Origin of the sequence: Stenotrophomonas sp. PAMC25021 (assembly GCF_004795795.1) — a bacterium.
GTDB lineage: Bacteria > Pseudomonadota > Gammaproteobacteria > Xanthomonadales > Xanthomonadaceae > Stenotrophomonas > Stenotrophomonas muris.
Genome location: NZ_CP039255.1, coordinates 4,022,559 through 4,137,184, shown reverse-complemented (window position 1 = coordinate 4,137,184; position 114,626 = coordinate 4,022,559). Strand labels below are relative to the sequence as shown.

Genomic DNA, 114,626 nt, shown 5'->3' with positions numbered 1-114,626 from the left:
GCCGCCGAGGTGGAAGTTCGGATCGTTGTAGGCATCCGGCAGCGCATCGGCCTCGATGTGCTTGTAGCCCAGCAGCGCCTGCCACTGGCCCTTCTCCTTCAGCTCGGTGGCACCGAAGGTGGCCTGCAGCATCCATGCCGTGTCGCCGCTGCGGAAGGTGTCGATGCTGGCGGCACCACCGGCACCGTAGTTGTTGACGATGCCGTTGTTGGCGCGACTGAACATCGCCTGCTTGTCGTAGGCCAGGTTGCGGATGTAGTCGCCTTCAAGGCGCAGGCCGACGTCCTGGGCCAGCTGCGTATCCCAGCGCAGGTTCAGCGTGGCCAGGCGGAATGCCGAGGCCAGGCCGACATACTGCGGGGTGGGCGTATTGGCCGGATCCAGCGGATTGCGCGCGATGTCGCGGATCAGCATCAGGGTGTTGCCCTTCTGCATGAACGCCGGACGCGACCAGTCGGTGTCGCAGCCCACCGCGCCCGCATACAGCGCGCACGGCGAGGACAGGCGGCCGCTGATGTTCTTGAAGTCGTAGTAGCCCAGTGCCGCGCGCAGCGCGTTGTCGTCATTGAAGCGCCAGTTCACGCCCACCTGCGCCCCGGACAGCCACTTGTTCTCGTTCGGGGTCTTGACCCGGCTCTGGCTGGGCGCGCTGTCGGAGGTGTATTCCAGCGGTACCACCGCCAGGTTGCCGAACAGGCCGAGGTCGCCGCCGTCGAAGTCGTACTTCAGGTTGGCGGCCAGGCCATCGAAGTTGAGGTCGTTGGAGAACAGCGTGTCGCTGGTCCAGAACGGATTGCCGAAGCGGCCGCCGCGCACCGTCACCCAGTCGGCCGGGCTGTAGGCCAGCCATGCCTGGTCCAGCCATACATCCTTCTTGCTCAGGCCGCCACCCAGCTGCTCGGTGGTCGACACCGGGCCATTGCTGCTGCCGCTGGCCAGGCGCACACCGGCCGTGGTGTGCTGGCCGATGGTCGCCTCGATGCCCAGGCGGGCGCGGATGCGCCACAGGTTGCGGCGGTCCTGGCGGGTGTTCAGCAGTGGTGGCAGCTGCAGGTTGGTGTTGGTGTTGGTGTCGAAGCCGTTGCCGGAATTGATCGACGACCAGTTGCTCACGATATCGCTGTTGCGTTCGGAGAAGAAGCGCGATTCGCTGCGCACGCGCATGTCACCGGTGACCTTGATGCGCTTGGTCCACTCAGCCACTTCGTTCGGTGCCGCCCAGCCCTCGGACCTGGCCTGCGCCATTACGTCCTGGCGTACTTCGTCACGGATGCCGTCGCGCACGCTCTGCGGCACGTAGGGCACGCGCACGTCGCCGGCCTCCAGGGCGACACCGCCACTGGCGGCCGAGGTCGCGGTGGCTGCGCTGCGCTGGGCGGCCGCCGCTTCGGCCTCGGCCTGCACCAGCAATGCCTGGCCGTCTTCTGGTTTCAGTGCGCCGCTGGCGATAAGGCCCTTGATCAGCTTGACCATGGTCGTTTCGGCGGCCATCGCACCGGCCGGGGCGGCCAGGCTGAGCAGCACGGCGCAGCACAGCAGCGCCCGTCGGGCCGGCCGCGGGCGGCGGGAATCGGTTCGTGCGCGGACGTGGTCGTTCATCACGGTTCTCATCGAAAGAAGGGAAATCACGGAGGTCGGGAATCAGGCCCCGGGCCGGCGGCCCTGGATCAGGACGCGGGCGGGGAAATCAAGCGACGGTGGGGGTGCCTGGTCGACCTTGCCGATGCGACGCAGTGCATCGAGCACGGCCGCGTCGGCCTCCTCGTTGCCACTGCCACGCACCAGCTCGACCTTTTCCAGGCGGCCATCGCTGGCCAGCCACACATTCACCTGCAGCTGGAACGCCAGGCGCTTGACCCTGTCGTCGCGCGAGATCGCCTGCTGCATCAGGTAGCCGAGGTAGCGCCCATAGGTGGCATTGCCGGCACCGCCGCGACCGACGCCGGACGAACCGCCACCACTGCCGGACTGGATGCCGAAGTTGTCACCGCCGGCCTGCGCATCGGCGTTCATCGTCACCGGATCGGCATTGTCCGGAGTCGGTACCGGCTCTTCAGCCGGCGTCGGCTGCTCCAGCGGCTCCGGTTCGGGCATCGTCTCCTCCGGCGGCGTTTCCGGCTCCGGCGGCTTTTCCGGCGGCGGCGGGGGTGGCGGAGGCGCTGGCGGCAGCGCCAGCATCGGCGGCTGCACCACCGGCCGACGGGTGCTGGCGGTGTCCTTGAACAGCATCCACCACACGGCGATGCCGAGCACCAGCAACGCGGCCAGCACCAGCGCGACAGTCACCAGCAGCTGGCGACCGCGCATGCCGGGCTCCGGCCGAGGGGGTTGATGGGCCGTCATGCCTCAGCCCTGCGCCTTGCCGGTGACCAGGCCGACCTGGGCGAGCTCCAGGCGCCGCAGGAGGTCCAGCACCTCCACCACGCGGGCGTACTGCACCTGCGCGTCACCGCGCACGATCACCGGGAAGTCCGGCGTGGTCGCGCGCTCGGTACGCAACCGGTCTTCCAGCTCGGCCATCGTCACCGGGTAGGCATCCAGGAACACCTGGCCGCTGGGGTCGATGGTGATCGCCTTGGTCTTCGGCTTCTCCAGCGCAACGCTGTTGCTGGCCTTCGGCAGGTTGACCTCGATGCCGGGGATGGAAGCGTTGCTGGTCAGGATGAAGATCACCAGCACCACCAGCAGCACATCGACGAAGGGCGTCACGTTGATGCCCTTCTCGCGCTTCTTGATGCCGAACTTCGCCTTCTGGCCCATGGCGCGCCCCTCAGCCCTGGACCGCGGCCGGGCCGCGCCCGTCCTGCTCTTCGGCCAGGCGCGCGGCGAATTCGTCGATGAACACCGCCATGTCCGCACTGATCGCTTCGGCACGCGCGCCCAGGTAGTTGTAGCCGAACAGCGCCGGGATCGCGACGCCGAGGCCGGCGGCGGTACACAGCAACGCCGCGGCCATGCCCGGTGCCACCGAGTTGATGTCCACCGCGCCGGCCATTGCCGCAACCACGAACACCAGCATGATGCCGATCACGGTGCCGAACAGGCCCACGTAGGGCGCGCCTTCGATGGTGGTCGACAGCCAGTTCATGCGCCGCGCCATCGCTTCCTGCTCGCGCACCATCACCGCATCCATCGAGGCGCGGATCGCCGCGATGGTGGCACCACTGAGGTAGCCGCTGTTGCCATCGCGCTGGTGGCGTTGCTGCATTTCATCGATGGCCACCTGGTAGATGCGCCACAACGAGCCATCGTGCATGGCGGTCGGCGCCTTGCCCTGGCGGTCCATGTCGGACAGGGTGCGCAGCGGTACGCCGGACAGCTTGCCGAAGCTCTCGGTGAACACCGCATTGGCCTTGCTGGTACGGCCGAAGTGGCGGCTCTTGGCGATCATGATCGCCCACGACAGCAGCATCATCAGGCCGAGGATGGCGACCACCACCCAGGCATCGAACGGCATCGCCTTGAGGATGAAGGCGAAGTGGCTCTGCCCGGCGGACTGCTCGTCGGCGCCGTAGCTGACCAGGCGCGAGTCGGCGCCCTGAGCGGTGGCGTCGGCCAGCAGCAGCGCGGCCGGGCGTGCCACCCGCGAAATGCGCAACTCGTCCAGGGCACCTTCGAAGTTGGCCAGCGGCTGCGCCGCGCCCGGCGCATCGGCGCCGACCACCGGCGCGGTGGCCAGCGCCGGCAGCGCCCCGCTCAGCTGGGCAGCTACGCGCCCATTGAGGTACAGCTGCAACGCGCCCTTCTCTGCCGTCAGTGCAACATGCGCCCACTGCCCTTCCGGAATCGGTTGCGCCGGCGTGCTGCGCTGGCCATTGAGCTGCACGAACGGCACGCGGTTCTCGATACCCAGCACCAGTTCGGAAGCACCATCACGGCGGGCGTAGATGGCTTGAGCCGCATTGTTGCTGCCCGGCTTGATCCAGGCCGAAACGGTGAGCGGCGCGCCCGCTTCCTGCGCCAGCGACGCGCTGGCCGGCAGCGGCAGCGGGCCGGCGCCCAGCTGCACGCCGCGGCCGATCACCGCGCCTTCCGACGGCGGCACCACCGCACCGGCATTGTTGCCATAGGCGGTGGTGTCGCGTGCCGGCGCATTGGCCTCGGCAAAGTGGTAGACCAGCGTGTAGTCCGGATCGAACACCTGCTGGCCGTTGCCGCTGGCCGGGGCTTTTTCATTGCCGTAGTACATCCAGATGGTCTGCGGCGCGGCGGCACTGACCGCCGGCAGGTCCACCCAGACCAGGGCCAGGCCCAGCGTGGGATCGAACTGCTCGATCTGGTGGGCCAGCACGGTACGGCCATCACCCGAGACGAAGCGAAGGTCGTTGCCCGCATCCTGGGTGCCGTCGAAGCCGAAGTTGCCGGTATGCAGCCGCAGCAGCAGTGGCGTGCGGCCCGGGTCACCGGCCAGGCCCGCGCCCTGCGGGCCGGCGTCGACGGTGATCGGCTTGCGGTATTTCCATTCGGCCTGCCACCAATTGGCATCGGCCGCAGCCGCCGGCAACGCAACCAGCGCGGCCAGCAGCAGCAATACTCGGGAAAGCAAACGGTCCATGCGAAGGGTCTCCGGAGAACGCATGTTCAAGGGAAGGGTCAGTAGCTGGTGCTGATGTTGAAATGCAGGCGCGGGTCGTCCTTGCGCGTGACCGGGCCATCGGCATAAGGCCAGGCGTAGTCCAGGCGCAGTTGCAGGTGTTCACCCAGGCGCAGCTGCGTGCCCAGGCCGACCGAGGCCAGGTTGTACTTGTCACGCTGCTCGGGCAGCGGCCGGCGCAGGCGCAGGTAGGCCGCGTCGGCGAAGCTGTAGACACGCAGATCGGTGCCGCTCCACAGCGACCACGCCGGGGTGCGCCATTCCAGGCTGGCCAGGCCGCCGTAGTCGCCGATCGCCTCGGCCGACAGGTAGCCACGCACGGTGTACATGCCGCCAGCAGCGAACTGCTCGGCCGACACCAGTGGCGCATCGGTTACCTGCAGCGAGCCACGCGCATACCACTGCCAGTCATTGCTGAAGGTGTGGGTGTTGGCCACGTCGGCCTTGACGGCCACGAAGCTCGGATCAGCCCAGTAGCGCTTCTGCCCGAACGCGGTGGCGTCGCTGCCGTAACCGAACAGGCGGCGGGTACCGGCCACCAGCTGGGTGTTGATGCTCAGCTGATCCTGCTCGCCTTGGCGCACGCCGACGAAGGCCAGGGTGATCGGCGCATACTTCAACGGTGTCTTCAGGCTGTCCTTGCCCATCTGCGTGTCTTCCTCGGTGTCCTTGAAATCCACACCGAGACTGAGCTGGCGCCACCACTGGCTGCTGCCGGCAAGGCGGTAGTTGAGCTTGAGGCCGATCGAATGGCCGTTGCCGATCACGTTGGTGCCGGTGCCGGTACCGACCTGCCCGCCTGCATTCAACACGCGGCTGTCGGATCTGTAGCCGGAGGCTTCCAGGCTCCACGGCGTGCCTTCGAACGGCATCGTGTACGAGGCCGAGAACACCTTGGCCTGCTTTGTATCTTCCGGCGCCAGGTACACGCCGATGTTGGCGCTGTGCCCGCGCTTCCACAGGTTGTCGTAGGCCAGCGACGCACTCAGGCGCAGCTTCTCGGTGTCGGCACTGTGGTCGTTGTTGAGTGACGCGCTGGCACGCCACGGCGACTTCTCCTCGACCTGCAGGTCCACATCCATCGTGCCCGGCACCTGGCCTTCGCGCACCAGCGGCATCACCTGGCGACGCCCGCCTTCGTTCAGTGCGGTCAGTTCCTTCTGGGCCTGGTCGAAGTCCGGCACCTTGCCCTCGGCCAGTGCCGGTACGCGATCGCGTATGCGGTCGGGCGATTCGTGGCGGGTGCCGACCACGCGCAGCTGGCCGATCGGCGTCTGCTGCACCTTCAGCAGCACCACGCCGCCACTGACCTGCTGCTCGGGGAGTTCGACGTAGACCGACTGGTAGCCCGCCTGCTGGTACAGCGCGTGGACCGCATCGCGCGCCTTCTCGACATCGGCCAGGGTCCTGCCCGGGCCGAGGAACGGCTCTACCGCCCGTTCGATCTGACGCGGATCGAGCACGGTGTTGCCGCGCACGATGTATTCATTGATGTTCACGCTGGGCGCAGGCGCTGCCTCCTGCGCGAACAATGGCAGCGGCATCGCGGCCAGCGCCAGCACCAGCGGATGCAGGCGCAACGGAAAGCGGACGGCTCGGCACGGAACAGGAGTCATCGAAGGCATCGCGTCGTATCGGAGGGAGTGGCCAGGGAGCGGCGCGTGGGTCTACCAACAGGACGTGCACGTCGCGTCAAAACCGCCACCAGTTTTGTGACAGCACTGTCATCTTGTGATAGCGCCAGAGCACTCGCCGGCGTAGACTGCCCTCGCCACACGTCTTCATTGCAGAGCGTCGGTTGTTGCAGGAGATTCGAGATGAGTGAGCCATTGAAGACGGGCCTTCGCCCTGCCCTCGCCCTTGCCTTGTTGCTGGCGTTGCCATCGGCCTGGGCCGGAGAGGCGAAGAAGCAGGACGGTGCTGCGCCGTGCATCGAAGTACAGGTCAACGGCGAGCGCATCCCGGCGTGGGAATGCCTGCAACGCAGGCTGGCGCCGGCGCCGAAATCGGCGAAGTCAGCGGCGCTGCCGGATGCCGAACGCCTGATGCGGCAGCCCGGCAACCAGCTGATGCAGTACAACCTGGAAGGCACGCGGCAACGCATGGGCGATGCCTTCGGGCGGTCCGTGGTACCGCAGCGTCCGGCGCGATGAACCCATGCATCTGCAGAGCCGAGCCCACGCCCGGCTGCGCCTGCACACCTTTCAACGGCCATGCAGAGGCAGCCGAGCGCGGGCTCGGCTCTACCGAGCGCCGCCCTGCGGAGCGGCCGGCACGATGCCATCGTTCGGCACCGGTGGCAGCGCGGGCACCGGCAGGCTGCGCGATTGCCCAGCCTGGTTCAGTTCCACCGCGTTGGCGCTGATGCTGGCCAGCACCGTACAGGGCCCCAGCCGCTGGCCGGGCGCGTAAGCCTCCGGCGGGCGTCCATCCACCGACAACAGGGCCAGGGGCGCGTGGTCACCCGCCATCACACCCAGCACGACCACCTCGGTCTGCACCGCACCGGGCGACAGCAGCCGCACCAGCGGCAGACTGGCCACCGCATCGAACAGCGGCCGCGCCGGCGCATCGGCATGCGCTTCGCTGGCCGCCGCCGCAGGCGCCACCGCAGACAGGGTGACGCTCCAATAGGCCACCACCGCCAGCAGCAGGGTGGCCGCCAGCAGGGTCAACATCCGATTGCGATCCCAGCGCCTGCCATCCATGTTCCGCACCATCGCCACGTTCGTGTCCGCCCACGCTAGCAGCCGCCGCTGACGCTTTTGTTTCATCATGCGGGCCTACGCTGGCAGGCATCGACCTGGACAGGAGGCAACGTCGATGCAGCACGTGCCGCGTGGTTTCACCCTGCTGGAACTGATGGTGGTGCTGGTGATCATCGGCATCTGCACGGCGGGCATCGGCCTGGGCCTGGGCAGCCTGCTCGACCCCGCGCGCCAGCTGCGGCAGGAGGCCGAACGACTGGCGCAGCGCCTGCAGGTGGCGCGCGACGAGGCCCGCATCGATGGCCGCCCCCTGCGCTGGCAGGCCGACGCCGCCGGCTACCGGTTCAGCAGGCGCGAAGGCACCCGCTGGGTGGACGTGCAACGCGACGACCTGCTGCGCCCACAGTCATGGCAAACGGCCGGCATCGTGGTGCAGCCGGCCACCCCGGTTGAACTGAGCCCGGAGTGGATCGGCGTGGCATGGGAACTGACGTTGTCGTTGCAGGGCCGCCAGCTGCGTCTTCGTGACGATGGCAGCGGACAGTTGCAGGTCGTGCAGTGAAGCGGAACATGCGCGGATTCACCTTGATCGAAGTGCTGATCGCACTGGCGATCGTTTCGATTGCGCTGGCTGCGGTCATGCGCTCGGTCGCGGTGGCCACCGACGATCAGTCACGCCTGCGCGACCGTCGCCTGGCGCTGCTGTGCGCGCAGGACCGCTGGCAGGAGCTGCGCCTGGCCGGGCAGCCGCCGCAGGATGCACGACTGCGCTGCGTGCAGGGGCGAAGCAGTTTCCTGGTGCTGCAGCATATCGGCACGGGGAGTGACGGACAGCCGCAACTGGAACTCAGCGTGGCTGCCGAAGATGCACCGCGGCAGTCGCTGGCGCGGATGCAGCTGCCGTGGACCGCGGCGCAATGAAGCATACCGCAGCAGGCTTCACCCTTATCGAGGTGATGATCGCGATCACCATCATGGGCGTGCTGGCGCTGATCTGCTGGCGAGCGCTCGACAGCGTGGCCAGCAGCGACCAGCGCCTGCGCCGGGCCGATGCCGAGACCACGACGGCACTGCGCGTGCTGCAGCAGTTCCAGCGCGATATCGAGATGCGTGCCGACGATGCGCTGATGAACGGCGCGGTGCGCCCGGCGGATCAGCCTCAGCGCCTGCTACCCCCTTCACTGGTGAGCGAACGGCATCCGGATGGAAGCTTTGCGCTGGAGATCACCCGCAGCGTCGACAGTGATGGGCTGCGCTGGCAGCGGGTGCGCTGGTGGCGGCAAGGCAACACGCTATGGCGCGCCAGCGGTACGGCGACGGACCGCTATCCCCTGCCCGCGCCGGTTCCTTCGGAAGGCATTGCAGTGGCAAAGGATGTGCAGCGGTTCGAGGTGCGCGCCTGGCAGCCCGGGGCCGGCTGGGCGATGCTGCCGAGCGAGGGCGAGGTGCTGCCGGCCACCGGGCTGGAACTGCGGCTGGGCCTGCGTGACGGGCGTGGACCGCTGGGCTACCGGCGGGTACTGGAGCTTTAGGGTTCGTTCGTGGCACCGCATCCACGCATGGCGTGGATCTACTGCCGAGCGGCTTCTACTGCCCGGCCTGCCCTGGTGGGTGCCGACCGTTGGTCGGCACTGAGGCTGGTCCGGGCATCCGCGCATGCCGTGGACCTACTGCCGAGCCTGCCGCCGGGCGCGCTCCTGCGCCCGGCGGCGCCGTGTCGGTGGTCCTCACCGCTGATGGCCGCTCCCTGCCGTCCGTGCCATCCTGGCTGGGGCCGCTGCCGTTCCGTGGCGGCTGGCCCGATGCTGTTCGTTCTTTCGGCCCGGTCGCATCCACGCATGGCGTGGATCTATTGCCGACCTTGGTGGGCAGCAACGTGTGCCGACCAAGGTCGGCACCTACCGGCGCTGCGTGCCCTCGTCGCGACTTGCCTGCGGGAACTGGAAGGCACTGTTGGCGTCATAACCGCTGTTGGCAGTGTTGCCACGCGCCGGCGGGTCGATGCTGCTGGTACCACTGCCGAAGCCCAGAATCTGCACGCTGATCACCGACGGCTGGTTGCGCCGTGCCTCGTCCTGGCTCTTGCGCATCACATCCTGTGCCGCCTGGCTGGCGCTGTTGGCTGCCGCACTGGCCGAGGCCAGCGCATTGACGTTCACCGATGCCAGCACCGGCAGGCCCTTGCTCTCGCCCTGCACCTGGATGTTGGCCGCGTTGAGCACCTGCAGTGCGGCCAGGTTGATGTTGCCCGAGACGCGGATACCGGCCTCGCCCGCATCGATGGAGCCAAGCGGTGCGATCAGGTCGACGTCGCCCGGCGATACTTCGGCAATGGGGTTCAAGGTCGCGATGCCGGCACCGCTGGCCGGGGCCTGCGGCGACAGGATTACATTGCCCCAGCCGTCATAGACGCGGCGCGGTGGCGTGTACAGCAACGTCGTCCGCGAACCACGACCGGCGTTGATGTCACCCTGCTCCGACCACGCCAGGATGTCGCCGCCGAAGGTGGTCATCACCCGCGACAGGCCCAGCAGCACGCTGTCCTGGCTGAACAGCCGGATATCGCCTTGCCCCTGGGTGACAAGGCCGGCGCTGGCAGGTGGCACCACGCCCTGCACACCGATCACGATCTGCCCACCCGGTGCCATCAGCTCGATGTTGCCGCCCGCCTCGGTACGCACGCCGGAGCCACCGTACATCACGATATCGCCGGTACGGTCGATCGTCGCACCGGCCGCATTCCTGTCCGGCATCAGCGTGGCGATGGCTTCGCGCCCACGCAGGTAGGAGCCGAAGCGGGGCCCTTCTGCATCGGTATATTCCCGTCCACCTTCGCGCAGCTCGGCGTAATAGACCTGGCGCAGGAAGATGCGCTGCTGTTCCTGCGGCAGCGCATCGAACGCGGCCAGCGCCCCGTCGCCCTCGGCCGCCACGCCGAAGCGTCGCTGCAGCCACTGCTTCAGTTCCTGGTCGTACACCTTGGCTGCCTTGCCCGGCTGCGACGCAAGCGATTGCGCGGGATTGGCAAGGTTGGCAGGGTCCAGATAGCGTGCACGCAGGGCCGCGAAATCGATCTGCTGGTTGCCGGCCGTCAGCGCGATGCTGGCGCCGGGACGGGTGTCGCCCTGCACGATGCCACCGAGGCTGGCGATGCTGCCCGCATCCTCCTGGCGCAGCTGGCGGCCGGCACTGATCTCGGTGTTGCCGGGGCCAGCGATGGTCGCGTTCAGATGCACGATGTCGCGGCCCGCCGCCGCCACCGTGATGTCGGTGGGCGCGGTGTTCAACGCGGTCATCGACACCCCGAGGATGTCCCGGCCTGCCCGCAGTTGCACGGCGCCGGCGGCCTCGAACCAGTTCAGCTGCGTGCGCTGCCCCGCGTTGACATTCAGCGTGCGCTGGGCGCCGGTGGCCAGACCCATGATGTCGCCCTGCACCGCGTAGAAGCGGCTGGGCGCCAGTGCCGCAGACACAGTGGACAGCGGCGTATTCGGACCGAATGCGAACAGTGGAAGCGACCCCGCCGGCGATGCCGTGTTGCCGTCGACGGACAGGTTGTGCCGCGAGCGGGTCACATTGCCTGCGGAATCCCCCTGCTCGGCCATGAATGCCGGGTCGAAGGGTCCCGGCAGGCGCGCGTCACTGGCCGAGCGCGCGATCTGGGTCGCGCCAGGCTGGGCGAAGATGCCTCCGCCGGCCAGGACGTCCAGCCGTCCTGTCGCCGAGGGTGCCAGCAGAATCACATCCTGCGTCCCCGGCGTGGTGCTGATCCGGTCCAGCTTGATGTCACCCTGCGCAGCAATGGCGCTGAAGCGCGAAGGATAGAGCCAGTAATTCAGCAGATCATCGCCGCCACGCACAACAAGCTGGACCTGCTCCCGCCACAGATTGCTGCCCGTCACGTTTTCCGGCCCGGCGAGGCCTGGCGCGAGGTCACCACCGGCACTGAACAGATCCACGGCCGTGTTGGCGGTCCACAGGGAGAACCACGTACTGCCTGCAGCGCGCGCGCCGTCATCCTGCAGCACCGCGCTGTAGTTGGCCAGCGGAACCCGGCCGGCATCGGCGACGCCGCCGAGCACCACATCGCCCCGCGCCTGCAGCTGCGCGGCGGCGTCGCCCAGCACCAGCACCGGCCCGCCCATCGCGCGGGCGGCGTCAGGCGCAAACAGGTCTGCCGCCCGCTGCTTACCCAGCGTCGCGTAGCTTTCCAGGGTGACGCCCATTGCACCGATGCGCCCCGCATCGAGCTGCAGGCTCCCACGCAGGTTGCTGAAGGTACCGTTGAGGTCGAGATTCTGTCCCGCCCTGGAGGGGTTGAGGCTGGAGATCGTCGCCTGCAGGTTCGGATTCAGCGCGCCACCGATACGCAGCTGCAGGTCGCCGCCGCCGGTCAGGTGCAGCTGGCCATCGCTGACCCGGCCGGTCGATCCCACCGCAGCAATGATCGCACCCGAGCGCGGTGCGATCGTCGACACCAACGCGTCACCTATCGCATCGCGCACGCCGGCGTCACGCCCGGCCTCCAGCGTCAGGTTGCCCCCGCCCAATGTGCCGAAGCCGGTGAAACCAACCATCCGTGGAGAAGCGCCGGCGGCAGCGGACACGTTGGTGTAGGCGCCAAAGTTCACCCACCAGCTGGTCGGCACCGGCTCGACCCCAGTGGTGCCGCCGGTACCCTGCCGCCACAGCCAGTTGCCGACCGCGGCACTGGAGTACAGCGCCCAGTCGCGATCGCTGCTGCCCGACTCTGCGCGCGCGGTCCAGGCGTCGCCGACGATATCGCGTCCGGCTTCGACGCGCAGGTTGCCACCATGATCCGGATACCAGGCCTGGTAGCCTGCCATCGCGGCGTCATAGCTGCCCGGCACCAGGTTCGGCCCCAGCACTGCGGTGTTCCAAGGGGCCGCTGCACGGGGCGAATTGAAGGCAGCGTCGCGGCCCCCACCCAGCGCGGCGGGAGTGCCGGCGGTGTAGACGCCAAAGCCTGACTTCATCACGACGTCAGCGGCCGCGAGCAGTTCCATGTCGCCCCTGCCGGTGCGCAGTACGCTCCACGCCGGCGTGCCTGCGCGCTTGCCGTAAGTGGTCACTTCGGTCTGCGTGCCGCCGCCGGCGCAGTAGGTGGGCGCGGTGCTGCAGAACTCGTCTTCGGTCATGCCAAACATCGCGGCGAAGTCCTTCGCAGGAGTGCCTGCGTAGGACTCGTCGCCCCAGTAATCCAGCGAGCCCTGCGCGGCCACCTGGCGGGGTGCCGGGCCGCAGTAGTCGGCCGACATCGCGCAGAACTCGTCTTCGGTGAAGCCGAACATGTCGGCCAGCTCCGCGATCGGACGGCCTGCATAGGAGGTGTCGCCGATCCAGTCCAACGATGCCTGCTCGGTCAACGCGCGATCCCCCACCCAGATGATTTCCGTCTTGACCGTGCCGATCGAGCCCTGGTGGGTATCGGCCAGCACCACGCTGCCATCGCTGCCCCAGCGCCGGCTGCGTGGGTCGGCTGCCCCGGCATCGGCGCCGGCAACAACGGTCAGGTCCCAGGAGGTGGTGCCCTCGGCCAGCATCGGCGCCAGCGCCCAGTTGCGCCCCTGGTTGCCGCCGGCATCGGCCGGCCTCAGATTCACCGGCGCGTCGCCGGGCAGCTCCACCTTGGTCAACGACGGGATGTACGCGCCCACCTTGAGCGCGACTTCGCGTGCCAGGCGCAGCGCAACCGGCAGCACCGCGCCGGCGGGCCACTCCTGTGCCGCCATCTGTACCGCACTGCGCAGGCGGAAGCCGGCTCCCAGCCGCGCACCGGCCGCCAGCATCAGCGGCTCCTGCAGCACGGTGCCCGCGGCCAGCGTCTGCCCGGAGTCGGTGGTCACCGCCGCACCCAGCACCGTGCCTGCAGGCAGCCGCAGGTTCTGCGAGATCACCATCGGCGCGGGCAGCACGGTACCGACCGGAAGCGTTACCGATTCGACCGGCACGTCATAGTTCAGGCGGGTGCCGGCTTGGAACTCGGTGCCGGGCTGCAGCTTCACTCCGTCCACCGGCACCACCAGCCCACCGCCAAAGGGGGTGTGCCCCGCGCTGCCATTGCGGCCCTCGTACAGCTGCCAGCCGCCCTCATCCGGCGTGGACGGCGGCGCTGCGAACCCATCGTTGATGCTGCCGTAGACGTTGATGTTGCCTTCGGCGCGCAGCACCAGCGAGGCCGATTCGCCGAAGCCACGCCGCGATGGATCGGCGCGGTTGGCATCGGGGCCGTAACGGTAGCCGGACAGATCGATGTCGCCGGCGATGGTCAGGTCGCCGTCCGGGTTGGCGTCGCTGCGCCGCGCCAGCACCTGCACGCCGGGACGAAGGCGGACATCGCCCAGCGCCCGCGTGCGCTGCTGCAGATCCGCGTTGCCCAGCGCACCATCGATCCAGGCCACGCTGTGCGGATCGACCACCCGGTCCAGCCACTGCTGGGTGACCAGCTGCGCGCGGTTGCCGCGCACGTCAGCGGTGGTTGCCAGGGGCGCATCGTCGTAGCGGCGAACACCATTGAGCTGGATGTCGGCCGCGCCATCGATGCGCAGGCCGGTGGCCGCGGCAATCGCCGCGTCGTTGCTGCCCAGCCGCGGCACATCGATCTTCAGCGTGCCGCGCGGGGTGCCATCGTTCTGGCCAGGACGTCCACCGACGGTAACGTCGCTGCCCGCACGCAGGTCCAGCTGCGCCGCGCTGCCCAGGCCGACGGCACCTTCGGCGCTGCCCAGCGTGATGGTGGCCCGGTTTGGACTGTCGATGATCTTGCCATGGCTGTCCACGCGCAGGCCGGTACCGTGCGCGTCCAGCGTGCCGTCCACCTGCAACTGATCGCGGGCGTACAGGCGGATGCTGCCGACCTGCTCGCCGCTGGCATCGATGCGGCCGGCCACGGTCAGGCTGCCCGCGTCGACGCTGATATCGACCCGGCGCGCCTTCACTTCGTCGCCGATCCGCAGATCGCCCTCACCGATCTGGAAGCTGCGACCGCCGACGACGCCGCCGGCGGTCAATCGCTGGTTGAGGCCGGCGAAGTCCTGCAGCTGGCGTGCCCGCACCACCAGTTCGCCACCGTCGTAGGGCACCAGCGTGCCACCGGCATCGTAGCGACCAGTGGCGGCACCCTGCAGAACACCGGCCAGATCGGCTCGGCCGGCCATTGCGGTGACCGTCAGGCGTCCGCCGCGGTTGTTGCGTGCGGAAACATCGATGCGGGAGGCCGCATCGGCGCGGATGTCACCCGTGTCGCTGGACAGCAGGACATCGCCGCCCCAGCTGAACTTGTCCACGTCGTACAGCGAGACCTTGCGTCCGGCCAGATCCAACTCGGCCCGGCTGCCAAGCGTGATGCCCTGGCGTGCGTTCGCCGACAGCCGTCCAGACGCCAGCGCGACCGTGCTGTCCAGCGCGATCCGGTTGGCGTCGATGCTCAACTCACTGCCCAGTGCATCGCCACCCGTCTTGCCGGCGCCCCCCTGCAGGCGGAAGTCGCCGCCGGTGCGCACGCGCAGCTGCGCGGCGGGATCGGCGGCCAACAGCGGTGTATCGATACCCAGGTTGCCTCCGCTGTACTGCCACCCCTTGTCGGCCAGATAGTCGCCACGCTGCTGGAATACGTCCAGCGTGCCCTGCGCGGAGAACGACAGCTGCTCCGAAGCCCTCAGGTTCAGCGCACTGAAGCCGAGCACCTGCCGGTTCGCAGGTACTTCAGAGCTGGGACGGCTGAATGGCGCCCGCCCCAGCTGCAGCTGCCGGGTGACGATGTCCAGTTGCCCGGCCCCGAGCCGGTCCACCATCGGATCGGCCGGCGGCACCGTCGCGTCGCTGCCCGGCGCCTGGCCCGCCGCCAATGAGCCGTCCCAGACCAGCGTGTCCACCAGGATGCGCGCGCGGTCGGTCGCCGCACCGTAGCCGCGGATGGCCTGCGCACCGAGCACAAGCGTCTGCAGGCCACTGCGGCCGGTGGCACTGTCGCGCGCATCCAGGTCGACGCTGCCGAACACGTTGACAGACTCCCGCGCGACCAGACTCAACGTGTCCAGCGCCGGCGCGCCGGTCGCATCATTGCCGCGCAGCAGTTGTTGCAGCACGGACTGGTTCATGGTCATGCCACTGGGCAGCGCCCCGGCCGCAGCGGCCTGGGCGATCGCTTCGGCACTGCCGAGGTTCAGCGCCGCCATGCTCAGGCCGAGCTGGCGGGTGCCATAGCTGGCCGAGTCGCGCATCTGCAGCGCGCCATCGGTCGCTACCGCGATGCTGCCATCGGAAACCAGCCGCGTCTGGCCGTCGCACGCCGCCTGGCATCCGCCGATGTCGATCGCCACCGGACCGGCCTCCACCCCGGTGGTGCCGGTGATCAGGTTCAGGCGCTGGTTGGACACCGCCAGCAGGCCGCCGGAGACCTGGTAAGGCAGCGTCGCGCTGGCATTCGCGTTGGCGGATGCGAACGGCAGTGTATCGAGGGTCGCACCGGCCTCGACCAGCACGCCACTGCCACCGGAGGCCGCTGCCACCAGCACTTCCGGTGCGTTCAAGGTGACGCCGGAACGGATCGCCACGCTGCGCGCCTGGCCGGTCACCGCCACCTGCGAGGCCTCCTGGTTGAACTGCCCGCCGATCATCATCCGCGCCGGCAGGAAGGCATTGAGCGCGTCGTCGCTGAAGGTGGCGCCGCGATCACTCGCCTGCGATTGCGTGGTGCCATCGACGATCTCCAGCGAACCGACCGCCGGGCTCGCCAACGTGGCTGCCAGCGTGCCACCACGCCCCTTGTCGGTGGCAGCCGCGAACCGCGCGGTGCCGGCGAAGTGGATGGCAGGCGTGTCTGCACGACCTGCACCTTCGCCCAGCGCAAGGGTCAACCCGAGCGCATCGATGGTCTGCCAGCCACGCGACTCGCCGCGGCGGTCAGCTACCGATTGCGCGAAGCTGTTGTAGGAGGTTTCGTTGTAGCCCGAGTGCCGGCGTACCACGGCCGCGGGAGTCAGCAGGATGTCGGTGAGCAACGGCGAGATTGCCGCGCCCAGCGCCGTGCGCTGCTGCCCGGACACACGCCAGGTGCCGGTGCCGGTCGCAATCGGTTGCACGATGCCGGAGGTGCCGGTGGCGCCCAGCTCCACCCGGAATGCGCCGGGCTGCAGCGCATAGCTTGCCGGCATCAGCGTGTAGGTGCCGGCCGCCAGGCCGGGCACGCCAGCCGGCACGGTGATCTGCTGGCCCACCGCCGGAGCTGCGAACCCTTCTTCGCCACTGGGGGCGAACGCCCCGGCGCGTCCCGGTACGATCGCGTACACCGGGTTGCCCGACGCACTGAACCCGTAGCGCGGGTTGGCGTCGGCCAACGCCGTACGCAGGACGTCGACAGAGCCACCGCGTCCTGACACGAAGGCGGCGCCGGTCAACTCACCACCGCCGGACATGTCCAGCAGGGCCCCCGGCGCCACCTCGATCTCGTTGGCCTTCAGTGTCACCCCCATCGAGGAGATGCCGGCTGGCGTCAGCGATCCCAGGCTGCGCGTACCGACCCGCCAGTCAACACCATCGACGGTGCCACCATAGGGCAGCGACAAGCCGGCGCCGCTGGTCGAAGTTACGCTGCCTGGCAGCAGTTCCACCCGGCTGCCGACGGTTCCGTTCTGTATCAGGCCACCCAGCTGCAGCGTGCCCATCGGCGCCTGTACGTTGCCGCCCTGCTGCACCGTGGCGGCCACCAGGCGAAGCGTACCCAGCGCCGATTCCGGCGCCGGCTTCGTGGCCGCACCGGTGCCGTGGATGCGCAGCACGGCATCCGGATCGGACCAGTAATCAGCGGTCTGCACGGTCTGCGCCGACGCGCCGGCCACCAGCGTGCCGACCGCGCCTGTGGTGGGATACAGGCGCGCAGCGGTCACGTCCATCGAACCAGCCGTCATCAACGCGCTGGTGTTGCCACTGCTGGCAATGCCGTTGGTCAGGCGCACGTCACTGCGGCTTTCCAGCGCCACATGCTTGAAACCCGACAGCCAGGTGACGTCGCGGATGTCGATCAGCCCGGCCTGCACCGCCAGCGCGTGATCTTCCGGCCCGGACGAAGCGACCGCGGCGGTGCCCTGCAGGTTCTCGCCCGGCATCTGGCGCCAGCGTGCCTGCGCCAGGCGAACGTAGGGCGCACTCAGTCGCAGCCCCGACGATGGCCCGGCATCCATGGCCATGCCCAGGCTCGAAGTACCCTGGCCGTGGATGCGCAGGCTCTGGGCCAGGCGCAGGTCGACGTCGCCGACCGCGCGGATGTCACCGAACACGGACAGATTGTCGAAACCGCCAGCCTGCAGCTGCTCGACCGACAACGCGGCGTGGCCATACTCCAATGTGGCCGGCAGTGGCTGCCCCGGTGCGCTGTGCTGGCTGAGGGTGATCGCACGTGACCGCAGTACCTCCTCGCTGGCGCCACGTGCATGGATGCTGCCGCCAAAGGCCAACCCCAGGGTGCCGCCGCGTGCGCCGGCACCACCGGCGGCCGCGTCCATCCCGCCGTCCAGGTACAGCGCATTGGCCGAGCGCAGCACGATCTGCCCGCCATCGCTGTCCACGCGCACGCGGCCCTGGCCATCGACGTCCAGCTCGGCCGACGCACCCCGCGCCTGCAGGCGCGCACCGCGTTCGACCACCACGAAGGCTTCCGGTGGTCGGTTGTCGACGAACGCTGTGGTCTCCCAGTCCAGCGCCCCGCCAATCTCGATGCGTCCACCCGCGCGCACCTGCCCGCGCAGACGGCCGCTGGAATCGGGCAGCGAAATCGCGTCTGCATCGGCATCCAGCAGCGCGCCTTCGGCGAAACGCCAGGTGCGTTCGGTGCGCTGCCCGGCGTACAGCGCGTTCTCCGGGCGCACATCGTCGATCAGGATGCGTCCGCCCTTCGCGCGCAGCGTGCCTTCAACATCGATGTTGCCCGCACCAAGCAGCGAGATCGTCTGCCCTGGATCGACCGCCACCAGTGCATCCTTGCCGACCCGCAGGTCACCGCCCACGCTGTTGCGCTCCGAACGCAGGCTGACGCTCGCACCCGCGCGCTGGCTGACGCGCCCGCTCGACGGATCGGCGCTGTACAGCGGCGCGTCCCACGCCGCCAGTGCGGACGCCCGGTCGGTCGCCATCCGCGCGTCCTGGGTCAGGCGCAGGCCTGGCAGGGCAGCGACCAGCCGCGCGCCATCGGCCACCTCCACGCCGTGGTGGCCATTGATGTCGTACTGCGCGAAGCCACTGCCGAACAGGCCGGGGTCCAGTCGCAGCGACGCGCCCGCCAGGTCCGCATCGCCCACCCGCACCTGGCCACCGGTCCCCAGCGAGAAAGAACCACCGCCCTGTCCTCGACCACTGAACCGGCTTCCCTCACCCAGTTGCACCCGGCCACTGCCGTCGGTCGTCACCGTACTGCTGTTCGCCTGCAGGCTGACGCTGCCGCCTTTGCCGATATGGGCCTTGCCGCGCAGGTCCAGCGCAGCACCGGCCTCGACCTCAACCGTTGCCTTGGCGCCCACGGCCACGTCATGACTGTTGCCCAGGCTCAGGCGGCCGCCATCCGTCCAGGCACCGCTCGCGTCGCGCGGCATCGCCAGTGAGGCGTTGCTCCATTCGCCGGAGAGGTCGATCCGCGTGCCGTCGGCAATGACGGTGCGGGCGCGGCCATCGTGCAGCAGCGCCGTCGGCCGGCCCTGGACATCCAGCAGGTTGCCCGCCGACAACTGGCCGCCGGCAATGCCGATGTCGCCTGCCAGCTCCACCTCGCTGCCGGTCAGGTTGAGCTGCCCGCCGGCCTGAAGCCGAAGGCTGCCGTCGATGCGGATGCGATCGGCGGTCGCCAGGTCGATCCGCCCCCACTGCTGGGCACTCAGCTCTGCGATATCCAGCCACACCGTGTCACGCCGCTCCTCGTTGACCGGAGCCGCCAGCGACCACGCCGTCTTCGTCGGAGCCTTGTCACCCAGGCGCACATCCGAGCCGAACACACCACTGCGGCCCTGGCCGTCGTAGCGCCCCAGGTACAACTGCGCATTGCGCGCGACCGCCGTCTGCGCCTGTGCATAGCCATCCAGCGCGGCATCCGGCCTGCGGTTCTGCTGCGCGCCCTGGAAGGTGGCAGTCTCAACCTTTCCATCCAGCACCGCGGTCGGTGCGGAGACGATCAGCCGTCCTGCATCGCGGCCGACCGTGTACCCGTTATCGACCCGCCGCGCCGCGAATACGATCGGATCACGGAAGGTCTCGGTGATGCCCCAGCGTTCCTGCTTCACTTCATGGCCGCTGTACAGGCCATCGAACAGCATCTCCGCTGGCGCCTCATCAAGACGGTAGACCTGGCCATCAACGCCGCGCACCCAGCTCTGCCGGACCACGCCGCTCTGCACATCCAGGCTGCCGCCGGCAAGGTTGATGCGTGAGCCACCCTGCGTGATCACTTCCCTGCCGCCCAGCAGGACGGTGCCTCCCTGCGCAGCCCATTCGCCGATCGAGTGACCCTGGTTGTCGAGGTAGCCCCCCACTTCCAGCAAGCCGCCTGCGGCGTACCAGCGCTCACCCTCGTAGCCCCCGGTACCGGCCGGAACGTGGACCAGCCTGCGGCGGTCGACCCAGACTTCGCTGCTGGTCAGCTTGCCGCTGTCGCGGTTGTCCAGGGCATCGCGCAGTTCGTTGCCCTGCACCTTGACCTGGACATTGTTGCTCTCCATCGACACCTGCACGCCCACTGCGCCGGACACGTCCACGCGCGCGGCATCGTCCACGTAGCTACGGGCCGCCGCATCGGCGATGATCTGGCCGCCCGTGGCAACCGTCAGCGAATCCGCGCTGAAATGGATGTTGCCACCCGAGACGATCTCCACCCGCGACTGGTCCCGGCGATCATTGTGCTGGGACAGATTGTCGAAGGTTGCCGAACGCGCGCCAGCGCGGATCGCGTCCTGCTCGGCCGATTCCTTGATTAGAGCGTCGCGCTGCGTATCCAGCACCGTGGTCTTGCCATCGTCCTCGATCAGCACCGCCGTGGTGGCTCCGTCAGCAAGCGTGACGCTGCTGCCTGCATCACTGGCCGAGGCCAGAAGATGCACGGTGCCGCGCTGTGCAAGCGTGGTGCTGGCCACGGCCACACCGGCCTGCTCGACGCTGCGTCCGGCCAGGGTCACGTCACCCTCGAGTGCGCGCAGCAGACCGGTATTGCGCACGCTGCCAGCCGTGCTGCCAGCGATGAAGCGCGGCGCGATTTCATTGCCGCGGGTGGTGGAACTGGTGTTGGTGGCCGTACCCACGCCGCGCCGGATCACGAAACTGTCACCTGCTGCGAGCTGCACCTGGCCCTTGCGCGCTTCGATCTGGCCAGCGTTGTCCACGCTGTGCCCGGCCAGCAGCACGTAGCCACCGCCGCGCGTCGCACTGGTCGGCTCATGGGTCGCGATGCGCGCGCCCCGCTCCACCATCACCTTGCCGAATGCATCGCTGAGCGCGCTGCTGCTGGCGTCGGGGCTGTACAGGCCGTTGTCGCGGAACTGCGCATCGCTGATCCGTGCTGCAGCCGCCAGCAGATTGCGTACATTGACCTGGCTGTTGTTGCCGAACACCACGCCGTTGCGGTTGGCCACGAACACCGTGCCACTGGCCTTCAGCTGGCCCAGGATCTGGCTGGGCCGCGCCTGCGGATCGTTGACGCGGTTCAGTACGGCCCAGTCAGGGTTCTGCAGGAAATTCAGCGTGGTGTTGCCGCCGATGTTGAAGGTCTCCCAGTTCAGGATCGCCTTGTCCGCGGTCTGCTCTACCGTGACCTGCACCCTCCCGTCGCTGCCCTGCGACTGGATCGCGTCGCGCGCATTGAGCCAGCCACGGGTCAGCGGGTTCTGGTCGACGCTCAGGCCGTCCTTGCCGAGGCCATCGGCGACGATGAAGCCAGCCTCGCGGCGCGCCTGCCGGGCCTGTTCCTGCAGGCGCTGCTGCAGGGCAATCGCCTGCGCCGCAGTGCCAAGATTGTCGATCGACTGCTGCAGCTTCTGCCGTGCCGCATCCTGCTGCTGGGCCGGCAACTGGAACTGGATCGGCACGCCGTTGGGCATCCGGCCACTCTGTGCCGCGCTGCCCTGGGCCGCACCCCGTTCGGCGAACCAGCCCGGAGTGAACGCCTGCTGCGCCTGGCTGGCCGGGGCTACCATGCTCCCCAGTGCGACCGCGATGGCCCACGCCATCGGATGATTGCGGCGCATCGACGCGGTCGGATGAACAGCGGACGGGAGCGGGTGCGACATCGGAACCTCATCAACCTGGTGGGCCGCAGCTGCGGCGACGATCGGGGAGGCACACGCAACGCATGCCCTGCCACTGATAGACGGTTCACGCGAGACGAAGCCGACAGCCAAACGCTGCAACAGCGGCACCGTCGCGGAAATGGCGACGCCGGCCCAGAGGCCGGCGTCGGGTCAAGCAGGATTCAACCCGTGCTGCGGATTACAGCGGACGGCCGATGCCGGCGCAGGTGCTGGGGTTGTTCAGGCCGGCAGTGCTGCTGGCCAGCACGAAACGGTTGCGGATCGCATCGCGCCAGGCCTTGGTCAGCGGGATGAAGCCGTGGTCGGTGATCGACTTCTCATACGCGACGGTGTAGGTCGCCGGATAGTGGCGCGCCAGGAAGCCGCGCAGGCTGGTGGCGACGCTCGAATCCTTGTAGCACTGGCCGATCACCAGGTTGGTGTACCCGGCGATCGGATAGCCGGCCGACGGGTTGCCGAACACCGGCACCCAGTTGGCGGGGTTCTCTGCATCGGTGCCGGTCGGCGGAGCGACGGTGTCCAGGGTGGCCTGCACGCTCACCTGGTCCGGCGAGAAGCCCTTGACCTTGGCGACCTTGGTCGCATCGGTCAGGTTCGGGATCACGTCCGGGCCAACGTAGCCGATGCGGCCTTCAGCCGCGTAGACAGTGTTGTACAGCGAGGTGCCGCCGGTGGCCGGGGCGGCCACCAGGAACGCCGGCAGGTTGCCGTTGGCATCGCGCTTGTACAGGTCGGCGAAGGTCGACTTGATGGCGAACTTGCCGCCCACCAGCTTCGAGGTGTCAGCATTCTCAGCGGCACAGGCCGCGGTCAGGAAGCGGCTGAACATTTCGCTGGTGCCGCTGCTTTCCGCGCGATACACCACCTGGATCGGGCCGCTGCGGTTGGCATCGATGGTCGACCAGTCGCTGATCGCGCCCGAGAACACGCCGCAGATCTGCGCCACGCTCAGGTTCACCGCCGAACCGGCCTTGTTGAACGGGATGGTGACCGAGGTGGCCACCGACGGCACCTGGATCAGCGCGCCGTAGCGGTTGGCATTGGTCGGCTGGTTGAAGTTGGTGGTGTAGGTGTTCAGCTCGGTGCCGCTCAGTACCGAATCGCTGCCGGCGAAGTGCACGGTGCCGGTGGTCGAGAACAGCAGCGAGTTGTTTTCCAGGAAGGCCTTCTTGCCGGTGCCCGAACCGGTCACGGCGTAGCTGAAGTTCGCCGGCAGGATGCTGTCGGACGAACCCTTGTAGAGGTCGGCCGGCAACGAGGCACCGCCGCCGGTCACGGTCTGCGCCGAGGCGGCGCCCACGGTGGCGAGCAGCGCGGTGGCAACCAGCGCGGCCAGGGTCTTGCACTTGTTCATGATCTTCTCCTGAAGGGTTTACTGCGAAGGGAAACACCAAGGGAGGAACGGTCACTACACGCCTGCTGCCGCCGAGGGCCTCCCAGCCCACTCTGCGGCGACGTGTCCATGCTGGTCCGCGCCGATGACAGGCCGCTTAAGAAACCTGTGGAAGATCGGAAAAAGGTGTGGAGGATTGTGTGGAGAATCGAAGACGGCGACCGGGTAGAGTCGACTGTGCGTCGACTGGTGCACGGAGCGCTGGTCCTGTCGAAGTGTGCTTGGGAAGCAGTCGACTGACAGTCGACTCCACCCGTGATGCGCGTTGCGCATCACTGCACCAGCTGGTTCATTTCCATGATCGGCATCAGCACGGCCAGCACGATCGTCAACACCACGCCGCCCATCACCAGGATCATGGTCGGTTCCAGCAGTGCGGTCAGCGCCATCGCGCGACGCTCGATCTCGCGCGAGATCGTCTGCGCGGCGCGTTCGAGCAGTGGCGCCAGCGAACCGGTCTTCTCGCCGCTGGCCACCAGATGCACCAGGATCGGCGGATAGACCTTCTGTACCTTCAACGCAGCACCCAGTGCCGCACCTTCGCGTACGCGAGCAGCCACATCATCGGCACAGCGCGCCAGCAACGCATTGCCAAGCGTCTGCCGCGCCGCTTCGAGCGCACGCAGCAGCGGCACACCGGCGTCCAGCAGGATCGCCAGCGTCGAGGCAAAGCGCGCACTGTTCACACCCAGCACGAAGCGCCCGACCATCGGGACCCGCAGCAGCATCGCGTCCCAGCGCAGGCGCAGTTCCGGCCGCCGCAATGCCAGCCGCCAGGCCACCACCAGCGCAGCCATGCCCAGCCCTGCCCACGCACCCCAGCTGCGTACGAACGCGCTGGCGGCCAGCATCACCTGGGTCAGCATCGGCAGCGTCTGCCGTGCCTGAACGAACGCGGTCACCACCTGCGGCACCACGTAGCTGAGCAGGAAGATCACGATCGCCACCGACACCAGGCTGATCGCCGCCGGATAGATGAAGGCGGTCAGTACCTTGGCCTGCAGCGCATTGCGTTCTTCGATGTAGTCGGCCAGGCGCTCCATCACCCGTGCCAGGTCACCAGAGTCTTCACCAGCGCCCACCAGCGCCCGATAGATCGGCGGAAAATCGCGCGGCCGCGCTGCCAGCGCCACGGTCAGGCGCTGGCCGGCACGCACGTCGGCGCGTACTGCGGTGAGCGCCTGGGCCACGTGCGGGCGTTCGGCCTGCTCGATCACCGCACTCAAGGCGCCTTCCAACGGCAGGCTGGCGGCCAGCAGGCTGGCCAGCTGGCGCGTGGCCCAGGCCAGCTCGCTGGCAGACAGCCGCCGGGCAGCCCAGCCACTGCCGGCACTGCGCGCCACGCTGACCTGCACGGGTGTCAGCCCACGACCGCGCAGCACCTGTCGCGCACCGCGCGGGCTGTCAGCGTCCAGCTGGCCCTTCTCGATGCGGCCCTGCGCGTTGGCGGCCTGGTAGTCGAACAGCGCCATGCAAGCCTCAGTCGTCGCCGGTGACGCGCAGGATCTCTTCCAGCGTGGTCACCCCGCTGTCGATCCAACGCTGGCCGTCCTGACGCAAGGTCCGCATGCCGGCACGCCGCGCCGCCTCGCGCAGGGCAGGTTCACCCTGCCCTTCATGGATCAGCGTACGCACGCGATCGTCCACCACGAACAACTCGTGGATGCCGGTACGCCCCCGGTAGCCGCTGTTGGCACAGGCCGCGCAACCCACCGCGCGCCATACGGTACGGCCGTCCCCATCCACCTCGGCACGCCGGCATTGGGTGCACAGCCGCCGCACCAGCCGCTGCGCCAGCACGCCGCGCAGCGACGAGGCCAGCAGGAACGGTTCCACCCCCATGTCGGCCAGGCGCGTCACTGCCGAAATCGCGTCGTTGGTATGCAGGGACGCCAGCACGCCATGGCCGGTCAGCGACGACTGCACCGCAATCTGTGCGGTCTCCAGGTCGCGGATCTCGCCGATCATGATGGTGTCCGGGTCCTGGCGCAGGATCGCGCGCAGCGCGGTGCCGAAGCTCATGCCGATGCGCGCGTTCACCTGGATCTGGCCGATGCCGGCGAAGTCGTACTCCACCGGGTCCTCCACGGTGAGGATGTTGCTGGTGCTGCTGTCGAGCTGGCCCAACGCGGCGTACAGCGAGGTGGTCTTGCCACTACCGGTCGGGCCGGTGGCCAGCACGATGCCATGCGGCTGCCGGATCAAACCGGTGAACGTGGCCAGGGTGTCATCGGCCATGCCAAGGCGCTGCAGCTGCAGACGGCCGGCATCCTTCTCCAGCAGTCGCAGCACGGCGCGCTCGCCATGCCCGGTCGGCACCGTGGAGACTCGTATATCCAGCGGACGCCCACCCACGCGGATCGCGATGCGCCCGTCCTGCGGCAGGCGCTTCTCGGCGATGTCCAGGTGGGCCATGATCTTGATGCGCGATACCAGCGCTGCGTGCAGTGCGCGCCGTGGCTGCACCATGTCGCGCAGCGTGCCGTCCACCCGGTAGCGCACCACCGAATGGGTCTCGAACGGCTCGATGTGCAGATCGCTGGCGCCATCACGTGCGGCCTGCGCCAGCAGCGCGTTGATCATGCGGATCACCGGCGCATCATCCTGCGCGTCCAGCAGATCGGTGACTTCCGGCATGTCCTGCATCAGCCGGTCCAGATCGACTTCGCTCTCGGCGGCACCGACCACGGCAGCGGCGTCGCCGCCGTCACGGTACTGCTCAGCCAACCGCTGCTGCCACGTCGTGGCATCCAGTGCCTGGAAGGGCAACGGTCCATGCCGGCGGCGCAGTTCGGCCACAGCCCACGCTGCGGTATCGACGGTACCCAGCAGCACAGGCTCACCGCCAACCTCGGACAGCATCACCCCATGGCTGCGCACCCAGGCGTACGGCAGTGGCGCGGCGGCGCTCACGGTCCGATCACCAGTTCCGGCGTGTAGCCCAGCCCGCGCAGTTGCTGCAGTGCCGGGTCCAGCGTCGCCGGGTCGCGCGGCAGCCGCACCCGCAGGCGCTGGCCACTCTCGCCCGGCGTCGCCTCGGCATAGGCCTGCAGGCCCAGCGCCCGCACCTGCGCCACGCCCTGGCGGGCACGGGTCGGGTCCAGCCCCTGTGCGAACTGCACCAGCTGCGCATCGCCGTCACCGGCCGGATACAACACTGCCAGGCTGGTGTTCTGCAGCGGCTGGCCCTGGCCATCGCGCGCATTGCCCTGGCCGAGTACAGAAAGGTCCTGCGGCGGCAGCTGCGGTGCCGACAGCGCCGGCAATGCCCAGCTCTGCACCGGTTGCGCGCCAGCCTGCGCGTTGCGCATGTAGTCATAGCGGTCGCGGGTCAGGCGCTGGCCGGCGGCCGGGTCACGCACCACGTGCGGACGCAGGAACACCATCAGGTTGGTCTTGGCGCGCCTGCGCGTGTCGCTGCGGAACAAGGCACCCAGCACCGGAATCTTCCCCAGCCCCGGCACCGCGTCACGGCCTTGGCTGACGCTGTCCTCCAGCAGGCCACCCAGCACCATGATCTGGCCATCGTCCAGCAGCACGCTGGTATCCAGTGCGCGCTTGTTGGTGATGATGCCGGCCGTGCTGTTCGCGCTCTGCGCATCGATGCTGCTGACTTCCTGGTAGATGTCCAGCTTCACCGTGCCGCCCTCGGAAATCTGCGGGCGTACCCGCAGCTTCAGGCCCACGTCCTCGCGCACGATGGTCTGGAATGGATTGTTGCTGCCGCCGCCACCGTCGGTCACGTAGCGGCCGCTCACAAACGGCACGGTCTGCCCGACCATGATGCTGGCCGCCTCGTTGTCCAGCGTCATCAGGTTCGGCGTGGACAGGATGTTGGCACCGCCCTTGCTCTGCAGCGCGTTGGCCAGCGCCTTCATGTTGAGGATCTGGCCGACGCCGGGCAGGTTGATCGTGCCGTCGATCACCCCGATCTTCAGTCCATCCTTGGGCAGCACGTCCAGGGTGGTGCGCGCGGTGGTGTTCAGCCCGCTGCCACCGCTGGTGCCGCCGAAGTGGGTGCCGCCGAAGGTGCGGCCATTGCCCAGCATCCACTGCACGCCCAGTTCGGCCGCGTCGGTCTGGTTGACCTCCACGATCAGGCTTTCCACCAGCACCTGTGCACGGCGCTGGTCAAGCTGGTCGATCACCCGGCGCAGGTTGCGGTACACCGGTTCCGGCGCCGAGATCAACAGCGTGTTGGTGGCCACGTCCGCCTGTACCGAAATGCCGTTCTGGCTGAAGCCGGTGCTCCCGGCGTCGATCGGGTCGCGGCGGTTCGGATCCAGCCGCTCCGATTCCAGCGCATTGCTGCCGGTCCTGGCCTGTTGTGGCTGCGACGGCTGCGCCGGTGCGGAACGGCTTGCATCGCCAGGCAGTGGCGTGATGCCTTCATTGCTGCCCACTGCCGGCGCATCGCTCTGCCCCGCAACCACGCCGCGCAGCACGCCGGCGAGCTGATTGGCCTGGGCATTGCGCAGGTAGACCACATGCAGGTTGCCGGACTCGTCCTGCGCGCGGTCCAGCTTCTCCACCAGCTGCCGGGCCAGACGGGTGCGCCCGGGACTGCTGGAACGCAGCAGCACGCTGTTGCTGCGGGGGTCGGCCATCACCACCACCTTCTGGCTGGGCTCTGCGCCCTGCGCATCCAGCAGCGGCGCGACCATCGCCGCGACGTCTACGGCGATGCCCTGCTGCAGCTTCACCACATCGGTGTCCATGCCGGCCGGCGTGTCGACGCTGGCGATCACCCGCGCGATGCGCTCCAGGTTGTCGGCATAGTCGGTGATCACCAGAGTGTTGTTGCCCGGGTTCGCCGTGATCGGATTGTCCGGGCTGATCATCGGCCGCAGCACCGCCACCAGCGCGGCGGCGTTCTCGTAGCGCAGCGGAAAGGTGCGCGTGGCGACCTCGCCTCCTGCACCGCCACTGCCCACCCGGCCACCGAGCAGCTTGGCGTCGGCCTGCGGCACCACCCGGCTGACGCCGCCATTCTCGACCACGGCGAAGCCGCGCATGCGCAGCGCGCCCAGCAGCAGCTGATAGGCCTGGGTACGGCTGACCGGGCCATCGGAGACCACCGTCATCTTGCCGGTCACCCGTGGGTCGACCAGGAACTGGCGGCCGGTGAACCGTGCCGCCATCCGCAGCACGCCACCGATATCGGTATCCACCAGGTTCAGCTGCACCGGCTCATCGCGTGTGTCCTGCGCTGCCACCGGCGCCGGCAGGTGGGCCATGCCCACGATCAGGGCCAATGCAGTACTGCAGGCAAGGCTGCGCATCGCCCTCATGGATGGGCACCCGCGGTGGCCACCATCACGATGTTTCCGGAAATCCGTGCCGCCGGCATGTTCGCGTCCCCTGTGCGTGTCAGTTGCAGCTGCTGCAGCTCGATGGCCGGGTCGGCCAGCAGCGGCAGCAGCCAGTTCCATAGCGCATCGGCGGGCACCGCCTGCACCTGCAGGTGCCAGCGCCCGTCACGCGCTTCGATATGCAGGCCGTCGGCAAGGCCGGCGGTCTTGATTCCATCGCGCAGCCCAGGAAGTGTCGGATGCTGGCCCTGCGCCAGCTGCTGGCGCTCACGGACGCGCAGCAGCGGTGCCAGTGCGCGCCACTGCGCCTGCAGCCGCGGTAGCTCGGCCTGCCAGTGCGTGCGCTGCTTCAGCAGTGGCTCCAGCCACAACGACCACAGGCCCGCCACCAGCAGCGCCACCACCATCACCCACAGCATCCGCCGGTCGCGCGGTGGCAGGCGTTGCCAGCGCTGCTGCAGGCCGGCCAGCCCCCCGCCCAGCCGCAGGGTGCGGGCCGTCACTGTCCCGCTCCGCTCACCCGCAGGGGCCCACCGGCGTCGCGCGCCAGCAGCAGGCCCTGCACCTGCAGCGCCTGCTGCCAGTGCTCAAGCCGCTGCGGATCGTCGGCCAATGCCTGGGCATCGGCATCCAGCTCCATGTCGAGCTGGCCGGGCTGGTAATGCAGGCTGCGCACCTGCCCGGCCAGTTCCGGAACCGCCAGCAGCGTGCTGGCTACCTGCCGTTGCAACGGCGGCAACGGTGGCGCTGGTGGCGGCACCGCCAGAGCACGCCTTGCCTGCAGCACCGGATCCACCACATCGGTGATCTCCGGGAAGCGTGCGCTGAACTGCCGCGCCATGTCCTGTTGCAGCGCCTCGCCCTCGATCCGCCAACGCCAGACCTGCAGCTGCAGGCCGAGCGCGGCCAGCAGCACTGCCGCCAACGCGAGGCCGATTGCCAGGCGTGGCGCTTGCCGACCCGCACCGGGCAGCGGCAGTGACCACCCCGGCAGAGGGCCACATGCCTGCCGTTCCTTCATGACGGCGGTGGCCGGCAGGCTGTCCGGCCACGCCGGCGGTACGCTGCCGATCCATTGCACGGCCTGCACGCCGGCCTGTCGCAGGCGCACGGCCAGCGCCTGCATGACTGCACACGCATCACGTCCGCCATACCACTGGACGAAGCCCCGATCGCGCCCGCTTCGCACCAGCAGGTGCTCGCCGCTGACCTGCAGCGTGGCCTGTCCGTCCTGCCAGGGCAGCAGCAGGGGCGTCGGATGGAGTGCCTGCAGCTGCAGTCCGCACGAAGCCAGCAACTGCTGCGCCTGCAGGACCGCCTGCTGGCCGAGCCAGGCCACCGGAACCGTGCCGTCAGCCGCCTGCGCACCGTGGGCCAGCGCGACGTCCTGCAGGTCATCCAGCAACATCGCCTCCACCTCACCCTGCAACGCCAACTGCAGGCGGCGCCCGGACAACGGTGGCAGCTGCAGTTCCAGCAGGATCAGGTCGCTCGGATCGAGGCAGGCATGCACCGCAGCCCGCGGATGCCGCAGACCCAGCGCCGCCAGCGTGGCGCAACCGTGGGCCAGCACCTCGCCCTTGTGCAGCTGCGCCCAGTCCACCGCGCTGTCGGCGTGCAGACCCTCAAGCGTCGGCAGGCGCACCCGAAGCTGCCCGTTCATGCGCCGATCCTCGTCCACACGCGTTGCACACGCACGCCATCGTCGCGGTACTCGCGCCAGAGCAGCGCGCGGAAATCAACCGTGCTGCCGTCAGCCTGCACCCGGCCGACAGCCAGGAACCACTCGCTATGGATACCCAAGGGAAGTACCGCCATCTGTTCGTTGCTCAGTTGGAGTCGGTTGGCGATGTCGCCGCGATTGAGCAGCCAATGGCCAGCGTCGCGCTCACCGAGCAGCGCCTGCAGCCGTGCCGGCTCGACCGCAGGCGTCACCGCCTGCAGAACGCGCAGGTCGCTGGTGTTGGCGTTGACCAGGGTCTGTGCCGGCAACACCACGGTGCGTCGCGCCAGCGCCTGCAACGCCACCGGATCGGCACCCGGCAGCGCCTGTTCGATCAGTGATTCGCGCGGCAGCGGCGCCTGCGCCTGCATGTCGCCATCGCGCAGGCGCGCCTGGATGTGGTCCGCGGCGGATGTGCAGGCGCCCTGGCCCAGCCCCTGCCCGGCACACAACGCGATGAACGCGCGCCGCGCCTCGGGGTCCGGCCTGCCATGCGCAAGCAGATTGCGCAGGTTGAACATCGATTGCGCATCGACCAGCTGCAGCTGCACCGGCAACGGCGCCTGCAGCTCCAATGGGCGCGCCCAGCGCCCGCTGCGCACCGTGGTCAGCTGTTCCTTTGCGTCCTCACGCAGCTGCTGCGCCGCACGTTCCAGCGTTGCGTCCACGGCCATGCGTACCTGTGCGCGCAGCTGGTCACCACGCAGCGCGCGCAGCTGGGCCGACTGCCGGGTGAGCAGTGCAGTGGCAATCACTGCCACCAGTGCCACCACCAGCAGGGCGACGATCACCGCCATGCCACGTTGACGGACACTCGAAACAGACCGCATCCGGGCTGACATCGGCCTGCCTCACAGCTGCCACGAGCCGATGTCCGCGTTCCCGGCGTCGCCACCGAGCTTGCTGTCCGCACCCAGCGAGAACACATCGATGTCGCCATGTGTGCCAGGCACCTGATATTGGTACGGATGGCCCCACGGGTCGTTCGGCAGGCGATCCAGATAGGGCGTGACCGGCATCGCGCCACTGCCCTGCGGCGGCTTCACCAGCGCCTGCAGGCCCTGCTCGGCGCTGGGATAGCGACCATTGTCCAGCTTGAACAACTTCAGCGCCTGCATCAGCGCCGCGATGTCCTGGCGCGCTGCCACCACGCGCGCCTGGTCGGGACGGTCCATCAAGCGCGGCACGATCAATGCCGCGAGAATGCCGATGATCACCACCACCACCATGATCTCGATCAGGCTGAAACCCTGCTGCCGAGCCCTGCGACCACCCACCTGCCTTGCCATTGTTCCGCCCTCGTCATCCTGGAAGAGACCGCTGCGCCATGGTCAGCGGTGCATGTGTCAGTACGATAAACATCCGCCGGCAATTCGCTGCGCATGTGCCTGGGCGGGCGCCGGCGCAGCCGGTACGCGTGCCGCCTCGAGCAGGTGTGGCGGCACACTGGACAGCGTTTCGTCGATGCAGCCGCGCAGCAGCGGAAGCGCGCACGCCTGCAACAGGCGCACGCACTGCATCGGCGACCACGCGGTGCCATGGTCGAGGCCGATGAACGTGCGGTAGGCCTGGTGATAGCGCAGATCGTCGTACACGCGCTGCGCACTGTTGAGGTCACGCACGACCACCAGCAGGGCCGCACGTTGCAGCAGCCGCGCATCGCCTGCGTCAAGCGGCAGCGCGTTCATGGCTGCTTCGGACCACGGCCGCAGCTGCAGATCAAGGGCGTGCCGCAGCGCCGCCAATGGATGCGCGCTGCTGTCCAGTGCCGCCCAGCGCGCGGCATCGGCCCAGGCATCACTGGACAGCACCCAGACCCACGAGTGTCCGTAGCGTTGCACATTCAAGGGCGTGTGCCGCGCCTGCTCCAGTGACCGGCTCAGGTGGCGATCCAGCTCCAGCATGCTGATCCTGCGACTGTCTGCCATCTTCGTCGCCCGTGCTCCGCGACGCGTGGTGCGTCGTACTCTGGAGAAGACGTCAGCAAGGCAGGTGAAGCGACAGCGCGAATGCCGCTCTGTGCGCTGGGTGGTGCTTCATCGGCAACGTCATCGCAGCGTCATCCGCCTGCAGGCTTCGCGCTGCAGGCGCGGTGCGTCACCCCCGCAGCGGCGGGCCAGTACCGCCACGTCGCTGCGCGCCGCGAACGCGACCAGCGCGTCTGTCATGTCCACGTCATCGCACCACAACGCCATCGCAATGCGCACCGCGGGCAGCTGCCAGCCGTCCATCACCCCGCGGGTGCCCGCCACGAACCAGTGCCACAGCCGGTGGTGCAGCACCTGCTCGTGCAGCTGCGCGAGATCCCTGATGCCATGCATGTCCATCAGCAGCAGTGCGCGTGCCAGCGCCGCAGGCGGCAACACACCGGTTTCAGCCAGCGGCAGCACCTGCTGCTGCAGGCGCAACAGCATCGCCAGCGGGTGCGACTGCGGATCGAAGTCCAGCAGCACGGCCTGTTGCTGCCACTGTGCGTCCGATACCACGCATACCCATGGCGAGCCGTAGCGGTGCACCATCAACGGCCGTCGCTGGGTGGTTTCCAGCAACGCCGACAGATTGCGGCGCAGATCCAGCACACCGATGGTCTCGTTGCGCATCCTTGGCGTCTCCTTGCTTGCAACAGCCCTGCGCGGCGCGCACGTCCAGCGTCTTCACCTAACCAAGGACGGCAATGCCACCTGGAAAGCGACGCAGATCCAGCGACATCGTCAGTCGCAGCTGCTCCAGCGCCGCATCCGGATCATCGATGCGGAAGCGGCCGCTGACCGGGGCGCGCGCCAATGCCGATTCACCCAGCAGCACCTTGCCGCGGCGGTAGCGGTTGATCTCCTCCACCACCTCGCGCAGCGGCGCCCGGCGGAACACCAGCATGCCTTCGGTCCAGGCACTCACTTCCGAGGCCACGGCTTCGGCCACCACGCCACTGAGGCGCTCGTCGTACCGGGTCTGCTGGCCCGCCTGCAGCTGCAGGCGGCCCTGCGGGTGCTCGATCCGGGCGCTGCCCTGCAGGCAGGTCACCCGTACCTGGCCGTGGGTGTTGCGCACGTCCAGGCGCACCGCCCCTTCATCGGCAATCACGCAGCCCGCCCCTGCGAACAGGGCCAGGCGCAGGCCGGCCCGGGTCTCGATCGCGGCCTGGCCCTGCACCAGCTCGAAGCCTTCGCCCTCCGTGTCCGCACGGCGGCGCAGGCTGCTCTGCGTGTCCAGCTCGATCTTCAGCTGTGGCGAAGGTGCGATCTGCAGCCGTTCACCGGTACCGGTGTGGAAATCGGCCGTCATCGCCGTCACCGAGGGCCACAGCCCCAGCGGCGGACGGATCGCCGCCACCACTGCCAGGCTGGCCGGGGCGGCAATCGCGGCGCCCAGGAAGGCACGCCGGCTCCAGCGCTGGGTCGGCGTCGGCGCGACCGGTTGGCGTGCGGCGGCAGGCAGCTGCTCGCCGGCCAGGCGTACCTGCTCCCATTGCCGGCGCGCACGGCCGAATGCTTCGCGATGACGGGGATCAGCCTCGCACCACGCGCGGAAGCTGCGCCCGTCGGCCGCGGTAGCCTCGCCCGAGGTCAGCCGCACCACCCACGCGTGCGCCTGGCGCTCGACGGCATCCAGCGGGCGTTGCGGGTGATCGTCAGGATCCATGGGGGCTCATGCCGCACCCGCACGCTGCGGGGTTCTGCTCGGCGTCAAAGTGTAGACGGATGCCGCCGCTCAGAACCGCACCTGGCGCCCCTGCCCGCTGCGCTCGGCCAGGTAGTCCTGGGCCGCCTTCAGCTCACGCTGCACCAGCCGCAGCGACACGCCGAGGTGATCGGCGACGTCACGCTGCTGCAGGCCATCGACGCGGATTGCCAGCAGGATGCGGCGACGCCGCTCGGGCATGCGCTGCAGCAGGCCCACCATGTCCTCCAGCGCGAAGTCCAGTTCGGCCGCCTGCGCCGGCCCCGGTGCCGGGTCGGCCATGTCCATCAGCGTCTCCACCTCTTCCAGGCTCAGCAGGCGATGGTCGGCACGTTGGCGGTCGATCACGGTATTCATCGCCATGCGCAGCAGGTAGGCCGCAGGGTTCTGCACGGCGTCCAGGCGGTCACGGCGCGCGCTCAGGCGCATCCAGGTGTCCTGCAGCGCGTCACCGGCCAGTTCCTCCGATCCCAGCTTGCGCACCAACCGGCGCTTCAGCTCGTCGTAGGCCCCCAGAAGGTGGTCCATCAGGTCAACTGCGCCAGCCGTACCGTTGCTCATGTTCGAATCCTTGAAGTCATGGAAGGGGCGCGCGCCCGCCACAGTCGTGGTCGGTGCCGGAAGGACGGATCTGCAGGGTCACCGGCTGCGCCAGCGCGGCGGCCTCGGTCGCCAGCACCAGGCCCTGCAGCGCCTGCAGCAGGCGTGCATCGCGGCGGGCACTACCACTGCCGGACAGCAGCTCGGGCTCGCTCACCCGGCCCGCGCCGTCGATGCGGAAGCGCAGCGTCGCGGCGTAGCGGCCGGGCGCGATCTCCGGGTCGTCACAGAACGCCGCACGCAGCCGCTGCTGCAGCCCGCCATAGCGACGCCGACGTTCGGCCTCGGGAAGTTCGGCGCCAACACCGGGTTCGGCGGCCGAGGACGTGCCCCGGCGCAGCACCACGCGCTGCGCGCCGATCACCTCGACCTCGATGCCGGAGTCCTGCAACAGCACCTGCAAGGCAGGCAGCGGCTCCAGGCTGGCGCGCAGCGCATGGCTGCTGCGGCCCGCGGCCAGGTCGCCCGGGTACATCACCGACCACCCACTGATGACGCTGAAGCGCTCGACCGCCTGTTCCAGCGGTTGCGCAGGGATGTCGTAGGCATGAACTCCGTCCTGCCCGGCAGCGGCAGAGGACAGCAGCAGCCACGCGACGATGGCCACCTTCCAAGTTCTGACCGCATGGTGTCCATTCAGCCCCCTGACGTAGAACACATGACCCTCGGCAGCGACAGCAGCTGCAGTGGACGCGCACCAGGACCAGCACCCCGGCCCGCGCGCGACCCGCAAGCGGGCTCAAACCGTAGCGGGGCCACATGTCATTGCGATGACCGCCGCCTACAGCCGACGTGAAGCCAGTCACCCATCAGGAATCAATAAATCGAACAGACCACCTCATCCACGCTTGGGGTCAGAGCCCGTTGCGCAGCAACGGGATCCGACCCCGTGCCGGCCCAAACGTGTCGACCAAGGTCGACACCCACCAAGAGCAGTTCATGCCGTTGCGGCAGATTGCGGGGAACTGTCGAAGGCGGGGTGGGTCTGGTTGCAGGGGTGTCCGCGGCATGGATGCCGCGGCCAAGCCCCCATGGAAGGGTTTACGGCGTCCCCTGCAACCGGACCCACCCCGCCATCCAACGGAATGCACGCTGTTGCTTCGGCTGTTGCTTCTGGGGTTGCCGGCCAGCGGCCGGCACTACCTGCGGGTGCCGGGCGCCACCCGGGCGGAAACCCCCGCCCTTCACAGCGGCAGCCGGGTCGTCTGCTTGATCCGCTGCATCGGAATCTCGGTCTTGGTGTTCTGCACCCCGGCGATCCGGTTCAGGTGCTGCATCTGGAACTGCCGGTAGGCATCAAGGTCGGCCACCGCCACCCGCAGCAGGAAATCGCAGTCACCGGCCATCAGATGGCATTCAAGCACTTCCGGGAAAGACTTGATGCTGTTGATGAAGTGATTGGTGGTGTCCTCGTCCTGCCCGCGCAGCCACACGCGGACGAATACCGTGAAGCCACGGCCCACCTTGGCCTCGTTCAACAAGGCCACGTAGCGGTCGATGTAGCCGCCTTCCTCCAGCAGCCGCACCCGACGCAGGCAGGCCGACGGCGACAGCCCGACCAGCCGGGCAAGCTCCAGGTTCTGCAGGCGGCCGTCGCGCTGCAGGGCGTCGAGGATACGCCGATCGAGGTTGTCGAGCTGATACTGCATGGGATTTCGCCCTTGTCACTTCTGGCCGCATGAAATATCAATCATCCAGAATCCAGTGGCATCAACGCAACCCGATTTCGCGATCGGACCGCTAGCATGGGCCACCCCCACCTCGTTGTTCCGTTCCATGGACGCCCGTACCACCCTCCCCCTGCCCGACACCTGCGATACCGCGCCGCGTGCCGAATTCCTGCGCGGCCTGCGCGCCGCCGTGCCGGTGATGATCGGTTTCATTCCCTTCGCCCTGGTGCTCGGCGCGCAGGCCGCCCAGAAAGGCCTGAGCGTACTGGAAGTGCCACTGATGACGGGCCTCAACTTCGCTGGCGGCTCGGAGTTCGCCGCCGTCGAACTGTGGACCTCGCCACCGCACATCGCACTGATCGTGGCGATCACCGCACTGGTCAACAGCCGCCATCTGCTGATGGGCGCCAGCCTGGCCCCACTGCTGCAGCACCTGCCGCGCCGCCGGGTGCTGCCGGCCCTGTTCTTCATGTGCGACGAAAGCTGGGCGATGGGCGTGGCCGATGCGCGCCGCCGTGCGCTCGGCTTCAGCCTGGCCTATTACCTGGGCGTCTCCGCGGGCCTCTACACCGTCTGGGTGGCCTGCACCGCGCTGGGTGCGATCGTCGGGCCGCTGCTGGGCGACATCCACGCCTACGGCTTCGACATGGCCTTCCCCGCCGTGTTCCTGGTGCTGCTGCGCGGCATGTGGCAGGGCATGAAGGCCGCGCGCCCGTGGCTGGTCAGCCTGGTCGTGGCCGCCGCCACCTATCTGCTGATCCCGGGTGCGTGGTACGTGGCCAGCGGCGCATTGGCCGGCCTGGCCGCCGCCTGGCTGCTGGCGGAGGACGCAGCATGATCTTCAACGGCCTGATCCACTGGTCCTCGGTGCTGACCATCGTGCTGATGGCCGCCGCCACCTACCTGACCCGCATCGTCGGCTTCCTCGCGCTGCGCAACCGCACGCTGGGCAAGCGCGCGGTGACGGTGATGGAAGCCGCGCCGGGCTGCGTGCTGATCTCGGTGATCGCTCCGGATTTCGTCGCCGACAAGCCCGCCGACCTGGCCGCGCTGGCGATCACCCTGCTGGCCGCCACGCGGCTGTCGATGCTGCCGACGGTGCTGATCGGCGTGGCCTCGGCCGGGCTGCTGCGCTACCTGATGGGCTGACTGCGGTGCGCCGGGCAAAGGCCCGGCGCTGGCCAGTCATCGCAGCACCGCCTGTACGCGCGCTGCCGTCAGGCGCTGCTGCTGGCCGCAAGCAGGCACAGGCTGCGCGGCGGCAGGGTCCAGGCACCTGCTTCATCCGGCTCCAACGGCGTTTCGTCGGTCTGCAGGAGTACGCGCCGGAACGACAAGGCTTCATCCGACACACTGAACCGCTGCGGCTGGTCTCCGGCGTTCAACAGCAGGGCCAGGCTGACATGCCGCCCGGGCTCGCGCAGGCCGCTGTCCGGGCTGCGGCCGTCCAGCACGATCAGCAGCGCACGCAGCCCTGCGTCATGCCAGTCCGCTTCCTCCATGCTGCGGCCGTCAGGATGCCGCCAGTCGATATCGCGCAGGCCCAGCGCTTCATCGTATTCGCCGCGCAGGAACCGGTTCCTGCGCAGCAGGCCATAGCGTCGGCGCAGCGACAGCGCCCGGCGGACGAACGCCACCTGCGCCTGTGCAGCCGGCGATGCCGCACGCTCCCAGTCGATCCAGCTCAGCGGGTTGTCCTGGCAGTAGGCGTTGTTGTTGCCCTGCTGCGAATGGCCGAACTCATCGCCGGCCAGCAGCATCGGCGTGCCCTGCGCGAACAGCAGCGTGGCCAGCAGGTTGCGCATCTGCCGCGCACGCAACGAGAGGATCGCCGCATCATCGGTGTCGCCCTCCACACCGTGGTTGCTGGAGAGGTTGTGCGAGTGGCCATCGCGGTTGTCTTCGCCGTTGGCCTCGTTGTGGCGATCGTTGTAGCTCACCAGATCGTGCAGGGTGAACCCATCGTGCGCCGTCACCAGGTTGATGCTGGCCGAGGGCCGCCTGCCATGATTTTCGAACAGGTCGGCCGAGCCGGTGAAGCGCGTGGCGAATTCCGGCAACTGGCCGCCATCGCCGCGCCAGAGCGCGCGCACCGTATCGCGGAAGCGGTCGTTCCATTCCGCCCAGCCCGGCGGGAACTGGCCCAGTTGATAGCCGCCCGGGCCGATGTCCCATGGCTCGGCAATCAGCTTCACCTGGCTCAGGATCGGGTCCTGGCGTACCGCATCAAGGAAACTGCCCGAGGCATCGAAGCCATGCCGCTCGCGGCCAAGGATGGTGGCCAGGTCGAAACGGAACCCATCCACCCGCATCTCGGTCACCCAGTAGCGCAGCGAGTCCATCACCATGCGCAGCGCGCCGGCATTGGTCAGGTCGAACGTGTTGCCGGTGCCGGTATCGTTGATGTAATAGCGGCGATCATCGGCCAGGCGGTAGTAGCTGGCATTGTCGATGCCCTTGAAGGACAGCGTAGGGCCCAGCTCATTGCCTTCGGCGGTGTGGTTGTAGACCACGTCCAGGATCACTTCGATGCCGGCACTGTGCAGCCGCGCGACCATCTGCTTGAACTCGGCCACGGTGCCCAGCGACAGGTAGCGTGGCTGCGGCGCGAAGAAGCCGATGGTGTTGTACCCCCAGTAGTTGCGCAGCCCGCGCTCGAGCAGCTGCTGGTCATCCACGTAGGCATGCACCGGCAGCAGCTCGATGGCGGTCACCCCCAGATGGCTGAGGTGGTCGACCACCGCGTCGTGGCGCAGGGCAGAGAAGGTGCCGCGCTCGGCCTGCGGGACATCGGGGTGCTGCATGGTCAGTCCGCGCACGTGCGCTTCGTAGATCACGGTCCGGTCCCAGGGCGTTGCGGGTGCACGTTCGACACCCCAGCTGAAGGCCGGATCGATCACCGCGCAGCGTGGCATGTAGCTGGCGCTGTCGCGGCGGTCGAAACTGAGATCGCCATCGCGGTGGCCCAGGGTGTAGCCGAACAGGTGCGGCGCCCACTTCAGCTCGCCGACGATCTGCTTGGCGTAGGGGTCCAGCAACAGTTTGTTGGGATTGAAGCGATGCCCCTCCTCCGGCGCATACGGGCCGTGCACCCGATAGCCATAACGTTGCCCGGGCCGCACGTCCGGCAGGTAGCCGTGCCAGATCTCGTTGGTGTACTCAGGCAGGACGATGCGCTCGACTTCACGGTTGCGCGCATCGAACAGGCACAGCTCCACCCGGGTGGCATGCCGCGAGTACAGCGCAAAGTTCACGCCCAGCCCGTCCCACGTCGCGCCCAGCGGGAACGGCCGGCCTTCGCGCACGCGCGAGGTCTGCGTCCACTTACGGCTGGCCATCGGTGCCCTCCTCGCCGCGCGCCGCGGCAATCTCGGCCTCCACCAGGCGCTCGGCCATGTGCCAGTGCCGCTGCTGCTGGTCGTCCGGGCGCCCCTCCGCTTCCCAGATCTGGTGGGCCAATGCCTCAATCCGCTGCCGTCGTTCCCTGCTGTCCATCCCTACCTGTCTCCTCGTTGATCCATATCGCCAGCGGGCTGCCAGCCAGAAGCCTGCCCACGTCCGCGGTTGCGTTGAAATGTTCGATGCGCCCGTCCAGGAGGTTGCGCATGGGGCCTGTCGGCAGACCGTGCAGTGCTACACCGGTGCCGACGTCGTGCGCGGCGTGCAGGCTGGGCCCAGGCACGGCGGCGGGCGAACCCCGCCGCACGATCACCAGCAGCACCTGCGCCTGATGCCTGCGCGTGAACGCCAGCCACGGCGAGCGCGCAGGCGCGGACAGCGGCTGCAACTGGCCATGCAGGAACAGGTGCGGGTGCCTGCGGCGGCACTCCAGCAATTGCCGCAGCAGGAATGCCTTGATGCCACCGTCCCGCCAGTCTTCCAGCAGCGCGGGCCACCCGCGCGTATCGCGCAGCCACGCCTGCCGCGCTGGATAGTCCACGGCACGCCGGTTGTCCGGGTCCACCAGGCTCAGGTCCCAGCCTTCGCCGCCCTGGTAGAGGTCGGGCACGCCGGGCAGGCAGTGCTGCAGGCACAGCTGCGCCAGGCCGTTGCAGGCGCCGGCCGGCGCGATGCGCGCCACGAACGTCGCCAGCGCCTCGCGCACCGGCTGCAAGGGCGCTGCGTCCAGCAGCGCGTGCAGCCACTGCGCGGCGGCCTCCTCCACGGCCACATCCGGGTCTGACCAGCTGCTGACCCGCTTGCCCTCGCGCAATGCCTTGGTCAGCCATTGCACCATCCTCGAGGCGAAGTCGGCGCCAGGGGCACCGTGCATCGGCCATGCGGCCACGAGCGCCTGCCACAGTGCGTAGGCCTCGGCACCCGGCAATGGCATCGGCGCGCCGGCGCGGGTCAACATCCGGTTCCAGCGCCGCACAGCGTCCCGCCATTCGAACGTGCAGGTACTGAGAACCGCCAGCCGTGCCCGGCTGTCGGCGCCGCGCTTGTGATCGTGGGTCGCAAGCGCAAGCAACGCCCTGGGATGGCGACGCAGGCGCGCGGCGGCGTGTTCCAGCAGCGCGCGCCCCTCCATGCCCAGCCGCTGCGGATCACTGCCGACGTCGTTGCGCGAGAGCAGCCTGAAATAGCGATAGAACCCGGTGTCTTCCACCGACTTGGCATTCAACGGCGCGGCCAGTTGACCGAAACGCGCACGCAGCACGCGCTCGGCCTGCGCCTCGCCGGCAAGCGCTGCCAGCAACAGGTCCAGCGCCGCGCGTGCGGCACCGTCCAGTGCCTGGCGCGCTGCGGCGGAAGCGTCCGCCAGCGCCTTTCGTTCACCCGCCCCCTGCAGCGAATAGGGCCGGTAGGTGCGGTAATGCCCCAGCACGGAAGCCAATGCGCGGGCCAGCGCAGCCACTCCGATATCGGCTTCGGCCAGCCGCGGCTGCAGGACCTGCTGCGCGCTGCGCAGCAGCCGCTGGAAGTCGGCATGAAGGCCCTGGCGCAGCAACATGGCGCGGGCGTCCTGCTGGATCCGGTCGAAGCTGCGCGGGTCACCGCCCAGCGCCTGCCACGTGCGCGAGAGCGCGGGTGCAGCCGCCGGATCGTGCAACCAGGCACCGGCCTGGTCCATGAAGTCATAGCCGGTGGTGCCGTCGCAGGCCCAGCCGTCGGGCAGCTGCTCGCCCTCGGCCAGTATCTTCTCCACATGCAGGCTGACGGTCTGCGGGTCACGACCGCCGGCCGCGCAGGCGGCGTCGAGCGATTCACGCAGGCGCTGCAGGTACGCGCCCGGGCAGGACAGGCCATCCACGTGGTCGATGCGCAGGCCGTCCACCCATCCCTCGCGTACCAGCCGCAGCGGCAGCGCATGCACTGCCTCGAACACATCCTCGCGCTCCACCCGCAGCGCGGCCAGTTCGTTGATATCGAAAAAGCGCCGGTAGTTCACCTGATCGCCGGCCGTGCGCCACCAGGCCAGACGGTAGTGCTGCCGCTGCAGCAGCGTGTGCAACCGTTCAACGCTGCGGTTGCAGCGTTCGGCCCACGCCGGCCACTGCGCGGGTTCCAGCGGATGGCTGCGCGGCGACAACGGCAATGCCAGGCCATGGTGGCGCAGCACGGGCCGCGCGTTGTCCACCACCACGCGCACCACGCCGTCGCGTACCGCGTCGTGCAACGGCCGGTCCAGTACCGGCAGCCAGAGCCGGCCCTCGCAGCCCGGCGCCTCCCACTCGATGTCAAACCAAGCTGCGTGCGGGCTTCGAGGCCCGTGCATCAGCACATCGCTCCACCACTGGCTGTGCGGGGACGCCGCCAGATGGTTGGGCACGATGTCCAGGATCAGGCCCATGCCGTGCGCGCGCGTCACTTCCGCCAGCTGCCGGAAGCCCGCTTCACCGCCCAGTTCCGGATTGATGCGAGCCGGGTCGATGCCATCGTAGCCATGCGTCGACCCGGGCACCGCCGCAGCGATCGGTGACAGGTAAAGGTGGCTGACGCCCAGCGCGGCGTAGTACGGCACCTGCGCGGCAGCCGCCCCGAGGTCGAAGCCTGCGTGCAGCTGCAGGCGCGCGGTGGCACGCAACCCCGTCATTGCCCGGCCCTGCGGCGCGTGGCACTCAGGCGCGCCACGCGCGCATCGGCCGAGTCAGCATCCCACGTCGGCGGCAGGCGGCGGCGCCAGTTGGGATGGCCGCCGACGGTGCCTGGCAGGTTCACCTGTGCGCGACCGCCCAGCGCGTCTTCCAGCGGCAGCAACGCCAGCCGGGACGCCGCGTGGGCGACCAGAGACAACGCCCTGGCGTCCAGCGGCGCGCCCTCGCCGCCAACCACCGCAGACAGTGCCTGCGCGTCGCTGGCACGCGCGCGCAGTGCCGCTGGCAGATCCGCCAGCTCACCCAGGCGTGCGCGCCAGCGCAGGTCACGCCCGCGCAGCCAACCGGCCAGCGGTGGCAGGTCATGGGTGGAGGGCATGGCCACTGCATCGCGGCGCCACTGCGGCGCCGGCAGGAAGCGCGCGCCGTTGCGGGCAAACGGCAGCACCTCGATGCCCAGAATGCCCCGGGCTGCCAGCCGCTGGCGCATGCCCGGCGGAACCACGCCCAGGTCTTCGCCGATCAGCACGCAGCGATGCCGCCAGGACTCCAGCACCAGCAGGTTGATCAGATCATCGAACGGATAGCGCAGGTACACGCCCTGCCCGGCGTCCGCGCCACGGGGCAACACCCACAGCCGCAGCAGGCCCAGGATGTGATCGATGCGAAGCCCGCCGCGGCCGGACATCACGGCGCGCAGCACGCGAAGGTAGGGGGCGAAGCCCTCGCGCAGCAACGCCATCGGTGACCAGCTGGTGATGCCCCAGGCCTGGCCGAGCGGATTGAACGCGTCCGGCGGCGCACCCAGCTCAAGTCCCTGCAGCAGATCAGCCCCCCCGGTGCGTGCCTCCACGCCCTGCGGCGCGCAGCCCACGGCCAGGTCGGCAATCAACCCGATCGAAGCGCCCTCGTCGCGCAGCGTGGCGTGTACCTGCGCCCAGCCCTGCTGTGCCAACCACTGCGCAAACGCGTGGTCGTCCGCGCTGCCGGTGAACCGGTCGGCGGCATGCTGGCAATAGTGCCGTAGCGGATCGCCCTGCATGGCACGCCAGGTTTCGATCTGTGCGTGCTGCGACGGTGCCTGCGCTGCAATCCATTGGCGAACCTGCCGTATCCAGCGCCACTTCACTGCCGCCGAGTGCGGCCAGTCAATGCGACGTGCGGCAGTTCCCGCTTCCACCGCCGCCGCCAGCGCCTCGTCCCCGCCCAGCACGCTGTTGGCGGCATCGGGCAATACCTGCGGCAGGGAGACCTGCAGCGGGTCGAGCCAGCGCCGGTCGCTGGGCGAATAGGGGCTGTAGCCTGGGCCCGGTGGCATGCCTGCGTGCAGCGGGCTCAACGCCAGTGCGTCGCCGCCGTGCCGGTGCAGCAGCTCGCTCCATCGTGCACAGCCGGCACTGTCACCGATGCCGGCATCACCGGGCGCGCGCAGGCTGTAGACCTGCGCCGACAGGCCCCAGCCGCGCAGCGTGCCCCGCGGCCACCAGGCACGCTGTGGAGCCACCGCAACCGCCTGTTGCTGGTCGCCCCGGCGCCACTGCCAGTAACCCGGCTGGTCCGGCACGCGCCAGCGGCCCTGCGCATCGGCACGGGCGGGCAACGCTGCGCCCTGCTCATCCACCCAGCACGCTGCGCCGGCTGCCTCCGGCATCACCAGCAGCTGTCCGCAGCAGGCCGTGCGCAGGCCAGCGTGCTCGGGCACCGCCTCGCACTGCAGCCCCTCCAGCACGGCGCGCAGCACGTCCGGCGCGACCTCGCGCGCGGCACCGGCCACGTCGGTCCAGCGGACCAGCAGGCCCGCACGGCGGGCCGTCTCCCGCACCGCTGCATCCGTATTCATGCGGCGACCCAGCAGGCCAGCACGCCGCCGCCTGCCGGCAGCATCCCGGCAGCGTCCGGCCCCACGACGTACTCGCCGGCCGGCACCGCATGCTCCACCGGCACAGGGCCCACGTTGATCGCGATCCACCATTGGCCCGATGGCAACTGCCAGCCCGCCTGCACCGCGCCTTGGCCAAGCACGCGCGCGCCCAGCGACCGCGCCTGCAGCAGGCCCGGCTGCAGATAGCGCCTGCGCAGGCCGAGGAATTCACCCGAGCAGCGCAGCCAGTGCTGCGACCAGGGATCATCGCCGGGCGGCGGCGTGTACGACGCCTGCAGGGTCGCCGCATCGTTCGGGTCCGGAATACGCGCGCGCGCGGCGGCGTCGGCAAAGGCGCTGAAACCAGCGAACTCACGTCGACGCCCTTCACGCACCGCCTCGTCCAGCGGCGGCGCGTAGTCGGTGAAGAACAGGAAGGGCGATTGCGCCTGCCACGGCTCGCCCATGAACAGCAGCGGGATCATCGGCGTCAGCAGGGTCAGCGCCAGCGCCGCGCGCAGCGGCGCAGGATCGGTCAGCATCGACAGGCGCTCGCCGAAAGCGCGGTTGCCCACCTGGTCATGGTTCTGCGCGAATACCACAAAACGCGCGGGCGACAGGTCGGCGCTGGGTTCGCCGCGGGGATTGCCGCGCAGGTCCGGTTCACCCTGCCAGGCGAATCCTTCGGCCAGGCAGCGCGCCAGCAGTGCTTCGGCGCGACCGGCATAGGCCGCGTAATAGCCTTCCTGCTCGCCGGTCAGCATCACGTGCAGCGCATTGTGGAAGTCATCGTTCCACTGCCCCTGGTAGGCGCCGCGCAGCCACCGCGCCTGGTTGCGTTCGTTCTCCAGCACCAGGTGCGCGTGCGGGGCCACCGCACGTACCTCATCGGCCAGCTGCTGCAGGAAACGGTCATCGTCAATGGCGTGCACCGCGTCCAGGCGCAGGCCATCGAAGCCGTAGTCGCGCAACCACATCAGCGCGTTGTCGATGAAAAAGCGCTGCACCCAGGGCTGGCGGAAGTCGATGGCCTCGCCCCACGGCGTGCTGCGGTCGTCACGGAAGAACCCGCGCGCGTAGTCGCGCAGGTGGTTGCCCTGGGGTCCGAAGTGGTTGTAGACCACATCCAGCAGCACCGACAGCCCTGCATCGTGCGCCGCCTCGATGAAGGCCCTCAGCGCTGCCGGCCCGCCATAGGCATGGGCCGGCGCATACGGGAACACGCCGTCGTAGCCCCAGTTGCGCTGCCCGGGAAACTGCGCGACCGGCATCAGTTCAATGGCGGTGATGCCCAGCGCGGCCAGCATCGGCAGCTGCGCGGTCAACGCCGCGAAGCCGCCCCCGGCCTCGATATGCACCTCATAGATCACCAGGTCCTGCCAGGCATGCCCCTGCCAGGCAGGCCGCGCTGCCTCCGTATCCAGCACCACCGCGCTGTCGCCGTCGATGCCGTCCGGCTGCCAGCGCGAGGCCGGGTCGGGCACGTCCTGGCCAGAAGGCAGGCGGAACCGGTAGCGGTCGCCATGCGATGCCGGTATTCGCAGCCAGTGGCAGCCGTCCGGGTCGCGCTGCATCGGCCGCTGGGTGCCTTGCAGGCACAGCGCCATCGTCCTTGCGCCCGGTGCCCACACGCGGAACTCCACCCCGTCACCGGCCACCGGCCAAGCGCCCAGGCGCGGGGCCACTGTGGTCATGCATCAACCTGCAGGTAGAGCGTGGACAGCGGCGGCAGCGTGAGCCGCAGCGACTGCGCGTGGCCGTGCATCGGCCTCGGCTCGGTATGCACTGCGCCGAGGTTTCCCGCATTGCCGCCACCGTAATGCGCGCTGTCGGTGTTGAGCCGTTCGCTCCAGCGCCCCGGTTGCGGCACCCCGACCCGGTAGCCGTCGCGACGCAGCGGGGTGAAGTTGCTCACCACCAGCAGGGTGCGGCCGCTGCCGGCAGGATCCCGGCGGATGAAGGCGTAGACGCTGTTGCGACTGTCGTCCGCCACGCTCCAGTCGAAGCCGCGTTCGTCGCGTTCGTCGCGATGCAACGCAGGTTCGGCGCGGAGCACGTTATTGAGGTCGCCCACCAGGCGCGACAGGCCCTGGCCCTCGTTGCTGGCCGCCCGTGCCCAGTCCAGTGCCGCATCGTGCGACCACTCATGGCCCTGGCCGAACTCGCCGCCCATGAACAGCAGTTTGCTGCCCGGGTGCGCCCACATGAAGCCGTAATACGCGCGCAGCTGGGCCAGCCGCTGTGCCGGCTCGCCCGCCATCTTGGCCAGCAGCGCGCCCTTGCCATGCACCACCTCGTCGTGGGACAGCGGCAGCACGAACCGTTCGGAGAAGGCGTAGACCAGGCCGAAGCTGATCTGGCTGTGGTGATGCGAACGATGGACCGGATCGCGCCCCAGGTACTGCAGGGTGTCGTGCATCCAGCCCATGTTCCACTTGTGGGTGAAGCCAAGCCCGCCCTCCTCCACCGGCGCTGTCACCCCCGGCCACGCGGTGGATTCCTCGGCGATCACCAGCACGTCCGGGAAGCGCTCCCGCAGCGTCTGGTTCATCCGCCGCAGGAAAGCGACCGCCTGCAGGTTCTCGCGCCCGCCCTGCTCGTTGGGTACCCACTCCCCCTCGGCACGGCTGTAATCCCGGTACAGCATCGACGCTACGGCGTCCACGCGCAGACCGTCGACATGGAAGCGCTCCACCCACTCCAACGCACTGCCGATCAGGTAGGCGGCCACTTCGTTGCGGCCGTAGTTGTAGATCAGCGTGTCCCAGTCGGCGTGCACCCCTTCGCGCGGGTCGGCATGCTCGTACAGCGCGGTGCCATCGAACCCGGCCAGGCCATGCGCATCGTTGGGGAAGTGCGCGCTCACCCAGTCCACGATCACTCCCACGCCGGCCTGGTGACAGCGGTCCACGAAGCGTGCGAAGGCCTGTGGCGTGCCATGGCGTGCCGTCGGCGCGTAGATCCCCAGCGGCTGATAGCCCCAGGAACCGCCGAAGGGATGCTCGCTCACCGGCAACAGCTCGATATGGGTGAAGCCAAGACCGGCCACGTACGGAATCAAACGGTCGGCCAGGGCATCCCAGTCCAGCGGCGCACCATCGTCGCTGCGCTGCCAGGAACCCGCATGCACTTCGTAGATCGACAGCGGCGCGCAGGTTCCGGCCAGGCGGCGGGCCGCCAACCAAGCATCATCGTGCCACTCCATTTGCCCAGCCGAAGGCACCCGCGATGCGGTCGCCGGTGGCAGCTCGGCCCAGCGCGCCATCGGATCGAACTTGTCGGGCATCACCCGGCCGTCGGCGCCGACGATGCGGAATTTGTAGCGGGCGCCGGCCTGCACGCCCGGCAGGAACAGCTCCCACACGCCGGCGGTGTGACGCAGCCGCATCGGATGGCGTCGGCCGTCCCACCCGTTGAAATCGCCAACCACGGCGACCCGCTGGGCATTGGGCGCCCACACCGCGAAGCGCACGCCCGCAATGCCCTGCACCTGCATCGGCACCGCACCCAGCTGCCGCGCCGCATCGGCATCACCGGCATGGAAGCGCTGCAGCAGGGCTTCGTCCAACAGTGGACCGAACGCATAGGCATCGTGCACCTGCTCCACGCCCTGTTCGAAATGCAGGGCAAGCAGCGGTATCGCCGCGTCACCGGCCGCGCCCTCGAACAGGCCGGGCAACGGGCCAGGGGACAGGTTCCAGCGCCGCCCATCGTCTGCAATCACCTCGACGCGCTGCGCATGCGGCACCAGCACGCGCAGCTGGCGCCCGCCTTCTGGCTGGCGATGCGGGCCCAACCAGGCGAATGCATCGGCCGGGCGCGCGTGGACGAGGTCCTGCAGCGCCGGGGCGATACGCTGATCCAATCCCGTCTCCGTGATCGCTTCATCCTCCAGGGCGGCCAGATGCAGGCTGTCGTGGCTCATGCGGCCACCTGGCAGGTCTGCTGGTACAGGGCCAGATACGCGCGACCGGCCGCATCCCAGCCACCCGGCCGCAGCATGGCGGCGCGGCGCATGGCCTGCAGCAGGCCGGGCAGGCGGAAGGTGCGCATCGCCCGTTCCACGCAGCGGCGCAGGCCATCGGCATTGGCGCCGTGGAACAGGAATCCGGTCACGCCATCCTCGACGGTATCCACCAGCCCGCCGGTCGCGTGTGCGATGGGCAGGCAGCCGAAGCGCTGCGCGTACATCTGGCTCAGCCCGCAGGGTTCGAAGCGTGAAGGCATCAGCAGGAAGTCGGCGCCGGCAAACATCTGGCGGGCCAGCGCCTCTTCGAAGCCGATGAATGCGCCCACCCGTCCGGGGTAGCGCCGGGCCAGCGCCTGCACCTGCGCTTCCACCTGCGGCTCGCCGCCGCCGATGATGACCAGCTGGCCGCCGGCAGCCACGATCTGCGGTGCCACGTCGCAGGTGATGTCCAGGCCTTTCTGGTGCACCAGGCGGGAGACCACCGCGAACAGCGGGCCGGTCGACGGCGCCAGCCCGAACGCCTTGCGCACCGCATGCGCGTTGGTGGCGCGCCCGGTCCATTCGCCGATGCCGAAATGGGCCTTGAGGTGGATGTCGCGGCGTGGATCCCAGCTGGCGTCGATGCCGTTGACGATGCCACTCAGGTGTCCGCCGGCCGCCCGGCGCGCCAACAGGTCATGCAGCCCGCAGCCGTCATCCGGGGCGGTGATCTGCTGCGCGTAGCGCAGGCTGACCGTGTTCAGCCGCGTGGCATTGGTGATGCCGCCCTGCAGGAACGACATCTGCCCGTGGAAGTGCAGTTCATCCAGGTGTTCGGCCGGCACGCCCAGCACCGGCGCAAGCGCGTAGGGAAACAGCCCCTGATAGGCCAGGTTGTGGATGGTCAGCAGGGTCGGCACGGCTGTCCGGTCCCAGCGTACGTAGGCGGCAGCCATGGCCACCGGCCAGTCATTCAGGTGCAGCAGCTGCGGCGCCCAGTCCAGCCCGGCGCGCCCGGCCGCAATCTCCGCAGCCGCATGCGAAAGCGTGGCGAAGCGGACCGCGTTGTCTTTCCACTCCTGTCCCTGCCCATCCACGTAGGGCGAGCCCTCGCGCTCGTACAGCCCAGGCGACAGCAGCACGTAGATAGGAAGGCCGTCGGCCTGCACCGCCATGCCGATCGTGCACGCGGGCAACCCGGCTCGGGCGCTGACCCGCCCCACCGGTCGCAGCTGTGGCAGGCGCTGCAGAACCTCCGGGTAGCCGGGCAGCAGCACGCGCGAATCACATGCACCGCGCACCGCACGCGGCAACGCCGCGGCCACATCGCCCAGTCCGCCGGCCTTGATGAAGTCGGCCATCTCGGTGGCGACGAACAGCACGCGCTGCACCAGTTCTGGGAGATCCAACGGTTGCGAGTGGCCGCGGCGAGTGCCGATCGGCACGGGCGTGAGCGGAGAGATCGCAACGGGTGGAGCGGACTGGGCGGCGCGGGCCATGGGGATGATCTCGGATGCTTCAGGCAGACAGACGCCAGCGGCGCCCGGACGGGCGCTTGTGCTGGGAAGGAAGTCGACGCAGGACGTGGGGGACGTCAGCGAGAGGCTCAGGACGACAATAGCCCTCCATGCGATCAATCAACCGTGAAGCCATGGCGATTTCTTTGTGACAAGGCGTCATGAGCTCAGTACACATGACAGGCGCCCGCCTCCTGCCCGTGTCTCTCATGTAGAGCCGAGCCCGCGCCCGGCTGCCGGCAATCCCGTTTGCCCCGTGAGCCGAGCATGGGCTCGGCTCTACAGGGATTCTTCCTGCGACACCCGGTCGCAGGCCATCGAGCGACGCGCTTGACCAATGTCAAACCGCCCGCCGCCGCGCGGGCGTATTTCTATGCAGGACCCGAACACGCCGGCACTGCCGGCATCCACAAGGACCCTGCGATGAGCTACACCCCCGACAACGCCCAGCTGCTGAACGCCATGCAGAACGTCATGGTGATCTCCACCACCGACCTGCAGGGCAACATCACCTACGCCAATGACCTGTTCTGCACGCTCACCGGCTTCGCCCGCGAGGAACTGATCGGCCAGCCGCACAGCATCGTGCGCCACCCGGACGTGCCCAAGGCCGTCTACAAGGACATGTGGGACACCATCAAGGCCGGCAAGACCTGGACCGGCATCGTGCCCAACCTTGGCAAAGGCGGCGTGCTCTACGTGGTCGACACCACCGTGCAGCCGCTGTTCGACGCCGACGGCAACATCACCTCGTACATCAGCATCCGCCGCGTGGTGAACGACCTGATGCAGAACTACGACCTGGTCGAGTTCAGCAAGGAAAAGTTCGACGACTTCTACGAGGCCGCGTGAACGCTCTCCCGACCAGTACGCCCTTCAGCCGCCTGCTGGTGGGTTTTGCGTCCGAGTCGGGCAACGCCCGCGCCCTGGCCCAGCGCCTGGGCGCGGGCCTGCAGCTGCACGGGCCGCAGGTACTCCCGTTCAACGACATCGACGTGGCCAGTCTCGGCCAAGGCGATGTGCTGCTGGCAATCTCCAGCTCGTTCGGCGATGGCGAACCGCCGGCCAATGGCGAGCAGTTCTTCGAAACACTGCGCCAGACCCCGACGCTGCGCGGCCTGCGCTATGCGGTGTTCGGCCTTGGTGACACCGGCTACCCGAGCTTCTGCGGCTTCACCAAGGCGCTGGATGCTGCATTGAGCGAGCGCCAGGCCCAGCCGCTGCTGCAGCGGGTGGACGCCGATCTGGGCTACGAGCAGTTCTTCCAGCAATGGCAGCCGGTGCTGGGCCAGGTGCTGGAGGGTGACCTCAGCGCTGGCCAGCACCTGCACCTGCAGGTCACCGCCTATGGCGAAGACAATGCCTTTGCCGCGCGCATCCTCGAACGCCGCCGCTTGAACAGCAGCGACCCGGCCGCGTGGCACCTGCAACTGGACATTGCCGGCAGTGGCATGGCCTATCGCGCGGGCGACACCCTGCACGTAGTACCCGAGAACGATCCTGCCCTGCTGCAGGCGTTGGCCACCTGGTACGGCGACACCGCCGCCGTGGCCGCCCTGCACGACCGCGAGCTGCGCCTGCTGAGCAAGGGCGTGCTGCGCGAACTGGCCCGGCTGGGCGGTAGTGAGGCACTGAAGGGCCTGCTGAAGGTCAGCCAGAAGCGCGAGCTGGACGCCTACCTGCACGGCCTGGACCTGCTGGACGTGCTGCAGGACCACGCCACGCCGGACAGCGTGCCGCTTGCCCGGCTACGCGAACTGCTGTCACCGCGGCTGCCGCGCGCCTATTCGATCGCCTCGCACCCGTGCGACGACCAGCTGAGCCTGTGCCTGCGCGAAGTGCGCTACACCCTGCGCGGCCGCGAACGCTTCGGCACTGCCACCGGCAGCCTCCTGCATGGAGGCGACCATGCCCGTGTGTACTGCCGCTCCAACCCCGGCTTCCACCTGCCCGATACCGGCGAGGCACCGCTGCTGCTGGTCGGTACCGGTACTGGCATCGCACCCTTGATGGGCCTGCTGCAGGAACTGCAGGCCAAGGCCTGCGAACGCGAAGTGCACCTGGTGTTTGGCGAGAAGCACCGCCAGCACGACTACCTGTACCGTGACCAGCTGCTGGACTGGCGTACGCGTGGCGTGCTGGCCGGCCTGCATACCGCGTTCTCGCGCGATGGCGCCGAAAAGATCTATGTGCAGCATGTGCTGCAGCAGCGCGGCGATGAAGTGCGCGATGTGCTGGCCCGCGGTGGGCATCTGTACCTGTGCGGCAACAAGCGCCACCTGGAAAGCGCGGTGCGCGAGGCCATCGATGCCATCGGCGGCGAAGGCCACTGGGACACGCTGCGCAATGAGGGCCGCACGCACTGTGAATTGTACTGATCCGTTGATCCTGTAGAGCCGAGCCCACGCTCGGCTGCTGTTGGCGTTGTCGCGCAGAGCAGCCGAGCATGGGCTCGGCTCTACAGGTGCAGGTCAACCGTCGACCATGCGGCCATCCACCACGCGCGCCACCTGCTGGCCGAACATGGCCACATCCTGCGGGTCATGGCTGATCAACAGCAGCGGAATGCCGGTCCTGTCCAGCACGGTCTCCAGCTCCTGGCGCAGATGATGGCGAAGATCATGGTCCAGCGCGGAAAACGGTTCATCCAGCAGCAGCGCCTGCGGCTGTGTCACCAGCGCGCGCGCCAGCGCGGTACGCTGGCGCTGTCCGCCGGAAATCTGTGATGGCAGCAGATCGCCCACCGCGTCGATGCGGAAGGCGTGCAACCACTGTTCCACCGCGTCGAAGCGCTGGCCGATCCGCGGATTCAGCCATCCCTTCTGCAGCCCGAACGCCACGTTCTGGCGCACGCTCAGGTGCGGGAACAACGCGTAATCCTGGAACACGTAGCCCAGCCGACGGCGCTGGGGTGGCAGGTCCACGCCGGTGGCCGTATCGAACAGGGTCTGCCCCTGCAGGCGCACATGGCCCTGGCCTGGCCGCAGCAGTCCGGCCACCGCCTTCAGGGTCAAGCTCTTGCCGGCGCCGGAGGGTCCGAACAGCACCACCTGCCGCTGCGTGCACTGCAGCGATACGTCCAACACGAAATCCTGGCCGGCCGCCTGCAGGCGACGCTGCACCTGCAGGTCAAGCCACATCACGCAGCTCCCGGCGACGTCCGCCCACCAACCGCGCAGCCAGCAACAGGATCACGATGCACACCACCGAGGTCAGGATCACCAGCGCATTGGCCTTGCCGTCCTGACCGGCCTGCACCGCCTCGTAGATGGCGATCGACAACGTCTGCGTCCGGCCCGGAATGCTGCCGGCCACCATCAACGTCGCGCCGAATTCGCCCATCGCGCGTGCAAACGCCAGCAACAGGCCGGCAAGAATGCCGCGCCAGGCCAGCGGCAGCGTGACGCGGAAGAACACCGCCGCTTCGGACACACCCAGCGTCCGCGCGGCCTGCTCCAGCTGTCCGTCCACTTCCTCGAACGCCGCGCGTGCCGGCTTGAACACCAGCGGCAGCGAAGCCACCGCCGCCGCAATCACCGCAGCCTGCCAGGTGAACACCAGGTTGATGCCGAACCACGACTGCAGCCACGCGCCGATCGGGCCGTTGCGACCGATCAGCACCAGCAGGTAATACCCCAGCACCGTTGGTGGCAGCACCATCGGCAGGGTCAACAGCGAATCCAGCAGCTCACGGCCGGGAAAGCGCCGACGCGCCAGCAGCGCGCCCAGCGCCACGCCCAGCACCAGGTTGGCCGCGGTGGCCCAGCCGGCCACCTTCAGCGACAACCCCAATGCACTCCAGTCCAGATCCATGCGTCAGGGCTTGCCGAATCCGTGCCGGGCCAGGATCGCCTGGCCCTGCGCCGAACGCACAAAGGCGACAAACCGCTTGGCCTCTGCCGGCTGCGCGCTTGCCCTGGTCACCGCCAGCGGATAGGCGATGCGCCCGGACACCGGTACCGCGAAGGCACGGCGTACCCGGTCCGGCATCGCCTGCGCGTCGGTGGCATAGACGAAGCCGGCATCCACTTCACCGCGCGCCACGTAATCCAGCGACTGGCGCACGTTCTGCGTGGTGATGATCCGGCCCTGCACCGACGGCCACAGGCCGGCCGCTTCCAGCGCGCCCTTGGCATAGCGGCCGACCGGCACGCTGTCCGGGTTGCCCAGTGCGATGCGTTGCACGCCGGCACCGGCCAGGTCCTTCAAGCTGCGCGGCGCGGCCCTGGCCTGCGGCGGCGCCACCACCCACAGCGCGTTCACCGCGAACACCGCGCGGCTGCCGGCCGCCAGCAGGTCCTGCTGCTGGGCCTGGTCCATGGTGGCTTCATCGGCCGACGCGAACACATCCACCGGCGCGCCGCGGCTGATCTGCTGCAGCAGTACGCCAGAGGCGGCGAAGTTGAAATCGACCTTGGTTCCCGGGTGCGTCTTCTCATAGGCCGCACCCAGTTCGCGGAAGCTCTCGGTCAGGCTCGACGCCGCCGACACCGTCAGGTCGGCCGCCCAGGCCGGTACCGTGGCCAGCAGGCCCAGCCACAACAATGCCGCTCGCTTCATGCCCAGCCCCCTGCCTGATCAGTCCAGTCCGGCGTCCCGGGCTACGGCCAGTTCCGCCAGCCGGTCCGGGTCCAGCAACAGCATCTCACGTTGGTTCACCGCAATCACACCGTCGTCGCTCAAGCGGCGCAGTACCCGGCTCACCGTCTCCGGCGCCATCCGCAGGTAGTTGGCGATCTCGGTGCGGGCCATGCTCAGGTTGAAACGGGTGGCGGAGAATCCGCGCCGGGCATAGCGCTCGGAAAGATCCAGCAGGAACGCCGCCATGCGCTCCTCGGTGCGATGGTTGGCGGCCAGCGTGGCGACCTTGCCGATCTCGGCGCTGAGCAGGCTGAACAGCCGCGCCTGCAACCCCGGCATGCGCGTGGCCAGCAGGCTCAATCGCGGAAACGAGATCCGGCACAGGTAGACGGTGTCCAGGGCCACGGCGTTGCAAGGGAAGCGCGCGCCGTGGATGGCATTGAGCCCGATCACCTCGCCCGGCAGGCTGAAACCCAGCACCTGCTCGTTGCCCTGGCTGTCATCGACGAACGTCTTGACCATGCCGGCACGCACCGCGGCGATCGAGTCGAATGGATCGCCGGCACGGAACAGGTAGTCGCCGGCCTGGAACGGGCCGACGTGGTCGACCAGCACATGCAGTTCGCCCAGCGCGGTCTTGTCGTAGCCCTGCGACATGCAGGCGTCGGAGAACGCACAGGTGCTGCAGAAGTGCAGCGCGTCTCCGTCATCGGCTGCTGCCGGATTGGGCGTGGCCGGCCGGGACGCAGAGGGAGCGGAGGGGTTCAGAGGCATTGCAGCGAGGCAGGAACGAAGGCCCTCATCATACGACAGCGCACCGCCCGGCCCTGCGCAACGTGCGCCTACTCTGGCGCGGGTTCGGAACGCCGCTGGGGGCCACGCTGCCGCATGCTGTCGCGCACGTCCACGTCGAACTGCAGCTGCAGCATGCTGTCGTCATCCAACGCGATACCGAAGCCCAGCCCATCCCGGCAGGGCAGCCTGCCCGCCAGCGACTCAACGGCCTGGCGAGGCAGTACCAACCGGCAGAATGTCCCGCCATCGAGCAGCACCGCCTGATCGCCGGCATGCAGCGACAGCGCCACGCCCCAGCCACCGCTGCCACCAAAGCGCGTCAGGTTCTCCACTGATTCGCCCGCCAGCAATCCTGCCAGTTCTTCTTCATCCACGCGCAGGCGCATCGATTGCTGTTGCAGCTGGACCTTCATGCTGTGATGGACTCCCATTCCGACGGGGTGTTGCAGTTGAGCAGCAACGCCTGATCCTCCGGCGCCAGTGGCATCCGTGTCACGCCCAGGCGTTCCTGCAGGGCGCGCAGTGAACGGCGCGCCGTCGGATCATCGATCAAGGCCTGCAGCACGCGGCGGCAATGATCATCGATCTGCAACCGCATCGGCAACGGTTCATCGTCGAATACCGTGCAGGCACGCCCTTGATCGGCCTGCAGCCGCTGCAACAGCGCGGGTGTCACCCGCGGCGTATCGACCGGCACCACCCAGGCGGGGCCGTCTGGCATCTGCATCGCCACACTGTAGAGGCCGCCCAGCGGGCCGCAGCGTGCGACCCGGTCCGGGATGCCACCAAAAGCTGGGTAGTCGCCGCTCACCCATACCCTCCCGGCGCCGGCCTGCAGCAGCAGGCCGCGCATGTGTTCCAGCAGCGTGCGGCCGTGCCAGGGCAGCAGCGCCTTGTCGCGGCCCATCCGACTGGACAGGCCGCCGGCCAGCACGATGCCATCAATGGGGATGTTCGTGATCGTGCGCATGGTCATGGCCGGGTTCGCCGTCCGCATGGCACAGGCTGCAACCCTCGCTCCACGCGCTGTCGCCGTCCTCGTAATGCTCCTGCTTCCAGATCGGGCACTGGTGCTTGACCACTTCAATCAACTGCCGGCAGGCGCGGAACGCCTCGTCACGGTGCGGGCTGCCGGCGGCCACCACCACCGCCACATCGCCGATGCCAAGCCGGCCCTTGGCATGCGCTACATACAGTTTCAGCTTCGGACCGAACGTGGCTTCGACCTCGGCGGCCAGGCGCTTGAATTCGTTCAGCACCAGCGGTTCGAACAGATCGTAGGTGATCCCGGTCACCCGCCGGCCCACGTTGACGTCGCGCACCTTGCCGATGAACACATCGATGCCGCCGAAGCCCGTATCGGAAACCGCCGCGATGCCCTCGGCCGGATCGATTGCCGCCTGCGCGCGGTCCACGACCTTGGCGATGATCGTCTCGCTCATCGCTCAGCCCCCGCTCACCGGCGGCAGGATCGCCACCCGGCCATCGTCGGGCAGCGCCTCGTGGTCGCGCAGCACGCGTTGCTGGTCGGCGAATGCCGAGTAATCCAGCAAGCCGGCACGGAAACCCGGCCAACGCAGCGGCAGCAGCTCGCGCAGCGCCTGGCGCAGATCGGCCACGGTGCCACCGGCTACATCCACGGCGATCTCGCGGCTGGCATCCAGATCGGAAAACGCACCGAACAATTGCAGATTCACCTGTCTCATCACGGCTCCTGGCTTGCCAGCTGCACAGGGTCCTGATGACCCCAGCCCTGCACGCGCACTGGCGTGCCGGCAGGGGCGAGACCGCCCTCGCCGTCCAGCACCACCCAGGCGTTGGCCTGCAGCATGGACATCAAACGGAACGACTCCTGCCCTGCCAGCACGCGCGCACTCAGGCGGCCCTGCGCGTCCACTTCCACCCGGGCCCGCGCATGGAAGCGCAGGCCCGGCGGCGTGCGCACGTCGGCCTGCAGCGGCAACATCAGCACCTGCTCCGGTGCCAGCCCCAGCAGGCGGCGCAGCACCGGCTCGACAAAGAAGCGCTGGCCCACCGCAGCGGAGACCGGGTTGCCCGGCAGGCCGAAATACAGCGCGCCATTGGGCAGCACCGCGAACAGCAACGGCTTGCCGGGGCGGATCGCCACCTTGTGGAACACGATGCGCGCACCCCGGCCGCGCAGCGCGTCGGGAATGAAATCGTAGCGGCCGGCCGACACCGCGCCGGTGCTGATCAACAGCTGCGCACCCGCGTCCAGTGCTTGATCCAGTACGGCATTGAAGGCGGCCACCTCATCGCCCACCGTGCCCTGCCAGACCACCTCGGCACCGGCGGCCTGCAGGCGGCCGACCAGGTACGGCCGGTTGCTGTCACGGATCTGCCCGGATTCCAGCGTCTGCGCCGCCTCGGTCACCAGCTCCTTGCCGGTGGCAATCACCGCCGCCTTCGGCCGTGCCACCACCGCCACCTGAGCCACGCCGATGGCATGCAGCAAGGTGCGCGCGTTGATGTCCAGCACCTGCCCGGACTGCAGCACGCGCTCGCCGTCGCTCACATCCTCGCCACGCAGGCGCACGTTCTGGCCCGGCTTCACCGATGCCTTCAGGGCGATGCGGGTCGGGCGTCCATCTTCGCTGGTGAGGATCTCGACGTTCTCGACCGGCACCACCGTATCCAGCCCGACCGGCATGCGCGCGCCGGTCATGATCTCCCAGGCGCCCTCGCCGCCGTCGGCACCGGCATCGCCGGCCGCCTGCCAGCCCTGCACCGCGAATTCGGTACCGGCCTCGAACGCCGTACCGTTGGCGCGCAGCGCGAAGCCGTCCATCGCCGAATTGTCGAACGGCGGCAGCGACTGCGCGCTGTGGATGTCACGGGCCAGGGTACGGCCGCCGGCCTCATGCAGCGGCAGGCGCTCGGCCGGCAGCGGCGTGGCCGCGTCCAGCAGGTGCTGCAAGGCCTCGCTGTAGGCAATCATCAGTGGCCACCACCCTCGACCATCGCCAGGGCGTGGCCCAGCACCGGCGCCAGGATGTCCAGGCACTGTGCCGCCGCCTTGGGGCTGCCCGGCAATGCAAACACCAGCATGTTGCCCAGCTGCACCACCTCGGCGCGGCTCAGCCAGGCCATCGGCGTGTGCTGCGCACTCAGGGCCCGCACCATCTGCGCCAGGCCATGCACCGGCCGCGCATTCAAGGAACGCAGCGCCTCCGGGGTCAGGTCACGCGGGCCCAGCCCGGTACCCCCGGTACACAGGCACAGGCGCACGCCCTCGGCAGCCAACGCCTGCAGGCGGCCCGCCAACGGCTCGATGCCATCGGGCAGCACTTCGGCGGCCACCACCTCGCCCCCCAGCTTCTTCAGCCCGATCACCAGGGTCGGGCCAGAGGCATCCTCATAGGTGCCTTCGCTGGCGCGATCGCTCAGCGTGATCACCGCGCAGGCCGCGCCTTCCAGGCCCTTCGGCGCACGCGGCTTGAACCGCTCACGCTCGGCCTCGTCCATGCCGTCCGGGTGCAGCCAGACACCGCGCTTGCCGCCCTCCTTGAACAGCAGGCGGATGCCTTCGATGCGCAACGCCGGCTCCACCGGCTTGCTCAGGTCGTACAGGGTCAGCAGCGCCGCGTTGACGCCGGCCAGTGCCTCCATCTCCACGCCGGTGCGCGCCTCGCTGGCGCACTCGCACCACACGCGGATCGCCTGCCGTTCCGGTACCGGCGCGCAGAACACCTGCACCAGTTCCAGCGGCAGCGGGTGGCACAGCGGCATCAGCATCGAGGCCATCTTGGCGCCCTGCAGGCCGGCAATCTCGGCCATCACCAGCGCATCGCCCTTGGGCAGGCGGCGCTCGACAATCAGCGGATAGGCCACTGGACCGGCATGCAGCTCGCCCACCGCCACCGCACGGCGGCGGCTGATGCGCTTGTTGCGGACATCGGCCATGTGGAAGGCCGCGTTCAATTCCCCACTCATCGTGTTGCTCATCCTCCGATGGAGGCCAGGTGCGGGGTCAGCCCGGTCTGGCCCTGGTGCAGTCCATGCCCGGCCGCTTTCAGGCCAAGCTGGGTGGTGATGCGTGCCAGCAGCGCGTCGTGGTCCTCATCGCGCTGCAGCAGCGGACGCAGCGGCACGCCGAACTCGCCAAACAGGCACAGCCGCAAGTCGCCCTTGGCGGTCACCCGCAGGCGGTTGCAGCCCTTGCAGAAGTCACGCGAATATGGGGCGATGATGCCGATGCTGCCGCGATGGTCGGGGTGGCCGAACTCGCGCGCCGGGCCAGCATCGGCCGCGCGCGGACGCTCGTGCCAGCCCGCGGCCAGCAGCTGCTCGACCACCACGTCGGCGCGCAGGTGGTAGCGCTGGAAATAGGCTTCGTTGTCGCCGGTGCGCATCAGCTCGATGAAGCGCACGCTGAAGGGGCGGTCACGCAGGTAGTCCATCCACTGCGGCAGCTCGTCGTCGTTCAGGCCCCGCAGCAGTACCGCGTTGAGCTTGATCGCCGGCAGGCCCAACGCCTGCGCCAGGGCCAGGCCCTGCTGGATCTCCGGCAGGCGGTCGTGCCCGGTGATGGTGTGGAAACGCTCGCGTTGCAGGCTGTCCATGCTCACGTTCAGCGCGGTCAGGCCGGCCCGGTGCCAGCCCGGCAGGCGCCGCGGCAGCAGCGTGCCATTGGTGGTGATGGCCACCTTGCGGATGCCCGGCACCGCCGCCACGGTGGCGATGATCTCGTCCAGATCCTTGCGCAGGCTGGGCTCGCCACCGGTCAGGCGGATCTTGCTCATCCCCAGCGCCGCAAAGGCCCGCACCAAGCGGCCGATCTCCTCCACCTGCAGGAAACGCGGGTGGCCATCGGCCTGGTACCCGTCGGGCAGGCAGTAGCTGCACCGGAAGTTGCAGGCTTCGGTGAGCGACAAGCGCAGGTACGGAAAGCTGCGTCCGAAGCTGTCGGTGAGTTGGCTCATGGCTGTTCCGCCTCCTGGTACCACCCTGCAGCCCTGCCCCTGAACGGGTTGTCGACCCCAGCCCGCAGAGTGCGCTGGGGCGTTGAAAGCGTCAACCCGGGAGGCACGCAGCCTGAATTGGTACCGCCTGTCGCGATAGGCCCTCCCCGCCCGGCCCGTTCGCCGTGACAACCTCGACACCTGTCGCAGATTGCACGTTGCGGGCGGATCACTACGCCAGCCAGCACCGGCGGGGCTTAACAGCGTAGGACAATGTCAAAAGCGTCTCCAATCGAGTGATGTTTGCAACTCTTCTGATTGGCATTGCACAGCGCCAGGGGCTCAGATGGCGTGCCACCGGAAAAGGGTGGCCGGGCTTCGAATCCCGTGTTGGCCTTGAGTAAGTGCGCTTGCCAGCCGGCGTCACCATGCGTGGCGCCGGCTGGCAATCCGTCTGCCGGCTATGGCGGGCGGTGCGTTGGGGGCGTTCGCGCCCGCCGGCTTGAGGCCAACCCGGATTCGAACCACGTACCGCCCGCCACCTTTCGGGTGGCGGCTACCGATTGCCCTGCACGGAGCCTTGCCATGAACGAATCGGACCTCCCGCATCTGCACGCCTACCGCAGCACCGCCGGCGACGACGGTTCGCCTCCGGCTGCGCCAACAGTGGACAGGAACACCTTCATTGCCAATCTCCACCGCATCGGCTCCGGTGCGGCGGCCGACGGACAACCCTGGCCGGAGCGTCACCAGCTGCCCGGCCGCTGCCTCGCCCTCGCCGATGCCGATTGCGCTCTGAACGGGTTGCGGGTGGTGCTGGAAATGCTGCTGGCAGCCGAACGCACCCGGCAGAACGGCGAACCCGGGCAGTACGTGGGCGACCGGGTGATGGAAGGATTGGTCATGGCCTGCCAGTCGTTGTGCGCGCAGGCGGTGGGGCGGTTGCAGCCCGAAGGGTGAATGCCATGCGCAACGCCCTTCAGCGAGAATCGCCTCCCGACCGACACGCCGTCGGCGCAGCGCCCTTGTCCGGGGGAACTGCGTGTACATTCCAGCGATCTGCCAAAGCGCGTTCGACGCGGACAGAAAATGACCGTGCCTCGGCGGGCATCTTCCCTTCAGAAAAGCCGATAGCTATCTCGAAGCGATCCAATCCGAGATTCCCCGCCTCCAGTCCAGAGCCATCTTCCCGCTTCACTCCGACGTAGACGACGGGGCGCTTCACGTCCACCTTTGCCCTGGCAAGCTGGCGATCCAATTCAGCGCTGCCATCAAAGAACTGCATTCCTTCGTCCTTGGCAATAGAGCTGAGGGTCTGCTTGAACCGCTTCAAGCCGTCTTGGTCATGCACGCAGAACTGGAGCATCTTGAAGGGCCGCTTTCCTAGAGCCCATGCGCCGCCAGAGAATCCAAGTCCGACTCCAATCAGAAGTAGTGCTGTCAGGATCCTCACCATCATCAAGGCCCCAATATGCAAGGTGTGGCGGCCAACGCCGCCGCAGAGTCAAAAATCATGACCCCAAGCACATCTCCGCTCGGTCTTCTCAGGCCGCTTCCCCTGAATGAGGGAGACCTTGTCGGGCGTGAGGAATCTGGGCACGGAATGTCCTTCAGGGCACTGCACCCGCCATCGGCAGATGCTCGATCCGCCATGTCCTGGCGTAGATAAGAATTACGCTTCCGGTCGAGGTGGTCTCGATACGGAAACACTTCAGGCCGGACAACGGATAGCCGACCGCCTTCCAACGATCAAGAAGATGAGCAAGCCCCGGCTCGTCGTCCTCGACCCTGGCGAACTCTATTCCCTCCTCCCCCAGTACGCCGAAGTTCATGAGCGCCGAGCACCCGTAGGCTTCCGAGAAGCAGACGGTTGCCTGCCGGCCGTCCGGCCAGCGCACGTGGACCTTTACCTCGTCGCATACGCCAGGTTTGCTCCTATCAATGTTGATGGCCAGCAACGTGGCGTCACACCATTCGAGCGCGTTGAAATCTTTCATCTACTGGAATTCCCCAAACCCATACAACAGAACGACCGAATCACCGCCGCCATCATTGCTGCGGCGTGTACGGGGAATTTCTTCAGCCTCGCAACGCCCTACTTCACGCAAGACGACTTCAACGCGTGCCTAGCCTGTGCTGATCCAACATTGGCCGACACCAGTTGATCGACGAGTTGACAAGAGATTCTCTGTTCCCCGTGCATAGGGACGACAAACAGATCCCCATTGTCCCTCGTTGTGTCCAACGCAACCCAAACCCTCGCTTGCGCGTCTACAGAGAACCCGGCGAGCAGATGCCCGCCCCCTTCTTCATAGATCAGGTCGCCAACCGGCTGGCGTCTGTACTCCAGCTCGGCGCTTTGCAAAGCGGCATAAACCGGCTTCTCGCCCAGCTCACCTCGTTGGAGTTTGCGAAATGAAAACAGCGCCGCACCTGTGAGAAGGATGAAGAGCAACACGTAAATGAATCTCATGGACTAGATTCCCGATCAGAGCTCTGGGATGCGCGAGGACGATCGCCGGTCACCGCTCCTGAAGCTCCCCAAGATTGAGATCCCGGGCATATGACCGCCGACTACTGATCTGTACTTCTTTGGATGCGAACCTCCGGCCATCCCTGCATTCGACGGCGAATTGGTAGCTTCTGGGTTCCGGCCCTGCAACGACCATCATGGGGACCGAGAATGTGCTTCCAACCGGTTTCGACGAAACTACACCTTCGTCCTCCCCGAGCATACTCAGCTCACAATCTAGAGCGCGAACGTCACCCTGACCTGGCGGCACGCTTCCCGAGACGCGCACGATCATATCGCACAGCCGGCCAGAACCAGACCGGCAACGACAGCGGCGGCATACCTCACCTTCGGCATCCCCGAATTCTCAGTACGCACTGCGACGTCTACGCCGATAGCCATTCAGGGATGCATCAATCTCATCAATAGATACCCGCCATGATACGAATGTAGTCGTCGAGCGAATCCACCCGCCGATCGACTGCAATACCACGCTTTTTTGCGAGCGATTGAAGCTCGAATATCAACACCCCATACCCCGAGTCCCAGCCATGAGCTTCACCAGGCGACAGTTCCTTCGAAAATCGATCTCCAGGACGGAGCCTCCCGGAGGGCAAACGAAGCTCGTCTGCAACATGCTCCAGCAGCTCCACTACGGTTTCCTGATCCAGACCACTCTCCGCATAGTATTGGTCATAGAAGCCAGTTGGCGACAGCACGCCTCTTTCTCTCAGGCATTCTTTCATGTCCATTCGCCTCCATCCACCACCTGCGCTGCAGCCACAATAGACCATGGAGCCGATATCCCATAGGTCCTCCCGCACAGTCGTCACCGCGGCCCAGCAATCTTCCTGCCGAACGCCTGGGTGCTTGAAGCTTGCCGGACCATCCGATCTTCTTACACGGCCCTCCCATTCGTGAACACGGACAAGTGGCAAGGTCGATTTGACACATACCCGAACCCACACGACGCTCGGCCGGAAAGTGCCGAATCAGGCACCGGGAAAGGAGATCGCCACGTGCCACTCACGCATTTCGCTTACTAGGTGAGACCGCCCAGCCACCTATAACTTTATTCCGCTGTAAACAAGGCCCAGCTCTTCATCGCGCATGACCCAGCGGCCAGCATTTCCCTCCGGACACAGATAGAACTTGCCGCCATAGCTTGACGCTCGCGACCACGCGTTGCGGGCAAACGGAGGAAATCTCCGCATGACTCGCGCGTCGGACATCTCCAGCCTGCTCACCAGCCTACATTCTTCGGGCAAAGCAAGAACCCCGCTGGTCAGGCGGAAAACCAGCCACGATTCATTTGTGTCCATGTCGTGCGACTCGCGTATGTTGACTGCGTCCTCAGGCAACCATGAAGGCAACCATTTCGATTCACCGATTGCTTGTCTTGAGACGGCTTGATTGCGGTCTGCATACTCGGTGCTGGCAACTTCCATGCAACCAGAAAGTGCGATTGACAGCGTCACGATTTGGAGCAGCTTGGAAGCGTACATCTGAGGCATCCGAGTCATCAGCAAGGGAAGTTTCCACCGGGTCGACAGCTCCCGCACATCTGCGAGCAACTCCGCGTACGGCTCATTTGTCCAGATGATCGTCCGAGGCGGTTTGCCAGCTGATCCGCAGCGAAGTCAGCGGCGGAGTCGCCCTTGATGTTTTGATCGAACCACTATAGTTGTAAAACAACCCGCTCGCATCCGTGGCCTGCTGGCCCGGGAAGCGCAGCGCCAGTTCGAAGGCCACACCATCGCCGTCCGGATCGGCACTTGGGATCTGGTTGCCGAACACTTCGCTCTTGTTGTTCCACTCCCAGATCGACACATTCCGTACCGGATCGATCACCACGCGCGGCGTACCCAGATGATCCGGCTGCACGTAGGCCAGTGCCGGCACGCCGGTAACCGGCACAGTGAGCAGCGCCACCGGATAGTTGTCCAACCAGATGGCCTGCTGCTGCGCCTGGCCCGTGGCCGAGTAGTTGCCCAGCCACTGCCCTGCTTCGTCATACAGGGTGATCTGAGCAGCGCCACCAGCCGGGGTGCGCAGCACGCGCTCGCCGCGGTGGTTGTAACCGTAGCTCTCCAGTGTGGCGTTGCCCTGCTTCACCGTGTTCATGCGATTGGCATCGCTGTAGGTGAACGTCTTGATGCCGATGCTGGTGGTATTGCCCGCTGCGTCATGGGTACGCGACTCGCCATCCACAGCAGTCAGGCGATGGCTGGTTGCGGGATAGGTGTAGCTGGCAGTGCCCGCCGAAGTGGTCAGCGCGGTGCGATTGCCGGTGGCGTCATACGCATAGGTTTCAATCGGCGTGCCGGTCGCGCCGTCCTGGGTCTGGGTCAGGCGACCCAGCGCGTCGTAGGCGTACTTGGCCAGCACCGTCGAGCCTGTGCCGTTCTTCAGCTCGGTGATCGAACCGACCGGATCATAGCCGTAGCCCAGCGACAGGCCACCGGCGGCCGGGTCATGCACCGCCTGCGGGCGGCAATCCAGATCCAACGGACGCTACAGCTGGCGGCCGTTGCCGTAGGTCCAACCGATCACCTATTGCTCGGAACATCCTCAGTCCGGGCGCCTCCTTGGATAGCTAAGGAGCGAGGGCGGAAACGTTTAGGCTCTTACTAGCCCGCAGCGGACGCCCTCCTGGGACGAAGGCTAATAACTGGCGAGAAGTCGACTTTCCATACATCCAACTCAAAAAGATCTCCATAATTGTCCAGTGAAAGTGTCACTATAACTTCAACCCCATCCGTGTCGACAAAGGTTTTGCTGGCCAGCTCCTTTCCAAGCAAACGGTCGAGCTTGCTTGATTTGAACAGCAGGCTCCCCATCCCGCCATCATCCATCTCCTCAACTTCAATCGCCGCAAGTGAATCAGCAGTGATGCCCGGAAAATCCACACCTTGAAGCATCAATTTCACTAATGATTTTTCAGATTCCGATAAATGCCTGTACATGCATCAATTCCTGGGCGGAGTAATTCTACTTACATTAATGCTTCCATCAGGAAACTTATGGGAGCTGTATTCAATTTTAACACCGTCGACCGTCACAGAGCCAGAATATGTTCCAGAGGGGTGATTCGCCCCGATTCGCTCAATATCGGCGGCAATCGCCGCCTTCACACTAACGCTATCCATCCCAGCCTTTTCGACGTGCCGGAAGGCGTGATAAACCTGATTGTCCACTCGGCCAAATGTGAGCAGTATCCGGCCAGCTTTGACTGGCAGTTTCAGGAGCTTAAGAGGGCCAATACCGATCGCCGCCATCGCAATATTGCCCGGCGTTGGGTTCTCACATGCTTCGTAAATGCCTTTGACGTCCCCGACACCTGGAGTCATGTCCGCAACCCATGGAAGCAACATTCTTGCCTGGGACTCATCGAGGGGATTGGCCATCTCCCTTGGGCTTCCGATAACCTGAAGCCCCTGCGGATCGATCGAGAAGGTTGGCCGAGAGCCAACATATGAGAAGGTGGAAATCCCACCCTCCAATCCAATTGGATCACTCTGCGAATACCGCCCCACCGCCGGGTCGTATTCCCGCTGATAGTTGTAGAACAACCCACTCGCATCCGTGGCCTGCTGGCCCGGGAAGCGCAGCGCCAGCTCGAACGCTACTCCATCACCATCCGGGTCGGTACTCGGAATCTGGTTGCCGAACACTTCGCTCTTGTTGCTCCACTCCCAGATCGCCACATCGCGCGCCGGGTCGATCACTACGCGCGGTGTGCCCAGGTGATCCGGCTGCACGTAGGCAAGTTCCGGCACGCCGGTAGCCGGCATGTTGATCAACGCCACCGGGTAGTTGTCCAGCCAGATGGCCTGCTGCTCCGCCTGGCCTGTGGCCGAGTAGTTGCCCAGCCACTGCCCTGCTTCGTCGTACAGGGTGATCAGTGCTGCGCCACCGGCCGGGGTCCGCAGAACGCGTTCACCGCGGTGGTTGTAACCGTAGCTTTCCAGTACGGCATTGCCCTGCTTCACCGCGTTCATGCGGTTGGCATCGTTGTAGATGAACGTCTTGCCGCCGATGCTGGTGGTGTTGCCCACTGCGTCATGGTTGCGCGCTTCGCCGTCCACGGCGGTCAGCCGGTGGCTGGTTGCGGGATAGGTGTAGCTGGCGGTGCCTGCCGAGGTGGTCAGCGCGGTGCGATTGCCGGTGGCGTCGTAGGCATAGGTTTCAATCGGCGTGCCGGTCGTGCCGTCCTGGGTCTGGGTCAGGCGACCCAGCGCGTCATAGGCGTACTTGGCCAGCACCGTCGAGCCTGTGCCGTTCTTCAGCTCGGTAATTGAACCGACCGGGTCATAGCCGTAGCCCAGTGACAGGCCGCCCGCGGCCGGGTCATGCACCGCTTGCGGGCGATAGTCCAAGTCCAGCGGACGCTGCAGCTGGCGGCCATTGCCATAGGTCCAGCCCGTCGCCGGGCCGAAGGCCGCGTAGGTCACGTTGTTCACCACGATCTGGCGCGCTTGGCCGGGGCGGGTGAGGCCGATCTGAGTGATGCGGCCCTGGGTATCGCGCACGTAGTCGGCCACGCTGCCGTCGGGGTAGGTCAGCGCGGTCAAGCGACCCGACTTGCTGTAGGCATAGCGCAGGGTGGTGGCCACACCATTGACGGTCTGCACCTTGCGGGTGACCTGGCCGAAACGGTCATGGCAGTACTGGGTGCTGCCATTGGCGTGCAGCACCTGCCCCAGGCGCCCCTTGGCAAAACGCTCGTCGGCGGTACACGCAGCAGGCGCCACGTCATAGCTGTAGCCCACGTCCAGATTGGGGTCCGGGTAGGCGATACCGATCAGGCGGTTGAGTGCATCGTAGTGATAGGTGGCGGTGACGCCACGCGCATCGGTAGCCGTCTTGCGATTGCCGGCGGCGTCCACGGTGAAGCTGCTGGCGCCACTGTCCGGGCTGACTTGCCCGGTCATATCACCGAAACCGTTGTAGGCATAGGTGGTATGCAGGCCCTTCGGGTCGGTGACCTGGGTGACCTGGTCCAGCGCGTTGTACTGGCTGCGGATCTCCGCCGCGACGCCGCCGACGTCCTGCAGCGTCTGCGCCAGGCGGTTCAGCGGGTCGTACTGCTGGCTGGTCACGCGCTGCAGTGCGTCGGTGATCGTCTGCGGGTTTCCGTTGGCATCGTAGGCGAAGCCTGTGGCGTGATTGCCTGCGTCCTTCAGCGCGGTCAGCTGGCCGAGCGTGTTGAACGTCCGTGCCAGGGTACGGCGCAGGGTGCCGCCGGTATCCAGCGTGTCCTCCTTGAGGCGGTTGCCGGCGTTGTCCAGCGTGTAGTGAATCGTGTTGCCTACGTTGTCCTCGATATCAGTCAAGCGCAGCGCCGCATCGTAGACATAGGAAACGCTGCTGCCGTCGGGCTCGGTGATCTGTTGCACCTGGCCGGTCGGCGATGCGCATCTGGCCGACCTCACGGCCGTGATCGATACGCTCGCCCCCGGTCGCCGCGTGGTGCTGGTGGGTCATTCCTATGGCGGCCTGCTGGCCACGGAGTTTGCACGCCGCCAACCGGAGCGCCTGCAGGGCCTGGTGCTGGTGGACCCGGCCACGATGGGGCAGCGCCATGCGTTCAAGCAGGCCGACAGTGCACGCGTGCAGGCAGACGACGCCCAGCTGCGGGCAATGCTGCCGCCGGCCATGGCCGCCGACTACGCCGTGTTGACCGAACAGCTGGATGCACCCGGTGCGGAAACCCCGCGCACGATGCCGGACGTGCCGGTAGCGCTGCTGACTGCAACCCAGCTGGCTGCCGAACCGCTGTTCTTCGAGGAAACCGCAGAGGGCAAGGCACTCTGGAAAGCACAGCACGCCCTGCTCTTTTCGGGATTCACGCGCGGCTCGCACCGCTACCTGGCAACCGGCCACACCCTCCAGCGCGAAGTTCCTGCTGCGGTGGTGGCCGCGATTCAATCGGTCTCCGGCACCTCGAAGTAGCTGTTCCAGGCAGGAGCTTCCCGGGCTGTCCCCGGCTACTGCCCACGCAGGCGCACCGCAAAGTACCGCGCCGGGGAAAGGCCAAGCGCTTTCTTGAACATCGTGATGAAGGCCGTCACCGACTCATAGCCCAGCGTCTCGGAAACGCGTTGTACCGGTGCACCGGCGGCGAGTTCCCGAATGGCGATGAGCAGGTGCAGTTGCTGCCGCCAGCGCCCGAAGGACAGTCCCGTTTCCCGTTCGATGAGGCGGGTCAACGTACGCTCGCCCAGGGCCAGGCGCACGGCCCACTGGCCGATGGTGCTGCGGTCTGACGGATCCGCCGACAGCGCCGCCGCCAACACCCGCACCTTCGGGTGATGGCTGACCGGCAGCGACAGATGCTCGGCCGGCATCTGCACCAGTTCGTCCAGCAACACCCGCGCCAGCCGGTCGGTGTGGCTGCCATGCGGGTAGTCCAGCGGCGCGTCGGCCAGGTGCAGGATCATCTCGCGCAGCATCGGCGAGATGGCCAGCGTCACGCACTGCGCCGGCAGGTCGACGACGCCGGGCTCGACGAACAGGTAGCACAGGCGCGCGTTGGCGGTGGCGCGGTTGCTGTGCGGCATGCCGCCCGGAATCCAGACGCCACACTGGGGCGGCACGATCCACAGCGCATTGGCCACTTCGCAGGTCACCGCGCCATGCAGCGCAAGAATGAGCTGACCCTTGCGGTGCTCATGCACCGGAATTTCCGCGTCGTGCTCGGCCACCTGCAGGCGGCTGGCAACCGCCGGGCGATCGGTCTCGTCAGGGTCCAGGTCAAAGCCGGGGAGCGAAATGCGAGCCATTCTCACATTGGCCGGTTTTAGCGATTGGTTGTCATTGTAGCGAAATTCGCCGGTGCGGCCGATCACTAGCATGAGCCGCATGCACTCCCCCACTCCTGCCCGTCCCCACGTGTTCCAGGCATTCGCCCGGTTGAAAAGCCCTGCCCTCAGGACCGATCAGGAGGCGGTGCTGTTCTCGCTCAAATGCCTGCTCGCCGCGTCGCTGGGGCTGTATGTCTCCCTGCGGATCGGCCTGAATCGCCCGTTCTGGGTGATCGGCACGGTCTATCTGGTGTCGCAGCCCCTGTCCGGGGCAACACTCAGCCGCGGCCTGTTCCGCCTGCTCGGTACCGTGGGCGGGGCCGTCGCCACCGTCGTGCTGGTGCCACGTTTCGCCAATGCACCCCTGGTGCTGAGCGCCGCGCTCGCCACCTGGATGGCGCTGTGCCTGTACCTGGCGATGCTCGACCGCACGCCGCGTGCCTATGCGTTCCTGCTGGCCGGCTATACCACCAGCCTGATCGGCTTTCCTGCGGTGATGGTGCCGGGAGACGTGTTCACCATTGCCATCACGCGGGTGCAGGAAATCGCCATCGGCATCCTGGCCGCAACGCTGGTACATACGCTGGTGCTGCCGCGCCGGGTCTCGATGCGCGTGCACGCGCGGGTTGCTGCCGTGCTGGATGACGCGGAACGATGGACGCGCGACATGTGCGCCGGTGCATCGGACACGGTGCTGGCGACGGACCGCTCGAAAGTGGCAGCTGACCTGCTCGAACTGCATGTGCTGTCGATCCACCTGCCCTTCGACAGTGCCCAAGGCGTGGCCCAGGTGCAGATCCTGCGTGCCCTGCATGACCGGATGCTGGACGTCCTGATGCTGTCCAGCGCGGTGGAAGATTCCATCGCCCGGCTGCGTTCACCACAGGCCAGCGCAATGGATGCAAGGGGCTGGCGCGATCTGCTGCGGGCCAGCCTGGTCGCGCAACAGGCCGAGCTCGACCTGGCCCACGCCGACTGCCGCGTGCTGCAGGCGCAACTGCACACCGCCCGCCCCGATTGGCGCCGGCATGTACCTGCCCGCCTTGCGCGACATACGCAGGGTGCGGTACTTCACCGGGATCATCGGCTTGCCCTGCGCAGCGCGCTGGGCGCGTTCGTCGGCATCCTGCTGAGCTGCGTGTTGTGGATCGTTACCGGCTGGTCGGAGGGCGCGACGGCGGTGTCCATCATCGGCACGGCGTGCGTGCTGTTCGGCACGATCGAAGCGCCTGCGCCGCATGTCATGCGCTATCTGGTGGGGTCATTGATCGGCGTTGCCGTCGGCCTGCTCTACGGTCTGCTGATCTTCCCCGCGCTGTCCGATGTCGTCGGCCTGATTGCCGCGCTGGCGCCTGCGCTGCTGCTGTGCGGATCGTTCCTGGCCCGGCCTCCCTTCATCATGGCTGCCCTGGGCGTGGTGCTGACGTTTCCGCTCATCGCGGGACTGGGCGCGACCAATACGGTCAACATCGTCGGCGCACTCAACAACAGCGTAGCGTTGTTCGTGGGTACGACAGTGGCACTGTGCAGCATGCAGCTGTTCCAGACCGCCGATGCGGGCCGCAACCGCGCACGGCTGGAGCGTTCGATCCGTCGGGATATCGCACGACACGCCGCCGGACAAGGTGGCGTGGCCCGGGCCTGGCTCAGCCGCATGCTGGATCGAATCGGGCTGCTCGCTCCCCGGTTGCGGGGCGGTTCCAGTGCCGCAGACGACCTGCGGGCATTGTTTGCGGACGTGCGTGCGGTACGTGCATCCGACCAACTCCGCGCACTGGACAAGTGCCAGGAAAACCCGCAGGTCCGGGTGCTTCATGCGGCGCTGATCGAACGCGTCGCCGCACATTTCAGGGTTCGTGCCCACGCGCCACGCAGCGCCGACGCCCATCTTCTGGAACTGCTCGACCGCATGCGCGAGGCAGCAGTGGCCAGCAGCGGGGATGATCGTGAGCATCTGTCGCACCTGCTCTGCGGATTGCGCCGCGACCTGCTGGCGCCTGCTCTCACCCTTCGGCACTGAACTCATGTTTTCTGATCTCTCCATTGATGGCGTGCTGATCCCCGGCCTGCTCGCCGTGGCCGCCGCCGCGCTGGCGCTGTCGATGCTGACCTCGCGCCTGCTCGCCAGTCTCGGTCTGTACCGCTTGTTCGCCGCGCGACCACTGGTGGGCCTGTCCCTGTTCGTGATCCTGGCGGAGCTGATGATCCGGCTCTCGCCCCTGCTCGAGAAATGAAATGAAACACCTGCTTGCTGTCATCGGGCGCTGGAGCGCTACGCTGGTTGTATTCGCGATTGCTGTCGTCGCCGCGCTGTCCATCTGGAAGCGTTACGAAACACGCCCGTGGACGCGGGATGGACGGGTCCGCGCCGATGTGGTGCGCGTTGCGTCGGACATGGGGGGGCTGGTCACCCAGGTGCTGGTGCACGACAACCAGCGGGTCAGCGCCGGACAACTGCTGCTGGTGCTGGATCAGCCACGCCTGGCTGCCGCGCTTGAGAAGGCCGACGCAGCGGTCAGCAGCGCACGCGCGACGCTGGCGCTGGCCCGCCGCGAATCGACGCGGGACAACGCACTGGGCAACCTGGTCGCCTCGGAGACACGCGAACGCAATGCGGCCAAGGTCGACACCGAGCTGGCCGCCCTGGCGCAGGCACGGGCCGAACAGCGCGTTGCCCAGCTCAACGTGCAACGCACCGAGGTGCGCGCGAGCACCGACGGCATCGTCACCAACCTGGACCTGCATGCGGGCGATTACCTGCAACCGGGCGCGCAGGCGCTGGCGCTGATCGACACCGGCAGCCTGCGCATCGAGGGCTACTTCGAGGAAACCAAGCTGGGCTGCATCACCGAGGGCGATGCCGCCGTGGCGCGGCTGATGGGCGACACCCGCGATGTCCGCGGACACGTTGACAGCATCGCCGCCGGCATTGCCGACGATCAGCGCTCAAGCACGCACAACCTGCTGCCGGCCGTGGCGCCGACCTATACCTGGGTGAGGCTGGCACAGCGCATCCCGGTACGCATCCGCATCGATGATGCGCCGCCGGATACGCGCCTGATCGTGGGTCGCACTGCGAGTGTGACCATCACGCCCTCGGCACCGGGAGCCTGCAAGTGAGCGTGCGGACAGTACGTGGTGGGCTGCTTGCCCTGTTGCTGCCCCTGACGGCCTGCGTATCCGGCCCCGACTATCACCTGCCTGCGAACGCCATCGCAGCTTCACAACAGGCTGCGCGGGCGTTCGTCTCAGGCCAGGACGCATCGTTCAGCCACGACGCGCCACCGGATCGATGGTGGCACCTGTATGGCGACCGTCAGCTTGACGCCTACGTACGCGAAGCACTGGCGGCCAATACCGACCTGCGCGCCGCCGATGCCAACCTTCGGCGCGCCAGCGCTACCGTGCTGGAGTATCGCGCGCGCGGTGCCGTACAGGCCGACGTGGATGCATCGGGCACGCTCACCCATGCCGGTGGCTACACCCAGGCATCGGCCGCGCCACAGTCGTATGCGCTCGGCCTTCACCTCTCCTATCCACTGGATCTTGCAGGCGGCATCCGCCGCGGCATCGAAGCCGCCAACGCCGACGCGGAGGCGGTTGCTGCGGCACGCGACCAGGTCCGCGTGGTCGTCGCTGCGGCCGTCACCCGTGCCTATCTCCAGGTGTGCACCCGCAATCACACGCTCGCTGCAACCCGGCAGGTGCTGGCGGTGCAGCGCGCCACCCTGGACGCAACCCGACGCCTGGCTGCAGGCGGGCGCGGAACGGACTTCGATGTCAGCCGTGCCGGTGCCGCCGTCAATCGCAGCGCGGCGGCGATACCGCACCTGCTGGCGGAACGGCAGGCCGCACTGTTCGAACTGGCCGCATTGATGGGCAGGCTCCCGGCGGACTATCCCAGGGAGGCCGAAGCCTGCCCCCAGCCCCCTGAGCTGGAGCAGGCGCTGCCGGTCGGTGATGGCTGGCAGCTGCTCCAGCGGCGCCCCGACATACGTGCCGCCGAACGCAGCCTGGCCGCCGCGACTGCAATGATCGGTGTCGAGACGGCGGGTCTCTATCCGCAGATCACCTTGGGCGCCTCTTCGGGCGTGGCCGGCACACCGGCGCATCTGCTGTCGGCCGACGGCTTCGGTGCGGGCATCGGTCCCGTGCTGTCATGGCACTGGCCCAACCGCCGCGTGGCCAAGGCCCGCATCGCAGCGGCCGGTGCCAACGCAGATACCGCGCTCGCGTCCTTTGACGGCGTCGTGCTGCAGGCACTGCGGCAGACCGAGACCGCGCTTTCTGCCTGCACGCAGGAGCTTGAACGCGAGCGCAGCCTGGCGCAGGCGCGTGGGGATGCAGCGCGGGCCGCCGGGCAGGCGCAGCAGCTCTACCGTTTCGGCAGGATCGATTTTCTCGACCTGCTTTCGGCCCAGGCCGCGCTGGCAGATGCGGAGTCCGCATTGGCCGTCTCGCGCGCGGAGCGCATTGACCGGCAGATGGATCTTTTCCTGTCGTTGGGTGGAGGCTGGGCTGCAACAGATTCAGCCCCGGGCGGGGTCCAGTGACCCGTTGCCTGGCAGCGGCTGCAGGCCGCGCCGTCTGTTCAGGAATGTACCGCCTACACCCGTATTCATTCACACTGACTGCCCTATATTCCCGCCACAGCGCCGCATGCTGCGGCCATGACGGAGGCATCTCCATGAAGACCACACGCTTGCTTGCCATCGCCTTGACCACCACCACCGCGTTGGCTGCGGCCCCCGCCTTCGCCGATCCGCCGCACCACGCCCGCGGCAACGGCCCGCCGCCGCATGCGGGCGGCCCGCATAACCGCGATGCGCCGCCGCCGGGCTGGCAGAAGAAGGCCTGGCGACGTGGCGAGCGCCTGCCGTGGGCCGAAGTGGACCGCCGCTACTGGGTAGACGATTACGCGCGCTATGACCTGCGCGAACCGGGCCGCGACCGGCGTTGGGTGCGCCAGTCCGATAACGAGTACCTGCTGGTGGAGATCGCCACCGGGCTGATCATCGACGCCCTGCATCGCTGAAGCGACCTGCAGCGTCCGCACACGCAGCGATTTACATCGGTGCAGACACCTTACGACCGGGGCCGCCCCGGTCGGCGGTGTCTGCGCCCACGGCGCCCCGCCCGCCTCCGCGGCCCGCCATGCAGGCCCTCCCGCAGCGCGATATACCCGCACATCAGCGCTGTGGCAAATAGCCCCATCGCCACCAGTATTTCGAATCCCCGATCACCAAAGAGCAGGCGGATGGAGGTCTCCAGTGAGCACAGCCTGCCGCAGCGCAGGCCGTGCTCGTTGAAGCCATGGATGAGCACCAGTACGCCCATCAGCCCGCACCACGCCATCAGGGCCAGGCTTGCGATGAAGATGAAAGGTCGATGGATACGCATGCGCTCGTCGCGGTCTTCTACGGTGATGTCCAGCGCGACGTTGCGAGCACGCGATCGGAAGCATCCAGCTCTACCGACCAGGCTTGGGTATCCAGGCGCAGCCGGTTCTCATACCACCATCGCTGCGCACAGCGACCACTGCATCCACGGCTGGCATAGCGGGTAAAGGGAGCACCGGCGTGCTCCACCACGTCAGGGTGCCCCAGCGCCCGCAGTACCTCGGCCCTGCTCGCCCCGACCGAGACCGAGGCAAGCGCGTGGGAATGCCACGCCGAGATCGCCGAGCAACCGGCCACGTACGCCACGAACAGCCCGACCAGCCCCCACATCAGTGTCCTCATTGACAGATCCCCTCCTGCGCCGCGCGCCCGCGCATCATCCGCGCAGACCTTCTTCAACGTCAAACCTCGACACGCGGGCCTGTTGCAGCGCCCGGCATCCGTGCTAGCGTGCGCCGTCAAACTCTCCATGGGGTGCAGGATGCGCAATGGAATGGGACGGAATCTGGTGATCGCCTGCATGGCCCTGGCTGTTGCCCCAGCGGCGGCAACAGCGGCCGCAACAGCGACCGCAATGCCGGGCGATCGTGGGCAGGATTTCGTGCAGACACAGGCGATCGCCGCGCGCTGCCAGAAGAGCCTGCCCGGCCTGGAACTGCAGTTGCAGGAGGGCCGCAAGCACTGGCTGTCGACACTCGACGCCGCGCAACTGCAGGCCGCCGAGGCCTATGCCAGCAGCAAGGAAGGCAGGACTCTGGGAAAGAGTGTGGAGCGGGATGCCTCCCGCGCCTTCGGTCGCAATACCTTGTCCGTCGCAGCGACCTGCGTTGGCCTGCTCGCCGAGTACGGCCCGGCCCACCCGCTGCCTTCCGGCACGGCAATGCCGGCCGACCGGGTGCAGCACTACATGCTGCACTTTGCACCGATGGTGCTGGCTCGGCTGCAGTGCGCGCGCCTGGACGGCATCGACGTGGCCGCCCAGCCCGATGGCTCGGAAACCTGGCAGTACCGGGCCTGTGGCCAGACCGAATCCGTGCGCATGGCCCCGCTCGGGCAGAGCTGGTCGATGAGCGATGCGGACCGCAATCGCCTGTTCGACGCACTGACCCGATAGGTCGGACGGTATTCCCCGGGGTAGCAGGAACCATGTTTCCACCCACCACCTGGATCAAGTTGCGATCTGCCTTTCCATTGGCGGCCTGCACGGTGCTATGCGCCTGCGGCCTGGTTATGGACAGTTCGTTCGACACGCTGCGCGAGGCGCTCGATTCCGACATGGTGAACAAGGGATGGATTCCCGGCTGGGTGCCGCAAGCGGCGACCGACCTGCGGGAGGTACATGACCTCGACTCGAGCACCAGCGCGCTGGCCTTCACCAAACCCCCTGCGGTGTCACTGCAGCTGCCTGCGGATTGCCAGGCAACGACATTCAGTAGCAGCGATCCTGTTGCGTTCGATCGATACTGGTGGCCGGGCGACGGGACGCTCAAGTCGTCGTACCGCGTCTTTCGCTGCGCGCCCGAATCCGGAAAATCAGTCTTCGTCGCCATCAACAGGACCGAAGACCACGTGCTCTTCTGGCGAACCTACGCGCGGTGATGCGCCCGCGCCACCCTATTCCTCCCCAGGACCCCATGATGCCCAACGCACGTGCACGCTTCGCTGCCCTCGCCTTTTTCCTCCCGGCGTGCTTGCCGGCCCACGCCGCAAAGGACGCCCCCGCCGACGTCAAGGCGATCGAACAGGTGGTCGAAGCGTTCCGCACCTCGCTGATCAACAAGGACAAGCCGACCTACATGGGCCTGTTCTTCTCTGATAAACCGGAAGACATCGGCTGGCAGTTCGTTTCCGAGGATGTGCGCCTGCAGGACATCCGCAAGGCCAAGCCCGATGCGATCAAGGCACGGCAGATTCCCGCCAACAACTTCATCGCGCTGATCGACGGGGCGGTCGCCTCGCCGAAGCCGAAGGAGGAGAAGTTCTCCAACACGAAGATCGAGACGGACGGCGATGTGGCCTCGGTCTCGTTTGACTACAGCTTCCACGACGATGGGGTGAAGACCAACTGGGGCAAGGAAATGTGGCAGCTGGTCCGCACGGAGCAGGGCTGGAAGATCTTCTCGGTGATCTACTCGATCCGCGATTCACGCAGCCCGGGCGATTGAACGTCGCTTGACCGGGCCGAACCCAGGCCGCGATCCATTCAGCAAGGGCATTGGCATTCGGCCATCGATCGGGCAGAGTTCGGCCACGCGCAAGGACGCATGCCATGACCCGCCTGCTGATCATCGAAGACAACCCCGAGCTGGTTGCCAACCTGTATGCCTTCTTTGAACCGCTCGGCTACGTGCTGGACGACGCGCGCGACGGCGCCAGTGGCCTGCGCCGGGCCACGCAGCACGACTACGACGCCATCCTGCTGGACCTGATGCTGCCGCGCCTGGACGGCATGACGCTGTGCCAGAAGCTGCGCCAGGAGTTCCAGAACCCGGTGCCGATCCTGATGCTGACCGCGCGCGATCCGGTCGAAGACCGTGTGCAGGGCCTGGCCCTGGGCGCGGATGACTACCTGGTCAAACCGTTTTCGCTGGTGGAACTGGATGCACGGATCAAGGCCCTCGTACGAAGGGCACAGGGACGCCAGGTCCAGAGCGTGCTGGCGTGGAAGGACCTGCAGGTGGACACGCGCTCGCCACAGGCCTGGCGGCAAGGCCGCTGCATTGCGCTGACGCCCACGTCGCACAAGCTGCTGATGTGCCTGGTGCGTGCAGCTCCCGCCGTGGTGCGCAAGCAGGAGATGGAATACCTGGTCTGGGGCGACGAGCCACCGGACAGCGGCGCGCTGCGAACCCACATCCATGAGCTGCGCCTGCAGGTGGACCGCAGCTTCGACACCGCGCTGATCACCACGGTGCACAGCGTCGGCTGGCGCATGCAGGCGTGAGCCCTGCCTCCCTCTACCGCCGCCTGAGCCTGCGCACCCGCATCACGATCTCGTTCGTGCTGTTGATGGCCGGTGCCATGGGCTTCATCGTACTGGCCGAACAGGTCGACTACGACCAGGTCCGGACTGCTGTCGTCGCACGGACCCAGCACGGCGAAGTGCAAAGGCTGCAGGCCGCGCTGGATCGTGGCCAACGCCCCGCCCTGCCACCAGGGACCCAGCTGTTCGATGCCCAGGACGTGCCTGTCGTGCTGCGCCAATACGGCCCGGGCTACCACGGCGAAGAGGCGCCCAACGAGTGGCACCTGCGTGTGTTCGACAGTGGTGGCCAACGCTACTACCTGCTGCAGGACGCCGCACCCTATGGCTATCTGGAACACCTGATCAATGCCTTTGCGGCACTGGTCATTTCGGTCTGCGTGTTCGGCGCCTTCCTCATCGGCCGCAAGGTCGCTACCCACGTCATCGCGCCCATCACACGATTGGCCGATGCGGTGCAGGACGGCCACAAGCCCTTTCCCTACCAGGACGCACGCGACGAGATCGGCGTGCTCGCGCGCGCCTTTGCCCGCCATAGTGACGAGCTCGAACGGTTCCTGCATCGCGAGCAGTGCTTCAGCGGCGATGCCAGCCACGAGCTGCGCACGCCCTTGGCCATCATCGGCGGTGCTGCCGAAACGCTGGCCTGCCAGCTTCCGGCCGACAGCCACCTGGTTCCCAGCGCGGCACGCATCCTGCGTACCACCCAGGAGATGCAGCGCCAGCTGACCTGCCTGCTGCTGCTCTCGCGTGCCCCCGGCGCCGTGCCGCGCAACGCGGTGGCCCTGCGTCCGCTGCTCGAATCCTGCATGGAGCGCTGCCAGCCCTGGCTTTCCGGCAAGCCGGTGACCGTTGCGTTTGATGCCCGGCATGACGCCGTGCTGGTCACCAACGCGGATCTGGCGCACAGCATCATCTGGAATCTGCTGCGCAATGCCTGCCAGTACACCGAAAGCGGCGAGGTGCGAATCACCCTCCACGACACCGCACTCATCGTCGCTGACACCGGACCCGGCCTGCCGTCCAGCATCGACCCACGGCAGTTCCAGCGCTTCGCGCCGGGTGGCGCGCACAGCGGCGAGGGGCTGGGGTTGTCGATCGTGCAGCGCATCGTCGAGCACCTGGGCTGGACGATGACCGTGCAATCCTCCGGGCAGGGGTGCCGGTTCACCCTGCGCTGGCCCCGCCTCCCGCATCTGACGGATTCCTGACATCGGGCTGCACATGCTCCGGGCTGCTCCCCCGCTCTGGAGACGGCATGCAGCACCCCAAGGACAGCGGCAAGTACCCGCACGGCAAGACCGGATTGAGCCGCATCTTCCACACCCTCATCCATTCGCGCGATGGCTTCATCGCCACCTTTCGCGGCGAGGCGGCGTTCCGCCAGTTGTTGCTGCTGCACGCGCTGCTGATGGCGGCTGCGTTCGTGCTGGACATCAGCACGGTCGAGCGGGCACTGGTGCTGGCGGTCTGCTTCATCAGCCTGCTGGTGGAACTGCTCAACTCGGCGATTGAAGCCGTGGTTGATCGCATCTCGCTGGAGAAGCATCCGCTGTCCAAGAACGCCAAGGACATGGGCAGCGCCGCGCAGACCACCGCGTTGTTGATGGTGGGTGCGGTGTGGGGCGTGATCCTGCTGGGCTAGCCCGGCAATCCTGACAACTTCCTGATAAGGCCGTTTCGATACTGCGCGCACTCCTGTTCCGCGGAACCTGCTCGTGCGTCAATGCCTCCGTTTCCCGCGGTCCCATCCAATCGTTCTGGTCTGGGCCGCCGCACTGTTCTTCGCCACGATTGGAAACATTGCCCTCTGGAAGACGCTCTGGGGGCTGATCGATCTCAACAGCCTGCGCAGCATGCTGTTCCTGGCCAGCCTGCCGCCGCTGCTGTTCTGCCTGTTCAACCTGCTGCTGACGCCACTGCTGGCACTGCCATTCCTGCGCAGGCCGCTGCTGGTGCTGCTCGTTGTCGTCAGCGCCGCGTGCAGCTACTTCATGCTGCACTACAACGTGCTGATCGATCGCAGCATGGTGCAGAACGTGTTCGAGACCAATCAGGCCGAACTGAACGCCTATCTGTCGCTGCCGCTGCTGTTGACCCTGCTGGCGCTGGGCGTGCTGCCCGCTGCCGGGCTCGCCCTGGTGCGCACCACCAGCGGGGCCGGTTCGATACGTTCGCTGCTGGTGTGGCCGGCCAACGTCCTGGCGTCGCTTGTGGTGCTGCTGGTGATCGGCTTTTCGTTCTACAAGGACTACTCCTCGCTGCTGCGCAACAACCGCTACATCCGCGACCAGGTACTGCCGTTGAACGTGGTGCGCCATACCCACGGCTACCTGAAGAGCCTCTACAGCACCCGCCAGCAACCGTTGCGCCCAATCGGCACGGACGCGCGGCGCGTTCCGGGCCCGCGCCCGAAGCTGGTGGTCATGGTCGTCGGCGAGACCGCGCGTTCACAGAACTTCCAGCTCAACGGCTACCCACGCGCGACCAATCCCCGGCTCTCGCGCAAGGATGGCGTCATCAGCTTCAGTGATGTTTCCTCATGCGGAACCGCAACGGCGATTTCGGTACCGTGCATGTTCTCGCAGATGACCCGCCAGCAATACGACGACGTCCGCGCGGCGACCGAGGAGAACGTGCTCGACATCCTGCAGCGTACCGGCGTCGGCGTGCTCTGGCGCAACAACAACAATGGCGGCTGCAAGGGCGTGTGCGAGCGCGTGCCGACCGAGGACATGCCCGCACTCAAGGTGGCCGGCCGGTGCGTCAACGCCGACGGCACCTGCTACGACGACGTGCTGCTGCATCAGCTCGGCGCACGCATCGACGCCATCCACGGCGATGCCCTGGTCGTGCTGCATCAACTCGGCAGCCATGGGCCGACCTACTTTGAACGGTATCCCGCAGCGTCGCGGGCCTTCAGCCCGACCTGCGACAGCAACCAGATCCAGCACTGCAGCAACGAGGCACTGGTCAACACCTATGACAACACCCTGGTGCATACCGACCAGGTGCTGGCGGAGACCATCGACCTGCTGCAGGGCTATTCGGACCACCGCGACGTTGCGCTGATCTATGTCTCCGACCATGGTGAGTCGCTCGGCGAACGCGGCATGTACCTTCACGGCACGCCCTACTTCATCGCCCCGCGCGAACAGACCCAGGTGCCGATGGTGATGTGGCTCTCAACGGAGTTCAGCCGCAACGCGGGCCTGGACATGGCCTGCCTGCGTGGGAATGCGCTGCGCCGCGCCTACAGCCACGACAATGTCTTCCATTCCCTGCTGGGCCTGTTCGGTGTCAGCAGCAGCGTGTACCAGCGCGATCTGGATGTCTTCGCCGGCTGCCGGGCGACGACCGGCGCGCCGCTCGCCACCGCGCCGGCCAAGCGGCACCGGCTGATGCCGGTCACCGCCCGGAACGTGGCGCGTTACTGTGCGGCCAGGGCGAAATCCAGGCCGGCGCATACCGCCGCCACCTGGGCGTCGTTGCATTCCTGCGGGTTGGTGCGCGGGCTGTCCGGGTAGACCTCGGTGGTGGTGGCAAAGCGTGCATCGGTGAAGCCGGCGCAGGCACCAATCGAACGCGATTCGCCCCAGACCACGCCCGGCGACTGCAACGGCAGGCCGACCAGGTTGCCCTCGGCGTCGGCCGGGGCGATATGGGTGACCGGGGCGACGGCGGCGATCAGGGCCTTCTGGAACTCGCCCTGCGGATCCTCGCTGTTGCCGATCACGTAGAAGCCGTCCGGAATGGTGTCGCGCTCGAACGGCTTGCCGTCGCGGGCGCAGCGGGCCGGATCGAACTCGTGCAGGTCGCTGTCGGTGGTCTCGTGCAGGTCCAGGTGCACCAGCAGGTTCGGCTTGCGCTCGGCCACCCAGCGCATCAGCGCGGCGGCTTCCTCAATCTGGCCGCCGTCACGGAAGCTGCGGTTCGGGTCGACGGCATCCGGGTTCCAGCGCTGGATGCGCTCGTAGCCCCATGGGCTGACGCACGGCGCCACGATCAGGTTCAGCCGGCCCAGGTAGCGCTCGGCCTGCTGTTCCAGGAACTGCAGGGCGCCATGCACGCCACTGGTCTCATAGCCGTGCACGCCGCCGGTGATCAGCGCGGTCGGCAGCGCCGGGTTCCAGTCGTGGTTGACCACGGCGAACAGCGGGTAATGGTCCGGCGCGTAGTCCAGCTGACCGTACTGGATCACATCGAAGCTGTCGTCCAGGCGTTCAAGCGCGGCCACCACATCGTCGTGGTAGCTGCGCTGGCGCTGCTGGCGGGCCCGCCACTGTGCGCGTTCCGCGTCGCCCCAAGGCTGTCCGGGGGTGCCGATCGGGTAGAACTGCGCAACAGTCATTGGGGAACTCCAGGGGTCGAACGGATGGGTGCAGCCGGACATTCTAAGCCTTGTCGCGCCTGCGGGCCCCTCCCCCCGGCCCCGCCTTCATCCAGGCCGGGTCATCTGGTTGTAAAATCAACGGTTTTTGGCCCCTCACCCCTTGATGGCGAACGCAGCGCAGCCGGTCCTGGGTGGACCGGAGTACCTCCGCCTGCTCGCCCGTCTCAGCGACGGCGCGATGCCGGCCACCAGTCCCGCCCTGACCGATCGCCTCGGCCAGTGGGTGGACTGGAGCCGCGCCGTGGCCCTGTCCGGGGCGCTCGGCGGACGCCTGCCCGAGCCCGGTGAAGCCGCCGAAGCGCTCGAGGATGTGCTGGCCGACTGCGCGCAGGCGCACGCCAGCCTGCTGGCCTCGATCAGTGAGGATGCCGAAGCCGAGCGCCTGCTGGACCTGGCCGAAGCCGCCGCTGTACCCAACTTCGCCTCGCTGCGCCAGCGCTATCGGGTGCTGCAGCAGGCCATCCAGACTGCCACCGGGCGCCTGCGCGGCCGCCTGCGCGACCAGCTGGTGCAGGTTTCACCCGAGCTGGCGCGGCTGGCCGAGGTCGATGCGGTGATGGAACAGACCCTCACCCCGCGCGAGCACAGCCTGCTGGCCACGGCGCCGGCGGTGCTCGGCGCCCGTTTTGAACGCGTGCACGGCCAGCCCGGCTGGCGCGCGGCCTTCCGCCATGACATGCGCACCCTGCTGCTCGCCGAGCTGCAGCTGCGCTTCCACCCGATCGAAGGGCTGCAAGACGCCCTGCGCTCCCACTGACCGGAACACCATGTCCAGAACTGCTTTCCATGTCGTTGTTTTCCTTGTCGGCCTGCTGGCCGTGTGCTGGATCGGCATTGGCTACGTTTCGGTGCATCCGCTGGGTGCAGCGGTGGCGGCGATCATCGCGGCCTGCTACGTCGCCGGTGGCGTGGAGCTGTATCGCTACCGCCAGGCCAGCAACGGCCTGCGCAGCGCGCTGAACGACCTGTCCAGCGCGAAGGAAAGCCTCGCCGCCTGGCTGGAACGCGTGCCGCTGGGCCTGCGCAACGCCGTGCGCCTGCGCGTGGAAGGCGAGCGCACCGCCCTGCCCGCACCGGTGCTGACCCCATACCTGGTTGGCCTGCTGGTGCTGCTGGGCATGCTCGGCACCCTGCTGGGCATGATGGACACGCTGCGTGGCACCGGCCTGGCGCTGCAGAGTGCGACCGACATGGCCGCGATCCGCGGCTCGCTGGCCTCGCCGGTGCAGGGCCTGGCGGTGGCATTCGGTACCTCGATCGCCGGTGTGGCCAGCTCGGCCATGCTCGGCCTGCTGGCGGCATTGCTGCGTCGTGACCGCCTGCAGGCCGTGCAGCAGCTGGACCGCGCCATTGCCGGCGACCTGCATCCGTACTCGCAGGCCTGGCAGCGCGCCGAATCGCTGCGCCTGCTGCAGGCACAGTCTGCGGCGCTGCCGGCGCTGGTCGACCGCCTGCAGGCGATGACCAGCACTTTTGAACAGCACAGTGCGGCCGCCAATGAGCGCCTGCTGGCCGGCCAGGCCGAGTTCCTGACCCAGAGCCAGGCCCTGCAGGAACGCCTGGCCGTCTCGCTGCAGCAGTCGCTGCGCGAAGGTGCCGAAGCCAGCGCCGCCGCCATCGGTGGTGCGCTGCAGCCGATGGCCGAAACCACCCTGGCTGGCCTGGCCCATCACGGCGAAGCACTGCATGCCCGCGTCGAGCAGGCCGTGCAGCAGCAGCTGGCCGGCCTGAGCGAGGGTTTCGAGCGCAGCCGCGTCGCCACCGAGGCCAGCTGGGCCAAGGTGGTGAGCGAGCAGACCCAGGCACAACAGGCGCTGGTCAGTGATCTGCGCCAGCACCTGCAGGCCTTCAGCGATGGCCAGGGCACGCACGCCGAAGCATTGGTCGCGCGTATCGGCGAGCGCCTGCAGGCCGATGCCCGCGGCAATGCCGAGGCATGGCGCGCCGCCGCCGAACAGCAGCAGGCACTCAACAGCGCGCTGGTCGAACGCCAGCAGCAGGCGTTGCTGGCCTCCAGCGAGCATCTGGACGCGCGCGCGCAGGCGCTGCTACAGGCGCTGGAGCAGCACCACAGCACCAGCCAGGCGCTGCTGCAGGACCACGAACTGCAGCGTTCGCAGCAGTGGCAGGCCGCGCAGGCCGCTGCCGCGGCCGCGCACGCCGAACTGCAGGCTGGCCTGGACAGCCGCGAGCAGCAGCGCCAGGCGCGCTGGGACGCGATCAGCGCCGAGCTGCAGCAGGCCCACGCCGCGCTGCAGGCGCAGCTGCAGGCCGGCGACGAACAGCGCCTGCAGCGCTGGAGCGAAGCCTTGCAGCACGTTTCCAGCGACCTGGCCGAGCGCCTGCAGGCCAACGGCGAACACCTGGCTGCGCAGCAGCAGCAGGTCTGCGACACCCTGGCGGCCACCGCACAGCAGATCGGCGAGAACGGTCGCGCGCAGGCCAGCGCCACGCTGGCTGAAGTGTCTACCCTGCTGCAGACCGCCGCGGCCGCGCCCAAGGCTGCTGCCGACGTCATCAACGAGCTGCGCAGCACGCTGTCCGAGAGCCTGGTGCGTGACAACGCGATGCTGGAAGAGCGCGGCCGCCTGCTGGCCACCGTGCAGACCCTGCTGGATGCGATCAATCACGCTTCGCACGAGCAGCGCACCGCTGTGGACGCACTGGTCGGTGGCTCGGCCGAGCTGCTGGAGCGGGTTGGCAATCGCTTCACCGACCATATCGCCGCAGAGACCGGCAAGCTGGATGGCATTGCCGCAGCGCTCAACGGCAGCGCTGCCGAAGTGGGCCAGCTGGCCGGCACGTTCGGCGAAGCGGTCGCGCAGTTCGGCAGTGCCGCCACCGAGCTGTCCGGCCGCCTGGAACAGATCGGCTGCGCACTGGATGCCTCGCTGGCCCGCAGCGACGAGCAGCTGGCCTACTACGTAGCCCAGGCGCGCGAGGTGGTCGACCTCAGCCTGCTGTCGCAGAAGCAGGTGATGGAAGAACTGCAGCAGCTGGCCGCGCGCCGCGGCAAGGCCGGCAGCGCATGAGCGACGAGCTGGAGGTCGACGGCGGTTCGCATGCCCCGATCTGGGCAGCCTTCGGCGACCTGATGTCGGTGCTGCTGGGCGCGTTCGTGCTGATACTGGTCGGTGTGGTCGCCGTGCAGCTGGAGCTGTCGCAGCGACTGGACCAGGAAGTGAAACAGCGCCAGGCCGAAGCCAAGCGTCTGCAGACCCTGGAACAGGCGCTGGCGGGCCCGCTGGCGGCCGGTCGCGTGACGCTGGTGGATGGCCGCATCGGCATCAGCGGCAGCGTGCTGTTCGCGCTGAACTCCGACCAGCTGCAGCCGGAAGGCCAGGAGCTGCTGCGCAGCCTGGCCGCACCGCTGGCCGCCTACCTGGGCAGCCGCGAAGAGATCCTGATGGTCAGCGGCTTCACCGATGACGCGCCGGTACGCGAAGGCAACCGGCGTTTCGCCGACAACTGGGAGCTGTCGGCGCAGCGCTCGCTGACCGTGACCCGCACCCTGATCGCCGATGGCGTACCGGCGGACGCCGTGTTCGCCGCCGCGTTCGGCAGCGAGCAGCCGGTCAGTTCCAATGCCAATGAGGAAGGCCGCGCACGCAACCGTCGCGTAGAGATCGCGCCGATTCCCAAGCCCAAGGCCCCGGATGCCAAGTAAGTCGCCAGCGCTCGAAGGCCTGCGCGCACTGGTGCGCGACCTTGATGCAGGGTCGCGCTCGCTGCCGCATTACCCGCAGGTGCCGATGCTGCAGCAGGCGCAGCGCGAGTGGACGGAGCTGCGCAGCGAACTGCAGGTGCGCCGCTCCCTGCGCACCGAGGCCCCGGCTGACGGCGGCCCGCTGAACTCGGCGGTGCTGGTGCAGCGCATGCTGGACACGATGCAGGCCACCAGCCCCGGCTACCTGCGCCACTTCATCGACTACGTGGACACCTTGTCCTGGCTGCAGGCACTGCAGGATGGCGCCGCCAGCGGTGCGGATAGCGCAAAGCCGAAGCGCACGCGCAAGCCGCGCCAAACGCCGAAGGAGTAGCGCCGGCCGCTGGGCGGCAATTGATTGATGGCCGCAGGTCCATGGGGTTGCCGGCCAGCGGCCGGCACTACCATCGCGGGTGCTCTGTGCGCCGGCACACGATCTGCACTGCGCTTCGGTTCTGCCTTGGTACTGCCTGCCGCTGGCCGGCAATTGATTGATGGCCGCAGGTCCATGGGGTTGCCGGCCAACGGCCGGCACTACCATCGAGGGTGCTCTCTGCGCCGCAGCGCGATCTGCGCTGCGCTTCGGTTCTGCCGTGGTAGTGCCGGCCGCTGGCCGGCATCACACCCAGACCGACCACGCATGCGGATACTCGCCAATCTGCCCAGCAAGACCGGCGCGTACCGGATTCCCCCGGATGTATAGCGCTTGCCGCGCCATCGACTCCTCGGCCCTCACGGCATGATCGAAGTAGCCGGGCTGCCACACCGTACTTCAACGGCCCGCCAAGCGATTCAGGGCAAGCGCGCTCGACGATTTCATCCGGCGTGCGATGTCTGGAAGGTCAGCTGCGCGCAGCTCGAACATCCGGTGGACGTGATCCGGCATGACGACCCATGCGTGTGACCGTACGAGCCCGCGCTGTTCGATGTAATCGAACTGGTCGATCACACATGCTGCTGCAGCTTTGCTTTCAAAGAGGCGGCGGCGCTGATACGTGGTAGTTGTCAGAACGTAGACCTGGCCGATGATCGAGTGACGGCCCAGGCGGAGGCGATGGCTGCTCATGCCCCATGGTGGGTCGATCATTGCGCGTTGGCTGTCGGGCCATGCCTCGATGGAGGTTGGGAGATGTCTGAAGTTGAATGAGGTTGCCGGCCAGCGGCCGGCACTACCGGGGGCCGTAGGTTGCCGGCCAGCGGCCGGCACTACCATTGCCGGCAGGCGGCCGTCGGGGCTCAGCCGCGCAGGGTGGCGCCGCCGTCCACGTACAGGTCGCTCATCGCCACGTGCCCGGCCTGTTCCGAGAGCAGGAACATCACCGAGTGCGCGATGTCCTCGGGGGTGGCCAGCTTGCGCAGTGGAATGCCGGCCTTGTAGGTCTCCAGGTTGCCGGCGATCACCCGCTCGGCACCGTGCTCGTCCTGCCACATGCCGGTCTGCATCGGGGTCAACGTCGATCCCGGGGCGACGATGTTGCAGCGGATGCCCAACGGCGCCAGCTCCAGCCCGAGGCAGCGGGTGAACATGGTGGCGGCGGCCTTGGATGCCGCATAGGCGGCCATCCCGTGTCGCGGCACACCGGCCGCATTCGAGCTGACGGTAACCATCGCGCCCTGCCCGCGCGGCGACATCACCCGCGCCAGAGCACGCCCGACATGGAACACGCCGTCGGTGTTCACCGCGAACACCCGGCGCCAGTCGTCATCGCCGGTCTCGGTCACGCCGCCCACATGCAGCACACCGGCCACGCTGGCGGCCAACATGATCGGTCCGATGCTGGACTCGACCCGATCCACCAAGGCGTCGACGGCCGCACTGTCGGTCACGTCAAGAGCAAACGCCTGCACACGTGCATCCGCGAACATGGGTGCTTCGCGATCAGTCGCCACCACGATGCAACCGGCCGCGGCCAACAGCCGTACCAGTGCCTCACCGATGCCCCCGGCGGCACCGGTCACCAGCGCCACACGACCTTCAAAACCGGTCAATTGCATGTTGCGGTCTCCTGTTGCTCGTCCCAGTGGCGCAACCGCGCCGACAACCACGGTGCCAGCTGCGCCACCGCATCGCGGCCGGTCAGTTCGGCGTGCAGGAACGGCAGTTCCAGTGCCTGCACCTTGCGCGCGTGGCTCCGCCACAACGCCGACTGCAGCTGTGGCCGCGCCTGGTGATCCCGGCCAGCGCGGACGTGCACCAGCGTGCCCTCGAACGGCCGGTGGATATGTTCACGGATCAGCCGATTGGTACCGGTCACCGCGCGCACCACGCCGTCAAGCACCACATCCGGCAGGCTGCCCAGTGCACTCCCGCCGCGACGCAGGAACGCGAGTATGCGTTCCCGGCTGTCCAGTTCCGGATGCGCATCCGGGTCATGGCCGGCAATCGCCAGTAGTGCCCGCAGTGCGGCGACGGCGTCCGGTTCAGGCTCGGCCCGCCAGCACTCGCTGGGATAGGCGTCCAGCAGCACCAGCTCTCCAACGTCGCGGCCGATCTCATGCAGCCGCACCGCCATCGCCTGGGCCAGGATGCCGCCCACCGACCAGCCCAGCAGATGCACCGGCCCCTTCGGCTGCAGTGCGACCACGCGCTGTACGTAGTCGTTGGCCATCGCCTCGATGCTGCTCGGCAGTGGCAGCCGCGCGTCCAGTGCCGGCGACTGCAGGCCATACACCGGGCGGGCTGGTTGCAGTGCCCGGGCGAGCGTGCGGTAGTTCCAGGCGATGCCACCGGCCGGGTGCAGCACGAACAGCGGCGTGGGCCCGGCAGCGTCGGTTGCGGCCAGCGCGATCACCGGCCCCAGCGCGTGATCGGCCAGCGCGGGTGGCGCGGCAATACGAACCGCCAGCGCGGCCACGGTGGGCTGGGCAAACAAGGCGCCCAAACCCAGATCGCAGCGCCAGCGCTGCTCGATCGCCAGCAGCAGGTGCACCGCCGACAGCGAGTCACCGCCGAGACTGAAGAAGTCCGCATCCACCGCCACCGGCGCCTCACGCCCAAGCGCCTGTGCGAACAGCAACGCCAGCTCCTGTTCCAACGGCGTGCGCGGCGCCAAGCCGGCAACTTCACGTTGCGGTGGCTTCGGCAACGCATTGCGGTCGAGCTTGCCGTTGGCGGTCACCGGCCAGTGGTCCACACCAACGATGGCCGAGGGCACCATGTAGTCCGGCACACGCGTGGCGAGGTGGCTGCGCAGCATTACGGCATCGGCAAGCGCGGTCGGCACATAGGCCACCAGACGCGCTTCGCCGGGAGCATCCTGGCGTAGCAGCACTTCCACCCGCTCCATGCCCGGCAGTTCGCGCAAAGCCGCCTCGATCTCGCCCAGTTCGATGCGCAGGCCGCGCAGTTTCACCTGATGGTCGCTGCGGCCCAGGTACTCCACCGCACCATCGCGGCGCCAGCGCGCCACGTCGCCGGTGCGGTAGATGCGCTCGCCCGCCAGGAAAGGATCGGCAAGGAAGCGTTCGGCGGTCAGATCGTCGCGACCGAGATAGCCGCGTGCCAGCTGCACGCCGCCCAGGTACAGGTCACCGGCCACACCGACCGGCACCGGCTGCATCCGGGCGTCCAGCACGTACAGGCGGGTGTTCCAGACCGGGAAGCCGATCGGCACCGGCCGCGAGCAATCCTGCGCTGACGCCGGCCAATAGCTGACATCTACTGCGGCCTCGGTCGGGCCGTACAGGTTGTGCAGTTCTGCGCGCACGCGCGCATGGAAGCGGTCGCGCAACGCAGCGTCCAGCGCCTCGCCACTGGTGAATACGCGGCGCAGCTGCAAACCTTCGGAGGCCGGCGCAGCGAGGAAGGCGTCGAGCATCGACGGCACGAAATGCGCGGTGGTGATGCCATGGCCCCGGATCAAGCGCGCCAGTTCAGTGGGATCGCGATGCGCATCGGGCCTGGCAACCACCAGCGTTGCCCCGCACAGCAGCGGCAGGAAGAATTCCCAGACCGAGACATCGAAGGTGGCCGGGGTCTTCTGCAGCACGCGGTCATCGGCGCCGATGTCGTAGTGCTCGCGCATCCACAGCAGGCGATTGACGATCGCGCGGTGTTCGACGACCACGCCCTTGGGCTCGCCGGTCGAACCGGAGGTATAGATCACATAGGCGGCATCGCTGGGCGCAGGATCCGCCCATGGCGCCGCAAAACTCAGCGCGGTCCACTGCTCCGGCGCGAGCACCGGCACACCGGCCATGCGCACCGATACGTCTGGCGCAGCCAGTACGCACACCGGCTGCGCCGACGCAAGAATACGTGCCAACCGCTCGTCAGGATGGGCAAGGTCCAGCGGAAGATAGGCCGCGCCTGCGCGCAGCACCGCGACCAGCGCGAGCACCAGTTCCAGCGAGCGCGGCAATGCCACCGCGACTACGCTGCCCGGGCCGACGCCCATCCCGCGCAGTTGTGCGGCAAGCGCGAAACTGCGCGCTTCCAGCGTTGCATAGTCGAGCGTAGTGTCGCCGAACACCAGCGCCGGCGCGTGCGGATCCCGATCCATGCCCTGCTGCAGCAGTTCAACCAGGGTAGTCTCGGGAAGCGCGTGCGCGGTGGCATTGAAACCGTGCAGCACCTGCTGCGCCTCCTCAAGCGTCGCCAAAGGCACGGCTGCGATATCGTCAGCCTGCAATGCTGCCGACACGAAATGCAGCAACCGCGCTGCATGCGCCTCGACATCCTCGCGACTGTACAGCGCGGGATTGGCCTCGATCTCCAGATCGAGAAGGTGCTGGCCATCGCCACGGAAGCCCAGTGTCAGATCATCCACCGGCCCGGTGCACAGCACCTCCAGCGTCGCCTGCACGCCGGCCAGCGCCAGCGGCTTGTAGAACGGCTGCACATTCACCAGCGGACCGTGCAGGCGCTGCTGCGCGCCGACCAGCCCCAGGTCCCGGCGCAGCTGCTCACTGCGGTAACGGCCGCGCTTGCGACCCTGGCTGAGCTGCCGGCCCAGGCCGCGGGTGAAGGCCTCGACGCTGCCCTCGCCGGCCGCTACGCGCAGCGGCAACACGTTCATCGCCATCGCCGGCACCCGCGCCGACGCGTTGCCGAGCCGGCCCATGTAGGGCACGCCCAGCACCACTTCATCGGCGGCGCTCATCCGCCGCAGGTACTCGCCCGCCAGCGCGGCCAGCACATCCGGCCAGGGCTGCAGCCAACGTGCCGAGGCCTGCAGCAGCTGCTCACGGAAGGCCGCATCGAGCGGCTGCACCCAGCGCAGCGCATCGTCGCTGGCCGCCACGGTACCCGCCAGGCCCACGCCCGCCAGCGCCCCCTGCAACTGCTCGCGCCACCAGCGCCCGGCCTGCGCACGACGCGGGTCGGCACGATAGGCGGCGTCATCCGCCAGCACGCCCGCCAGCCCTGGCAGCGGTTCAGCCATGCGACCGGCATGCAACGCGCACACGCGATCGGTGAACAGCGCCATGCCGTAGCCATCGGCGGCCAGATGATGCACGCGCAGGTACCAGACCCAGCGCTGCCCGCCCAGGTCAAACAACACCTGCTGACTGATCCGGTCACGGGTGGGATCGACCGGGCTCAGACGGTCGGTGTGCATCAGGTTGCGTGCCGCAGCGGCGGGATCCGCCGCGGTGGAAACATCGCGCACCGAAAGCAGCGGCACGTGTGCCGGGTCATGCCACTGCAGCGGCTGGCCATCGGCCCCTTCGGCAAAGCGCAATGCGAAGGCCTGGGCCTCGCCTGCAGCCTGGTCTGCCGCTGCAATGAACGCGGCCACGTCCAACGGGCCGTCGATCCACACCGCGTGCGCGGTATTGAATGACGGATTGTCCGGTGCCAGCCGCTGTGCGAACCACAGTCCGGCCTGGGCCTCGGTCAATGCCACCGGTGTGGCCAGCGCAGCGGCGTTCATGCGTTCTGCGCGGCCTGCAGTTGCTGCACCACAGCCCACCACTGGCGCAGCGTGGTGTGCTCGGCCAGCTGTGAGAACTCCAGCGGCAATCCGGTGTTGCCCCAGGCCAGGACCAGGCCGAGCATGCGCATCGAGTCCAGGTCCAGGTCGATCAGGTTGTCGTCGTCGCCGATCTCTGCTGGCTCGCACTCCAGAACGCGCGCCACGTCGGCACGCATGCGCTCCAGATCCAGCACCTCACCCGTGGCAGCCATCACAGCACCTCCAGCAGCTGGTCGGTGGTCATCGGCACCCCGCTGGTGCGCGCAATCCAGTGCAGCGCCTGATCATGATCGGCGCGCGAGAAGTCCGCCACGGCATCGGCGGCGATGAAGGCCTCGATATCACGCTGGAACGCTTCGACCACGGTCGCGGTGCAGCCGATATGCGCGTACACGCCGGTCACCAGCAACTGGTCGCGGCCACGCACCCGCATCAGCGTCTCCAGGTTGCTGCGCTGGAACGCGCTGTAGCGGTGCTTCACCAGCACGTGCTCGCCAGGCTGCGGTGCCAGTGCCTCGATGATTGGTTCATGGTCGGTGCTGCGACGCATGCCTGGTCCCCACAGGTCGGCCTGCAGGCCACGGTCACGGCGGTCCTGGTCGCCATGCTGGGCGGTGTAGAACACCGGAATGCCGTGCGCGCGGCAATGCGCCAGCAGCCGTGCGATGTTGTCCACTGCCGGCCGCAGCGGTGCGTTGCCGGCGTCGAATGCGGCCAGGAAATAGCGCTGCATGTCGTGCACCAGCAGCGCGACACGATCGCGCTGCGGGCGCCACGGGCCGCGCGCCTGCGGCAGTTCGGCGGCAGTCGGCAAGGGGTAATCGGTGATACGGGGCAGCGCCATCAGCGCGTTCCTCCTGTCTGTTGCAGATGACGCGCACGCAGCTGCGCGCGCAGTTCGCGGCGGCTGATCTTGCCGACCGCGGTGGTATCGAAACTGTCGACGAACACGACCTGGTCGGGCACCTTGAACGCGGCCAGGCCGCGCCCGCGCATCCAGGCCTTCAGTGCCGGGGCCTTGATCGGCTCACCCTGCTGGATCACGAACGCGCAGCTGCGCTCACCGAGATACTCGTCAGGAATGGAGACCACGGCGGCGTCGAACACGCCGGGGTGGGCCAGAAGGTGATCTTCGATCTCCTCGGCGGAGATTTTCTCGCCCGCCCGGTTGATGTGGTCACCGGCACGGCCCTGCACCACCAGGTAGCCTCCGGGCAGCTGCTGCACGCGGTCGCCGGTGCGGTAGAAGCCGTCGTCGGTGAACGAACGCGCATTGGCCACCGCATCGTTGTGGTAGCCACGGATGGTGTAAGGGCCGCGGGTCAGCAGATGCCCTACCTCGCCTTCCGGCACCGGCTGGTCATGGTCATCGACCACGCGCACCTCGTCGTCCGGGCTGATCGGCCGGCCCTGGCAGGCTACGATCAGTTCTTCCGGATCATCCAGCCGTGTGTAGTTCACCAGGCCTTCGGCCATGCCGAACACCTGCTGCAGGGTGCAGCCCAGGCCGTCAATCACCCGCCGTGCGGCTTCCGGCACCAGTTTGGCCCCGCCTACCTGCAGTACCTGCAGGCTGGACAGGTCGTGCTTGCTGGTGGCGGCGGCCTGTGCCCACAACAGCGCCAGCGGCGGCACCAGCCCACAGCAGGTCACTTGCTCGCGCGCGATCAGCGGGAAGGCCGCGTCCGGCCCCGGACCGGGGCTGAGCACCACGCGGGCACCGGCATACAGCGCGCCGAAGAAACCGGGCGAGCTCATGGGAAAGTTGTGCGCGGCCGGCAGCGCGACCAGATACACGCTGTCGCGGTCGATGCCGCAGAGGTCATTGCTGGCACGGAACGAGTAGATGTAGTCGTCGTGGGTGCGTGGAATCAGCTTGGACAGCCCGGTGCTGCCGCCGGAGATCTGCAGGAACGCCACCGACTGCGGGTCCGGGTCGGCCGGCAGCTGGTTGCGGTCTCCCTGCAGCGCCTCGAGCGCGGTGAACTCTGCTGCATCGCCATCGATGACCACGTGGCGCAGCGCCGGCACCTCGGCCTGCAGCGCCCGCGCCAGCCCGCGATGATCAAAGCCATCGTGCAGGTCGGCAGTGATGTAGGCACTGGCTTCGGCCTTGTTGGCGAAGTGCACCAGCTCGGTGATGCGGTGCGCCGGCAGCGCGTACACCGGCACCAGGCCGGCGCGGAACAGCCCGCATACGGTTGCGATGAACCCGGCGGTGTTGCCCAGCTGTACCAGCACCCGCTCACCGGGTTGCAGGCCGAGTGCCAGCAGCCCGGCACCGATGCGACCGGCCTCGTGCCACAGCTGCGCGTAGCTCAGGCGCACATCGCCAGCGACCACGGCGATGTCATCAGCGTAGCGTTCCGCACGCTCACGCAGGAACGCCGGGAAGGTCTCGCCGCGCCAGTAGCCCGCCTCGCGATAGCGCGCCACCAGCGCATCGGGCCATGCCTGCTGCAGTGGCAGGCGGGAAGAAACAGTGGGCGTGTTCATGGAGCAGGCTCGATGACGGGCGCGGCGTCGTGGACGCCCAACGCGTTCAACAGGGCGGCAAACTTCGCCGCGGTTTCGGCGACCTCGGCCTCGGGCTGCGACTGGGCAACGATGCCGGCGCCGGCGTACAGGCGCAGCTGCGTGCCCTGCAGGCGTGCGCAGCGGATCGCCACATACCAGTCACCATCCCCTTGCGCATCCAGCCAGCCGACCGCACCGGCATAGAATCCACGCGGCACCGGCTCAAGCTCGCGGATACGCTGCAGTGCCGCCAGCCGGGGTGTACCGCAGACCGCCGGCGTTGGATGCAACTGCGCCAGCAGCTCGACCGCCGATGTCTTCGGATCCTTCAGGGTGGCGTGGATGCGGGTGCCGAGATGCCACATGCTGGCGGTGGCATGCAGCACCGGGCGCGGCTGCGCATCGATGTGGCTGCAGTACGGCGCCAGGCCCTCGATGATGGCCTCGACCACGTGGCGGTGCTCGTCATGGTCCTTGTTCGAAGCCAGCAGCGCCTGCGCGGCGCGCTCGTCCTCGGCGGCATCGGCACTGCGGCGCGCGGACCCGGCCAGCGGGTGCGACAACAGCTCGGCGCCACGCTTGCGCAGCAGCAGCTCCGGTGTTGCGCCGACCAGCCAGGCCGGTGCGTGCCCCGGTTCAACCGGAAGCGGCACCGCATAGGTCGCCACCGAGGGATCCGCGCCCAACCGCGCCAGCAGCACCTCTGGAGACAGCGCATGGCGGCTGTGCGCCAGCAGGCTGCGCGCCAGCACCACCTTGTGCAGGTCCTGGTCGGGCGCGCGCAGCGCCTTCACTGCCTCGGCAACCGCGGCTGCATAGTCCTGCGCTGCGGGCTCCGCCTGCAGCGGGCCCTGCAGCGCCGGCGCCGCCCGTGGTTGCAACGGCAGGGCCGGCAGCAGGCGCTCGGGCTGGTACAACGCGTCGTCGGCACGCGGTTCGAATGGCACCGCACCGACCAGCAGGCCCGGACCGCCACGCTGCTGGGCGAAGAAGGCCGCAACGCGCTCCGCCAGGGTTGCCAGCGCGCCACCCGGCAGCGCGAGGCGGCAACCGCGTGCGTGCACATGCTGGCCGGCATGCTGCAGCAGGAACAGCGACGCGTCGTCAGTGCTCTCCAGCGGCGCGGGCGCAGCCTCCGGCCACGCGCCCTGCATCAGGGAATCGTTCATGGGGTCTCCTTCATCCGATGCGCTGCAGCCAGCGCGCACAGCAACAGCAGCAGCGCGCCGACCAGCAGATATGGCAGGCTGGGCCCGCCGCGATACAACAGCGTGCCGAGCATCGGCCCGGCCACCATGCCCAGCCCCTGCGCGGCAGCGACCGTGCCCGCCGCGGCACCCTGCTCGTGCGCTTCCACCGCGTCGGCGGCCAGCGCCTGGAACGAGGGGAATACGAAGCCCATGCCGAACGCGGCCAGCGCGTATGCCGCCGGCAACTGCCAGCCCTGCTGCACGCCCGCCACCGAAGCAAAGCCAATGCCGGAAATCAGCGCGCCGAGGATGATCCAGCGGCGCGGATGCACCTCCAGCTTCATCACCAGCGCCTGCGCCAGGATCAGGCCGATGCCGACCGCGGTCAGCGCGATGCCGGCCATGCGTGCACCAGCGGCAGCATCCAGGCCCAGGCGATCAATCGCGAAAAAGCCCACCGTCACCTGCGCGATGGTCACCGAGACCATGGCGATGAGCGCCGCCAGCTGCGGCAGGCGCAGGCGCGGGTCGAGGCGGCTCATCGGCGCGCGGCGCTGTGCGGACGCGCCAACCACCGGCGGTGTAGCCGGCAGCCGCCAGGCCAGCAATGCCAGTGCCAGCAGCGGCAGCAACGCGGCCACGTACAGCGCCAGCGAAAGGTTGGTATAGGCAAGCCAGCCGGCAGCGGCCGGCCCGAGCACCATGCCCAGCGCATTGGCGCTGCCCAGTCGGGCGAGGAATTTCGCACGTTGGCCGGTCGGTGCCTTGTCGGCGATGAGCGCGGCTGCGGTGGGCGGCACCGCCGCGTAGAACAGGCCGATCAGGCCTCGCGCACCGACCAGCACCAGCACCGATACCAGTACCGGCGGCACCGCCTGCAGGGCAACGTCGATGAACACTGCCAGCGCGATGTAGACCACGGTGTAGGCGCTCATCGCCAGCATCAGCACGCGCTTGCGGCCGATGCGGTCGCTGAGCTGGCCCCATGGGCGAGCGGCCAGCATCCACAACGCGCCCGCGGCGGTGACCGACAGTCCGGCATGCCACTCGGACAGCCCGAGCATGCGGACCACCGGACCGATCACGGCGACGAAGGACATCATCGCCATGGTGCCGATCAGGGCGGCCACTACCAGCGCCGGCAAGCCGGGAACGACGGGACGTGCGTGCATGGAACACCAGCCGTAACAGGAAGGGATCGCCGGGCGCACCTGCGCCCCGCCCGGCGCCGGCCCTGCTCAGGACCGGACGCCATCCTCAAATGATAACGGCTCGTATTTGCATTTGATACCCATTCTCTTGAACGGGCACGCAACAGCGACTTCAGCGCACCGCGCGCAGGCCCAACAGGCCACGGCGCTTGAACCACCATTCCAATGGCAGCGTCACCAGCGGCGGGATGGCTGCCAGTAGCGCCAGCGCACTGGCCCACCACGGCCAGCGCAGGCGCAGCGCCGCGAACAGCGTCACCGCCACATAGAGCAGGAACGCCACGCCGTGCAGGGGTCCGAACAGCTTCACCAGCGCCACGTTGGCCATGGGGCCGTACTTCATCCACATGCCGATGAGCAGGCCGGCCCAGGTCACGGCCTCGATGAAAGCGACCGCGGCGAACAGGCGTCCGCTCGGGTGCATGGGGGAACGTTGGGTCACACGGGGCTCCGGCAGCGGGGTATCAAATGCGAATGATACGCAGATGCACACTGCATGTAGAGCCGAGCCGTGCTCGACTGCTGGAGCGTGTCCACCAAGGTGGACACCTACCGGGGCATATTCGGCAGAACCTGCTCCCCGATCTCACGCAACACCGCGTCCATCGGCCGCCCGTTGTCGACCAGATTGAACATCACGTGCGCCACGCCCTGCCCATGCACGCGCAGCAGATAGTCACGCAGGCCATCGCGGCCGACCTTCAGGCCCAGCGGCAGCGGCTCGGCTGGCGCCTGCGGATCTGCCTGCAGATCCAGAAGCATCGACTGCACGAATGGCTTGCCCGGCCCACCGCGCTGCACCAGCGCCTGCTGCCACAGGCCGATGCGCCCCTCCTGCGCGGCCTCCTCACGATGATAGGTGGCCCAGCCTTCGGCCTCGCGCGCGATCCACTGCAGGCTCTGCCGCGCGGTACCCACCACCAGCATCGGGATGCGGGTTGCCGGCGCCGGCAGCACGTCGAAGCCACCCGTGGCCTGCAGTACGGCGGTCCGCGCATCGGCCTCCGGTGACAACGCCGCGCGCAGCAACGTCCAGCGCTCACGGAAGGTCGTCGCCCTGCCCTCCAGATCCTCGCCGAAGGCGGCGAATTCTTCCGGGCGGTCACCCGAACCCAGGCCCAGCACGAACCGCCCTGCACTGATCCGGTCCAGGCTCAAGGCCGACTTCGCCACCTGCAACGGCTGGCGCAACGGCAACACGATGGCGGCGGTACCGACCACGATGCGCGTGGTCGCGGCGGCCAGCATGCCCAGCCACAGGAAGGGGTCGTCCAGCGCGCTCGCCGTCGCGTCCGGACCCTGCGGCACCATCAGCGGTACATCGCGCGCCCACAACGCGGCGAAACCAAGATCGTCGGCCAGCCGCGCAATGCGCCGCGCCGCGCCCGGATCGGCCAGCCCATGCGCCGCAACGGGCGTCATCAGGCCCAGGCTCAGTCCCTGTTGCGGAAACAACGAAGCGTAGGCGGGATTGAATTCACTCATGGGACCAGCTTAGCGTGCAGGCAACCGGCGACGATCACACGCCACAGGAAGATCGCTGCATGCCGAGGATCCGCCCCGCCCACATCGATGACATGCCCGCGATGAGCGCGGTATGCCTGGCCGCATTCACTGCGGCCGTCGCGCCCTCGCTCAGCGCGGCCGGCATTGCTACGTTCGGCAGTGTCGCCGCCGCCGATGCGTTCGCTGCACGCCTGCAGGGTGACAACCAAATCCTGGTGGCCGAGCAGGATGGCCGCATCCTCGGCGTGGTAGAGCTGAAGGAAGGCCGCCACCTGGCGATGCTGTTCGTCGATCCCGCCTGCCAGGGCCAGGGCATCGGCCATGCCCTGTTCGAAGCCGTGCTGCCGCACCTGCGCACACCGGTGCTGACCGTGCGCGCCTCGCTCAACGCAGTGCCTACCTACCTGCGCTATGGCTTCGTGCTGGACGGTGATGTCGGCGAGTTCAACGGGCTGGTGTACCAGCAGACGGTGCGGGCAGCCGCCTGAGGGCAGCGGGTGTCATGCCCCGCTGCACGGCCGATATAAGCAAACTGAATCAGCACACTCCCCGGCCATTCCTACAATGGACTGTCCCCCCTTCGAGATGCCGCCGATGCGCGTCGCGCTTTCCGTGTTGCTGCTGGCTTCGGCGCTGAGCGCCTGCACCCCGGCCCCGGTGTCCACCGCCAGCTCCGCCGAGGCGCCCGCGCCGGCGTCCGCCATCGCCTGGCGCCAGGGCGATGTGGACGATGCCTTCGCCGAGGCCGCCGACAGCGGAAAGCCGGTGCTGCTGTACTGGGGCGCGGTCTGGTGCCCGCCGTGCAACCAGCTCAAGGCCGGCCTGTTCAAGGACCCGGCGTTCATCGCGTTGACCGGCAAGTTCGTGCCGGTCTACCTGGATGGCGACGAGGAAGGGGCACAGGCCTGGGGCGAACGCTTCGGGGTGCGCGGCTATCCGACCCTGATCGTGCTGGACCCACAACGCACTGAGCTCACCCGCGTGGCCGGCGGCAACGACGCGGCCGAACTGACCCGTGCGCTGACCGTCGCGGCCGGGCGCCGCAGCGCCATCGCCGCCACCCTGGCGACGGCACTGGCCACGCCGGACAGGCTGGCCGCCGAAGACTGGCAGGTGCTGGGCGACTACGGCTGGGAAGTCGACGCCAACCGCCTGGCCGGCGAGCGCAGGAGCCAGGATGTGCTGCGCCAGCTGTCCAAGGCCGCACCCGACGCGGCGCTGCAACGCCGCTTCGCCCTGCTGGCCCTGGCCACCGCCGACACGCCCGCCAGCTCGCCCACCGAGGTGCGTGAGCTGCTGCAGGCAGTGCTGGCGCAACCTGCCGAAGTCCGTCGTAACCGCGAACTGCTGGGCTACGCGGGCGCGACGCTGGTCAAGCAGGCCAGTGCGGGGCCGGCCACCAGCAACACGCTGGGACAGCAGCTGCTGGTCGCACTGGAGCGCGCAGATGCCGAGCGCGGCAACCGTGCCGACGACGCGCTGTCGCGTGCGCTGACCGAAGTGTCGCTGGCCCGTCAGCAGCAGCCCAACGGCGCACTGCCCGCGGCCCTGGTTGAGCGGGTCAAGCAGCGCGTGGCCGCTGCCGATGCCGCCGCCACCGATGCGCATGCACGCCAGGCCACGATCAGCAGCGCGGTCTACGCACTGCGCCAGGTCGGCGACGACGCGGGCGCCGAGGCGCTGTTGCTGGCCGAGCTGAAGCGCAGCGAGCAGCCGTACTACTACATGCCCGAGCTGGCCGAACTGGCCGAGCAGCGCGGCGACACCGCCGGCGCACTGGAGTGGCTGAAGCGCGCCTACGATGGCGCGCAGGGCCCGGCCACCCGCGTACAGTGGGGCGTGCTGTACGTGGAGGGCCTGTTGAAGCTGGCGCCGGACGATGCACCACGCATCGAGCAGGCCACCGCCTCGCTGATCGCCGAACTGGAAGCGCAGCCGTCGGGCTACCACCAGCGTACCCGCCAGCGTTTCGAGCGCCTGGCCGGGCAGTTGAAGACGTGGAGCGGCAAGCACCAGGGCGCCGAAACACTGGCGCGGCTGCAGCAGCGGATGCAGCAGGCCTGCGGGGAACAGGTTGATGGTGCGTGCAAGGATTGGTTGAGTTGAGTTGATGAAGGCGCTGGCGGCTGGTTCGCCTGCCGGCGCTTTTGTTGATATCGGCTGTGACGGGGGAAGGGGCTGGCCGGGACACGCCGTAAACCCATCCTTGGGGGCTCGATGGCGCCATCCATGGCGCCAACGGTCCCGGCCAGCCCCTTCCCCCGCCACCCGACGGTTTCCTGCGAGCGCGGGCAGCGCAACAGCGCGCCGGTGAGGTTCGAAAAGCGGGTTCTGGTAGTGCCGGCCGCTGGCCGGCAACCCGACCTTCGCTGATTGCCGGCCAGCGGCCGGCACTACCATGCCGCTCCTGCTCCTGCCTTTGACTCCGTCTCCGCGCCAGCGCAGGGAGCTGTCCTGCAGGGGCTGATGGGTCAGCGCAGGACCGTTGGCGCCACGGATGGCGCCATCGAGCCCCCATGGATGGGTTCACGGCGTGTCCTGCGCTGACCCATCAGCCCCTGCCTGCCAGGAAGAATCAAGGCGACGAACGCGCACGCATTTCAATCCCGCCCCTTGACCTCAACCAATGTTGAGGTGCGATAACAATCTCCCCACGGCCAGCCCCTGGCCTTCCCCACGGAGATTGCTTCGATGTCGTACTCGCTTCCCCCGCTCCCCTACGCCTACGACGCCCTTGAGCCGCACTTCGATGCGCGCACGATGGAGATCCATCACAGCAAGCACCACCAGGCCTACGTCAACAACCTCAATGCCGCCATCGAGCAGGCCGGCATCGCCGAGCTGCCGGTCGAGGCGCTGATCGCCAACCTCGGTGCCGTGCCCGAGGCGCAGCGTGGCGCGGTCCGCAACAACGGCGGTGGCCACGCCAATCACAGCCTGTTCTGGACCGTGCTCAGCGCCGACGGTGGTGCACCCGATGAGGAACTGGCCACCGCCATCGACCGTGACCTGGGCAGCTTCGATGCCTTCAAGGACGCCTTCAGCAAGGCCGCGCAGACCCGTTTCGGCAGCGGCTGGGCCTGGCTGACCAGTGATCGCGACGGCCGCCTGCAGGTCGAAAGCAGCGCCAACCAGGACAGCCCGCTGATGGGTGCAACCGTGGGCCTGTCAGGCAATACCCCGATCCTCGCGCTGGACGTCTGGGAACACGCCTACTACCTGCACTACCAGAACCGTCGCCCGGACTACATCGGTGCGTTCTTCAACATCATCAACTGGACCGAGGTCGGCCGGCGCTACCGCCAGGCCCGGGCCTCATGAGCGGCGAGACAGTGCCGTACGCCGGGCCGTGGGCGGGGGTCTTCCCCGCACCGGCGCCGGTGCCGTCGGTCGAGATGCCGCCGCGTGCCCTGCGGCGGCTGCTCGGCCATTTCCCGACCGGCGTGGCCATCGTCTGCGCGCGCGATGCACAGGGCAAGCCGGTCGGCCTGACCATCAACTCGTTCGTACCGGTCTCGCTGCAGCCACCGCTGGTGCTGTGGAACCTGGCGTTGCACGCGCAGAGCCTGTCCACCTTCCAGCGCGCCACCCGCTTTGCAATCAGCGTGCTGGCGGCCGACCAGGAAGCGCTGGCCCGGCGCTTCGCCGATCCGCAGGTCCGCAATCGCTTCGACGGCCTGGCATTGCTGGATGACGACGAGGACGCCCCACCCCGCATCGCCGGTGCGGTCGCCCATCTCACCTGTACTCGCCACGCACAGTGGCCGGTGGGCGATCACCTGCTGCTGGCCGGCCGCATCATCGACGTGCACGAGAACGGCGGCGCGCCGCTGCTGTTCCATCGCGGCCGCTTCCAGCCCGGCCCGGCCGAACTGCTGGTGGAGGTGCGCGGATGAACATCGAAGCTCTGGAATGCATGCTCGCCGCCGGCAAGGATGGCGCGCTGCTGCGCTTCGGCCTGGGCAAGGGCTGGCTGGATGCCGGCAACCCGGTGCGCGCGGCCACCCATCTGGGCCGCTGCGTGGTGCTTGATCCGCAGTATTCGGCGGCCTGGAAGCTGCTCGGCAAGGCCTGGCTGGCCAGTGGCCAGCCGCAGGCAGCGCGCGAAGCCTGGCAGCGCGGATTGAGCGTGGCCGGCAGCAAGGGCGACCAGCAGGCACGCAAGGAAATGCAGGTGTTCCTGCGCCGCCTGGACCGCGAGCAGGCGGAGCCGGCGAAGGCGGGCTGAGTTGATCAGCCCGCGTTGGCCGATGCCGGTGCGGACATGATGTCCGACATCGGCAGGCGGCGCGGCTTGCTCGGGAACGCGTGGCGCAGGATGCGCCAGACCACCTGGCCGAACTGGCGCGGCAGCGAGCCGTTGTTGTAGTGCTGGCCGTAGCGACGGCAGATGTCCTTCACTTCCTTGGCAATGGCCGCATAGCGGTTGGCCGGCAGGTCCGGATAGAAGTGATGCTCGATCTGGTGGCTGAGGTTGCCCGACAGCACGTTGATCAGGAAGCCGCCGCTGATGTTGGATGAACCGCGCAACTGGCGCAGGTACCAGTGGCCGCGCGATTCATTGCGCAGGCATTCCTTCGGGAAGGTTTCCGATTCGGCGGTGAAGTGGCCGCAGAAGATGATCACGTAGGTCCAGATGTTGCGCAGTCCGTTGGCCACCATGTTGCCCAGCATCACGGTGAGGAAGAACGGGCCGGCCAGCAGCGGGAAGAACACGTAGTCCTTCAGCACCTGGCGGGCCATTTTCCGCGCCACCGGGCGGGTCTGCAGCCACATCGCACGGCCGCTGATACGGCCCTTCAGCCAGCGGCCCAGGCGCAGGTCCTGCGCGGCCACGCCCCACTGGAACAGCAGCGCGAAGATCGGCGCGATGATCGGCTGCAGCAGGTAGAACGGCTTCCAGCGCTGCTCCGGGAAGATGCGCAGCAGGCCATAACCGATGTCATCGTCCATGCCACGCACGTTGGTATAGGTGTGGTGGCGGAAATTGTGGGTCTTGCGCCAGTTGTCGGCAGTGGCAACGATGTCCCACTCATAGGTATTGCCGTTGAGCTTGGGGTCGCCGGTCCAGTCGAACTGGCCGTGCATGACGTTGTGGCCCAGCTCCATGTTCTCCAGGATCTTCGACAGCGCCAGCAGCAGCGTGCCGGTGATCGCGGCCGGCCACAGCAGCGGCATCCAGAACAGTGGCGAGAACGCCGCCAGGAACAGCAGGCCACGGCCCCCCACGCCAAACCAGCGCACGGCGGCGGCCACGCGGCGGATGTAGCGGGTATCGGAGGCGCCGAGGCTGCCGATCACACGGTCGCGGATCGCGTCGAGTTCCTCACCGAAGGCATGCATCTCGGCAGTACTCAGGGCACGGTCGGTAGCGCGGGTCATGGCAGGCGTCCTCAGAGATCCAGGGTCAGGTCGGTGGTCGGTGCGCTCACGCAGATCCGTACCGGCTGCGCCGATTCGGACTGCAGGTCGCCGGTGCGCAGGTGGCGGGTGGCGCCACTGACGCGGTCACAGCTGCAGGTGTTGCAGATGCCCATGCGGCAGCCATGCCTGGGCTTGATGCCATGGGCTTCCAAGCTTTCCAGCAACGAGCTGCCACGCGGCACGCTCAGCTGGCGGCCACTGCGCGCCAGCGTCAGCACGACCTCCCCTTCACCGCTGGCGTCACGCAGCGGTGCGGGAGGAGTGAACGCTTCCGCCTGGAAACCGGCAACCTGGTGCGCCAGGCGTTCGCGGGCGGCGGCAACGAAGCCGTCCGGGCCGCAGGCCAGCACATGGCGCTGCGCCAACGGGGTGTCATCGCCCGCCACCTGCAGGTCGTGGGCATCGATACGTGCGGCGGGCACATCCCCTTCGCGGGTGGTCAGCAGATGCACACGCAGGTTCGGCTGGCTGGCGGCCAACGTCTGCAGCTCATCACGGAACTGCAGGTGGGCGGCGCTGCGTTCCCAGTAGAACAGGTCCACCGGCGCTGCCAGCGGGCGCTGGCAGGCGTCGCGCAACAGGCTGCGCATCGGCGTGATGCCACTGCCGGCAGCCAGCAGCAACACCGGCGCCGCAGCCGGCATGTGGAACTCGCCGAAGGCGGCATCGAGGCGGAACAGTTCGCCCGGCTGCGCGTGGTTGACCAGGTGCTGGCTGACGAGGCCGCCGTCGATCGCCTTGACGGTGATCGCCAGCTCGCGCCGACCCAGTGCGGTGGGGCTGTAGCTGCGCTGCCACAGGCGCCCTTCAATCTCCACGCCCAGGGTGACGTGCTGGCCGGCGCGCATGCCGGCCCAGTGCCGGTTGGTGCGCAGGACCAGGGTCGCCGCGCCCTCGCCGGCCGGCTCTCGCCGGACCAGGCGGGCCACCGGCTCGCGCAGGGTCCACAGGGGATTGAGCTGGCCCGCCCAGAAATCGAACAGCGACGGCGAGACCCAGCGGTACGGAGAGAACAGGGACGGACGGACGACAGCGCTCATGGGCGAACTATACGGGCGCACATACACCTGTGTATACATGTGTATATTGAACCGGATTGGGTATGATTCAGCCTCGCCCCACCGGAACCCCCATGGCCGCCGCCACCGCCTTGTCGACGCCTGAAGATGCCAACAGCCCGGCCCGCCGTACGGTGAGCCGCGAGGACCTGCTGGCCGCCGCCCTGAAACTGATCGGGCCGCACCGCAGCCTGTCCACGCTCAGCCTGCGCGAAGTGGCACGTGAGGCCGGCATCGCGCCGAACAGCTTCTACCGGCAGTTCCGCGACATGGACGAACTGGCCGTGGCGCTGATCGACGCCGCCGGCCGTTCGCTGCGGACCATCATCGGCGAGGCCCGCCAGCGCGCCACCTCCACCGCCACCAGCGTGGTGCGGGTTTCGGTGGAGACCTTCATGGAACAGCTGCGCGCCGACGACAAGCTGCTGCACGTACTGCTGCGCGAAGGCGCGGTGGGTTCGGACGACTTCAAGCACGCGGTCGAACGTGAGCTGCACTATTTCGAGGAAGAGCTGCAGCACGACCTGGTGCGCCTGGCCGCGCTGGACGGCGCCGTGCTGCATGCCCCGGAACTGGTGGCCAAGGCCATCACCCGGCTGGTGTTCGCGATGGGTGCCACCGCCATGGACCTGCCGCCGGAGAAGGACCCGGAGCTGATCGAAGAGATCTCCACGATGATCCGCATGATCATCGTCGGCGCCCGCACGCCCGCCGCGTTCCGCCGCGGCTGACGATCGCCCCCGGGGTCGGATCCCTTTCCAGGGGAAAGGGCTCTGACCCCAACCACACAGCGACACCAACCTCCGTGCATGACCACAGGCAGGGTTGTGGCCGCCAAATGTAATGTTATAACACCGCCATGATCTGGCTCGATCGGCGTTCCGCTCGGAATGACTGCGGCGTCATTATATAGCACTTGCTATATTGATAAGCCACTGCTTTCATATGCGTCAGCCAGGTCGCCCTCGCCGCCTTTCTTTCCCCCAAGGACGACGCCCTCATGCCCGTTGCCACGCCCCTCTTCGATCGGCTGCCCCTGGCCGCCGCCATTGCCCTGACCCTGCCGCTGGCTGCACTGGCCGCCACTCCGAAACCGACCGAACTGGACCGTGTGCAGGTCAAGGTGAGCACCGCCACGCGCAGCGAACGCCTGCTGTCGGACGTGCCGATCCGCACCGAGGTGCTGCGCAAGGAAGACATCGCGCTGCGCGCGGCCACCGACTTCTCGCGCGCCGCCGAGCTGATCAACGGCCTGCGCGTGGAGAGCAACTGCCAGAACTGCAACACCAGCGAAGTGCGGCTGCTGGGCCTGCCCGGTGCCTACAACCAGCTGCTGTTCGATGGCATCCCGCTGCTGTCCACGCTGGGCAGCGTGTACGGCCTGGAACAGATCCCGGCCGGGTTCGTCGACCGCATCGAAGTGGTCAAGGGCGGTGGCTCGGCGCTGTACGGCCCGGGTGCGGTTGCCGGTGTGATCAACCTGATTCCGCCGCTGCCGGCGCGCAGTGGTGGCCATGTGCAGGCCGGCGTGGATGTCCTGAAAGGTACGCCGCAGAAGAACGCCGACCTGCGGCTGGACCTGGTGGCCAGGGACGCAGACGCCGGCCTGTCCGTGATTGCCCAGCGCAACTGGAACAACGGCATCGACTACAACGGTGACGGCTACACCGAGATCACCCGCAAGAACCTCAAGGTCGGCGGGCTGCAGGCCTGGTACGCGCCCACGCCGGGCACGCGGCTGCGCCTGGACCTGCAGGTGACCGATGAAACCCGCCGCGGCGGCAACCGCCTGGACCAGCCCGAATACCTGGCCAACATCGCCGAATCGCTGGATACGAAATACCGGCGCGGCAGTGTGTCGTGGGACCAGGAGATCACTGCCGACGTCGATTTCCGCCTGGCCTACGCCTTCGCCGACATCGACCGCGACAGCTTCTACGGCGGTCTCGGCGACGTAGTCACCGATCCGTCCGCACCCGGCTATGACCCGTCGCAGCCGGACCGCAACGTGGCCGGCAGCGCGGCCTCGCGTTCGTGGCGCCAGTACGGCCGCACCCACAACCCGCTGCACTACATCGACAGCCAGTTGAACTGGCGGCTGGGCGCGCATGCGCTGGCCTTCGGCGTGCAGTACAAGCACGAGGCGCTGCGCGACGACAACCGCACCGGTGACGGGCAGCGTCTTGCGGTGCTGGAGGATGCGACCTTCCACAACCTGGGCGCGTTCATCCAGGACGAATGGAGCCTGCGCGACAACGTCGACCTGGTGCTGGGTGCACGCGTGGACAAGAGCTCGGAACTGGACAGCGCGGTGTTCTCGCCGCGCATCGCGCTGGCCTGGCAGGCTACACCGAACCTGAAATGGCGGGCGGGCATTGCCACCGGCTTCCGTGCTCCGGAGATCTTCGTTGAGGATGTGCACGTCGATACGCTCGGCGGCGAGCAGGTGCGCGTGCGCAATACCGATGGCCTGAAGGAGGAGCGCGCGTTGACCACCCTGTTCGGCTTCGACTGGCGCTCGGACCCGGCCAATCCGGTGTGGAGCTGGGATGCTACCGCCTCCTATGCACGCATCCGCGATACCTTCGCGCTGGGCGAGATCCAGCGCAGCGATGACGGCCAGCTGAGCCAGCTGCGTTACAACGCCTCCGGCTCGGACGTGCTGGGTGCGGAAACCAACCTCGGCTGGCAGCCGTCGCCGCAGTGGCGCCTGACCGCCGGCGCCTCGTGGTACCGCTCGCGCTTCCGCGAGCCGCAGCGCATCTTCGACGACAGCGGCGACGGTGGCGACACCGTGATCGAAAGCCGCGACTACCTGAAGACTCCGCGCTGGACCGGCCTGGCCCAGCTCAGCTGGATGCCGGCCGAACCGTGGGAGACCTTCGTCGCGCTGCGCCATACCGGGCCGATGCCGGTACTGAACAACCGGTTGGGCGAACTGCACCGCACGCGTTCGTTCCTGGTCACCGATCTCGGGGCGCGCTGGCACCGTCACCTGGGCGCACAGGCGCAGCAGGAAGTGTCGGTAGCCGCGGGCGTCAAGAACGTGTTCGATCAGAGCCAGAAGGATCTGGAAGTGGGCGCACTGCGTGACAGCGACTATGTCTACGGGCCACGCTTCGCGCGCTCGTGGTATGTCAACCTGCGCTATGCGTTCTGAAGCGCTGCGAGCGTTGGTGCTGGCCTGTGCCGTGCTGCCGGCCGCACCGACGGTGGCTGCGGACCTGCACGCGCAGGTCTCGGCCTCGTTGATGCGGCCGGAGCAGCGCTCGCTGCGGCCGATGCAGTGGTCGCCGCCGCCGAAGCTGGTCGCGCTGTACTTCGGTGCCGACTGGTGCGCACCGTGCCATGCGTTCGTCCCCACGCTGCGCAGCGTGCGCGACGCATTGCGCGAAGCCGGCGCCGATACCGAAGTGGTGTACGTCAGCCTGGATGAGAGCGAGAGCGCGCTGCGCCGCTACATGCACGCGCAGGACATGCCGTGGCCGGTGCTGGACCCGCGCCGCGCCGCGCGCATGCCGGCGCTGCAGGCATTGGCCGGGCTGGCACCGCCGAACCTGGTACTGATCGATGCCGACGGCACGGTGCTGGCCAACGGCTGGCAAGGCCGGCGCTATGAAGGCCTGCAGCCGGTGTTGAAGGAATGGATGAAACGGGCGTGTGCGCAGCAGCAGGCGCGCTGCCCGCCCGATCTGTAGAGTCGAGCCACGCTCGACGCATTCGATCACCGTGCGAACGGCAGCCGAGCATGGCTCGGCTCTACAAAAACCGGGATCGCGCGAACGGCCGGAGGCCATGGCCCGGTGCTACCGTTACGGCGCCTCGCCCTCGGCCTTGCGCACGAAGGCTTCGAACAAGGCCAGCGTCTGCTCGCTCACATGGTGCTCGATGCCCTCGGCATCGCGCCGCGCGGTATCCGCGTCCACGCCCAGCGCCAGCAGGAAACGCTCCACGGTCTGGTGGCGCTGGCGGCTGGCGTGGGCCAGCGCCTCGCCTTCCGGGGTCAGGAACACGCCACGGTACGGCCGCTGTACCACCCAGCCATCACGGGCCAGGCGCCGCAGCATCTTCGCCACGGTGGGCTGGGCCACGCCCAGTCGGGTGGCGATGTCGACCTGGCGGGCCTCGCCGCCGTCGGCCAGCAGGTCCGAAATCAGCTCGACATAGTCCTCCACCAGTTCCATCCGGTGCGCCTCGCGCACTTGCCGGAAGCTCTCGACCTGGCGCTCGGCCTCGATCAAGGGGGTGCTTTTCAGCGATGTCGAATCGTCGGTCTTGCCCACGCCTGCGCCTGTCCTTCCGGTGCAATCCGGTGTTGAACCTGAATTCTGGACCAGTCACACGACAAAGACGATTGTTTCACATTGCTAATGACTATAGCAGGAGCTATATTCGGACCCATGAACACCCTGGCGCCCCGCGACCCTTCGGCCTCCACTCCGGCCAGCCTGGGTGCGCTCAACGCCTCGGTCGCGGTGCCCGACAAGGGCCATTGGTGGTTCCGCCTGCTGGCCTTCCTCGGCCCGGGCTACATGATCTCGGTCGGCTACATGGACCCTGGCAACTGGGCCACTGACCTCGCCGGCGGTTCGCGCTTCGGCTACCTGCTGCTGTCGGTCATCCTCGTCTCCAACCTGATGGCGGTGATCCTGCAGGCGCTGTCGGCGCGGCTCGGCATCGCCACCGGCATGGACCTGGCGCAGGCCTGCCGCGCGCGTTACCCCAAGCCGGTGAACCTGGCGCTGTGGGCGCTGTGCGAGGCGGCGATCATCGCCTGCGACCTGGCCGAGGTGATCGGCACCGCCATCGCACTGAAACTGCTGTTCGATCTGCCACTGCTGTGGGGTGCGGTGATCACCGCGCTGGACACGCTGCTGGTGCTGCTGCTGATGAACCGCGGCTTCCGTGCGCTGGAAGCGTTCGTGATCGCGCTGCTGATGGTGATCTTCGCCTGCTTCGTGGTGCAGATCGCGATGGCTGCGCCGCCGGTGATGGCGGTGCTGGGCGGCTTCATTCCGCGCGCGCAGGTGGTGACCGATCCGCACGCGCTGTACATCGCGATCGGCATCATTGGTGCCACCGTGATGCCGCACAACCTGTACCTGCATTCGTCCATCGTGCAGACCCGCGCCTACCCACGTACCGATGAAGGCCGCCGCAGTGCGCTGCGCTGGGCGGTGACCGACAGCACCCTCGCGCTGACCCTGGCGCTGTTCATCAACGCCAGCATCCTGATCCTGGCGGCGGCGGTGTTCCATGCCAATGGCCGATTTGATGTGGAAGACATCGAGCAGGCGCACCAGCTGTTGGCACCGATGCTGGGTGTGGGCGCGGCGGCGACGTTGTTCGCGGTGGCCCTGCTGGCCTCGGGCCTGAATTCGACGGTGACCGCCACGCTGGCCGGCCAGATCGTGATGGAAGGCTTCCTGCACCTGCGAATGCCGCCGTGGCTGCGTCGGCTGATCACGCGTGCGCTGGCCATCATCCCGGTGGTGGTGGTGATCCTGCTGTTCGGCGACCAGGGCGCGGTGAAGCTGCTGGTGCTGAGCCAGGTGGTGCTGTCGATGCAGTTGCCGTTCGCGATCATCCCGCTGGTACGGATCGTGACCGACAAGGTGACGATGGGCGCGCTGGTCGCACCGCGCTGGCTGGGCGCGATCGCCTGGGTGATCGCGCTGGTGATCGTGGTGTTGAACGTGAAGCTGCTGGTGGACACCTTCGCCGGGGCGTAAACCGCATCCCTGGGGTCGGACTCCCTGCCGCAGGCAAGGGGTTCCGACCCCGCCATCTCCATGCTACAGATGCAACGCAATCGCGGCCTCGATCTGCTGCGGCGACTGGAACCCTGCCAGGCGGGTACGTTCGTCCCCGTCACGGAACAGCGAGAGCGTCGGCGTCTGCCGCAGCCCCAGTTCCCTGAAGAACGCCTCGCCCAGCACCTCCAGCTGCACGCGCAGCAGCGTGGTGCCCTGCCCCGCGACGCTGTTGGCCACCCGGTGCAGCGACATCTCCAGCATCCGGCACCCCGGGCACTGGTCCTTGTGGAAGTCCACCAGTACGCGCGGGTGTTCGGCCAGCAGCTGCTGGAACTGCTCAGGCGTGGTGGCGTCGATGATCTGCATCGCTGTTGCTCCAGTAATGGGCCAGGACCGCATCGGTCCAAGCCTCGATGGCCGCGGCATGGCGCTCGCCATGCGGCATCTGTTCGATCTCCAGCGGCGGATAGTCGCTGTGGAAGTAGCGGATCAGCCGGTGCACAGCACCGCAGTAGTACTCCTGCCCCCACTGTGTCTCGCCGGTACCGAACACAGCCAGCTGCCGCGGCCGCTCGCCGCGCTCGGCGATGCCAGCCACCCATGCCTTCATCTCCGAAGGCGTGCGGCCGGCGTTGTCGGTCCAGCAGCCCAGCAGCACCAGGTCGGCCTCGTCGGCCGCCAGGGACGGCGCCTGCTGCAGGTCGTCGGCCTCCTGCCAGTGCACGGCATGGCCTGCAGCGCGGCAACGCTCGGCAATCTGCCGGCCAAGCTCGCGGGTGTTGCCGCTCAGTGAGGCCACCACCAGCAGGATGCTCAGCGCCGTGCCGGACTCAGAGGTCGTCGAAGCCGTTGTCGACGTTGGTCTTCTTGTAACTTGCATTGCGCATCTCGAAGAAGTCGGTCTTGGTCTCGGTGAAGTTGTCAGCGTAGGCCTTGATCCACGGCATCACGTTGTCGGTGGTGTCGCTGTACAGGCGCTCGATGCCGAGCATGCCGGCCATCTTGTTGGCGCGGTACTTCACGTAGCGCGTCATTTCCTCCACATCGATGCCATCGATGCCGTCCAGTACTTCCGATGACCACTGGGTTTCCAGTTCGATGGCGTGCTCGAACGCCTGGTGCACATAGGCGGTCAGCTCGTTGGTCTGCAGCTCCGGGTTCTCGCCGATGATGGCGCGGATCAGCTCGCTGATGAACTTGGTATGGGCCAGTTCGTCGCGGTTGATGAAACTGATGATCTTGCCGGTGCCGGTCATGCGGTTCTGCCGCACCATGTTGTAGAAGTACGCAAATCCGGAATAGAAGTTGATGCCCTCCAGGATCGAGGACTGGATCAACGACTTCAACAGGGTCTCGGCGGTCTTCTCGCGCATGAAGTCGTCATACGCGCCCATGATCGGCGCGTTGCGCTTGATGATGGTCGGATGGGTGCGCGCCAGTTCAAATACGCGGTTCTGGTTCGGCAGGTCGGTGATCGAGGCCAGCACATAGCTGTAACTCTCGTTGTGGATCACTTCCTGCTGGCCGATGATCGCGGCATTGGCATGCGCCGCCGGGTCGGTGATGTACTCGGCCACGTTGTAGATGAAGCGCGTCTGCGGTGAGTCGAGCGTGGCCAGCAGGCCGATGATCGAGTCGTAGGCGTTCTTTTCGCGCCCGGACAGCTCGCCGTACTGGCGCGCATCGGCCTTCATGTCGACCTCGTCGGGGATCCAGAAGTTGGTCGACAGCTCCTTGTAGGCCCGATAGAACGACGGGTACGGGATGTCATTCCAGTTCAGGATCCCGCTGGTGCGGCCGTTGATGATGCCGGTGCTGCGGTTGGGATGGCGCGGTTCGAGGATCTTGATGCGGTCGAGGGGGGTTGCCATGGTCGTCTACCTTCGTATTACGTGCGTTGCAGATGTAGAACCGAGCCCATGCTCGGCTGCTCTTCGCGTCGGAGCCGAGCGTGGGCTCGGCGCTACAGCGGTCAGCTGGCGCACCACTCGCATTCGCTGATGTCGATGTCGTTGGAGCGCACGTAGTACGTGGTCTTCAGGCCTTCACGCCAGGCGCTCAGGTGCAGCTCCAGCAGGGTGCTGGCGCGGATCGTGCTGGGCACGTACAGGTTGAAGCTGATCGACTGATCAACATGGCGCTGGCGACGCGCGTTCTGGCGCACGCTGGCGAACTGGTCGACCTTGTACGCCCCCTTCTCGTAGTACGGCCAGGTTTCCAGCGACAACCCCGGCGCTGCCACCGGCCGCCGGAAGTCCTTTTTTTCCTCGTAGTAGAACGCGCTGTAGATCGGGTCGATCGATGCGGTGGAACCTGCAATCTGCGCGGTGCTCATGTTCGGCGCCACCGCCAGCAGCCAGCCGTTGCGCAGGCCGTGCGTGGCGACCTCGCGCGCCAGGCTGTCCCATGCGGCGCCAGTGTAGTCGCGATCACGGAAGTAACGCCCGTTGTGCCAATCGCTGCCGGTGAACATCGGATAGCTGCCCTTTTCCTTCGCCAGTTGCGCGCTGGCCTGGATGGTCAGGAAATTGATGCGCTCATACAGGCGGTCGGCCAGTTGTTCGGCATCCGGTGAATCCCACTGGATCGCCTGCTGCGCCAGCAGGTGGTGCCAACCGAACGTGCCCAGTCCGATGGCGCGGTACTTGCGGTTGGTGATCGTGGCCTGCGGCACCGGCAGTGCGTTGAGGTCGATCACGTTGTCCAGCATGCGCACCTGGATCGGGATCAGGCGCTCCAGCACATCGGTGGCCAGCAGGTCATCCGGCGCACGGATCGCGCGGCCGAGGTTGATCGAAGACAGGTTGCAGACCACGAAGTCGCCGGCGCGGCGTGTGGTGACGATCTGGTCGCCGCTGACGATCTCCTGGATCATCCGCGTCGGGCTCATGTTCTGCAGGATCTCGGTGCACAGGTTGCTGGAATAGATCATGCCGGCGTGCTTGTTCGGGTTACGGCGGTTGACCTCGTCGCGGTAGAACAGGAACGGGTTGCCCGTCTCCAGCTGGCTGAGCATGATCCGCTTGAACAGATCGATCGCCTTCACCGTGCGCCGGCTGATGCGCTCGTCGGCCACCAGTTCGGCGTAGCGGTCGCGGAAGCTGCCCGCGCCGCGCTTCTCGTCGTAGAAGTCCTGCAGGTACCAGCCCTTGGCCTGCTTCACCTCGTGCGGGTCGAACAGGTACCAGTCGGCACGGCGTTCGACTGCTTCCATGAACAGGTCCGGCACGCACACCGAGGTGAACACATCATGCGCACGCAGGCGCTGGTCGCCGTTGTTGAGGCGCAGGTCCATGAAGGCTTCGATGTCGCGGTGCCAGATGTCCAGGTACACCGCCACCGCGCCCTTGCGCTGGCCAAGCTGGTCGACCGAAACTGCGGTGTTGTTGAGCTGCTTGATCCACGGCACCACGCCGCCGGAGGAATTGGGCACGCCCCGTATCGGCGCGCCGCTGCTGCGCACATAGCCCAGATAGGCACCCACGCCGCCGCCGTGCTTGGACACGCGGGCGATGTCGGTATTGGAGTCATAGATGCCCTGCAGGCTGTCGTCCACCGTGTCGATGAAGCAGCTGGACAGTTGCCCCCCGACCTTGCCGGCGTTGGCCAGGGTCGGCGTGGCCACCGTCATGTACAGGTTGGACAGCGCCCAGTACGCCTCGCCGACCAGCTGCATGCGCCGCTCGCGCGGCTTTTCTTCCTGCATGAGGTACAGCGCGATGGTCAGCCAACGCTCCTGCGGCAGCTCATAGACCTCGCGGCTGCGGTCGCTGGCCAGATAGCGCGTGGCCAGCAGGTACAGGCCGTTGTAGGCGAACAGGCGGTCGCGTTCCGGGTCGATCATCCCGCCGGCCTGCTGCAGTTCTTCCTTCGAGTAGCAGCGCAGGATGTCGTTGCTGTAGATGCCGCGGTCAGCCAGGCTTTCCTGCAGGCCCACGTAGGAGCCGTACTTCAGGCCGACATCGTAGAAGCGGTTGCGGCTGGCACGCTTGTACAGGCGGCGCAGGTAGATGCGCGCGGCAAACTGCTCCCACTCCGGCGCGACGAGGTCCACGCGCGATTCGGCCTCGCGGATCAGCAGATCGACAAGGTCATCGGCGCTGATGCTGGGCTTGCGCTCGACCATTGCCTGCACCACGCGGCGGTAGTCGCTCACATCCAGCTGCGGGAACTCGGCGTGCACCGCATCGATGCTGCGCTGCAGGCGCTCGGCGTCGAATGGCAGGCGGCGGTTGCCGGCCTCCTTGGTGACCCAGGTCGGCACGCGCTCGCCACCGGCGCGCAAGGCGTCGCCAGCGCCGGCCAGATCGGCCACGCGGAAGGTACTGTCGGTCATGGTGGTGAAGCTCCAGGCTCGCACGCGCGTTGGCGGTCGATGCCATGGCGGCCCTGCACGCGATACCGGCGCACGGGGCGGTCGGGGTGGGATGCCAAAGCGCGGGAACACCAGATCGTCGGCAACAGCCTGCGCCTGCGGCCGGTATCCGGGCCGTGGGGGCGATCTGGGTCCGCACGATGGCGGCCGCGTCGACACGGCAAGCCTTCAGGGGCGGGCCGCGGGACGTTTGCTGCGTGTCCGGCGGCGGCGGCTGACCGGGAGTGA

Annotated in this window: 99 protein-coding genes and 4 pseudogenes (1 of these 103 only partly in view); 35 read left to right on the top strand and 68 right to left on the bottom strand. The window is 67.8% G+C overall.

Annotated features, from left to right (window positions below; genetic code table 11):
* The 5 genes in view from E5790_RS19125 to E5790_RS19105 are tightly spaced (at most 42 nt apart) and all read right to left on the bottom strand, a layout consistent with a single transcriptional unit that may run on beyond the window.
* Positions 1 to 1,599, bottom strand: the 5' portion of a protein-coding gene (locus E5790_RS19125; protein WP_111207007.1) for a putative porin. It extends 147 nt beyond the left edge of the window; the window shows 1,599 of its 1,746 coding nt (coding positions 1-1,599); it begins with the start codon at positions 1,597 to 1,599; its stop codon lies off the left edge, out of view.
* Positions 1,600 to 1,641: 42 nt separating this feature from the next.
* Positions 1,642 to 2,307 carry a cell envelope integrity protein TolA gene (locus E5790_RS19120; protein WP_136191784.1) on the bottom strand — a complete coding sequence of 222 codons (666 nt, stop codon included), beginning with the start codon at positions 2,305 to 2,307 and terminating at the stop codon, positions 1,642 to 1,644.
* Positions 2,308 to 2,346: 39 nt separating this feature from the next.
* The gene (locus tag E5790_RS19115) at positions 2,347 to 2,760 is read right to left on the bottom strand and encodes a biopolymer transporter ExbD (RefSeq protein WP_005409874.1); all 414 of its coding nucleotides are present in this window, start codon (positions 2,758 to 2,760) and stop codon (positions 2,347 to 2,349) included.
* A 10-nt stretch (positions 2,761 to 2,770) separates the two neighbouring features.
* Positions 2,771 to 4,555: a MotA/TolQ/ExbB proton channel family protein gene (locus tag E5790_RS19110; RefSeq protein ID WP_111207002.1), complete on the bottom strand. Its 1,785-nt coding sequence runs from the start codon at positions 4,553 to 4,555 to the stop codon at positions 2,771 to 2,773.
* Positions 4,556 to 4,593: 38 nt separating this feature from the next.
* Complete coding sequence (locus E5790_RS19105; protein ID WP_111207001.1) at positions 4,594 to 6,210, bottom strand: ShlB/FhaC/HecB family hemolysin secretion/activation protein; 1,617 nt, start codon at positions 6,208 to 6,210, stop codon at positions 4,594 to 4,596.
* Between the two features lie 201 nt (positions 6,211 to 6,411).
* Between E5790_RS19105 and E5790_RS19100 the strand changes: the two genes are divergently transcribed.
* Positions 6,412 to 6,747 carry a hypothetical protein gene (locus E5790_RS19100; RefSeq protein WP_111207000.1) on the top strand — a complete coding sequence of 112 codons (336 nt, stop codon included), beginning with the start codon at positions 6,412 to 6,414 and terminating at the stop codon, positions 6,745 to 6,747.
* A 90-nt stretch (positions 6,748 to 6,837) separates the two neighbouring features.
* On the opposite strand, the gene E5790_RS19095 is transcribed toward E5790_RS19100, so the two are convergent.
* Positions 6,838 to 7,314 carry a general secretion pathway protein gene (locus tag E5790_RS19095; protein ID WP_014647359.1) on the bottom strand — a complete coding sequence of 159 codons (477 nt, stop codon included), beginning with the start codon at positions 7,312 to 7,314 and terminating at the stop codon, positions 6,838 to 6,840.
* 103 nt (positions 7,315 to 7,417) lie between these two features.
* Here E5790_RS19095 and gspH point away from each other — a divergent pair, with 103 nt between their 5' ends.
* From gspH to E5790_RS19080, 3 genes are read left to right on the top strand one after another with little or no spacing between them, the layout of a single operon-like run.
* Positions 7,418 to 7,864, top strand: coding sequence for a type II secretion system minor pseudopilin GspH (gene gspH, locus E5790_RS19090; protein ID WP_111206999.1), 447 nt, complete (start codon positions 7,418 to 7,420; stop codon positions 7,862 to 7,864).
* A gap of 8 nt (positions 7,865 to 7,872) precedes the next feature.
* On the top strand, positions 7,873 to 8,223 hold the full coding sequence (gene gspI, locus E5790_RS19085) for a type II secretion system minor pseudopilin GspI (RefSeq protein WP_153643303.1): 351 nt from the start codon (positions 7,873 to 7,875) through the stop codon (positions 8,221 to 8,223).
* On the top strand, positions 8,220 to 8,834 hold the full coding sequence (locus E5790_RS19080) for a prepilin-type N-terminal cleavage/methylation domain-containing protein (protein ID WP_111206998.1): 615 nt from the start codon (positions 8,220 to 8,222) through the stop codon (positions 8,832 to 8,834). The genes gspI and E5790_RS19080 overlap by 4 nt, the downstream gene beginning before the upstream one ends.
* A gap of 366 nt (positions 8,835 to 9,200) precedes the next feature.
* On the opposite strand, the gene E5790_RS19075 is transcribed toward E5790_RS19080, so the two are convergent.
* The 15 genes from E5790_RS19075 to E5790_RS19005 all read right to left on the bottom strand — a co-directional run bounded on the left by E5790_RS19075 (position 9,201) and on the right by E5790_RS19005 (position 35,960).
* Positions 9,201 to 21,584, bottom strand: a complete 12,384-nt coding sequence (locus E5790_RS19075; RefSeq protein ID WP_111206997.1) for a filamentous haemagglutinin family protein — start codon at positions 21,582 to 21,584, stop codon at positions 9,201 to 9,203.
* Between the two features lie 199 nt (positions 21,585 to 21,783).
* Positions 21,784 to 22,959 carry a substrate-binding domain-containing protein gene (locus E5790_RS19070; RefSeq protein WP_014647364.1) on the bottom strand — a complete coding sequence of 392 codons (1,176 nt, stop codon included), beginning with the start codon at positions 22,957 to 22,959 and terminating at the stop codon, positions 21,784 to 21,786.
* A gap of 311 nt (positions 22,960 to 23,270) precedes the next feature.
* Positions 23,271 to 24,470 (bottom strand): type II secretion system inner membrane protein GspF, encoded by a 1,200-nt coding sequence (gene gspF, locus E5790_RS19065; RefSeq protein ID WP_046430964.1) that lies wholly within the window; start codon positions 24,468 to 24,470, stop codon positions 23,271 to 23,273.
* 7 nt (positions 24,471 to 24,477) lie between these two features.
* Positions 24,478 to 25,911, bottom strand: coding sequence for a type II secretion system ATPase GspE (gene gspE / locus E5790_RS19060; protein WP_111206996.1), 1,434 nt, complete (start codon positions 25,909 to 25,911; stop codon positions 24,478 to 24,480).
* Positions 25,908 to 28,289, bottom strand: a complete 2,382-nt coding sequence (gspD, locus tag E5790_RS19055) for a type II secretion system secretin GspD (protein ID WP_111206995.1) — start codon at positions 28,287 to 28,289, stop codon at positions 25,908 to 25,910. Before gspD ends, gspE begins: the two co-directional genes overlap by 4 nt.
* Entirely contained in the window at positions 28,286 to 28,813 is a 528-nt protein-coding gene (gene gspM, locus E5790_RS19050; protein ID WP_111206994.1) for a type II secretion system protein GspM, read from the bottom strand. Before gspM ends, gspD begins: the two co-directional genes overlap by 4 nt.
* Positions 28,810 to 29,973, bottom strand: a complete 1,164-nt coding sequence (gspL, locus tag E5790_RS19045) for a type II secretion system protein GspL (protein ID WP_111206993.1) — start codon at positions 29,971 to 29,973, stop codon at positions 28,810 to 28,812. Before gspL ends, gspM begins: the two co-directional genes overlap by 4 nt.
* Positions 29,970 to 30,875: a type II secretion system minor pseudopilin GspK gene (gspK, locus tag E5790_RS19040; protein ID WP_049439482.1), complete on the bottom strand. Its 906-nt coding sequence runs from the start codon at positions 30,873 to 30,875 to the stop codon at positions 29,970 to 29,972. Before gspK ends, gspL begins: the two co-directional genes overlap by 4 nt.
* Before the next feature lie 9 nt (positions 30,876 to 30,884).
* Positions 30,885 to 31,322 (bottom strand): type II secretion system major pseudopilin GspG, encoded by a 438-nt coding sequence (gspG, locus tag E5790_RS19035; protein ID WP_111206992.1) that lies wholly within the window; start codon positions 31,320 to 31,322, stop codon positions 30,885 to 30,887.
* 57 nt (positions 31,323 to 31,379) lie between these two features.
* Positions 31,380 to 31,961, bottom strand: coding sequence for a hypothetical protein (locus E5790_RS19030; protein ID WP_111206991.1), 582 nt, complete (start codon positions 31,959 to 31,961; stop codon positions 31,380 to 31,382).
* 120 nt (positions 31,962 to 32,081) lie between these two features.
* Positions 32,082 to 32,633, bottom strand: coding sequence for a hypothetical protein (locus E5790_RS19025; RefSeq protein ID WP_111206990.1), 552 nt, complete (start codon positions 32,631 to 32,633; stop codon positions 32,082 to 32,084).
* Positions 32,634 to 32,691: 58 nt separating this feature from the next.
* Entirely contained in the window at positions 32,692 to 33,672 is a 981-nt protein-coding gene (locus E5790_RS19020; RefSeq protein WP_111206989.1) for a DUF4880 domain-containing protein, read from the bottom strand.
* Between the two features lie 69 nt (positions 33,673 to 33,741).
* Positions 33,742 to 34,272 carry a sigma-70 family RNA polymerase sigma factor gene (locus tag E5790_RS19015; RefSeq protein ID WP_032961748.1) on the bottom strand — a complete coding sequence of 177 codons (531 nt, stop codon included), beginning with the start codon at positions 34,270 to 34,272 and terminating at the stop codon, positions 33,742 to 33,744.
* A 16-nt stretch (positions 34,273 to 34,288) separates the two neighbouring features.
* Entirely contained in the window at positions 34,289 to 34,969 is a 681-nt protein-coding gene (locus E5790_RS19010; protein WP_046430979.1) for a TonB-dependent receptor, read from the bottom strand.
* 526 nt (positions 34,970 to 35,495) lie between these two features.
* Complete coding sequence (locus tag E5790_RS19005) at positions 35,496 to 35,960, bottom strand: Lrp/AsnC family transcriptional regulator (protein ID WP_111205433.1); 465 nt, start codon at positions 35,958 to 35,960, stop codon at positions 35,496 to 35,498.
* 127 nt (positions 35,961 to 36,087) lie between these two features.
* Here E5790_RS19005 and E5790_RS19000 point away from each other — a divergent pair, with 127 nt between their 5' ends.
* Positions 36,088 to 36,819 (top strand): AzlC family ABC transporter permease, encoded by a 732-nt coding sequence (locus E5790_RS19000; RefSeq protein ID WP_046430980.1) that lies wholly within the window; start codon positions 36,088 to 36,090, stop codon positions 36,817 to 36,819.
* Entirely contained in the window at positions 36,816 to 37,130 is a 315-nt protein-coding gene (locus E5790_RS18995) for an AzlD family protein (protein WP_014647378.1), read from the top strand. The genes E5790_RS19000 and E5790_RS18995 overlap by 4 nt, the downstream gene beginning before the upstream one ends.
* A 68-nt stretch (positions 37,131 to 37,198) precedes the next feature.
* Here E5790_RS18995 and glgX read toward each other — a convergent pair whose 3' ends face one another.
* From glgX to glgA, 7 genes are read right to left on the bottom strand one after another with little or no spacing between them, the layout of a single operon-like run.
* The gene (glgX, locus tag E5790_RS18990; protein ID WP_111205431.1) at positions 37,199 to 39,319 is read right to left on the bottom strand and encodes a glycogen debranching protein GlgX; all 2,121 of its coding nucleotides are present in this window, start codon (positions 39,317 to 39,319) and stop codon (positions 37,199 to 37,201) included.
* Positions 39,306 to 39,476, bottom strand: coding sequence for a DUF2934 domain-containing protein (locus E5790_RS18985; protein ID WP_014647380.1), 171 nt, complete (start codon positions 39,474 to 39,476; stop codon positions 39,306 to 39,308). Before E5790_RS18985 ends, glgX begins: the two co-directional genes overlap by 14 nt.
* Complete coding sequence (gene treY / locus E5790_RS18980; protein ID WP_111205430.1) at positions 39,445 to 42,018, bottom strand: malto-oligosyltrehalose synthase; 2,574 nt, start codon at positions 42,016 to 42,018, stop codon at positions 39,445 to 39,447. The genes E5790_RS18985 and treY overlap by 32 nt, the downstream gene beginning before the upstream one ends.
* Positions 42,015 to 43,859, bottom strand: a complete 1,845-nt coding sequence (locus tag E5790_RS18975; RefSeq protein ID WP_111205429.1) for a 4-alpha-glucanotransferase — start codon at positions 43,857 to 43,859, stop codon at positions 42,015 to 42,017. Before E5790_RS18975 ends, treY begins: the two co-directional genes overlap by 4 nt.
* Positions 43,856 to 45,574: a malto-oligosyltrehalose trehalohydrolase gene (treZ, locus tag E5790_RS18970; RefSeq protein ID WP_111205428.1), complete on the bottom strand. Its 1,719-nt coding sequence runs from the start codon at positions 45,572 to 45,574 to the stop codon at positions 43,856 to 43,858. Before treZ ends, E5790_RS18975 begins: the two co-directional genes overlap by 4 nt.
* A complete protein-coding gene (locus E5790_RS18965) occupies positions 45,571 to 47,805 on the bottom strand; it encodes a 1,4-alpha-glucan branching enzyme (protein ID WP_049439459.1) in 2,235 nt (744 codons plus the stop codon). The genes treZ and E5790_RS18965 overlap by 4 nt, the downstream gene beginning before the upstream one ends.
* Positions 47,802 to 49,328 (bottom strand): glycogen synthase GlgA, encoded by a 1,527-nt coding sequence (gene glgA / locus E5790_RS18960; RefSeq protein ID WP_111205427.1) that lies wholly within the window; start codon positions 49,326 to 49,328, stop codon positions 47,802 to 47,804. Before glgA ends, E5790_RS18965 begins: the two co-directional genes overlap by 4 nt.
* A 441-nt stretch (positions 49,329 to 49,769) precedes the next feature.
* Between glgA and E5790_RS18955 the strand changes: the two genes are divergently transcribed.
* Together E5790_RS18955 and E5790_RS18950 are read left to right on the top strand one after the other, a co-directional pair.
* Positions 49,770 to 50,198, top strand: coding sequence for a PAS sensor domain-containing protein (locus tag E5790_RS18955; RefSeq protein ID WP_005409905.1), 429 nt, complete (start codon positions 49,770 to 49,772; stop codon positions 50,196 to 50,198).
* On the top strand, positions 50,195 to 51,724 hold the full coding sequence (locus E5790_RS18950; protein WP_049439457.1) for a sulfite reductase flavoprotein subunit alpha: 1,530 nt from the start codon (positions 50,195 to 50,197) through the stop codon (positions 51,722 to 51,724). The genes E5790_RS18955 and E5790_RS18950 overlap by 4 nt, the downstream gene beginning before the upstream one ends.
* A gap of 93 nt (positions 51,725 to 51,817) precedes the next feature.
* Here E5790_RS18950 and E5790_RS18945 read toward each other — a convergent pair whose 3' ends face one another.
* The 11 genes from E5790_RS18945 to moaA form a co-directional block, all read right to left on the bottom strand.
* On the bottom strand, positions 51,818 to 52,486 hold the full coding sequence (locus E5790_RS18945) for an ATP-binding cassette domain-containing protein (RefSeq protein WP_111205426.1): 669 nt from the start codon (positions 52,484 to 52,486) through the stop codon (positions 51,818 to 51,820).
* The gene (gene modB / locus E5790_RS18940; RefSeq protein ID WP_049439453.1) at positions 52,476 to 53,159 is read right to left on the bottom strand and encodes a molybdate ABC transporter permease subunit; all 684 of its coding nucleotides are present in this window, start codon (positions 53,157 to 53,159) and stop codon (positions 52,476 to 52,478) included. The genes E5790_RS18945 and modB overlap by 11 nt, the downstream gene beginning before the upstream one ends.
* A gap of 3 nt (positions 53,160 to 53,162) precedes the next feature.
* Complete coding sequence (gene modA / locus E5790_RS18935) at positions 53,163 to 53,906, bottom strand: molybdate ABC transporter substrate-binding protein (protein WP_049439451.1); 744 nt, start codon at positions 53,904 to 53,906, stop codon at positions 53,163 to 53,165.
* A gap of 18 nt (positions 53,907 to 53,924) precedes the next feature.
* Positions 53,925 to 54,701, bottom strand: a complete 777-nt coding sequence (locus E5790_RS18930; RefSeq protein ID WP_046430997.1) for a helix-turn-helix domain-containing protein — start codon at positions 54,699 to 54,701, stop codon at positions 53,925 to 53,927.
* Between the two features lie 68 nt (positions 54,702 to 54,769).
* Positions 54,770 to 55,135, bottom strand: coding sequence for a hypothetical protein (locus E5790_RS18925; protein WP_014647390.1), 366 nt, complete (start codon positions 55,133 to 55,135; stop codon positions 54,770 to 54,772).
* Complete coding sequence (locus E5790_RS18920) at positions 55,132 to 55,698, bottom strand: molybdenum cofactor guanylyltransferase (RefSeq protein WP_075075753.1); 567 nt, start codon at positions 55,696 to 55,698, stop codon at positions 55,132 to 55,134. Before E5790_RS18920 ends, E5790_RS18925 begins: the two co-directional genes overlap by 4 nt.
* A complete protein-coding gene (locus E5790_RS18915) occupies positions 55,664 to 56,164 on the bottom strand; it encodes a molybdenum cofactor biosynthesis protein MoaE (protein WP_046431002.1) in 501 nt (166 codons plus the stop codon). The genes E5790_RS18920 and E5790_RS18915 overlap by 35 nt, the downstream gene beginning before the upstream one ends.
* Positions 56,165 to 56,167: 3 nt before the next feature.
* Positions 56,168 to 56,428 carry a MoaD/ThiS family protein gene (locus tag E5790_RS18910; protein ID WP_005409914.1) on the bottom strand — a complete coding sequence of 87 codons (261 nt, stop codon included), beginning with the start codon at positions 56,426 to 56,428 and terminating at the stop codon, positions 56,168 to 56,170.
* A complete protein-coding gene (gene glp / locus E5790_RS18905) occupies positions 56,428 to 57,681 on the bottom strand; it encodes a gephyrin-like molybdotransferase Glp (protein ID WP_049439443.1) in 1,254 nt (417 codons plus the stop codon). The genes E5790_RS18910 and glp overlap by 1 nt, the downstream gene beginning before the upstream one ends.
* Entirely contained in the window at positions 57,681 to 58,676 is a 996-nt protein-coding gene (gene moaCB, locus E5790_RS18900) for a bifunctional molybdenum cofactor biosynthesis protein MoaC/MoaB (RefSeq protein WP_049439441.1), read from the bottom strand. Before moaCB ends, glp begins: the two co-directional genes overlap by 1 nt.
* Before the next feature lie 8 nt (positions 58,677 to 58,684).
* Positions 58,685 to 59,665 carry a GTP 3',8-cyclase MoaA gene (gene moaA, locus E5790_RS18895; protein WP_111205425.1) on the bottom strand — a complete coding sequence of 327 codons (981 nt, stop codon included), beginning with the start codon at positions 59,663 to 59,665 and terminating at the stop codon, positions 58,685 to 58,687.
* A gap of 564 nt (positions 59,666 to 60,229) precedes the next feature.
* On the opposite strand from moaA, the gene E5790_RS18890 reads away from it, so the two are divergent.
* Entirely contained in the window at positions 60,230 to 60,604 is a 375-nt protein-coding gene (locus tag E5790_RS18890; protein WP_069116526.1) for a hypothetical protein, read from the top strand.
* Between the two features lie 19 nt (positions 60,605 to 60,623).
* On the opposite strand, the gene E5790_RS18885 is transcribed toward E5790_RS18890, so the two are convergent.
* The 8 genes and pseudogenes from E5790_RS18885 to E5790_RS18850 all read right to left on the bottom strand — a co-directional run.
* Positions 60,624 to 60,977 carry a hypothetical protein gene (locus tag E5790_RS18885; RefSeq protein WP_229653705.1) on the bottom strand — a complete coding sequence of 118 codons (354 nt, stop codon included), beginning with the start codon at positions 60,975 to 60,977 and terminating at the stop codon, positions 60,624 to 60,626.
* A gap of 277 nt (positions 60,978 to 61,254) precedes the next feature.
* Positions 61,255 to 61,641: a hypothetical protein gene (locus E5790_RS18880; protein ID WP_111205423.1), complete on the bottom strand. Its 387-nt coding sequence runs from the start codon at positions 61,639 to 61,641 to the stop codon at positions 61,255 to 61,257.
* A gap of 98 nt (positions 61,642 to 61,739) precedes the next feature.
* Positions 61,740 to 62,117 (bottom strand): hypothetical protein, encoded by a 378-nt coding sequence (locus tag E5790_RS18875; RefSeq protein WP_049439435.1) that lies wholly within the window; start codon positions 62,115 to 62,117, stop codon positions 61,740 to 61,742.
* A gap of 461 nt (positions 62,118 to 62,578) precedes the next feature.
* On the bottom strand, positions 62,579 to 62,902 hold the full coding sequence (locus E5790_RS18870) for a hypothetical protein (protein ID WP_126412432.1): 324 nt from the start codon (positions 62,900 to 62,902) through the stop codon (positions 62,579 to 62,581).
* Positions 62,903 to 63,220: 318 nt separating this feature from the next.
* Complete coding sequence (locus E5790_RS18865) at positions 63,221 to 63,661, bottom strand: hypothetical protein (protein WP_136191783.1); 441 nt, start codon at positions 63,659 to 63,661, stop codon at positions 63,221 to 63,223.
* Positions 63,662 to 63,836: 175 nt separating this feature from the next.
* Positions 63,837 to 64,799, bottom strand: a pseudogene (locus tag E5790_RS18860) (RHS repeat protein); the annotation flags it as partial.
* Entirely contained in the window at positions 64,787 to 65,122 is a 336-nt protein-coding gene (locus E5790_RS18855) for a hypothetical protein (RefSeq protein ID WP_049439430.1), read from the bottom strand. The gene E5790_RS18855 and the pseudogene E5790_RS18860, both read right to left, overlap by 13 nt.
* Before the next feature lie 492 nt (positions 65,123 to 65,614).
* A pseudogene (locus E5790_RS18850) lies at positions 65,615 to 67,567 on the bottom strand (RHS repeat-associated core domain-containing protein); the annotation flags it as partial.
* A gap of 1 nt (position 67,568) precedes the next feature.
* Here E5790_RS18850 and E5790_RS18845 point away from each other — a divergent pair.
* A pseudogene (locus E5790_RS18845) lies at positions 67,569 to 68,111 on the top strand (alpha/beta fold hydrolase); the annotation flags it as partial.
* Positions 68,112 to 68,146: 35 nt separating this feature from the next.
* Here E5790_RS18845 and E5790_RS18840 read toward each other — a convergent pair.
* The gene (locus E5790_RS18840; protein WP_049439428.1) at positions 68,147 to 68,941 is read right to left on the bottom strand and encodes a helix-turn-helix transcriptional regulator; all 795 of its coding nucleotides are present in this window, start codon (positions 68,939 to 68,941) and stop codon (positions 68,147 to 68,149) included.
* Positions 68,942 to 69,020: 79 nt separating this feature from the next.
* Here E5790_RS18840 and E5790_RS18835 point away from each other — a divergent pair, with 79 nt between their 5' ends.
* The 5 genes from E5790_RS18835 (at position 69,021) to E5790_RS18815 (ending at position 73,997) form a co-directional block, all read left to right on the top strand.
* Entirely contained in the window at positions 69,021 to 70,982 is a 1,962-nt protein-coding gene (locus E5790_RS18835; protein WP_229653706.1) for an FUSC family protein, read from the top strand.
* A 4-nt stretch (positions 70,983 to 70,986) separates the two neighbouring features.
* On the top strand, positions 70,987 to 71,196 hold the full coding sequence (locus E5790_RS18830; protein ID WP_014647401.1) for a DUF1656 domain-containing protein: 210 nt from the start codon (positions 70,987 to 70,989) through the stop codon (positions 71,194 to 71,196).
* Between the two features lies 1 nt (position 71,197).
* The gene (locus E5790_RS18825) at positions 71,198 to 72,082 is read left to right on the top strand and encodes a biotin/lipoyl-binding protein (protein ID WP_046431015.1); all 885 of its coding nucleotides are present in this window, start codon (positions 71,198 to 71,200) and stop codon (positions 72,080 to 72,082) included.
* Positions 72,079 to 73,515, top strand: a complete 1,437-nt coding sequence (locus tag E5790_RS18820) for an efflux transporter outer membrane subunit (RefSeq protein ID WP_111205420.1) — start codon at positions 72,079 to 72,081, stop codon at positions 73,513 to 73,515. Before E5790_RS18825 ends, E5790_RS18820 begins: the two co-directional genes overlap by 4 nt.
* A 134-nt stretch (positions 73,516 to 73,649) precedes the next feature.
* Positions 73,650 to 73,997 carry an RcnB family protein gene (locus tag E5790_RS18815; protein WP_049439424.1) on the top strand — a complete coding sequence of 116 codons (348 nt, stop codon included), beginning with the start codon at positions 73,650 to 73,652 and terminating at the stop codon, positions 73,995 to 73,997.
* A gap of 50 nt (positions 73,998 to 74,047) precedes the next feature.
* On the opposite strand, the gene E5790_RS18810 is transcribed toward E5790_RS18815, so the two are convergent.
* Both E5790_RS18810 and E5790_RS18805 read right to left on the bottom strand, forming a co-directional pair.
* The gene (locus E5790_RS18810; RefSeq protein WP_049439423.1) at positions 74,048 to 74,362 is read right to left on the bottom strand and encodes a hypothetical protein; all 315 of its coding nucleotides are present in this window, start codon (positions 74,360 to 74,362) and stop codon (positions 74,048 to 74,050) included.
* A 17-nt stretch (positions 74,363 to 74,379) separates the two neighbouring features.
* Complete coding sequence (locus E5790_RS18805; RefSeq protein ID WP_026347011.1) at positions 74,380 to 74,703, bottom strand: hypothetical protein; 324 nt, start codon at positions 74,701 to 74,703, stop codon at positions 74,380 to 74,382.
* A gap of 151 nt (positions 74,704 to 74,854) precedes the next feature.
* Here E5790_RS18805 and E5790_RS18800 point away from each other — a divergent pair, with 151 nt between their 5' ends.
* From E5790_RS18800 to E5790_RS18770, 7 genes are all read left to right on the top strand, one after another.
* The gene (locus tag E5790_RS18800; protein WP_111205419.1) at positions 74,855 to 75,475 is read left to right on the top strand and encodes a hypothetical protein; all 621 of its coding nucleotides are present in this window, start codon (positions 74,855 to 74,857) and stop codon (positions 75,473 to 75,475) included.
* Positions 75,476 to 75,507: 32 nt separating this feature from the next.
* Complete coding sequence (locus E5790_RS18795) at positions 75,508 to 75,960, top strand: hypothetical protein (protein WP_049439417.1); 453 nt, start codon at positions 75,508 to 75,510, stop codon at positions 75,958 to 75,960.
* Positions 75,961 to 75,995: 35 nt separating this feature from the next.
* Positions 75,996 to 76,526: a nuclear transport factor 2 family protein gene (locus E5790_RS18790; RefSeq protein ID WP_049439415.1), complete on the top strand. Its 531-nt coding sequence runs from the start codon at positions 75,996 to 75,998 to the stop codon at positions 76,524 to 76,526.
* 104 nt (positions 76,527 to 76,630) lie between these two features.
* The gene (locus E5790_RS18785; RefSeq protein ID WP_014647407.1) at positions 76,631 to 77,305 is read left to right on the top strand and encodes a response regulator transcription factor; all 675 of its coding nucleotides are present in this window, start codon (positions 76,631 to 76,633) and stop codon (positions 77,303 to 77,305) included.
* Positions 77,302 to 78,555, top strand: coding sequence for a HAMP domain-containing sensor histidine kinase (locus E5790_RS18780; protein ID WP_111205418.1), 1,254 nt, complete (start codon positions 77,302 to 77,304; stop codon positions 78,553 to 78,555). The genes E5790_RS18785 and E5790_RS18780 overlap by 4 nt, the downstream gene beginning before the upstream one ends.
* Before the next feature lie 47 nt (positions 78,556 to 78,602).
* Positions 78,603 to 78,989 (top strand): diacylglycerol kinase, encoded by a 387-nt coding sequence (locus E5790_RS18775; protein ID WP_014647409.1) that lies wholly within the window; start codon positions 78,603 to 78,605, stop codon positions 78,987 to 78,989.
* 73 nt (positions 78,990 to 79,062) lie between these two features.
* Positions 79,063 to 80,871, top strand: coding sequence for a phosphoethanolamine--lipid A transferase (locus E5790_RS18770; RefSeq protein WP_111205417.1), 1,809 nt, complete (start codon positions 79,063 to 79,065; stop codon positions 80,869 to 80,871).
* Here the strand turns inward: E5790_RS18770 and E5790_RS18765 are convergent.
* Complete coding sequence (locus E5790_RS18765; protein ID WP_111205416.1) at positions 80,775 to 81,695, bottom strand: M14 family metallocarboxypeptidase; 921 nt, start codon at positions 81,693 to 81,695, stop codon at positions 80,775 to 80,777. The two genes, E5790_RS18770 and E5790_RS18765, sit on opposite strands and share 97 nt — an antisense overlap.
* Positions 81,696 to 81,840: 145 nt before the next feature.
* On the opposite strand from E5790_RS18765, the gene E5790_RS18760 reads away from it, so the two are divergent.
* The 4 genes from E5790_RS18760 to E5790_RS18745 are packed head-to-tail and all read left to right on the top strand — an operon-like array spanning position 81,841 to position 85,777.
* The gene (locus E5790_RS18760; RefSeq protein ID WP_111205415.1) at positions 81,841 to 82,494 is read left to right on the top strand and encodes a DUF3348 family protein; all 654 of its coding nucleotides are present in this window, start codon (positions 81,841 to 81,843) and stop codon (positions 82,492 to 82,494) included.
* 10 nt (positions 82,495 to 82,504) lie between these two features.
* Positions 82,505 to 84,769 carry a DUF802 domain-containing protein gene (locus E5790_RS18755; RefSeq protein WP_111205414.1) on the top strand — a complete coding sequence of 755 codons (2,265 nt, stop codon included), beginning with the start codon at positions 82,505 to 82,507 and terminating at the stop codon, positions 84,767 to 84,769.
* Positions 84,766 to 85,404 carry an OmpA family protein gene (locus E5790_RS18750; protein WP_005409939.1) on the top strand — a complete coding sequence of 213 codons (639 nt, stop codon included), beginning with the start codon at positions 84,766 to 84,768 and terminating at the stop codon, positions 85,402 to 85,404. Before E5790_RS18755 ends, E5790_RS18750 begins: the two co-directional genes overlap by 4 nt.
* Positions 85,394 to 85,777: a DUF2894 domain-containing protein gene (locus E5790_RS18745; RefSeq protein ID WP_111205413.1), complete on the top strand. Its 384-nt coding sequence runs from the start codon at positions 85,394 to 85,396 to the stop codon at positions 85,775 to 85,777. Before E5790_RS18750 ends, E5790_RS18745 begins: the two co-directional genes overlap by 11 nt.
* Before the next feature lie 285 nt (positions 85,778 to 86,062).
* Here the strand turns inward: E5790_RS18745 and E5790_RS18740 are convergent.
* The 10 genes and pseudogenes from E5790_RS18740 to E5790_RS18695 form a co-directional block, all read right to left on the bottom strand.
* Positions 86,063 to 86,509 (bottom strand): annotated as a pseudogene (locus E5790_RS18740) (transposase).
* Positions 86,510 to 86,679: 170 nt separating this feature from the next.
* Positions 86,680 to 87,438: a 2,3-dihydro-2,3-dihydroxybenzoate dehydrogenase gene (locus E5790_RS18735; protein ID WP_111205412.1), complete on the bottom strand. Its 759-nt coding sequence runs from the start codon at positions 87,436 to 87,438 to the stop codon at positions 86,680 to 86,682.
* On the bottom strand, positions 87,429 to 91,319 hold the full coding sequence (locus E5790_RS18730) for an enterobactin synthase subunit F (protein ID WP_136191782.1): 3,891 nt from the start codon (positions 91,317 to 91,319) through the stop codon (positions 87,429 to 87,431). The genes E5790_RS18735 and E5790_RS18730 overlap by 10 nt, the downstream gene beginning before the upstream one ends.
* Positions 91,316 to 91,573: a phosphopantetheine-binding protein gene (locus tag E5790_RS18725; protein WP_049439394.1), complete on the bottom strand. Its 258-nt coding sequence runs from the start codon at positions 91,571 to 91,573 to the stop codon at positions 91,316 to 91,318. Before E5790_RS18725 ends, E5790_RS18730 begins: the two co-directional genes overlap by 4 nt.
* Positions 91,573 to 92,205, bottom strand: a complete 633-nt coding sequence (locus tag E5790_RS18720) for an isochorismatase family protein (protein WP_111205410.1) — start codon at positions 92,203 to 92,205, stop codon at positions 91,573 to 91,575. Before E5790_RS18720 ends, E5790_RS18725 begins: the two co-directional genes overlap by 1 nt.
* On the bottom strand, positions 92,205 to 93,857 hold the full coding sequence (locus E5790_RS18715; RefSeq protein ID WP_014647420.1) for an AMP-binding protein: 1,653 nt from the start codon (positions 93,855 to 93,857) through the stop codon (positions 92,205 to 92,207). Before E5790_RS18715 ends, E5790_RS18720 begins: the two co-directional genes overlap by 1 nt.
* Positions 93,854 to 95,047: an isochorismate synthase gene (locus E5790_RS18710; protein ID WP_049439390.1), complete on the bottom strand. Its 1,194-nt coding sequence runs from the start codon at positions 95,045 to 95,047 to the stop codon at positions 93,854 to 93,856. The genes E5790_RS18715 and E5790_RS18710 overlap by 4 nt, the downstream gene beginning before the upstream one ends.
* Complete coding sequence (locus E5790_RS18705; protein WP_049439387.1) at positions 95,044 to 96,240, bottom strand: MFS transporter; 1,197 nt, start codon at positions 96,238 to 96,240, stop codon at positions 95,044 to 95,046. Before E5790_RS18705 ends, E5790_RS18710 begins: the two co-directional genes overlap by 4 nt.
* A gap of 151 nt (positions 96,241 to 96,391) precedes the next feature.
* Positions 96,392 to 96,703 carry a DUF3817 domain-containing protein gene (locus E5790_RS18700; protein ID WP_041863547.1) on the bottom strand — a complete coding sequence of 104 codons (312 nt, stop codon included), beginning with the start codon at positions 96,701 to 96,703 and terminating at the stop codon, positions 96,392 to 96,394.
* 125 nt (positions 96,704 to 96,828) lie between these two features.
* Entirely contained in the window at positions 96,829 to 97,764 is a 936-nt protein-coding gene (locus E5790_RS18695) for a TIGR03571 family LLM class oxidoreductase (protein ID WP_049439386.1), read from the bottom strand.
* A 59-nt stretch (positions 97,765 to 97,823) separates the two neighbouring features.
* Here E5790_RS18695 and E5790_RS18690 point away from each other — a divergent pair, with 59 nt between their 5' ends.
* From E5790_RS18690 to E5790_RS18670, 5 genes are all read left to right on the top strand, one after another.
* Positions 97,824 to 98,273, top strand: coding sequence for a GNAT family N-acetyltransferase (locus E5790_RS18690; RefSeq protein ID WP_111205409.1), 450 nt, complete (start codon positions 97,824 to 97,826; stop codon positions 98,271 to 98,273).
* Between the two features lie 97 nt (positions 98,274 to 98,370).
* The gene (locus tag E5790_RS18685; protein ID WP_041863549.1) at positions 98,371 to 99,891 is read left to right on the top strand and encodes a thioredoxin family protein; all 1,521 of its coding nucleotides are present in this window, start codon (positions 98,371 to 98,373) and stop codon (positions 99,889 to 99,891) included.
* Positions 99,892 to 100,476: 585 nt separating this feature from the next.
* Complete coding sequence (locus E5790_RS18680) at positions 100,477 to 101,106, top strand: superoxide dismutase (RefSeq protein ID WP_049440860.1); 630 nt, start codon at positions 100,477 to 100,479, stop codon at positions 101,104 to 101,106.
* Positions 101,103 to 101,681, top strand: a complete 579-nt coding sequence (locus tag E5790_RS18675) for a flavin reductase family protein (RefSeq protein ID WP_032962524.1) — start codon at positions 101,103 to 101,105, stop codon at positions 101,679 to 101,681. The genes E5790_RS18680 and E5790_RS18675 overlap by 4 nt, the downstream gene beginning before the upstream one ends.
* On the top strand, positions 101,678 to 102,013 hold the full coding sequence (locus E5790_RS18670; protein WP_014647429.1) for a tetratricopeptide repeat protein: 336 nt from the start codon (positions 101,678 to 101,680) through the stop codon (positions 102,011 to 102,013). The genes E5790_RS18675 and E5790_RS18670 overlap by 4 nt, the downstream gene beginning before the upstream one ends.
* Before the next feature lie 5 nt (positions 102,014 to 102,018).
* On the opposite strand, the gene E5790_RS18665 is transcribed toward E5790_RS18670, so the two are convergent.
* Positions 102,019 to 103,167, bottom strand: a complete 1,149-nt coding sequence (locus E5790_RS18665) for an acyl-CoA desaturase (protein ID WP_014647430.1) — start codon at positions 103,165 to 103,167, stop codon at positions 102,019 to 102,021.
* Positions 103,168 to 103,178: 11 nt separating this feature from the next.
* Complete coding sequence (locus E5790_RS18660) at positions 103,179 to 104,249, bottom strand: ferredoxin reductase (protein ID WP_049440862.1); 1,071 nt, start codon at positions 104,247 to 104,249, stop codon at positions 103,179 to 103,181.
* Positions 104,250 to 104,341: 92 nt separating this feature from the next.
* Here E5790_RS18660 and fabR point away from each other — a divergent pair, with 92 nt between their 5' ends.
* From fabR to E5790_RS18645, 3 genes are all read left to right on the top strand, one after another.
* A complete protein-coding gene (gene fabR, locus E5790_RS18655) occupies positions 104,342 to 104,998 on the top strand; it encodes an HTH-type transcriptional repressor FabR (protein WP_014647432.1) in 657 nt (218 codons plus the stop codon).
* A 269-nt stretch (positions 104,999 to 105,267) separates the two neighbouring features.
* Entirely contained in the window at positions 105,268 to 107,427 is a 2,160-nt protein-coding gene (locus E5790_RS18650) for a TonB-dependent receptor (protein WP_111205557.1), read from the top strand.
* Entirely contained in the window at positions 107,417 to 107,965 is a 549-nt protein-coding gene (locus E5790_RS18645) for a thioredoxin-like domain-containing protein (protein WP_041863553.1), read from the top strand. The genes E5790_RS18650 and E5790_RS18645 overlap by 11 nt, the downstream gene beginning before the upstream one ends.
* Before the next feature lie 114 nt (positions 107,966 to 108,079).
* Here the strand turns inward: E5790_RS18645 and mntR are convergent, their stop codons facing one another.
* Positions 108,080 to 108,550, bottom strand: coding sequence for a manganese-binding transcriptional regulator MntR (gene mntR, locus E5790_RS18640; RefSeq protein WP_014647435.1), 471 nt, complete (start codon positions 108,548 to 108,550; stop codon positions 108,080 to 108,082).
* A 117-nt stretch (positions 108,551 to 108,667) separates the two neighbouring features.
* Between mntR and E5790_RS18635 the strand changes: the two genes are divergently transcribed.
* Positions 108,668 to 109,999 carry an Nramp family divalent metal transporter gene (locus E5790_RS18635; RefSeq protein ID WP_049440868.1) on the top strand — a complete coding sequence of 444 codons (1,332 nt, stop codon included), beginning with the start codon at positions 108,668 to 108,670 and terminating at the stop codon, positions 109,997 to 109,999.
* A 63-nt stretch (positions 110,000 to 110,062) separates the two neighbouring features.
* Here the strand turns inward: E5790_RS18635 and E5790_RS18630 are convergent, their stop codons facing one another.
* The 4 genes from E5790_RS18630 to E5790_RS18615 form a co-directional block, all read right to left on the bottom strand.
* The gene (locus tag E5790_RS18630; RefSeq protein WP_005409967.1) at positions 110,063 to 110,389 is read right to left on the bottom strand and encodes a thioredoxin family protein; all 327 of its coding nucleotides are present in this window, start codon (positions 110,387 to 110,389) and stop codon (positions 110,063 to 110,065) included.
* A complete protein-coding gene (locus tag E5790_RS18625; protein ID WP_041864216.1) occupies positions 110,361 to 110,840 on the bottom strand; it encodes a flavodoxin in 480 nt (159 codons plus the stop codon). The genes E5790_RS18630 and E5790_RS18625 overlap by 29 nt, the downstream gene beginning before the upstream one ends.
* 13 nt (positions 110,841 to 110,853) lie before the next feature.
* Positions 110,854 to 111,894 carry a ribonucleotide-diphosphate reductase subunit beta gene (locus tag E5790_RS18620; RefSeq protein ID WP_008267116.1) on the bottom strand — a complete coding sequence of 347 codons (1,041 nt, stop codon included), beginning with the start codon at positions 111,892 to 111,894 and terminating at the stop codon, positions 110,854 to 110,856.
* A gap of 101 nt (positions 111,895 to 111,995) precedes the next feature.
* A complete protein-coding gene (locus E5790_RS18615; RefSeq protein ID WP_111205558.1) occupies positions 111,996 to 114,359 on the bottom strand; it encodes a ribonucleoside-diphosphate reductase subunit alpha in 2,364 nt (787 codons plus the stop codon).
* Between the last annotated feature and the right edge of the window lie 267 nt (positions 114,360 to 114,626).

Coding starts and splice junctions, on each gene's coding strand:
- E5790_RS19000 (WP_046430980.1), top strand. CDS start 36,088: ATGGACGCCCGTACCACCCTCCCCCTGCCCGACACCTGCGATACCGCG.
- E5790_RS18815 (WP_049439424.1), top strand. CDS start 73,650: ATGAAGACCACACGCTTGCTTGCCATCGCCTTGACCACCACCACCGCG.
- E5790_RS19025 (WP_111206990.1), bottom strand. CDS start 32,633: ATGCGCAACGAGACCATCGGTGTGCTGGATCTGCGCCGCAATCTGTCG.
- E5790_RS18855 (WP_049439430.1), bottom strand. CDS start 65,122: ATGTACAGGCATTTATCGGAATCTGAAAAATCATTAGTGAAATTGATG.
- gspK (WP_049439482.1), bottom strand. CDS start 30,875: ATGTCAGCCCGGATGCGGTCTGTTTCGAGTGTCCGTCAACGTGGCATG.
- E5790_RS18675 (WP_032962524.1), top strand. CDS start 101,103: ATGAGCGGCGAGACAGTGCCGTACGCCGGGCCGTGGGCGGGGGTCTTC.
- glgA (WP_111205427.1), bottom strand. CDS start 49,328: ATGGCCCGCGCCGCCCAGTCCGCTCCACCCGTTGCGATCTCTCCGCTC.
- E5790_RS18880 (WP_111205423.1), bottom strand. CDS start 61,641: ATGAAAGATTTCAACGCGCTCGAATGGTGTGACGCCACGTTGCTGGCC.
- treY (WP_111205430.1), bottom strand. CDS start 42,018: ATGACGGGGTTGCGTGCCACCGCGCGCCTGCAGCTGCACGCAGGCTTC.
- E5790_RS18720 (WP_111205410.1), bottom strand. CDS start 92,205: ATGGCGCTGCCCCGTATCACCGATTACCCCTTGCCGACTGCCGCCGAA.
- E5790_RS18630 (WP_005409967.1), bottom strand. CDS start 110,389: ATGCAGATCATCGACGCCACCACGCCTGAGCAGTTCCAGCAGCTGCTG.
- E5790_RS18705 (WP_049439387.1), bottom strand. CDS start 96,240: ATGCACGCACGTCCCGTCGTTCCCGGCTTGCCGGCGCTGGTAGTGGCC.
- E5790_RS18690 (WP_111205409.1), top strand. CDS start 97,824: ATGCCGAGGATCCGCCCCGCCCACATCGATGACATGCCCGCGATGAGC.
- E5790_RS18660 (WP_049440862.1), bottom strand. CDS start 104,249: ATGAGCGCTGTCGTCCGTCCGTCCCTGTTCTCTCCGTACCGCTGGGTC.
- E5790_RS18830 (WP_014647401.1), top strand. CDS start 70,987: ATGTTTTCTGATCTCTCCATTGATGGCGTGCTGATCCCCGGCCTGCTC.
- E5790_RS18760 (WP_111205415.1), top strand. CDS start 81,841: ATGGCGAACGCAGCGCAGCCGGTCCTGGGTGGACCGGAGTACCTCCGC.
- E5790_RS19105 (WP_111207001.1), bottom strand. CDS start 6,210: ATGACTCCTGTTCCGTGCCGAGCCGTCCGCTTTCCGTTGCGCCTGCAT.
- E5790_RS18955 (WP_005409905.1), top strand. CDS start 49,770: ATGAGCTACACCCCCGACAACGCCCAGCTGCTGAACGCCATGCAGAAC.
- E5790_RS18700 (WP_041863547.1), bottom strand. CDS start 96,703: ATGCACCCGAGCGGACGCCTGTTCGCCGCGGTCGCTTTCATCGAGGCC.
- E5790_RS18745 (WP_111205413.1), top strand. CDS start 85,394: ATGCCAAGTAAGTCGCCAGCGCTCGAAGGCCTGCGCGCACTGGTGCGC.
- gspG (WP_111206992.1), bottom strand. CDS start 31,322: ATGGCAAGGCAGGTGGGTGGTCGCAGGGCTCGGCAGCAGGGTTTCAGC.
- E5790_RS18995 (WP_014647378.1), top strand. CDS start 36,816: ATGATCTTCAACGGCCTGATCCACTGGTCCTCGGTGCTGACCATCGTG.
- E5790_RS18985 (WP_014647380.1), bottom strand. CDS start 39,476: ATGGACAGCAGGGAACGACGGCAGCGGATTGAGGCATTGGCCCACCAG.
- modA (WP_049439451.1), bottom strand. CDS start 53,906: ATGAAGCGAGCGGCATTGTTGTGGCTGGGCCTGCTGGCCACGGTACCG.
- E5790_RS19020 (WP_111206989.1), bottom strand. CDS start 33,672: ATGGATCCTGACGATCACCCGCAACGCCCGCTGGATGCCGTCGAGCGC.
- gspH (WP_111206999.1), top strand. CDS start 7,418: ATGCAGCACGTGCCGCGTGGTTTCACCCTGCTGGAACTGATGGTGGTG.
- E5790_RS18695 (WP_049439386.1), bottom strand. CDS start 97,764: ATGAGTGAATTCAATCCCGCCTACGCTTCGTTGTTTCCGCAACAGGGA.
- E5790_RS18840 (WP_049439428.1), bottom strand. CDS start 68,941: ATGGCTCGCATTTCGCTCCCCGGCTTTGACCTGGACCCTGACGAGACC.
- moaCB (WP_049439441.1), bottom strand. CDS start 58,676: ATGAGTGGGGAATTGAACGCGGCCTTCCACATGGCCGATGTCCGCAAC.
- gspI (WP_153643303.1), top strand. CDS start 7,873: ATGCGCGGATTCACCTTGATCGAAGTGCTGATCGCACTGGCGATCGTT.
- gspD (WP_111206995.1), bottom strand. CDS start 28,289: ATGAGGGCGATGCGCAGCCTTGCCTGCAGTACTGCATTGGCCCTGATC.
- E5790_RS18750 (WP_005409939.1), top strand. CDS start 84,766: ATGAGCGACGAGCTGGAGGTCGACGGCGGTTCGCATGCCCCGATCTGG.
- gspF (WP_046430964.1), bottom strand. CDS start 24,470: ATGGCGCTGTTCGACTACCAGGCCGCCAACGCGCAGGGCCGCATCGAG.
- E5790_RS18835 (WP_229653706.1), top strand. CDS start 69,021: ATGCACTCCCCCACTCCTGCCCGTCCCCACGTGTTCCAGGCATTCGCC.
- E5790_RS18795 (WP_049439417.1), top strand. CDS start 75,508: ATGTTTCCACCCACCACCTGGATCAAGTTGCGATCTGCCTTTCCATTG.
- E5790_RS18710 (WP_049439390.1), bottom strand. CDS start 95,047: ATGAACGATTCCCTGATGCAGGGCGCGTGGCCGGAGGCTGCGCCCGCG.
- E5790_RS18680 (WP_049440860.1), top strand. CDS start 100,477: ATGTCGTACTCGCTTCCCCCGCTCCCCTACGCCTACGACGCCCTTGAG.
- E5790_RS18870 (WP_126412432.1), bottom strand. CDS start 62,902: ATGAAAGAATGCCTGAGAGAAAGAGGCGTGCTGTCGCCAACTGGCTTC.
- E5790_RS18925 (WP_014647390.1), bottom strand. CDS start 55,135: ATGAAGGTCCAGCTGCAACAGCAATCGATGCGCCTGCGCGTGGATGAA.
- E5790_RS19005 (WP_111205433.1), bottom strand. CDS start 35,960: ATGCAGTATCAGCTCGACAACCTCGATCGGCGTATCCTCGACGCCCTG.
- E5790_RS19120 (WP_136191784.1), bottom strand. CDS start 2,307: ATGCGCGGTCGCCAGCTGCTGGTGACTGTCGCGCTGGTGCTGGCCGCG.
- E5790_RS18890 (WP_069116526.1), top strand. CDS start 60,230: ATGAACGAATCGGACCTCCCGCATCTGCACGCCTACCGCAGCACCGCC.
- E5790_RS19080 (WP_111206998.1), top strand. CDS start 8,220: ATGAAGCATACCGCAGCAGGCTTCACCCTTATCGAGGTGATGATCGCG.
- E5790_RS18735 (WP_111205412.1), bottom strand. CDS start 87,438: ATGCAATTGACCGGTTTTGAAGGTCGTGTGGCGCTGGTGACCGGTGCC.
- E5790_RS18805 (WP_026347011.1), bottom strand. CDS start 74,703: ATGAGGACACTGATGTGGGGGCTGGTCGGGCTGTTCGTGGCGTACGTG.
- E5790_RS18665 (WP_014647430.1), bottom strand. CDS start 103,167: ATGACCCGCGCTACCGACCGTGCCCTGAGTACTGCCGAGATGCATGCC.
- E5790_RS19115 (WP_005409874.1), bottom strand. CDS start 2,760: ATGGGCCAGAAGGCGAAGTTCGGCATCAAGAAGCGCGAGAAGGGCATC.
- E5790_RS18930 (WP_046430997.1), bottom strand. CDS start 54,701: ATGCCTCTGAACCCCTCCGCTCCCTCTGCGTCCCGGCCGGCCACGCCC.
- E5790_RS18785 (WP_014647407.1), top strand. CDS start 76,631: ATGACCCGCCTGCTGATCATCGAAGACAACCCCGAGCTGGTTGCCAAC.
- gspL (WP_111206993.1), bottom strand. CDS start 29,973: ATGAACGGGCAGCTTCGGGTGCGCCTGCCGACGCTTGAGGGTCTGCAC.
- E5790_RS18730 (WP_136191782.1), bottom strand. CDS start 91,319: ATGAACGCCGCTGCGCTGGCCACACCGGTGGCATTGACCGAGGCCCAG.
- E5790_RS18715 (WP_014647420.1), bottom strand. CDS start 93,857: ATGAACACGCCCACTGTTTCTTCCCGCCTGCCACTGCAGCAGGCATGG.
- E5790_RS19070 (WP_014647364.1), bottom strand. CDS start 22,959: ATGAACAAGTGCAAGACCCTGGCCGCGCTGGTTGCCACCGCGCTGCTC.
- E5790_RS18755 (WP_111205414.1), top strand. CDS start 82,505: ATGTCCAGAACTGCTTTCCATGTCGTTGTTTTCCTTGTCGGCCTGCTG.
- fabR (WP_014647432.1), top strand. CDS start 104,342: ATGGCCGCCGCCACCGCCTTGTCGACGCCTGAAGATGCCAACAGCCCG.
- E5790_RS19030 (WP_111206991.1), bottom strand. CDS start 31,961: ATGGCAGACAGTCGCAGGATCAGCATGCTGGAGCTGGATCGCCACCTG.
- glp (WP_049439443.1), bottom strand. CDS start 57,681: ATGATTGCCTACAGCGAGGCCTTGCAGCACCTGCTGGACGCGGCCACG.
- treZ (WP_111205428.1), bottom strand. CDS start 45,574: ATGACCACAGTGGCCCCGCGCCTGGGCGCTTGGCCGGTGGCCGGTGAC.
- E5790_RS18865 (WP_136191783.1), bottom strand. CDS start 63,661: ATGTACGCTTCCAAGCTGCTCCAAATCGTGACGCTGTCAATCGCACTT.
- E5790_RS18645 (WP_041863553.1), top strand. CDS start 107,417: ATGCGTTCTGAAGCGCTGCGAGCGTTGGTGCTGGCCTGTGCCGTGCTG.
- E5790_RS18810 (WP_049439423.1), bottom strand. CDS start 74,362: ATGCGTATCCATCGACCTTTCATCTTCATCGCAAGCCTGGCCCTGATG.
- E5790_RS18825 (WP_046431015.1), top strand. CDS start 71,198: ATGAAACACCTGCTTGCTGTCATCGGGCGCTGGAGCGCTACGCTGGTT.
- E5790_RS18875 (WP_049439435.1), bottom strand. CDS start 62,117: ATGAGATTCATTTACGTGTTGCTCTTCATCCTTCTCACAGGTGCGGCG.
- E5790_RS19095 (WP_014647359.1), bottom strand. CDS start 7,314: ATGGTGCGGAACATGGATGGCAGGCGCTGGGATCGCAATCGGATGTTG.
- E5790_RS19015 (WP_032961748.1), bottom strand. CDS start 34,272: ATGAGCAACGGTACGGCTGGCGCAGTTGACCTGATGGACCACCTTCTG.
- E5790_RS18975 (WP_111205429.1), bottom strand. CDS start 43,859: ATGAATACGGATGCAGCGGTGCGGGAGACGGCCCGCCGTGCGGGCCTG.
- E5790_RS18945 (WP_111205426.1), bottom strand. CDS start 52,486: ATGTGGCTTGACCTGCAGGTGCAGCGTCGCCTGCAGGCGGCCGGCCAG.
- E5790_RS18635 (WP_049440868.1), top strand. CDS start 108,668: ATGAACACCCTGGCGCCCCGCGACCCTTCGGCCTCCACTCCGGCCAGC.
- E5790_RS18920 (WP_075075753.1), bottom strand. CDS start 55,698: ATGACCATGCGCACGATCACGAACATCCCCATTGATGGCATCGTGCTG.
- modB (WP_049439453.1), bottom strand. CDS start 53,159: ATGGATCTGGACTGGAGTGCATTGGGGTTGTCGCTGAAGGTGGCCGGC.
- E5790_RS18685 (WP_041863549.1), top strand. CDS start 98,371: ATGCCGCCGATGCGCGTCGCGCTTTCCGTGTTGCTGCTGGCTTCGGCG.
- E5790_RS18670 (WP_014647429.1), top strand. CDS start 101,678: ATGAACATCGAAGCTCTGGAATGCATGCTCGCCGCCGGCAAGGATGGC.
- E5790_RS18915 (WP_046431002.1), bottom strand. CDS start 56,164: ATGAGCGAGACGATCATCGCCAAGGTCGTGGACCGCGCGCAGGCGGCA.
- E5790_RS18910 (WP_005409914.1), bottom strand. CDS start 56,428: ATGAGACAGGTGAATCTGCAATTGTTCGGTGCGTTTTCCGATCTGGAT.
- E5790_RS18790 (WP_049439415.1), top strand. CDS start 75,996: ATGATGCCCAACGCACGTGCACGCTTCGCTGCCCTCGCCTTTTTCCTC.
- moaA (WP_111205425.1), bottom strand. CDS start 59,665: ATGAGCCAACTCACCGACAGCTTCGGACGCAGCTTTCCGTACCTGCGC.
- E5790_RS18620 (WP_008267116.1), bottom strand. CDS start 111,894: ATGGCAACCCCCCTCGACCGCATCAAGATCCTCGAACCGCGCCATCCC.
- E5790_RS18615 (WP_111205558.1), bottom strand. CDS start 114,359: ATGACCGACAGTACCTTCCGCGTGGCCGATCTGGCCGGCGCTGGCGAC.
- E5790_RS18965 (WP_049439459.1), bottom strand. CDS start 47,805: ATGAGCCACGACAGCCTGCATCTGGCCGCCCTGGAGGATGAAGCGATC.
- E5790_RS19110 (WP_111207002.1), bottom strand. CDS start 4,555: ATGGACCGTTTGCTTTCCCGAGTATTGCTGCTGCTGGCCGCGCTGGTT.
- E5790_RS18650 (WP_111205557.1), top strand. CDS start 105,268: ATGCCCGTTGCCACGCCCCTCTTCGATCGGCTGCCCCTGGCCGCCGCC.
- E5790_RS19075 (WP_111206997.1), bottom strand. CDS start 21,584: ATGTCGCACCCGCTCCCGTCCGCTGTTCATCCGACCGCGTCGATGCGC.
- glgX (WP_111205431.1), bottom strand. CDS start 39,319: ATGGCCAGCCGTAAGTGGACGCAGACCTCGCGCGTGCGCGAAGGCCGG.
- E5790_RS18765 (WP_111205416.1), bottom strand. CDS start 81,695: ATGACTGTTGCGCAGTTCTACCCGATCGGCACCCCCGGACAGCCTTGG.
- E5790_RS18775 (WP_014647409.1), top strand. CDS start 78,603: ATGCAGCACCCCAAGGACAGCGGCAAGTACCCGCACGGCAAGACCGGA.
- E5790_RS18725 (WP_049439394.1), bottom strand. CDS start 91,573: ATGGCTGCCACGGGTGAGGTGCTGGATCTGGAGCGCATGCGTGCCGAC.
- E5790_RS18800 (WP_111205419.1), top strand. CDS start 74,855: ATGGGACGGAATCTGGTGATCGCCTGCATGGCCCTGGCTGTTGCCCCA.
- E5790_RS19100 (WP_111207000.1), top strand. CDS start 6,412: ATGAGTGAGCCATTGAAGACGGGCCTTCGCCCTGCCCTCGCCCTTGCC.